The sequence below is a fragment of the Anaerofustis stercorihominis genome (genome assembly GCF_024623185.1).
Classification (GTDB): Bacteria; Bacillota; Clostridia; order Eubacteriales; family Anaerofustaceae; genus Anaerofustis.
In genome coordinates this window covers 1-115,343 of record NZ_JANJZK010000003.1, presented here as the reverse complement: position 1 = coordinate 115,343, position 115,343 = coordinate 1, and the positions used below count along the sequence as shown (strand labels likewise).

The following is a 115,343-nucleotide window of genomic DNA, read 5'->3' as shown; positions in this document are numbered from 1 at the left end:
GTAATTAAAGTATCTAAATACAGTGAAGAAAAGGTAAACGAATTATTAAACAATAAAGATATAGTTAGGAATAAAAACAAAATAAATGCAGCAATAAACAATGCTAAAATATTTATAAAGATACAAAATGAATTCGGAAGTTTTAAGAATTATATCTGGGGCTTTACAAATGGCAAAATAATAAAAAATACCGATGACAATATGCCAACGCATAATGAACTATCTGATACTGTATCAAGAGACTTAAAAAAACGCGGTATGAAATATGTGGGGACGATAATTATATACTCTTATCTTCAATCCATAGGAATAATAAATGACCATGAAAAAGAGTGTTTCAGATATTAAGAGAGGTGTTTATTATGAAAGTAAGAAAACATTACATTTTTAAAGGAAGAGTTCAGGCTGTAGGGTTTAGATACACCGCTTATAAAGAAGCTACTAAACTTGGTCTGACAGGGTTTGTAAAAAACTTAAAAAACGGAAATGTAGAAGCTGAATTTCAAGGAGAAGAATATCTTATAGATGAAGCTATAAAAGAATTAAAGTACGACCGTTTTATCTATATAGCATCTATGAAGGTAGATTATATAGAAATCATTCAAAATGAAACATCTTTTGACGTCTTATATTAAATATAACAAATAATATTCTGTCTAATAACGTATTCTATTCTTTATCTATTGTAGAACTTTAATTGCTAAGGTTATATTGATTATTTATATATTTCCAATAAAAAACCCTCAATTTAATAAATAAGGGTTTTTTGTTATTCTTATATTATACTATACTATCTGTTTTCTTCTCTAGCTTCTTCTCTATTCATCATATATCCAACTGCTAATTGTACCCCTGCTATTACTGCCATAACTACCGTGAATACATCCGCAATTACCATATTTCCGCTTAAATCTTGTGTTAAGAAGAATACCGCTACACTTACTATCGCCATAATGATTCCAACTAAAGTCATGCTCATTTTGCCTTCTCTTCTCATTCCTTTAAGTCCGATTACCAATGCTGATATTATGCTTAGTACTGCTAGTAATATATTTACTAATGCAAAGCTTCCCGCTTCACTTTGTTCTGCATTTGCAAGCGGTGTTTGATTATCGTTGATAGTTGTTCCTTCGCTTTGGTTTGCACCGTTAGCTAATGGTGTATTATTATCATTGATTGTAGTTGTGTTATTATTTACTGGAGTTACAACTGTTGCCGGTTGTACGTTTCCTGTGTTTGCTGCTGACGTTCCTACTGAAGCTGCAGCGTTATTTCTTGCTACTGTTGTTGTTTTTACTGTTCCGGTTGTTGCTGCTTGTGTATTTCCATTGTCAGGTGTTACTATTTCTTCGTCATCGGGTGTTGTTACATTGTTATCATCGTTGTTTGGTCCTTCAGGTTCTGTCGGCTCCGCAGGTACTACAGGTTCTGCAGGTTCAATAACTTCTTTTACTTCGAATACTGCTTTGTATGTTTCATCACTTCTTACTCTGTGTCCATCTTCAGGTAATGCACTTTCCCAGTGTGAAAATTCATATCCTTCGTCTGCTACCGGTGTTGGAACTTTAACTACGTTTTTGAATTCGCTTCCTTTATTGATGTCTGCAAATGTTGTTTCGCCTTCTAATTTACCGTTTTCTCCTGCTTCAAAGTTTACTGAGTATTTTACTGTATAATAAGGTGTAACCAATATTCTTATATTTTGATCCGCATCAAATGTAGTATATCCGAAACCTTTGCCTTCGCCTTCTGTATTGTAGTTTACTTTTGCTTCAAAACTTCCGTCATATCTTTCGCTTCTTACAGATACGATCGTTCCGGCTGGGAATGTAACTTTCTTTCCGCTTAGTGTTCCTGTTGCATCATTTAATAATGTCATTGTTACATCAAACATATATTTGTTTGTTTCTCTGTCTTTATAAAATGCTCCGAACCCTGTTATCCTGTTCTTTTCTTCGGTATATGTCTTCGCATCCGCAGGTCCTTTGTTGAAGCTGTATACGTCAAAGTATTCTTCGTCCATTACATATGTTATAGTACATGGATTAACAGCTTCTTTTACGCTCTTTGAATTTTTAACTGCTTTTGCTTCTGGTTTTACAGCTTTTGATTCTTTAGAAGTTTCTTCTTTTACTTCTTTTTTAGCTTCAGTTTTTTCAACTTTTTCTTCTTTGACTTCTGCCTTTTCTTCTTCAGCTTTTTCTTCCTTAGCTTCTTCTACTTCAGCTTTTACTTCTTCTTTTGCTTCTTTGTCGATAACTTCTTCGCTTACTACAGATGCTTCCTCAGCTATTTCTTCTGCTGCAAATATCGGTCCAGCACATTGCAGTACTAGTAACATACTTATCATTATCGCTACTAAAGTTTTCATACCTTTTCTATTTTTCATATCTACACCTCAACGTTTTTCTCTCTGTTTATGTTATTAGTATATTCCTTATCGGTTACACATCGGTTACATTTACAAATTAAAGTTACTTTTTTGAGATTTATTTTAAAATATTACTATATTTTATAACTATTTGGTTGTTTTTTATAGATTTTCTTTGATTATCAATATTATTTTATAACTTATATGTATTTTAAATTTATATGATATACAAATAATAAAATTAAAATTTTTATTTTATTAATCAATATTTGTCTTAAAAAAACATTTATGAAACAATATAATGATATTTAAATTAATACAAAAAAATTGAATTTGATTTAATATAAATATATAAACAATAATATAAATTTATTAATGAATAATTAATATTTTAGTATTATATTATTATTTTAATGATTAATAAAAAAGAACTCACTAAGGAGTTCTTTTATCCTGCTATTTCTTCTCTGACCTTGACTACAAGGATACTTACATCATCTTTTAATTTTCCGAGGCTTCTCGCATATGCTTCGTTGAACAGTTCGTCTGCTATTTTTTGAGGATTTCTGTATTCCATATTTTGTATTTTTTGTTTTATAAGTTCTCTGTCATCGGAGAATGCTTCCAAGAAGCCGTCGCTTATAAGATATAAATAATCGTTATTTTTAAGTTTTAGTTTTTCTGTAGCTAAATTTATATTTTCTATAATACCGATCGGAAGGGCCTCTCCGGTCAAGTCCATTATCTCACCGTCTCTTTTTAAATAACTTTCAAGTGCTCCGGCTTTTATAAATTCCGCTTCCGCATTATATAAATCAAACAGTACTACATCCAAAGTCGTAAATATTTCATCTTCTTCTAATGAAAGAATAGAATTGATCATATTTACACTGTTTTCTTCACCGCTTCCACAGCTAAGCATTTCTTCGAGTAAATTTAATACTCTTTCACTTTGCTTATTTGCTTTTTCTCCGCTCCCCATTCCGTCGGCGAGGGCAATTAAATGTGTGTTAGTTGGGAGAACTATATTGGAATAGTTGTCTCCGCATTCTTCTCTGTTTTCCTTTTTCTCTCTTCTGACTCCTACACTTAGAGAATAAGGCATTCTTTCCGTGAAGGTATATTCAAAAGCTTCAAAAGCCTGTTCTGTGTAGGAGTTGTAATCGTACATTATATTTTTACCAAGTATTTCGCTTAATAGTAGAGGTACGGTTATTCGATATTCTTCGCTTGATAATCTTTTTCCCGTCTTCAGATAAGTTTTGATTTTTCCTTGAAAGTCTTCTAAGATAACTGCTTCCTTTACGATTATTCCCATTGAGAATAATCCTTCCTTTACTTTCTTTTCATCGCTTGAAAAATAATTTAGTCCTTTTTTTATATTGTTATATATGTTATCCAAAGTTTTATTGACACTATTGAATTCTATTTTCATAAGACTCTTGAATTTATTTAATTTATCGTTATATTCTTTTTTAAGTTTTAAATTATCACAAAGATAAGATGTGCTTTTAAACATAAAAAAGTTATATTTGCATTTATTTATAAAACTCTTAGGTAAATCTTTTTTAGATGTGATCGTTCCGTTATATGTATCGAGTATTACTTGTGAGAAATTTACAAAAGTATCTTCACCTTCTTCATTCCAGCATTTATGAAAATTTTCACAGTTTGTACAAATATCAGCGGTAAGTACTTTGCAGATACTTTTAGTCACGTTAGTATTCTTATCTTTATTATTAAGGGTAATATTGTAGCTTACCTCGTTGATCATATTCTTTTTATTTTCTATTTCTTCTTTTATGGTCTTCTTTATGGCATTATTGAATATGTTTCCATGGTCTATGGTTTCGGTTGAGCTTAGAAATGCCATTATCCTATCATTAAACACTGCCGTGAAAATCAAAAAAGCTACAGAAGCAATCAGTATCTCTTTTATTCCTACTGTAAACATTATACTTTTATTTATATAACACGATAATGTAAGCGCCGTAAATCCAAAGATAAGAGTACTGGTTATTTTGGATATGTTTTTCGTCATTGATGCAAACAAGCATGCAACGGTAAATATAAGTATTATATCGGTATCAAATCCTCCTCTTAAAGTAAGGAGGATACTGCTTACCAGTGAAAAACTTAAACAGAGGCTTAGAGAGAAGTATGTAGCTACGAATAACAAAAGGAAGGTAGTAAAAATCATAGCTACCGATAAGGTAAATATATTTATATCTGCCGTACCAAGTAAAATAATCGAAAATACGACTCCAAGGCTTAAGGCTTCAAAGGATGAAAATTCTTTTTTTAAATTAATATTTTCAATTAAGTTATAGGCAGTATCGAAGATAAAGAAAACTATTACCAAACTAAGGGCTTCAAGTGCACAGTACATATTATTTATTGGAGGATTTTTAGCTATGTAATTCATAAGTAAGCCGCTAAATAATGTAATGACACTTGAAAGGCATGCGTATGTAGCTTTATTACTGTTTATAATATAGTTTCGGTTAAGTACGAACATCAGTAATATGGAAAAAATAAGTCTTATCCCTGATGATATCCCAAGAGTAAAAGATGTTATTATCACCATAAGAACTAAGGGGATGTTTGAAAGTTCTTCTTTATAAATGATAAAAGCACTGATACCGAAAACAAAAGGTAAAGTGTAGGAAAAGAATATACTAAAGCTACCGAGAATGGACAAAATCGTTATGATTATGTTTTTATATAGGGTAAAATTGTTTTTTTTAGTCTCTTTTTCTTTTTTTATGTTTTTATTATATGTATTGTTTATTTTAATAATTCCTTCTCTACTTATCATTTTAAGCCTCCTATAAGTTATAAAAAAATTATAGAAATAATCCATGGAGAAATTTGGTGAAATCTAGCAGAATTCTAAAAAAAATAAAAAAGCATTCAAATATTTGTATTTAAATAGCTATTATTATATACTTACATTGAAATAAATATTTGAAGGTACTTTTATGATAGTTAATGGAAATGAAATAGAAATTTTAGCACCTGCCGGGAGTTTTGATAATTTAAAGACGTCTATTTTATCTGGAGCCGATAGCGTATATTTTGGGCTTTCTAATTTTAATGCAAGGAGAAATGCCGAGAATTTCTCTAAGTTTGAGGATATAAAAGAAGCAGTTGATTTTTGTCATTTAAGAGGTAAGAAGGCTCATGTGACACTGAATACATTGGTTTACGACAATGAAATCAAGGATTTAATAGAAGAGATTGAAGTTATTAATAAAGTGGGTTTTGATGCGATCATTGTTCAGGACCTTGGAGTAATAAATATTTTAAGACAAATTTCAAAGGTCCCTCTTCATGCTTCCACCCAGCTTAGTGTGCATAATGTGAGTGATGCAAAGAAACTTAAGGATATGGGGTTTGACAGAGTTGTCCTTTCAAGGGAACTTTCTTTAAATGAAATAAAAAGAATTATGGATGAAGTCGATGTAGAAGTTGAAATTTTTATTCATGGGGCTTTATGCATGAGTGTTTCCGGGCAGTGTTATTTTTCTTCCGCTCTGGGAGAACGAAGCGGGAACAGGGGGCTATGTGCCGGGGTATGCAGGCTTCCTTTCTGTGTTAAAGATAAGGGAAGGTATGATTTGTCTCTTAAAGATGTTTGTTTTATAGATTATATAGAAGAGTTTGCAAATATGGGGATTGCTTCTTTAAAAATCGAAGGCAGGATGAAGAGCAATGAATATGTAAAAAGTGTGGTAAGTGAAATAAGAAATAAAATAGAGTCTGGAAAATATAATAAAGAACTGCTCAAAGATGTGTTTTCCAGAAGCGGTTTTACCGACGGATATATAACGGGAAAAAGAAATAATATGTTTGGTATAAGAAGTGAAGAAGATAAATCTTATACAAAAGCAGCAGTTGATGAAATAAGAAATAAAGATATTCATGAAGATAAAGTCAAAGTAAATATAAAGTATGATTTTTCATTGGGTAAAAATGCTTGTCTTAAAATGATCGATGAAGATAATAATAGAGTTTTTGTTAAAAGTGATATAATTGAAGAAGCAAAAAATAAACCGACCACAAAAGAAAATATTGAAAAAAATTTATTGAAGTTAGGTTCAACTGTTTATCACGCAGAAAATATTACCGGAATATCAGATGAAAATATATTTTTACCTGTTTCTAAAATAAATGAAATCAGAAGAAATGCTACAGATAAATTGGACGAAATCAGACTTAGTAAATTCCCTTCATATGATATAGATAAATTAACAAAATTAAAAGATAAAATCAGACCTATAGGTAGTAAAAATATATCTGTCATAAATGATTTAAGTATACTCGATGATTTTATTCTTGATTATTTTGATGAAACTTATATTCCTTTATTTGATATTAGTAAATTAAATAAGGATTTAATCGATAAATACAAAGATAAAATCGGAGTAGAAATGCCAAGGGTATATTTCGATGATGAGACAGATATAAATAAAAACCTTTTAAAGGCAAAAGAGTTCGGGATTAAAAAAGGACTTGCTCATACTATCGGGAAAATACATCTTCTGGATGAAATGGATTTTGATATAATGACCGGGTTTGGCACTAATATTACCAATTCGTACAGTGTTGATTTATTGGAAAAAGAAATACGTAATTTAAGAAATATTACCCTTTCCTTTGAAAATACCATAAATAATATAAATAAAATCAATACAAATACGGAATTATCAATTATAGTATATGGATATCTGCCTTTGATGACTGCGAGGAATTGTCCAATAAAAGAAGAGATAGGATGTAAAAACTGCAATAAAAATCAGTATTTGATAGATAGAATGGATAAAAAGTTTAGAGTAAAATGCAACGGACAAACCAGCGAAATTTATAATACATATCCTTTATGCATATTTGACAAACTTGATAGATTAGATAGTGATATAAATAAAATATTTATATTTAATAATGAAAGTATATATGATATAAAAAAAGTAATAACATACTTTGAAAAAAAGGAAATGATCAATAACGCTACAAGAGGGTGCTATTTCAGAAAATTATTATAGGAGGGAAAATGGACAGGTTAGATTTTCATATTCATACAAATGCTTCCGACGGAAGCTGGGACAGTGAAGAGACAGTAAAAAATGTTAAAGAGGCAGGACTTAAATATTTTGCGATATCGGATCATGATAGCATTTCAAATGTTAAACTTACGGAGTATATTGCAAATAAGGAAGGTCTAAACTTCATAAGGGCAACAGAAATATGTTCTAAATCATTTGATAAGGAAATACACATACTCGGATATGATATAGATATTGACGATATCGATCTTACTTATACGATGACCAGAACAAGAAGAGTAAGACAAAACAGAGATACCAGGATAATAAAATGGGTAGAAAAAAATTGTGATAATGGTGTAAGTTTAGAGGAATATAATATCTATAAAATGAAGGAAATGGCGGGACTTCCCATAATGAATTATCTTGCAGAAAAAGGAGTATGCGAAGGTGTAGAGGCATTTAATAAAGTTAAAGCTCAAGTTCCCGTGCCAAAAGATGAAGATTTGATTTCTTCCGAAGAAGTAATCAAAGTGATAAAAAATGCAGGTGGCGTTGCGGTTCTTGCACATCCTTCTTATTATTACCCGGGAAATGTAATGAGTGAAGATATGTTGAATTACTATTTGGATTTAGGTATCGACGGACTTGAATGTTACAGCTCATATAATCCGTTAAAAGAACAAAACAAGTATTACTTCGATTATTGTAAGAAGAATGACTTGATAGTCAGCGGCGGCTCCGATTGCCACGGCAGTGTTTATAAAACTAGATTTGCGGGTATTCCAAAAGTAAAATTAAGTGATACAAATCTGCTTGCAAGAACAAGGAGTTATAAGCATTTACAGGACAGTCCATGTTTCTAGGTATAAATAATATTTAATAACTCTTTATTTTTAGTATTAATTTTAGTATAATTAATTAGCTAAGGGGAAAAAGAATAAAAGGATGAAAAATATGGAAAAAATTATTATTAACGGTGGCAGAAGACTTACCGGAGAAGTGACTATAACCGGTGCTAAAAATGCGGCTCTCGGGATATTACCCGCAACCGTTCTGGCATCTGATAAATTTTTAATAGAAAATTTACCTGATATACAAGATATCAGAAATTATATAAGTATAATGAAAAAGCTCGGAGCTAAAATCAGAAAAACGAGTAAAGGCTTAAGTATAGATACAACAGCAATAGCGGACTGCACCAGCGAAGAAATTGCAGATGAAAGTACAAAAATGAGAGCGAGCTATTATCTCCTCGGTGCTTTACTTGGACGAAACGGATTTGTTGAACTTCCTCCTCCGGGGGGATGTGATATAGGTGCGAGACCGATAGACCTTCATATCAAAGGATTTGAAGCCTTGGGTGCAAAAGTAGATGTAAAAGGCTCAATAAAAATCGAAGCACCTTATGGTCTCAAAGGTACCAATATATATATGGATGTTGCAAGTGTTGGGGCTACCATTAATATTATGCTCGCAGCAGTAAAGGCAGAAGGACTTACCATTATAGAAAATGCAGCAAAGGAACCTCACGTTGTTGATATTGCAAACTTTTTAAATCTTATGGGTGCAAAAATAAAGGGTGCGGGTACCGATGTTATCAGGATAATGGGAGTCGAAGAGCTTCACGGATGTGAATATTCTGTAGTTCCCGATCAAATTACCGCGGGAACATATATGATAGCTGCGGCTGCAACAAAAGGGGATGTACTTATAAAAAATGTAATCCCTCCTCATTTGGACTCGATTACTGCTAAGCTTATTGAGATGGGCGCGGACGTTAGTGTCGATGAAGACGATAATATAAGGGTAGTGGGAAGAGAATATATCAAACCTTGTAATGTCAAGACTTTGCCTTATCCCGGATTTCCTACTGATTTGCAGCAGCCCATGGGGCTTATTATGTGTCTTGCAAACGGTGTAAGTTCCATTACGGAGAGTATATTTGAAAATCGTTTCAGATATGTAACAGAGCTTCAAAAAATGGGAGCAAATGTAAGAGTGAACGGAAACACTGCGGTGTTCACCGGTCCGAGCGAATTATATGGAACAAAGATACAGGCAACAGACCTTAGAGCAGGAGCTGCAATGATACTTGCGGGGCTCGTAGCAAAAGGAACTACAGAGATTACAAATCTTAAATATATAGACAGAGGATATGAAAATATCGAAGAAAACTTCAGAAATTTAGGAGCGGACATAAAGAGAGTTGATTCGTAACCTTTTCCCCTTATTTTATAAGGGGATTTTTAATATTAAATTATATATTTAAATATAGAATGCATAGAATTAATAGGAGAATAAATGAAATTTACTAATCTTTTTTCCTCATCCAGAGGTAATAGTCTGCTTGTGGAAAGCGAAAATACTAAAATTTTGGTTGACGCAGGTCTTCCCGGCAGTACTATAGTAAATGAACTAAAAAAAATAGATGTTGAAATAGGCGATATAGATGCAATTCTTATTACTCATGAACATAGTGATCATATAAAAGGTGCAGGGGTATTATCAAGAAGAGCCGATATCCCCATGTATTTACATAGAGCCGCCTGTGATACCGTACTTAAAAAGGTCGGCAGCGTAAAAGAAGAAAATATATATAGGATTGAAGAAGAAATCCCTTTTTATATAAATGACGTTCTTATAAATAGTTTTTCCATTCCCCATGATGCGGTTGCACCCATAGGCTTTACAATAGATGACGGAAAAACAAAATGCGGAGTTGCAACGGATATGGGAATGATAATAGAAGATGTAATAGAAAATTTAAAGGAATGTAAATTTGTTTTTCTTGAAGCAAATCATGATGAAAATATGCTTAAGAAAGGTTCATATCCAATGCATTTGAAACAAAGGATCTTATCTCCGTTCGGGCATTTATCAAATAATGACAGCGGAAAAGTATTAAGTGAGCTCATTAAGGGCAAAACTGAAAGGGTAAGGCTTGGACATTTAAGCGAAGAAAACAATATAAGTACTATTGCTTATGAAACTGTAAAAAATGTAGCCCTTGACAGTGATATCAAAGAGGGTAAAGATTATATCTTGGATGTTGCGAACAGGATCGGTGTCAATGGTATTGTAGAATTTTAGGAGGAGAATATGAGAGAAAAGAGAAGCGGTTTAACTATTTTCTTTTTAGGGCTGATAATCGGAGGAATTCTTTTCGGTTCCGTTGCTTTTTTGGTAACTAATTACAGAATGGAAAAAATGATAGATGAAAAAATAGGTACTGTCAGTCAGGGTGGTGGAAATAGCTCTGGTTCATCTTCGGCTACGACTTTAAAATCCAGTACTACAGAGAAAGTTGCGGCAAGTGTTACACCTGCTGTCGTAGGCATTGAAACCACGGAACTAAGCAAAGATATGTTTAACAGAGAGTACGAAAGCAGCGGTGTAGGAACCGGATTTATAGTAGATAAAAATGGGATAATCGTTACAAATCAGCATGTGGTAAGCGATAATCCCAAACAAATAAACGTTACTTTGAAAGACGGAACAAGTTATGAAGCTAAAGTAGTATTCAAATCAGATACTGTAGATTTAGCTGTAATAAAGATAAATGCAAAGAATTTACCAGTCGTTAATTTAGGGGACAGTGAAAAGATAAATATAGGACAGACGGCTATTGCAATAGGAAATCCTTTGGGGCTTACTTTTGAAAGAAGCGTAACTCAGGGGATAGTGAGCGCATTAAACAGAAGCATTGCAGTTGATAATAAGACAATAGCCGAGGATCTTATACAAACCGACGCTTCGATAAATGCCGGCAACAGCGGAGGACCTCTGTTAAATCTTGCCGGAGAAGTGATTGGTATAAACACTTATAAAATACAGTCCGGTGAAGGTTTGGGTTTTGCAATACCTATAAATATAGTGAAGCCTATAATAAACCAAATCAAAGAAAAAGGTTCTTTCACGCCTACAGTCATCGGGATAGAAGGTGTAGATAAGGAAATTGCGAGATACTATACTGAAAATGAAAAGTTACAAGTAGATAAGGGTATATTGATAGTAGGAGTTGTAAATGGCTCGGGTGCCGCAAAAGCAGGGATAAAGGAAAATGATGTTATTACAAAAGTAGACGGTGTGGAAGTCAATAATATGTTAAAATTCAGAGAACAACTTTATTACCACAGACCGGGCGAAAAGATAAAAATCACTTATGAACGAAACGGAAAAGCAAATACTGTTGAGGTCGAATTAAGTAAATCAAAATAATCATAAGAGCAGAGTAATCTGCTCTTTTTTTGTGATTAAATATATTTAAATAGTTGTTTTTTATTTACAAATACTAACCTTAGTGCTATTATGTAGGCGGATGGTATTCATTTTGAAACTATACCGTGGTAAATATTTTGTTTTTCATTCTATATAATTAGAATTAAAGCTTTTATCGAAGGAAAGAGACTTTATGGCATCACCGAAAGAGGGTGGTAGAATGAAAATAGGATTTGTGGGTGCGGGAAAAGTAGGAGTCAGTCTCGGCAAATACTTTAAACTGCATAAAAAAGATGTTATTGGGTATTACAGCAAAAATCCCGATTCTGCACGTGAAGCAGCTAAATTCACGGATACTGATTATTTTAGTACATTATATGATATATTAAATTCATGTGATGCATTGTTCCTGACAGTACCGGATAAAGATATCGGTATGGTTTGGGAAAGTCTAAAAGATTTCGAAATTCAAAATAAAATATTTTGTCACTGTAGCGGAGCATTATCTTCCGCAGTCTTTCAAAAAGGTGACCGAGAGGTTCTCGGTTATTCCATTCATCCAATGTATGCTTTTAACGATAAGTATACGTCTTATAAGGAACTCTCCAATGCTTATTTTACAATTGAAGGAAATAAAAAATATTTAGACTTTTTTAAGTGTTTTTTTGAGAGCATGGGAAATCCTGTCAAAATAATTTCTGAGGATAATAAAAGTAAATATCATGCGTCATGTGTTTACGTGAGTAATTTAGTTATCGCTCTAGTAAATATGGGAGCTGATTTGCTTATTGAAAGCGGATTTAAAAAAGAGGAAGCAATAGATGCTTTAATGCCGCTTTTTATGAATAATGCAAATAATATAGCTGAAAGAGGGCTTATAGATTCTCTTACCGGACCTATTGAAAGAAATGATATTACTACCGTAATGAAACACTTAGATGTATTAAGTAATGAAGCAAAAGATATTTATAAATTATTATCATTGGGACTAATAGATATTGCCGAAGAGAAAAATGAAAATACTGATTATGGCAATATAAAGAAAATATTGAAAGAGGAATAAGGATGAAAAATACTGCAGCAACTTTTAAGAGTGTAAAAGAAAGTAATGAAAAATTATCTATGCTTACCGCATATGATTACTCTACCGCAAAATTAATGGATGAGGCCGGTATCAACGGGATACTCGTTGGAGATTCACTCGGTAATGTAATCCTTGGTTATGAAGATACCATATCCGTTACCATGGAAGATATGATACATCACGCAAGAGCCGTTGCAAGGGGTGCAAAAAACGCTTTGGTAGTCGTGGATATGCCCTTTATGTCATATCAAACCTCTGTTTACGACGCGGTAAAAAATGCGGGAAGGCTAATGAAAGAAGGACGAGCGGGAGCTGTCAAGCTTGAGGGCGGAAAAGAAGTGAGCGAGGCTATAAATGCAATAACTAATGCGGGTATTCCCGTAATGGCTCATTTAGGTCTTACTCCCCAAAGTATTAACGCTTTTGGCGGGTTTAAAGTTCAGGGAAAAAGTGAAGAAGCGGCAAAAAAACTGCTTGAAGACGCTAAAGAGGTTGAAAAAGCGGGGGCATTTGCCTTGGTACTGGAATGTGTCCCTGAAAAGCTTGCAAAGCTTATAACCGAAAGTATAAGTATCCCTACAATAGGTATAGGTGCAGGGAAATATTGTGACGGACAAATACTCGTATATCAGGATATGCTTGGAATGTTTTCGGATTTTACTCCTAAATTCGTTAAGAAATACGCGGATATCGGAAGTGTGATGAAAGAAGCGTTCAAACAATATCATAATGAGATAAATAAAGGTGTATTCCCAAGTTCGGAAAATACTTATAAAATAGATGATGAAGTAATAGAGAAATTATATTAATCGGAGAATGAAATGGAATTATTACATAATATAGAAGAAGTGAGAAATAGAGTAAGGTCATGGAAGAAAGACGGTTTCAGCGTTGGGCTTGTTCCTACAATGGGCTATCTGCACGAAGGACATCAAAGTTTAATTAAAAAAGCGGTAGAGGAAAATGATAAAGTCGTTGTAAGTATATTCGTAAATCCGATGCAGTTTGGGGAAAATGAAGACCTTGAAACTTATCCGAGAGATATAAATAAAGACAGCAAGCTTTGTGATGAGACGGGTGCCGATTTGATTTTTAATCCCGAGCCGGAAGAAATGTACAAAGAAGGATTTTGTTCTTATGTGGATATGAACGGTCTTACAACGGAACTTTGCGGAAAATCAAGACCCATACATTTCAGAGGCGTTATGACTGTAGTAACGAAATTATTTAATATAGTGACACCTGACAGAGCATACTTTGGAATGAAAGACGCACAGCAGTTATGCGTTATTAAAAGAATTGTAAAAGATTTAAATATGGATATTGATGTTATAGGCTGTCCTATAATAAGAGAGGAAGACGGTCTGGCGAAAAGTTCTAGAAATACATATTTAAATAAAGAAGAAAGAAAAGCTGCCCTTATCTTATATAAGACGATTTCTCTTGGTAAAGACTTGCTGGTATCGGGAGAAAGAGATGTAAATACGATAATCAATAAAATGAAAGACAATATAAATAAAGAACCGCTTGCTAAAATTGATTATGTAGAAGCCGTAGATTTGGAGACAGTTGAAAAAATCGATGTAATAAAAGGTAAGGTGCTTATTGCTATGGCAGTGTATATAGGTAAAACCAGACTTATCGATAACTTTACGTTTGAATGCTAGGAGGAAAGAATGCTACTAAATATGTTAAAAGGAAAAATCCATAGAGCAACGATTACCGAAGCTAAACTTGATTATGTGGGGAGCATAACGATAGATATTGAACTTTTGGAAAAATGCGGTATACTGGAGTATGAAAAAGTCCAGATAGTAGATGTAAATAACGGAAGCAGGTTTGAAACTTATACGATTGCGGGAGAACGGGGAAGCGGTATGATATGTTTGAACGGTGCCGCCGCAAGAGAAGTGCAGGTAGGAGATAAAATAATAATAATGGCTTATGCTTCCATGGAGCCTAAGGAAGTAAAAGATAACCCTCCTAAAGTATTATTTGTGGATGATGATAATAAAATCCTTAAAATCACAAGATACGAAAAACACGGACTGTTGACAGAGGATATGATAAATGAATAAATTATTAAAAGGTAAAACCGTAGTACTCGGAGTGAGCGGAAGTATTGCGGCTTATAAAATGGCTAATGTGGCAAGTATGCTGATTAAGCTCGGTGCTGATGTTCATGTAATAATGACTAAGAATGCCCTTAACTTTATTAATCCCATAACTTTTGAGACCCTTACGAATAATAAATGTTTGGTAGATACTTTTGACAGGAATTTTGAATTTCATGTTTCTCACGTATCTCTCGGACAAAAAGCGGACGTTATGCTAATAGCTCCCGCAAGTGCAAACATAATTGCAAAAATGGCAAACGGGATAGCAGATGATATGCTGTCTACTACAGTTCTCGCGGCAACTTGTAAAAAAATAGTTGCTCCTGCAATGAATACTCATATGTATAACAATAGAATTACAAAAGACAATATACAAAAATTAAAAGGGTATGGTTTTAAAATAATTTCTCCCGCAAGGGGAATGCTTGCATGCAGAGATGTAGGCGAGGGGAAACTCCCCGATGAACAGACTTTGGTAAATCACATCTTAAGGGAAACAGCATATCCAAAAGACTTAAAAGATAAAAAAGTATTGGTAACGGCAGGAGCGACAATGGAAGCTATAGACCCTGTCAGATATATAACCAATCACTCCAGCGGGAAAATGGGATACGCCGTTGCAAAGATAGCAATGCTAAGAGGTGCCGATGTTACGCTGATTAGCGGGAACAGCACAGAAAAAGTTCCTCCTTTCGTTAATTTTATAAAAGTAAAAAGTGCAGAAGATATGTTTGAAGCGGTAGAGAAAAATTATAAAGAAATGGATTTTATAATCAAAGCCGCAGCTGTGGCTGATTATACGCCTATCAATAAAAGTGAAGAAAAAATCAAGAAAAAAGACGATGAGATGTCTATAGAGCTTAAAAGAACAAAAGATATATTGAAGTTCTTGGGAGAAAATAAACATGAAAATCAAGTGATTTGCGGTTTCGCAATGGAGACAAGTAATCTAATCGAGAATGCAAAAGAAAAATTAAAGCGAAAGAATGCGGATATGATAGTAGCCAACAGCCTAAAAGAAGAAGGTGCGGGATTTAAAGGAGATACAAACAAAGTCACTTTTATCACAAAAAATAATATTCAGCACATGGATTTAATGACAAAAGAAGAAGTTGCGGTGAATTTAATGGATAAATTATTGGAGCTAAATAGAAAAAAAGAGGTCTAGACCTCTTTTTTTTGATTATTTTTAATTATTCTTACTTTCGTTTGGTTATTTGCGGTAATATTTACAAAATTTTTGTCAAAAAAGGTGTACTTTTTGTAATAAAAGGAGTATACTGTCTAATGCAATCATATATGGGGAATAGTATGCGAAAGTGTTACATAAAATAATGATTGATTAACTAAAAGATAAATTTTTTATAATAATTTTTTATTTAATCATTTGTTACAAAAAGTACACTATTTGTAAAATTTAATAAAGATTTATGACGATAAGAGAGGATATAAGTTCTTTGTTTTCGTCTTTTAACGTAATTAGGTTTAGTGCATATCTATTTCCAAAAAAATTTATCAAATAAATTATTAAAGGGGAAAAAGAGAAATGGATGAAACAAAACCAAAACGAAGTAAAATCCAAAACAAAATCATGGGGGTCATACTGACTCTTGTTTTAGTGTTATGTTTGATGCCGACTTCTGGTGCGTTTGCTGCACCTGATGCAACTACAGTTAAAGTTGCAAATGATGAGTTGGAATATCTTACTAACCAACCGGGATGTGCATTTGATATAAAAGGTATGCCCGGAGAATTTTGGTCTTCTCACGGTCAGCAGGGGTATCATGTTTGTGTTAAGGTTGGGCAAATAAACGATAATGCCGCTTATGCGGCATCTACTTTGCTAGAAAAAATCAACAATGGGGAGACAAGAGATAATATAGCAGGTCTAGCGGGACTTAAATTCAGACAGGATCTATCCTTTGTTAACGGAGACAGGTATGTGAAAGTTGCTTTTACTATCACCAATAATACCGGAAGCGACCAAATCATATCTTTAGGTTGTGGAACAGATGTAAATGTAGCCGGAAATGATAGAGCTCCTATATATAAAACGGATACCGGTATGCGTCTTGCTAACGGTTCAGCAGGAAGTGATGAAAGACAGTTCAACTTTATTGCTGAAAAGGCATATGGAGTTACTGATGTTGATACTTTGTATTATGGTCAATATAGTAACTGGGGTCCAAAAATGTTTAAAGATGAAAGACCTCAAAGTGTTACGGGTATAGATTCCGATATGGCTTTTTCGTGGAAAAACAGGGCTATCAGAGACGGTGAAAGCAAAACTTTCTCAGTTTTATTTGGTATAGGGCAAGTAGCTACACCTCCTCAATTAATGCAGGATATTTCTGCTGTTTGTAACGGAGATAAAGTAGATGTTGACGCTAGATTTAAAGATACAAATAAAAATGCAACGGATGCTATATATTATGTATTCGATATGGATACTGAAAATGAAACACCTTCAGAAAAACTTACGGAAATTGAAGCTACAGGGCAAGTTCAGACTTTAAAAGATTCTATACCTAAGCCTTCCTCTTGGCAGGTCGGAGAAGTACATACTGTTTCTGTATGGGTAATGAACAACTACGGTGCGATGTCTGATGTAAAGACCGTTAGGGTCGTAGTTGAAGGTGACGATGCGGTAAGAGAAGCGGAAGAATACTATCTAAGCTTTAACGGCGGACAAGGTGCTACAGGCACCGCACCTTCAAGCGTAAAGATATTTGAACAGGATTATACTACTCTTCCTAATAATCCATTTACAAAAGAAAATTGTACATTCGGAGGTTGGCAGGATAGCGAAGGGAATATTTATCCTGCGGGAACGAAATTTAAAATGCCAAGCGGTGATACTACTTTGACAGCATACTGGATCGAAGGCACGGAAAATGCGATGTACACTGTTGAATACTATAAACAAAATGTAAAAGACGATAACTATACATTGGCTGAAAGCAAGTCTTTTGAAGCAGCATTGGGAGAAACCGTAACCGCTCCGGAAAAGACTTATACGGGATTTGAAGAAAATACAACGACAACTCTACGTAAAGAAAGCGGAGAAGTAGCCAGCGGTCTTCGTCTAAAACGTTATTACGACAGAAAAATGATGAACGTAACATTTAACGGAAACGGCGGAAGTGCTTCTCAGGCTTCCATGACGGTACGTTACGGCGGAATGTTGGAAATGCCGACTGCTACAAGACAGTATTATGCTTTCCAAGGCTGGTACGATTCATTAAACAATCAGAAAGCCAAATTATATAACAATTTATCACCAATAACTTCCGATTTGACTTTATATGCCTCTTGGGATGCGGCTTTGGACTTTACGGCTCCAAAAGTAAGCGGGACTTACGGAACTGCGATAAGCGATGTGACTTTGGTTCCTTCAAATGCAGCTTCAAGTGATACTCCTAATGTTAAATTTGAAATCGTAAGCGGAAGCTTACCTGCGGGACTTACAATGTCCGAAACCGGTGTTATTTCGGGAACGCCGAAAGCAGCTACAAATGGGGATATTAATATCCAAGTTAAATGTACTGATTTAGATACAAATTTAACTAAGACTAAACAAGTAACTGTAAATATAGCGAAAAAAGAATTGACAGTTACCGGACTAGATATAAATGCGGCACCAACAAAAGTATATGACGGTACCAATGCAATTTCAAAAGCAAGTCTTGACGCTGTCAGCGTAACAGAAGTAAGCGGTCTGTTAGCTGAAGATCAGATAAGCTCTGCAAGTGCAAAATCTGCTAAGTCAACAGGGCTTACGATAAAAGCTTCAGCTGGTACATACGACAATAAAAATGCCGGAGAAAATAAAAATTATACTATTACAAAATTCACTTTAAGCGGTGATAAAGCGGCAAATTATACTATAGCTCCTTATTTAGCAGGGGACAACGGTGTAATTACAAAGAGAGATATAACAATTAAACCTACCCCTGATTCTATGGACAGAAATGACACTGTTCCTGCATTCGGAGTTAAAGTAACAGGCGGAAGTCTGGGAAAAGGCGATAAAGTTGCTGATTTGGGTACTCCTGTATTCGAATGTAAAAACGAAGCAGGCGTTTCTCCATCAAAAGGCGGAGAAATAGGTGACTTCACATTAAAAATCACATCGATTAATAATCAAAGTACAAATTATAATATAACTTTGGAAGAAGTAGCATTCAGAGTAAGAGATAAACATACCGTTACTACCTCTAAAGCAGGTGACGGTGTCATTACAGCTACAAAAGCTTATGATGAAGACTCTACGGCAATCGTAACTTGGGAAGCAAAAAATGATTACAGAGTAAAGAGAGTAATAGTTGACGGCGAAGTAAGAGATGATTTACTTCATGCAGGTCAAATCGCTTTTGCGGGAATAAGAGAAGATCATACTGTCTTTGTAGAATTCACAAGAGAAGAACTTCCTCCTGTAAATCAGTATTATTCTATAGATACCGTTAAAAAAGGCGGAGACGGCAACTGTACAGTAACAAGCGGATGTACGGTTAAAAAAGGCGACAGCAAAACAATCAGCTGGTCTGCCGGCGGTGAATACAAAGTAAGTAAAGTTACTATAGACGGAGTTATCAAGGATAATATCGATGAAAACGGCGGAAGCATCACATTCAATTCAATAAGTGCTAATCACGATGTACAAGTAGTATTTGAAAAGAAAACTGCTCCTGCACCGAAAGAAGATTTTTATACCATAACCACATCATATGAAGGTGAAGGTTCAATTGACGCAAGTAAGACGGTTAAAAAAGGTTCCGCATGCACAATAAGCTGGAAGCCTGCAGGTGGTTGGTATGTAGATAAAGTTATTGTAGACGGAGTTGAAAAAGAAGGTTTAAGAAAAGGTGAATTCGCAAATATAACTGCCAATCATACAATCAAAGTAATATTTGCTAAAGATACACCATCAGGAGGAGATGTCGATCCTGATAATCCGGATATAGATAATCCTGATGTAGATAATCCTGACAATCCTGATGTAGATAATCCGGATGATAACCCTACCCCTGATGTAGCTCAAACATATAGGGTAAATACACAAATCAAAAACGGTATAGGCGATATTTCTCCTTCCGTAACGGTAAATAAAGGTGAAGACTATACAGTTTCATGGCATATCGAAACAGGATATGAAATCGAAAGTGTCGAAGTAAAAATGGGTAATGTATTAAAACCTAATTTAGTTAACGGAAATAAAGTTATACTTACAAATATTACTGACGACTATGATATCATAGTTACTTTAAAACCTGTCAATACTTCTGTAGACCCTGATAATAATAAAGAAGCATTTGATATCATTACCGGTATCAAAGGCGGTGAAGGTACTATAACACCTTCTGCATTGGATGTCGAAAAAGGTACGAGCCATAAAGTAGAATGGTCTGTTGAAGCTGATTATACAGTTCAAAGTGTAATCGTTGATGGTGTAGCCAGAGACGAACTAAGAAATGAAAACAGCGAATATAGTATAAACAGCGTAGAAGCAAGTCATTCGGTTTATGTATTCTTATCAAAAGAAAACAAAAATGACGGCGGTAACAACGGTGAAGTTACAAATCCTGAAGGACTTTTAAATGTAACAACAGAAATCGTCGGAAAAGGTAGTATTACACCAAGTAAAATCGTTGAAAAGAACGGCAGTCATAAGGTAGAATGGGCACCTGCCGACGGATACGTATTAAAAGAAGTTTACATCGATGGAAATAAGAGTAATCTTCCTGTAAACTATGTTGACTTTAACAATATTTTGGTAAATCATAATGTAAAAGTAGTATTCGTTAAAGATGACGAAGCTCATTTGGATTATATCCCCGGAGAAAAATATCAAATTTCTACGGGAATAGTCGGAGGAAAAGGAAGTATATCTCCAAGTGCGACTTTACAAAAAGATGATGATTATAATGTAGAATGGAATATCGAAGAAGGATATGTTGTAAAGAGTGTAATCGTAGACGGAGTATACAGAGAAGACCTTAAAAATGTACAGGGAAGCCAAGACTTCAATGCTATAAAGGCTAACCACTCAGTATATGTATATGTAGAAACGAAAGATAACTCTTCTACCAATAAACCGGCAAAAGATTTAACAATATCTACCGAAACTGTAGGTAAAGGTAGTATAACTCCTACCACAGTTAAGAAAAAAGGCAATAATCATGTGGTTACTTGGAAACCTGCAAGCGCTTATGTTGTTAAAGAAGTATATGTCGACGGTTTAAAGGTTAACTTAGCCGACAATAAAATAGAGTTCAAAGATTTGGCATCTAACCATCATGTAAAAGTTATATTTGTTAAAGAATCCGAAAAGGATGAAATATATCAGCCATCTTCAGATGATATAAATATAGAAACGTCTATAATAGGCGGTAAAGGTACAATAACCGGTACTGCTACACTTAAAAAAGGTGATGACCATACAGTTAAGTGGACTGTTGAAAAAGGATACCAAGTAAAAACTATTATCGTAGATGGTAAAGAAAGAAAAGATTTAATAGGTAAAAATTCTGTGACTTTTAAAGATTTAGCTAAAAATCATAAAGTTCAGGTTGTATTGATGACAGATGAAGAAGCTGCCGCAATTGAAAAAGAGAACAATAAAAATAATAACGGCAAAAAAGATGATTCTTCATCAACCGGAACATCAAAAGACAGACAACAGGATAATAAACAAAATGTTGATACCCCGGATACTTCCGACAATTCAAATGCAGTAGTATATTGCTTAATAGCTCTAATTGCTGCTATGGGAATCGGCGGAACTATCTTTAAAATAAAAAGGGTAAATTAATTTAAACGCCAAACTAAAAAAGACCCTCCCCCGATGGGTCTTTTTTAGTTTTCATATATTATATATAAAATTACCATTTAGTTAAATGTGTTTCTTTTAACGTGAAAATAATGTATAATATTATAAGTATTTGAATTTAAAGGAGGAAAATATGAAGAGTGATTTAAAAGTAAGTTTGGTAAGGTATACTCCCGAACCTGTTAAGACAGTAGCAATGGCTGCTAAGTTATGTTATTCTCCTGTTGGTATAGAAGAAATAAGTGAAAATATGAGCGACGAGCAGGCTGAAAAGTTTGTTAAAATGTTGATGGGTTTCAGTCATATGTCTCCTCTTGAACATATAAGTTTTTCTTTCGCGATAGAAGGTGTAAGCAGGACACTTACTCATCAGCTTGTAAGGCATAGACTCGCTAGCTATTCTCAGCAGTCACAGAGATATGTAAGCGAAACGGAGTTTGATTTTATCGTACCTCCTGCTGTTGAAAAAGATGAAGAAGCATTAAAAGCTTTTAACGAAAGCATGGAAATGATACAATCATCTTATGAAAAAATCAGAGATATTTTAACCGAGAATAAAACAAAAGAACTTGTAGAGAAAGAAAATATGGATGAGAAAAAAGCCAGAAGCAAGGCTGTTAAACTTGCAAATGAGGATGCGAGATTTGTTCTTCCGGGAGCCTGTGAAACAAAAATCATCACTACTATGAATGCAAGACAGCTCCTTCATTTCTTTGAAGAGAGAACTTGTACCAGAGCACAGTGGGAAATCAGAGCGTTGGCTACCGAAATGCTGAAACTGGTTAAAGAAGTCTGTCCTGTCATTTTTGACAGTGCCGGACCGGGATGTGTAAGAGGTGCATGCCCCGAAGGCAAAATGAGCTGCGGAAAAGCGAAAGAAATAAAAGAAAAATTTTTGAATTTAAAGAGGTAAATTAATTTAATGAGTAATTATGAAAAAGTAATAGGAAGAAATGCGGTCAGAGAAACTTTAAAAGCGGGTAGAAATATAAATAAACTTTATATAAGCGAAAATCATGATTCGGGTTTGGTAAGTATTATAAAAATGGCAAAGTCGAAAGGGATATCCATTCAAAAGACAAATAACCATAAGCTTGACAGTATGTCTGGAAGTACACATCATCAGGGTGTTCTTGCTTTATGTTCTCCTGTTGAAACAATTTCACTCAGAGAACTTATAGAGGATATGAATAAAAAAGATACTAAGCCTTTGGTAGTTATCCTTGATAATATAACGGATCCTCATAATGCCGGTGCTATCATCAGAAGTGCGTACTGTGCGGGGGCAGACGGTGTCATAATGCAGACAAGAAGAAGCGCTTCTATCGGAGAAGGGATGTATAAATCTTCTGCGGGAGCGATTGAACATATAAACTTATGTGAAGTATCAAATATAGCTCAAACTATAGATACACTTAAAAAAGAAGGCTTATTTGTAGTGGGACTTGATATGAACGGAGAAAACTACTACGATATGGATTATGATATGCCTTTGGCTTTGGTGGTAGGTGCAGAAGGTAAGGGACTTGGAAGACTTATTAAAGAAAAATGTGATTTTATAAGTTCTATACCTCTTAAAAATGATTTTGATTCATTGAATGCATCCGTTGCTGCGGGCATAGTGCTTTTTGAAGCAATAAAAACGAGATAAAACTCTGCTTTTTGCAGAGTTTTTTTATTAAATTAATTTTTTGTGGAATGATAATAAAATAAAGAGTATTTTTAAAAAATAAATTATAAAAATAAAATTAAAATTTGGAAAAATTTATTATTTTATGAAATAAATAAAAAGTATATTTCGTTGACTTTAGAGTTATTATTTTATATAATATTTAAAAATACTTTTAACTTAGCACGAGAGGCTAAAAAGGTTATACTTCGATTAATAAATAGCTTACTAAAGCTATGCATTTTTTGTAGATACCTTGCCTAAGTGCAGGTATTTTTTTATAAATATCGGAGGTATATACTTATGTTAAAAGGTCGCGATTTGATCGAACCAACAAATTTTACAGTAGAAGAATTAGATGAAATATTTGCGCTTGCTAATGATATTCTAAATGACGAGAAAAAATATGTAGATGTATGTCATGGAAAATTATTGGCAAGCCTTTTTTATGAACCTTCAACGAGAACAAAATTTTCTTTTGACGCCGCGATGTACAGGCTTGGCGGTAATGTCTTAGGTTTTTCCGATCCAAACACATCGAGTACTTCAAAAGGCGAATCTCTTGCGGATACTACAGTGGTCGTTTCAAATTATGTAGATATAATTGTTGCAAGACATCCCAGAGAAGGTACTGCAAAATTAATGAGTGAACATTCGAGAGTTCCGGTTATAAATGCCGGAGACGGCGGACATCAGCATCCAACTCAAACTCTTACGGATTTACTTACAATCCAGTATTACAAACACGATTTCAATAATCTGAAAATTGGTGTATGCGGAGACTTAATGTTCGGAAGAACTATCCATTCTCTTGTAAAGGCAATGTCGAGATATAAAAATATAGAGTTTGTATTCATTTCTCCAAAAGAACTTTCAATGCCGGAATATATCAAAGAAGAAATCGAAGGAAAGGCTAAATACTCCGAAACGAATTCACTTGATGAAGTCATAGGAGATTTGGACGTTCTTTATATGTCAAGGGTTCAAAGAGAAAGGTTTGTAAACGAAGAAGAATATCTAAGACTTAAAGATTACTTTATACTTACAAAAGAAAAACTGGAAAAAGCTAAAAAAGATATGATAGTTATGCATCCTCTTCCTAGGGTAAATGAAATAGCTACAGATGTGGACGATGATGAAAGAGCTGTTTACTTTATGCAGGGTAGGCTTGGAATGTATGTAAGGATGGCTTTGATTATGAAGTTATTGGGGGTAGAAGTAGATGATTAATGTTTCTAAGTTAAAACAAGGTATTGTTATTGACCATATTAAAGTAAATCACGGATATGAAGTCTTTAAACAACTTAAACTCGATGAAGTAGACGATGTAATAGTACTTATGAGAAATATCCCAAGTCATAAAATGGGAAAAAAAGATATTATAAAAATTGAAACTGACTTAAAACTTGATTTAACTATACTTGGACTTATCGATCCTAATATAACGGTAAGTTATATAGAAAACGGAGAAAGAGTGAAGAAGATACAGCCAAGACTTCCGGAAGTTGTTGAAGGGATTTTAAAGTGTAAAAACCCGAGATGTATCACTCAGTATGAAAATGTTGAAAATATCAAGTTTTATTTGGCTAATCCGGAAAAGAAAGAATACAGATGTTCTTACTGTGACTCAAAGACTACTTTGGTAGAAAATAAATAAGGTGGAAAATGAAAAAACTATTTAAAAACGGAGTGATAATTGATAAGACAAAAACATCAAAAGAAGATGTATTGGTTGTCAATGGAAAAATAGAGAAAATAGGGAAAGATTTAAAAATTGATGATATAGAAGTTATCGATTTAAAAGGAAAAACTTTGCTTCCCGCATTCATTGATATGCACTCACATTTCAGAGACCCGGGATATACTTATAAGGAAGATATCGAAACCGGTATGAAAGCAAGCGTGAAAGGCGGGTACAGTGTTGTTTGTACAATGGCAAATACCGATCCGATTTGCGATAGTACCGAAGTCTTATCTTATGTAAAAGAAAAGTCAGAAAAGGTGGGAGTAAATAAAGTTATTCAAATCAGTGCGATAGGTAAAAACCTTGAAGATAAAGAACTTGTAGACATAAAAGAAAACAAAAAATATACCAATTTATTTTCAAATGACGGAAGGACTATATTCAGCGATAAATTTATGGAAGAAGCTTTGAAGAAATCCAAGGAATATGATTTTCATTTATTGACGCACTGTCAGCCCGAAGAAGAAATAATAGAAAGAGACATGAAACTCCTTGAAAAGGTTGGAGGTAATCTTCATGTTTGCCATATAAGCACTAAGAAATCATTGGAACTTATAAAAGAAGCAAAAGCAAAGGGACTTGATGTAACCTGTGAAGTTGGGCCTCATCATCTTTTTGCCGATAGTCTTGATTATAGAGTAAACCCGTGCTTTGCCACTAATGAAGACAGAATGGCTTTGATACAAGGTATTAAAGATAATAAAATCGATGTGCTTGCAACCGATCATGCTCCTCATTCTGAGGAAGATAAAGAAAAGGGAGCTCCGGGAATAGATAATATCGAGGTTGCATTTTCGATGTATTATAAGATATTTAAAGAGTACGGTATAAGCATCAATAAACTAAGTGAAATGATAAGTTATACTCCGGCTAAGAAAATAGGTCTCAATAAAGGTTTGATTGAAGAAGGATACGATGCAGACTTTGCCGTAGTAGATTTAGATTATAAAGGGAAAATAAATAAAAAAGAGTTTATATCTAAATCAAACAACACGCCTTTTGACGGATATGATATAAACGGTAGAATACTAATGACTTTTGTAGGGGGAGAAAAAAAATATGAAATTAATAGATAAGCTTTACGAGAGAAGTAAAAAAAATATGGCAGTTTGTCTCGGTCTTGATACAAAGGAAGCTTTTCTTCCCGAGTATATAAATAATATGGATATCTCTTTAGGAGAAAAATATTTCTTATTTAATAAAGCTATAATCGACGCAACAAAAGATATCGTGGCATGTTATAAAGTACAGATTGCTTGTTATGAAGCTCTCGGAATGGACGGGCTTAATGCATATCAAAATACTTTGAAATATATAAGAGAGAATGACGGTATAGTTATAGCGGATATAAAAAGAGGAGATATTTCCTCTACTGCCGCAATGTACGCTGACGGACATTTTAAGGGTGATTTTGAAGCAGACTTTATAACCATAAATACTTATATGGGCTCGGATGCGATTAGTCCATATTTCGATTATTTAAAAAATGGAGATAAAGGGCTATTTGTATTGGTTAAAACATCAAATCCCAACGGACATCAAATTCAGGATTTGGAAACTAAGGACAATAAAAAAGTATATGAGATAATGGCTGAGTATGTAGATAAATGGGGAGATGATTTTATCGGAGAATGCGGATACAGTGCCGTTGGTTCCGTTGTCGGTCTTACTTATCCAAAAGAATTCTTAGATGTAAAAAAATATATGCCAAAAGCGTTTTTCTTGATCCCAGGATACGGAGCGCAGGGAGGAACAGGTAAAGATATAGCGGAAATCTTTAAAGATGATATCTGCGGAGTAGTAAATTCGTCAAGAGGTATTATTTCTGCTCATAAGGGAAAAGTAGAGGATGAGACCTTTACGAAACTTACGGTAAAGGCAGTAAAAGATATGCAAGAGGATATTGGAAAATGGCTATAGTATTATTTAATAAAAAAATAAAAGATGACATTTATATGTTAAAGCTTAAAGGTAAATTTGAGGGAAAAGAAGGACAGTTTTATATGTTAAAACCCAAGAATACTTTCCTTTCAAAACCCATAAGTATTCATGATATTGATAAGGAAGGTATAACCTTCCTATATCAGGTAAAAGGTGAAGGAACTAAATATTTTTCTACTTTAAAAGAAGGTATGGAAGTTGACTTGTTCGGTCCCAGAGGCAACGGTTTCGATATAGAAAATATTGATAAGGACGTTACTGTTATCGGCGGTGGAATAGGTACTGCACCTTTATATTATTTAATTAAACAAATCAAGAATAAATATCCAAGTAAATACATTAGAGTTTATTTGGGATTTACAAAGGAAGATTATTTGGTTGATGAGTTTAAGAAGATAGCGGATGAAGTAATCGTAGATGTTGGAGGGATTATTACACATCAAGTGGACTTCACAAAAGATGATAAATATTTTGCCTGCGGTCCGGACATCATGATGAAAAGTGCTTATGACCTAGCGAGTAAAGAAGGTCATGATGTTATCGTGTCTCTTGAAAACAGAATGGCTTGTGCTGTCGGTGCGTGCCTTGGATGTAATGTAAGGACCTCCGGCGGAAACAGAAAAGTTTGCAAAGACGGTCCTGTCTTTAAAGGAAGCGAGGTGTACTAAAATGGATAGGCTTAAAGTTGATTTTTTAGGAAAAGAATTTTCTAATCCATTGGTGGCAGCAAGCGGAACTTTTGGTTTTGGACGAGAGTACTCTGAATTTTTTGATGTAAGTGAAATAGGAGGAGTTTGTTCAAAAGGACTTACTTTAAAACCTCAGCCGGGAAATTCAGGGAACAGATTATGGGAAGCTCCAAGCGGAGTAATAAATAGTATCGGACTTGAAAATCCCGGAGTAAGAAGCTTTTTAATAAAAGATTTACCTTATATGAATAAGCTTGGAACAAGGGTAATAGTAAATTTCGGAGCTCACAGTACAGAGGACTTTTTGGAAGGTATTGAACTTTTAAATAAAGAAGAACTGGACTTTATTGAACTTAATATATCCTGCCCAAATGTTAAAGAAGGCGGTATGGCTTTTTGTATGGATAATAAGAGTGCTTATGATATAACCAAAGCGGTAAAAGAAAAATCCGTACACCCAATCATAGTAAAGCTTTCTCCTAATGCTCCAAGCATTGTAGACGTAGCAATAGCCGTTCAAGATGCAGGTGCGGATGCTGTAAGTCTTACAAATACTTTTTTGGCTATGGCAATAGATATAAATAAGAAAAAACCTGTCTTTGATAATGTATATGCCGGACTTTCCGGTTCTGCAATCAAACCTATAGCACTTAGAATGGTTCATCAAGTTGCCAAAGAGATAGAAATCCCTATATTGTCTTACGGCGGAGTAAGCAATTATATGGATGCACTTGAATTTATAATGGCGGGTGCAACGCTTGTCGGTGTGGGAAGCGCAATATTTGCTGATCCTACGGTAATGATAGATATCAAAAAAGATTTAGAAGAATATTTAATAAGAAATAATATAGAGAGTATAAGTGAACTAATTGGAATAGTATAAGAAAGGTAAGGTATATATAAATGAGTGAACAAAGAGTAAAAGAGATTTTAAAAGAGACGGAAGCATTTCTTGAAGGTCATTTCCTTCTTTCCTCGGGAAGACATTCAAATCAGTATGTGCAGTGTGCTAAACTATTAAGATTTCCGGATAAAGCGGCGGAAGTTTTAAAAGAAGTGGTAGAACAAGTAAAGGATCTTGGTATCACAAAGATCTGCGGACCTGCTATGGGAGGCGTTATCGTCTCTTATGAGCTTGGCAGACAGCTTGGAATAGAAAGTATATTCACCGAAAGAAAAGACGGTAAAATGGAGCTTAGAAGAGGTTTCAGTGTAGGTAAAGGTGATAAGATACTTATAAGCGAAGATGTTATCACTACCGGTAAAAGCACTTTAGAAACCGTTAAAGTACTTGAAGACATGGGTGCGGAAGTTGTTGGTGTTTGTTCTATAGTAAACAGAACAAGTGATGATTTAAATTTCTCGCTTCCTATATACTCTGCTATAAGACTAAATATAGTTTCTTATGACGGTGAAGATTGTCCTTTATGTAAAGAGGGAAAAATCGAGCTTGTAAAACCGGGCAGCAGAGATTTTAAAAAATCTAAATAAAGAGGTTATATAATGAAAGGATATTTACAGTTAGAAAATGGAATGACCTTTGAAGGTGAGCTTTTCGGAAGAGTCCAGGAAAAAGTAATCGGAGAAGTTGTATTTAATACTTCAATGACCGGATACCAAGAGATTTTAACAGACCCATCTTATTACGGTCAAATTGTTACGATGACTTACCCGCTTATAGGTAACTATGGCGTTAATTTTGATTATGAACAGTCCGACAGTTGCAAAGCAAGAGGTTTTATAGTTAAAGAAGTATGTTACAAACCTAATAATTTTAACAATGAAATGACACTTCCGGATTATTTGGAAAGCGAAGATATAACGGCGTTAAGCGGGATAGATACAAGAATGCTTACAAAAGTTCTTCGAAACGAAGGTGTTATGAGAGGAATGATAACCACTCATATGATGCCTAAGACCAAGCTTATCGAAATACTTGACGAACATGATAATTCAAAAAGTGTATTTTCTGTTTCTACATCAAATACATATGAAATAAAAGGCGATGAACATGCAAAACATATCGTTGTATACGATTATGGTATCAAGACTAATATAATCAATATGTTCAAAGAAAAAGGACTTAACTTAACTATCGTTCCTTTTGATACTAAAGCCGAAGAAGTTTTAAAGATTAACCCTGATGCGGTATTTTTATCAAACGGCCCCGGAGACCCTATGGATCTTCCTATGTGTGTTGAAGAAATCAAAAAACTCATAGGTAAGCTTCCAATTCTCGGTATTTGCCTGGGACATCAGCTCGCTTCATTGGCTTTAGGCGGAACAACAAAGAAACTTAAATTCGGTCACAGAGGCGGAAACCACTCCGTTAAAAACTTATCAAATGAAAGAGTATTTATTACAAGCCAAAATCATGGATATGTAGTTGATAAACTTCCAAAAGATGTTGAAGTAACATATACACACGTAAATGACGGAAGTATAGAGGGTATGAGAGTAAGAGATAAAAAAATATATACCGTTCAGTTCCATCCTGAGGCTTGTCCCGGACCGACTGACAACGGAAATGTATTAGACGAAATTTTAAAGGTAATAGAGTAGGAGGATTATCATGCCAAAAAGAGACGATATAAGTAAAGTATTGGTTATAGGTTCAGGTCCGATAATAATCGGACAAGCTGCCGAGTTTGATTATTCGGGAACACAAGCCTGCGAAGCCATAAGAGAAGAAGGATTCGAAGTTGTTCTTATAAATTCCAACCCTGCTACTATTATGACAGACAAACAAACTGCGGATAAAGTATACATAGAACCTATCACTTTGGAATCGGTTGTAAAGATTATTGAAAAAGAACGTCCCGACGCTATTATAGGTGGCATGGGCGGACAGACAGCTCTTAACATGACAATGGAGCTTCACAATAAAGGTATCCTTGATAAGTATGGAATAAAAGTTATCGGAACAAGTGTTGAAGGTATCATGAAGGGTGAAGACAGAGATGAGTTCAGAAAACTTATGCAGGAAATCGGTCAGCCTGTCATTGAAAGCAGAATAGTAAATACACTTGAAGATGCTAAAAAAGCAGCACTTGATATCGGATATCCCGTTGTAGTAAGACCTGCATATACTCTTGGCGGTACAGGCGGAGGTATTGTAAATAGCGAAGAAGAGCTATTAAAGATTGCGGAAAGCGGACTTTCTCTTTCTATGACTACTCAAATCCTAATTGAAAAGAGTATTAAAAACTGGAAAGAAATTGAATACGAAGTAATGAGAGACTCCAACGGTACTTGTATTACAATTTGTAATATGGAAAATATAGACCCTGTAGGTATCCATACAGGGGATAGTATAGTCGTTGCTCCTACTCAAACTCTTTCCGATAAAGAATGTCAAATGCTTCGTTCTGCATCTCTTGACATAATCGAAGCGGTAGGTATCGAAGGGGGATGTAATGTTCAATTCGCACTTCATCCCGACAGCATGGAATATGCGATTATAGAAATAAATCCAAGGGTTTCCCGTTCTTCAGCACTAGCCTCAAAAGCCGTTGGTTATCCTATAGCTAAAGTATCAGCAAAGATTGCACTCGGTTATCATTTGGAAGAGATAAGAAATGCAGTTACAAAAGAAACATTTGCATGTTTTGAACCTGCAATTGATTATGTTGTAATAAAAGTTCCTAAATGGCCGTTCGATAAATTCCTTAGTGCAAAAAGAGACCTTGGAACTAAGATGATGGCTACGGGAGAAGTAATGTCAATAGGAAGGACTTTTGAAGAAGCATTTTTAAAGGCTATCAGATCTCTTGAAATCAAAAAGCATACTTTAGTTCATAATAAAGTAAATGATATTCCGATAAAAGAATTAAGACATAAAGTATTTAAAGCAGATGATGAAAGAATATTCGTATTGGCTCAAATGCTCAGACTTAAATATTCGGTTACTCAAGTAAGTAAGATAACGGGTATTGATTTATTCTTTGTAAATAAAATTAATGAAATAGTAAAAAGAGAAGAACACTTAAAGACTTTAACTTTGGAAACTTTAACAAAAGCAGAATTGCTTGACCTTAAGAAAAAAGGTTTTTCCGATAAGGGTATCAGCTTCTTAATGGGAGTCAGAGAAAAAGATATTTATGAAATGAGACAAATGTGGAATATCAATCCTGTCTATAAAATGGTTGATACATGTGCCGGGGAATTTGAAGCATATACTCCATATTATTATTCAACTTACGACACCGAAGATGAAGTTGTCGTAAGCGATAAGAAAAAAGTAATGGTTATAGGCTCCGGTCCTATCAGAATCGGTCAAGGTATAGAATTTGACTACAGTTCCGTTCACTGTGTATACGCCTTAAAGCAAATGGGTATAGAAACTATCGTTGTTAACAATAACCCAGAAACCGTAAGTACCGATTTTGATACTTCGGATAAGCTTTACTTTGAACCTCTTACAGACGAAGATGTACTTAATATTTACAATAAAGAAAAACCTGACGGAGTTATTCTTCAGTTCGGAGGACAGACTGCAATCAAGCTTGCGGAAATGTGTGTAAGGGAAAATATCCCTATTTTAGGAACTTCTCCTGACAGTATCGATAAAGCAGAAGACAGAGAACGATTTGAAGCTATGCTTTCAAAACTCGGAGTAAAACAACCTAAAGGCAAAGGTGTATTTACCGTTGAAGAAGGTAAAGAAATAGCTCAAAAAATCGGATATCCCGTACTTGTAAGACCTTCATATGTACTTGGCGGAAGAGGAATGATGATTTGTCATGATGAAGAAAGTCTAATTAAATACCTTACAAATGCGATAAAAGAAGACGGCAAAAATCCTGTTCTTATAGATAAGTACTTATTCGGACTTGAAGTTGAAGTTGATGCGGTATGTGACGGTGTAGATGTATTTGTTCCGGGTATTATGGAACATCTTGACAGAGCCGGAGTCCATTCAGGAGACAGTGCTACACTATATCCTACAAGACACGTAAGTGATAAAATCAAAGAAACATTATATGATTATACACGAAAAATCGCTCTTGAACTTAATGTAAAGGGAATGATAAATATACAATTTATTGTATTTAAAGATGAACTTTATGTTATCGAAGTTAATCCTCGTTCAAGCAGGACCGTACCTTATATTACAAAAATCACTAATGTACCTATTCTTGAAATGGCTGTTAAATCTATGTTTGGACCATGTATTAAAGAAATGGGATACGGAAGTTATATCCAGCCCGACAGCGAAAATTACGGAGTAAAGGTTCCTGTATTCTCTACGGAAAAACTTCCGAACGTTGAAGTAAGCCTCGGACCCGAAATGCGTTCTACGGGAGAAGTCCTCGGTGTAAGCAAGAATTATTTGGAAGCGTTATATAAAGGGTTCTTAGCTGCCGGATTTGACTTGAGTAAGAGAAAGAGAAAACTCCTTATTTCATTAAATGATGACAGTAAAGAAGAATTCCTTCCTTCTCTTAAAAAGATGTCTGATATCGGATATGAATTCTTTGCTACGGAAAATACAAAGAATTATATGGAAGGGCATGGGATTAAAAATGTTACCGAAGTATATAAAATCGGGCACGAAGGAGATCATAAGGATTTAGGTATCTTAGATGTTATTAAAAATCATAAGATCGATTTGATTATAAATACTCCGGGAAGTTCTTCAGATTCGGAAACCGACGGATTTAAAATAAGAAGATGTGCCGTTGAATGCGGGGTAAGTGTAGTAACTTCAATCGACAGTGCCATTGCATTGGCTACTTTATTCAGTGAGGATTTAAGCTTCAGTGAATTTGATGTAACCGATGTTGCAAACTATTAGTTATAATTTAAGAAGATAGTTTTAAACTATCTTCTTTTTTGTTACCGTAAGAAAATTTAAGTATAAAACACCGTAAAATAAAGGGAAACCAAGTTTAAAATAATAGACTTTTGCTTATAAGTATTTTATAATATTATTATAAAAGAATTATTGGATACTACTCTTTTTATGAGGGAAAAAGTGTATTATGACAATATTTTGTTCTTAATTAGTTTAATATAGTAACAAAGAGTTACTAAAAATAAATACATAAAGGGGAAATAAATTATGAAGAAAGTTTTAAAGAGACTTTTGGTGCTTACATTGGTAGCAACGTTTGCACTGGGCAGTGCCGGAGTATTTGCGGCGAACGATTCTTCCATTGATTCAACATTGGAAAAAAACAATCTATCGTCTTCAACTGCCGAAAAACAAGTAAAAACCGTAAGTAAAAAAACGGAAAATGTAAAAAAAATAAAAGCAACAGGATATGATATTGTTGCTCCTGCTTTGACCTACAATACAACCTCAAAGCCTGCATACAGAGGCGGCAATTTAGCCGTTGCAGGTTACTATCAAATTATCGTTAGAGCAAATGCAACCGGTAAATTATATGTAGATGGGTCCGTATCATCAAGTAGTAAGGGTAGTGCAACCGTATATGTTTGTTCTTCATTGGATATTAATTCCGGTAGGTTTACATATATTAGCCCTTCAAAAACAATCAGTCCCGGTAAAAGTGGAATCGGTGCCGGTGGTTTAGATGTAGTAGCCGGTAGAAATTACAATGTTTTAGTAAAAACTAATGCGGATAATGTAAATGTTAATGTTAAATCTTATATTTATACGTATACTTCAGGCAGGACTCTTCCTGTAAATAAAACGATGTTGTCTTCAGGAATAAAGGGTAATTCAAATGTGTCTCCTGAACTGTTATATAAGATTAAGCCAAGTAAAACCGGTACAATTAGTGTATCTATTACCGAATATGGTATGTCCAGCTCTGCGGCATATGTAACATTATATAACTCTAAGAAAAAAGCTATATCTTCTAAATTATGGTATTATAGTAAATCAGGAGCATACAGAGCTTATTTCGGAGTTAAAGCAAATACTACATATTATATTAAAATAACTGATGCAAGAGGTTCATATGCTTCTCAATATAAATATGGTGTAAAATATACTAATACAAAAGTTACTGACAGAAATTTATCCAAAAAAAGCAAAGCAAAAACAATAAAACGTAAAAAGTCTATGTCTACAGTATTTGTAGCTTCAACCGGTAAAAGTGTAGATTGGTATAAGATAAAAGTTTCTAAAAAAAGAAAAACTCAAATTAAAATTTATACTTCAGGAATTAAATCCGGTAATCTCTATGTAACAGTATATAAAGGTAAGAAGAAAATAGGATCTACAAAGAAAATACCATATTATGCAAATTCATTTACTGGAACTATAACTTATGGTACGAGTTATGGTAAAGCAAATAAAGGAACCTATTATATAAAAGTTCAGCAGGGTGCAAAATCCAGCGGTAAATATTCAATTAAATATGTTAAATAGATTTAAAAAGAGAAGTATATATACTTCTCTTTTTTACTACTTATGAATAATTTATTACTTATATTTGAAACTTCAAGAAGTAGTTTTATACTGCTTCTTTTTTAATAGTAAATCTTTATACAATTTTAATACTCTTTACTTGTCCCTTAACACCATTTTAATTCTCTAAGTGATAGACTTTAACTTGTTAAAAGGAGGACATAAAAATGACATTTCTTATAGTAATAAGCGGTTTAGCAGCTGTAGGTATGCTTATTTACTACGCTGTTTTACTTTTGGGAGGTAGAGAATAATGAGTAATTCAATTTTGCAATATGTATTTTACTTGGTAATTTTAGTTGTTTTAGCCATTCCTCTAGGAAAATACATAAGTAAAGTAATGAATGGCGAAACGGTATTTTTATCAAAAATAATACTTCCCGTTGAAAACTTCATTTATAAAATTTTAAAAATCAATAAAGATGAAGAAATGGGATTTAAGAAATATGCCATAAGTGCATTGGCATTCAGTGCATTTGGACTTATATTTTTATTTGTAATTCAATGTGCACAAAAATTCTTGCCTTTAAATCCTGAAGGTATCGGTGGTATGAGCTGGGATCTATCATTTAATACAGCAGCAAGTTTCGTTACAAATACAAACTGGCAGGCTTACAGCGGTGAATCTCAGCTTAGTTATTTAGCTCAAGCATTGGGCTTAACTGTTCAAAACTTTACATCTGCCGCAACAGGTATGGCTGTTCTATACGCTTTGGTAAGGGGACTAATGAAAGTTAAAAGTAAAGGTATAGGAAATTTCTTTGTGGATGTAACAAGAAGTATTTTATATGTATTGATCCCGCTTTCATTAGTTGTAACAATAGGTATTGCTTCTCAAGGTGTTGTACAAACATTTAAAGGACATGAAGAAGTAAGCCTACTTGAACCTGTAGCCATAACTACCGAAGGTGAAATCATAGAGAATGCAAAAATTCAAGATAATAAAGTTTATGTTAATGGTGAACAGATAAAAGATGCTGAAGTGGTAACAAAGCAAATCGTTCCTTTAGGTATGGCAGCGAGTCAGGTTGCAATAAAGCAGCTTGGAACAAACGGCGGTGGATATTATGGAGTTAACTCTGCACACCCACTCGAAAACCCAACGCCTTTCTCTAATATGTTGGAAATGATTTCGTTATTATTGATTCCTGTTGCATTGTGTTTTGCCTTTGGCAGAGACATTAAAAACAAAAAACAAGGTATTGCTATATTTATGGCAATGTTTATATTATTAGTTGGTTTTATGGGTATAACTGCCTATAGTGAACATGCTTCTACGCCTGCATTTACTGCAAATCCTGCGGTAAGTACATCAGTTGATGGGCAAATCGGTAACATGGAAGGTAAGGAAACGAGGTTCGGTATTGCCTCATCTGTTACATGGGCTAGCTGGACAACAGCGGCATCGAACGGTTCTGTAAACTCCATGCATGACAGCTATACTCCTATAGGAGGAATGATACCAATGCTTCAAATGCAGCTTGGTGAAGTAGTATTTGGCGGTGTAGGATGCGGATTATACGGAATGCTCGGTTTTGCGATTTTAGCGGTATTTGTGGCAGGTCTTATGGTCGGAAGAACCCCCGAATTCTTGGGAAAGAAAATAGAGCCTTTTGAAATGAGAATGGCAGTATTGGTATGTCTGGCTACTCCTATAGCTATACTTATAGGAAGCTTCCTGGCTACTATACTTCCGTCAACGGCTGATAGTTTGAATAATGCTGGAGCTCATGGGCTTAGTGAAGTGATTTATGCTTTTTCTTCATGCGGAGGTAACAATGGTTCTGCTTTTGCCGGATTTAATGCAAATACACCGTTCCTCAATGTTAATTTAGGTTTTGTAATGTTATTTGCTCGTTTTGTTCAAATGACGGCATGTCTTGCTATAGCAGGCAGTCTTGCAAAGAAAAAGAAAATTGCTGTAACTGCAGGAACTTTATCGACATCAAATGCTATGTTTGTATTCTTACTTGTATTAATGGTGTTGATAGTAGGAGCTTTAAGTTTCTTCCCTGCACTGGCTCTCGGACCGATAGCAGAATTTTTTGAAATGATTATATAGTAAAGGAGATTATAGTAGTATTATGAAAAATAATGAATATACAAGCGCTTTAAAAGATAAAAATATGGTTCTACGTGCCATAAAAGATTCTTTTATAAAACTTTCTCCGAAAATACAAGCCAAAAATCCGGTAATGCTTCTTGTATACATATCGGCTATACTTACAAGTATTTTGTTTGTTTCGGCTCTGTTTGGCATTCAAGATGCACCAAAGGGATATATACTTGGAATAGCTCTAATCCTTTGGTTTACGGTTTTATTTGCCAACTTTGCAGAAGCGATAGCGGAAGGCAGAGGGAAGGCTCAGGCTGATTCCCTCAGAGCCGCAAAGCAGGATGTAAAGGCATATAAAATTCCATCTATAGATAAAAAGCATCAAATAACCGAAGTTTCTTCAGCTAATCTCAAAAAAGGAGATATGGTTATTGTAAAAGCAGGAGAACAAATTCCTGCTGACGGTGAAGTTATAGATGGTGCTGCTTCCGTGGATGAAAGTGCCATAACCGGTGAATCTGCACCGGTCATAAGGGAAAGCGGAGTTGACAGAAGTGCTGTTACCGGAGGTACTACGGTTATATCCGATTGGATAGTAGTAAAAGTAACAAGTGAAAAGGGCGAAAGCTTTTTGGATAAGATGATCGCAATGGTTGAGGGTGCTTCAAGAAAGAAGACTCCTAATGAAATTGCTCTTGAAATATTCTTGGTAGCACTGTCGATCATATTTATATTGGTAACATTGGCACTATATGGATATTCTTTATTCTCAGCAAATCAACAGGGTGTTGCAAATCCAACATCAATAACCTCACTTATTGCGTTATTGGTTTGTTTGGCTCCAACTACTATTGGTGCACTTCTTTCTGCAATAGGTATTGCGGGAATGAGCAGACTTAATAGTGCAAATGTACTTGCAATGAGCGGAAGAGCAATAGAAGCCGCAGGTGATGTGGATATATTGATGCTTGATAAGACAGGAACTATTACTTTAGGGAACAGAAAAGCAGATGCCTTTATTCCTGCAAGTGGAGTGGATATAAAAGAACTTGCAGATGCTGCACAGCTTTCGTCTTTGGCGGATGAAACTCCTGAAGGAAGAAGTATAGTAGTATTAGCAAAAGAAAAGTTTGGGCTCAGAGGAAGAAACCTCGAAGAATTAAATATGGAATTCGTTCCTTTTACCGCTAAAACTCGTATGAGCGGCGTAAATATGGACGGAATTGAAATAAGAAAGGGTGCCGCTGATACTATCAAACAATATGTTGAAGAACGAGGCGGTAACTTTAATACGGAAATCGAAGAGGCAGTAAATAAAATAGCTAACCAAGGCGGAACACCGCTTGTTGTCGCTAAAAATGATAAAGTATTGGGTGTTATCCACTTAAAAGATATCATAAAAAAAGGTGTAAAAGAAAAATTTGCCGACCTTAGAAAGATGGGTATCAAGACAATCATGATTACCGGAGATAATCCTCTTACCGCTGCTGCTATTGCTGCGGAAGCAGGTGTGGATGATTTCCTTGCAGAAGCTACCCCTGAAGGTAAACTTGATATGATAAGAGATTTTCAAAGGAAAGGTCATCTTGTTGCTATGACAGGGGACGGTACAAATGATGCTCCCGCACTTGCACAGGCGGATGTTGCGGTAGCAATGAATTCAGGTACTCAGGCTGCAAAAGAAGCAGGTAATATGGTAGATTTGGATTCCTCACCTACAAAATTAATTGATGTAGTAAGGATAGGTAAACAGTTATTAATGACAAGAGGAAGTCTTACAACATTCAGTATAGCAAATGATATTGCAAAATACTTTGCTATTATACCCGCATTGTTCATAGGGTTATATCCTGGATTACAGACACTTAATATAATGGGACTTCACAGTGCAAATTCAGCTGTTTTCTCTGCAATTATATACAATGCGTTGATAATTGTTGCATTGATACCTCTTGCTTTAAAAGGTGTTAAATACAGAGAAGTGTCTTCGGGAAAACTTCTCAGCAGAAATTTACTTGTTTACGGACTCGGTGGTATTATCACTCCATTTATCTTTATTAAGATAATTGATGTAATCATCGTTTCTCTAGGTTTGGTATAGGAGGAAAAAGATTAATGAAAGGTACAATAAAAAGATCACTAATTTTTGTAGTCATCACTACTATACTTTGCGGACTTATATATACTTTTGTTATGACAGGTATATGTCAGGTTTTATTTCATGATGAAGCTAACGGAAGTATAATTGAAGTAAACGGAGTGAAATACGGAAGTGAATTTATGGCACAGCAGTATGAAGATGAAGATCATATGTGTGGTCGTGTTATGAATTTAAATATGACAACATTTAAGGATAAAGACGGAAATACTCTTCTTTATTCCGGTCCTTCAAATGTAACTCCCGCAAGTAATGATTTTGAAAAAACTATAGAAGAAAGAGTAGAAAAAATAAAAGCAAATCATAAAGAGATGGGGAATACACCTATTCCGCCCGATTTAATAACAAATTCGGGAAGCGGTCTAGACCCTGAAATATCTCCTAAAGCAGCAGAATATCAAGTAAAAAGGCTTTCTAAAAATAATAATATGAGTGAATCACAAGTTAAAACAATAATTGATAAATGTACAAAAGGACGTTTTCTCGGTATTTTTGGAGAAAAAAGAGTAAATGTACTAAAAGTTAACTTAATGTTAGATGGTATATTAAAGTAAAAGGAGATTAGATATGCATAACAAAGTCATTGCATATAAGGAAGAAGTAAATATTTCCAAAGATATTAAACCTTCTTATGAAGAATCACTTTTAATGGTTTATATCTATATGTTAGGATATGAGCTTAATATGAACCCAAAGGTATATAAAATAGAAAAAGAAAATTCTATATGGGTATATTATGAAAAGGCCTGTTATGCAGTTGAAAATTTCTTTGATGAATTTGGTATAAGCGCCGGTTTAATATCCAACAAATATCCTTTATCGATTTATGGGATTATAAATGATAATGAATCGGCTTCACTTGTATCTTATTATGATTTAAGTGATAGTAAAATTATACTTATGAAAAAAAATGTATCCGGTAAGGATTTTGCTGAAATGACCGATATTTGTGTAAAAATAGAAGTGATAAATTCAGATTTACTGGATAGTTTTTATCAAATCATTAATAACCTTGATTATAGGAAAAGTTATATTGCGGTTGACAGAGCAAAGTTCCCTGAACATATGTTTAATAATATGGATGAAGAAGATAAAAATACTTTTTATAAGTACATAAAATTGGATAATCCATATGAAAATGAAGCCTTTATTGATTCCCTTAGTATAGAACAAAGAAAAGAATTATGGAAACTTTTTTTGAAAGATAAGTTATCGCCTATTGATTTTGATTATGCTTTCGAAAGATATAAAGAGAATAGTTTGTTTTCTTTGTTTGAATGGGAACTTGCTCTTCGGCTTGCACTTAGTGATCTGCGTATTAGCGTAGAATATAATGATAATAATTTTAAAATAATCGATAAAAATAATAAGAGATTATACTTTGATTATTCATCTGATAATAGTGCAGAAAAATTGTTTTTAAAAATATTATTTCCGATAAATACTTTTAAGTAATATTAAATAGTGTTAATATTTAAATATATTAGCACTGTTTATGTTGTTAGGAGAAAATTATGAGACCTGATCCGAACAAAATTTTAGAGAAAATCAAAACAGAAAAAAAAGATAGTAACTGCGGCAAATTAAAAATATTTTTTGGGTATGCCGCAGGTGTAGGTAAGACGTACTCAATGCTTGAGGCTGCACATAAAGCTTTTGATAATGGTAATGATGTAGTGATCGGATATATCGAACCGCATGCTCGTCCTGAAACAATGGCACTTACAAATGGTATAGAATCTTTGGATAATAAGAAAATAGAGTATAATGGTATTATCCTTAAAGAGTTTGATTTGGATGCTGCCCTTAAAAGAAATCCTGAGATAATACTTGTGGATGAGCTTGCACATACCAATGCCATGGGCTCTAGGCATGTAAAAAGATATCAAGATATTGAAGAATTACTTAATGCAGGGATAAATGTGTATACGACTGTGAATGTACAGCATATTGAAAGCCTTAATGATATAGTTGAGTCAATTACCGGAATTGAAGTAAGGGAAAGGATACCGGATAGAATTTTTGACCTTGCTTACCAGGTAGAGCTTGTGGATATTGAACCTGAGGATCTAATAGATAGGCTTAATAAAGGTAAAATTTATAGAAGGGATAGAGCAGTAACCGCACTTGATAATTTTTTTACTGTCGATAATCTTACCGCACTAAGAGAAATTGCTTTAAGGAGATGTGCCGATAGGGTAAATAAAATATCTGAAAAGATAAAAAATCCTACAAAGAATTCATCTCCCTCAAATGAACATATATTGATATGTTTATCTGCTTCTCCAAGCAATAAAAAAGTAATCAGGACTGCCTCACGTATGGCAGATGCTTTTAAAGGTACTTTTACTGCATTATATGTTGAAACTTCAGATGATAAAGAAATATCCGAGGAAGATGAAAAAAGGCTTAACGAGAATTTCAAATTGGCGGAACAGCTCGGGGCAAATATAACTACGGTTTACGGAGATGATATAGTTTTCCAAATTGCTGAATTTGCAAGGCTGTCAAATGTATCGAAGATAGTTATCGGAAGAAGCGGAAATAAAAGGGGACTTTTCTCTTCAAATTCTTCTTTTGCAAATAAATTATCTTCGATTTATCCCAATTTAGATATATATATCATTCCCGACAGTGATGTTAAAAATAGTAGAAATATCAAAAATATCATTGATAAAGAGGAAGTAAGTATTAATTTTATGGATACTATTAAATCTATTGCTATTTTATTTTTATGTACTGCAGCGGGATTTATTTTTTATTCTTTAGGGTTTAGTGAAGCAAATATAATAACTGTTTATATTTTAGGTGTTCTCGGGACTGCGGTATTAACGCCTAAAAAAATATATCCGATTGTATCTTCTTTACTCAGTGTCTTAATATTTAATTTTTTCTTCACGGTACCAAGATTTACATTGGATGCATATGATAAAGGTTATCCTGTAACTTTTCTAATAATGTTCATTGCTGCTTTTGTCACAGGTACACTTACATCAAAAATAAAGGAGCAGGCGAAACAGTCTGCAAGAGTTGCCTATAGAACGAAAGTTTTGTTGGAAACGAATCAGAGACTGCAGCAGGCGAAAAACAAAGAAGATATAATAGAAGAAACCGGAAAGCAAATTTTAAAACTACTTGATAAAACTACCATTATTTATTTGTCTATACATGATAGGTTGTTGGAACCCCGTATATTTAAAGCCGATATAAATGAAGATATAAAAGAATATATTAATGCCAATGAGCAGGCAGTTGCTCTTTGGGTGTATAAAAATAACAAACATGCCGGGGTGTCCACTAATACATTAAATGGATCTAAGTGCTATTATCTTTCAATAAGAGGCAAAGAGGGTATTTATGGGGTCGTAGGAGTTAAAATAGATAATGATGAAGAATTTAGCATGTTTGACAGAAGCTTACTTATTTCAATGGTAAATGAATGCGGTTCTATTTTGGAAAATAATTATTTAGAAGAAAAGAATGAAAAAACATTATTAGAAGCAAAACAGGAAAAGCTTCGAGCTAACTTACTTCGTTCCATATCTCATGATTTAAGGACTCCTCTTACAAGTATTTCCGGAAATGCTTCTGTCTTATTAAAGGATTTTGATAGTATTGATGAAAACAAAAAACATGCATTATACGAAGATATGTATGATGACTCCATGTGGCTCATCAACCTTGTAGAAAATCTTCTTTCTGTTACAAGGATAGAAGACGGAAGTATGAATTTAAATATAGAGCCTGAACTTATAAATGAAGTTATTTTAGAATCACTTAAACATATCAATAGAAAAAGTGTGGAGCATAATATTAAAGTAGAAAATGATGATGAACTGTTAATGGCAAAAATGGATTCCAGACTAATTATGCAAGTTATAATAAATATAGTAGATAACGCAATAAAATATACTAAAGCGGGTTCGGATATAATAATTAGAGTTAAAAAGAAAAATGGATATGTATATACAAGTATAATGGATAATGGAGATGGTATAAGTGAAGAGGGGAAAAAGAATTTATTTAAAATGTTTTATACAGGTGGTAATATCGCCGATAGCAGAAGGGGATTGGGGCTTGGGTTATATCTATGTAAAACTATAATAAATGCGCATGGCGGAGAACTTACGGTTAAAGATAATACTCCAAAGGGTACTATATTTACATTTTCATTAAGAGCACAGGAGGTTACACTATATGAATAATAGATTAATATTAGTCGTAGAAGATGATAATGCAGTAAAAAATTTGATATCCACGACTTTAGAAAGTAAGGATTATAAATTTCATACTGCCAAGAATGGGAAACAGGCACTGGATGAAGCAATCAGCAGAAAACCTGATGTAATATTATTGGATTTAGGACTTCCTGATATGGATGGTGTTGATATAATAAGAAAGATCAGAGGCTGGTCTAATGTGCCAATAATTGTAGTCAGTGCAAGGAGTGAAGATAAAGATAAAATAGATGCCTTAGATGCCGGCGCAGATGATTATCTAACAAAACCTTTCAGCGTAGATGAACTTTTAGCCAGACTTAGGGTTGCATTTAGAAGACTTGATTATCAAAATAGTAATTATAATAAAAATGCAAGTCCTATATTTACTAACGGGGGACTTAAAATAGACTATGAAAGCGGATGTGTTTTTGTAGATGACAAAGAAGTGCATTTAACTCCTAATGAATATAAATTGATTTGTTTACTCAGTAAAAACGTTGGCAAGGTCCTTACTCACAAATATATTTTGAACGAAATATGGGGTACAGCTTTTGATAGTGATGTTGCCTCTCTTAGAGTATATATGGCAACGCTTAGAAAAAAGATAGAAGAGGATAGTGAACATCCTATTTATATACAGACTCATATTGGTGTTGGATATAGAATGCTTAGAATAGGAAACAAATAAAGAACTTCATTATTGAAGTTCTTTTTCTTTTTGTTTATTTATGATTTCTTTTCTTCTTTTTTTTGAAAATCTTTCTTCTTCACTGAAAATACAGCCGCAGTAATTTTGTCTGTAAAGATTTAATGCTATAGCTTTTTCCTGTCCTTCGTTGAAATATAGTCTGAAATCTCTATATAAGAATTCAATATCGTATTTTTTGCCGGCAGCTTTTGCAATCATACACATTAAATCATGATCTTGATAGGGGCTTATTAAAAGAGTCGTAGTAAATGCGTCAAACCCGTTTTCTTTTGCGTATTTTGCAGTTTCGAAAAGCCTCATATTATAGCATACACCGCATCTGTTATCAAAGTTTGGATAAATATTATCTATGAATTCTCTAAGCCCGTATTCATTTTCAATTATTAATTTAACATCTATTTCATTAGTATAATCGATCAGTGTCTTTTTTCTCTTTTTATATTCCTGAAATGGATGTATATTGGGATTATACCAAAAGCATGTGGGTTCTATGTTTTCTTTTCTGAGTGTTTCAATGCACATAATGGAACAGGGCGCACAACATGTATGAAGTAATACTTTCAAAATAATTCTCCTCATAGTATAATTAATATATATTATATATTTAAAAATATATAAATGCAATATATAGAAAGCAGAGTAATTATGGGAAAATATATAGCTTTGGGCGTCATTATAATAGTAGTGATTATTTTTATCCTGATCGGAATCAGCATTTCTAAAAGTAAGAAACCTGTCCAATATATGTCGAATGTAAGTAAATTGCCCGACGTAAAGGACGTTAAAGGATATAATAAAGAACTGGGAAAAGTTTTCATTTATTTTGGATTATTACTTTTGCCTATTATGTCCCCCTTGATTTTTGCACCGGAACATTCTTTAGGTTCTATAGTCAGTGTACTTCTTATCATGCCATGGGTAATAGGTCTTATTGTTATCTGTTCTATGGTAGAAAACAAATATAAAGAAAAATAAAAGCACCTAGTAAGGTGCTTTTAATATATTTATTTTTTAGCTTCTTTTCTTTTATTAGCTTCTTCTATTATTTTTCCGCTCGCCATTTGAGGGACTTCGTCATATCTTTCAAATTCCATTGTGAAAGATCCTCTTGCCTGAGTCATTGATCTTAGTTCCGTAGCATATTTAAACATTTCTCCCAGAGGTACTTCAGCGGTGATCTTAGTTTTACCGTTTCCTACCGGATCCATTCCAAGGACTCTGCCTCTCTTCTTGTTAAGGTCTCCCATTACGTCCCCAGTATTGTCATCAGGTATCGTAATCTCAACTTTATATATAGGTTCGAGTAAGATTGGGCTAGCTTCAGCCATACCTTGTTTATATGCAAGGTTTGCAGCCATTTTAAAGCTCATTTCGTCTGAATCTACAGGGTGGAATTTGCCGTCAAATAGAGTTGCTTTCAGTCCAACTACAGGATATCCCGCAAGAACACCGTGTTTGATACATTCCCTAAGTCCTTTTTCTACTGCAGGGATAAAGTTTCTAGGAACTGCTCCTCCTACAACAGCATCGACAAATACAAGATCGTCTTCCAAGTTATATGTAGGTTCGAAATCTATATTTACAACACCGAACTGACCTCTTCCGCCTGATTGTTTTTTATGTTTACCTTCGGCTGTGGCTTTTTTCTTTATTGTTTCTCTATATGGGATAATAGGAGGTGTAAGTACAACTTCTATACCATATTTATTTTTAAGTTTATCTTTTACTACTTCAAGATGAGCTTCTCCCATTCCATATAAAACATTTTGATGAGTTTCTTCGTCTCTTTCAACTACGATTGTTGGGTCTTCTTCTTTTAATTTCGCAAGTCCTGTAGATAACTTATCTTCATCGCCTCTTGATTTTGGTTCTATTCCCGTAAATATGATTGATTGAGGAAATTCGATAGGATTAAATTTAATATTATCTTTAGGGTCGCAAAGTGTATCGGATGTTTTTGTATAAGCAAGTTTGGCAAGTGCACCTATATCGCCCGGATGCATTTGCATGACTTCTTCCTGCTTTTTACCTATTAAAGTATAAATCTTAGCGATTTTTTCTTTTTTATCCTGATTGGTATTACTAAGTTCCATTCCCGGTTTTAAAATACCGCTCTTAATTTTGAATAATGATAATTTACCGACAAATGGGTCTGCTATTGTTTTAAATACAAACAAACTAAGAGGTTCATCATCTGCATAATGTCTTTGTGCTTGTTTTCCGTCTTGATCCACTTTAGCTGCTTTAGCTTCGATAGGGGTTGGGAAATTATATACTATAGCATCTAAGAATTTATCAACAGCTATATCATTTAGTGCGCTTACGCAAAATACAGGGATAAGTTCTTCGTTTGCTATTGCGGTCTTAACTCCGGAATGAAGTTCTGCTTCTGTAAGTGTTCCGTCTTCATCTTCAAAGTATTTTTCCATTAATTCTTCATCTGTGGTTGCAGCGATTTCAAATATAATATCTTTATATTTTGAAGATTTTTCTATTGTCGAATCGGGTACGTCTGTAATCGTTACTTTACCTTGTTCGTATGTATAAGCTTTGTTATCAAAAATATCAGCTACGCTGTTAAAACCGACACCTTCATTTATTGGGATTTGAAAAGGTACGATTTTAGGTCCTGTTAGAGCTCTAAGCTCTTCCATAACTTTATGAGTATCTACATTTTCTCTGTCGAGTTTATTTATTACAAATGCAACGGGAATTCCTCTTTCTACTGCCATTTCATAAGCTTTTTCCGTTCCTACCTGAACTCCGCTTATTGCATCTACTACTATTACTGCTGTATCTGCTACTCTGAGAGCCGAACATTGTTCTCCTATGTAATCAAAATAACCCGGGATATCAAGTACATTTATCTTAACTCCGCCGTGTTCAATTGGAATTAAAGATGTAGAAATCGAACTGCCTTTGGCTTGTTCACACGCATCATAATCCGAAATCGTAGTCCCGTCTTCTGTCTTTCCAAGTCGTTCTATCAGACCCGCTTTCAAAGCCATAGCTTCTGCAAGCAAGGTCTTACCTGAGCCTCCATGTCCAAGTAATGCAATGTTTCTTATATCCTTGGTCTTATAAGTTTTCATTTTTGTTGTTTCCTTTCGCTTTTATTTTTGATAATATTATAAAAGGCCGCAGCTATACACTAATTTTTCAGCCACAACCTTGATGTCCATAATATTATTGTTTATATTTTTTTCTTAGTTTTTTCTCTTTCCTTCTGTTAAAGAAGTCTTTTACCACCATTGCAGCAAACATGACATTTTTTGCTGTAGAATATACTTTTTTAACCTTCATGGTTCCTTCCATGATTCCTGAGGGATCATCTAAGGGAGTTTTGAGAGCTGTTTCTATACCTTTTACAGAGCTGTTTACTTTGTTTGTCAGCTCAACTGCGTCGCTTGTGATATGTTCTATATTATCTATAATAGAGTTTATATTTTTTGTATTGTCTTGTGTTATTGTTTGTACATCTTTTAGTAATGTGTTTACTTCGTTCATTGTTTTTGATAATTTATTTACCGTTATAATCAAATATATGATTAGTATTACTAAAGCAATGCAAAGAGCAATCAATGCCATATCTAAGGGACTGATATTTATATTCATTTACTTCTCCTACAAAAGCTCTTCATCAAACTTTAGTTCAAAACCGTCTATATCTTCGTTTTCTTTTTTATCTTCGCTTAATTCGCTGCCTGCTGATTTAACCATACCTTTTAAATCATCTATTTGTTCATCAGCATAGCTCTTTGCTTCTTCAATTTTTTCTTTTGCTGCGTCAAATACAAAGTCAGCTCCTTCTTTAGCTTGTTTTGATAAATTTTCTGCCTTTTCCAAAGAATGCTGAGCAAAAGTAGATAGTTCATCTTTAGCAATGTAGTAATTATCCAATGCTATATCCATAAGTTCTTCCTTGTTGTCATAGGCATATTTTGCCGCTATACCCGCAATTACACCTATTGTTAATCCTGCTAAAAATTTTCCGTTTGACATAATTTCTGTCCTCCTTAATACATCTATTTATATATTATCACATTTCAGGTAAAAAATACATATAATTTTTATTTGATTTACTTTCGTTTTCATTCAATAATAATAAAATGAAACTATTATTTATTTTATCTTTTTATTAGTAAATTATTTAAAAGTTCGATAATTGTAACTTTAATAATAAAAAAAGGACATACATTTATGTATGTCCTTAATAATTTACTTATTATTCAGTTGTATATGGTAATAATGCTGCATTTCTTGCAATGTTTACAGCTTGTGTAACACCTCTTTGATGTTTCGCACATGTACCTGTTACTCTTCTAGGTAAAATTTTATATCTTTCAGATACGTATTTTTTAAGTAATTTTGTATCTTTATAATCAATGTGTTCTATTTTGTTTTCACAGAAATAGCAAACTTTTTTTCTTCTTCTAAATCCGCCGTTTGATCCACCTCTGTATCCACCGTTAGATCCACCTTGTCTTTGCATAGCCATAGCTTTTCTCCTTTACTTAATTAATTAAAATGGCATATCGTCGTCGTCCATTTCACTAAAGCCGTCCATTGGTACGCCAAATTCGTTATCCTGAGACTGGTATGAATTATTGTTATTATTATTTCTCATACCATCATTTTTAGAACCAAGGAAAGTTACTTCTTCAGCAACGACTTCTGTCACATATCTTTTGCTTCCGTCATTTGCGTCATAGCTTCTTGTTTGTATCCTGCCTGCTACAGCGGTCTGTCTTCCTTTTGAAAGGTATTGTCCGCAAAGCTCCGCAGTTTTTCCCCAAGCAACTATTGGGATAAAGTCCGTTCCTCTTTCTCCGTCTCTTGATTTGAATGTTCTGTCAACTGCTAGTGTAAATGTACTAACACTTGAACCTGAAGTTAAAACTCTTGTTTCAGGATCTCTTGTTAGACGTCCTATCAATACTACTTTGTTTAGCATTTTTATCTCCTAAATATAAGATTAATATCTTTTTACGATAATGTCTCTTATGATATCTTCTGTAATTCTGAATGTGTGGTTTAGTGCATCTAAACAAGGTTTTTCAGCTTCAAAATTAATTAATGTATAGTATGCGTCACGATACTTGTTGTTAATTTTGTATGCTAATTTTTTCATGCCCCATTCATCAACTTCTTCAACCTTACCACCATTACTTGTGATTACGTTTTGAATTTTTTCAACCATTGCCTTAACTTCTTCTTCATTCATGTCAGGTCTAACAGCGAATAATGTTTCATATTTTTGCATATCTTTCACCTCCTTATGGACTCATGGGGAAAACTTTATATTTTCCCAAGGATGTGACGAATTGTCACAGTTAAATTATTATATCCTTTAAAATCCTTTTTGTAAAGGCTTTTTATAACTTTTTGTTGATAAATAAGTGTTTTAAATATATATTGATTTTTTAATAAGCATAATAATTTATTGTTTATTTATAAATTATTATAATAAAAAAATTAAATTTACTAAAAATGTCTTGAGAAAAAAGTTATATTGTGTTAATTTATTAATCGTAAGAAAAAACGGAGGATTGACCGAGTGGCTAAGGAGCTCGCCTGGAAAGTGAGTAAGGTGTAACAGCCCCGCGGGTTCGAGTCCCGTGTCCTCCGCCATATTAGATTTTTAGTATCCTTTAAATATATTTATAGGGTACTTTATTTTATTTAATAGGTTATTTATATTTCAAATGATAGTTTTTACCCGGTAGGTAAATTACCGGTTTTCAGGGTTATATATATTGTCGTTTATTTTTTAATAAAAGATACTATGAATGTTCCTATATAAATAATAAAGTTTATATTAAAAAAAGCCCATATGGGCTTTTTTATTTTGTATACACTTTTGAATCTATTGCATATTTTGTTGTGTACATCGTCTTATTTTCATATTCTGTGTTTCTTTGTTCCACTGTAGGCGAAACCGTATAATCTGTTCCGTAGATTATTTTATGAAGATACTGAACATTCTCTTTTAATGTATCGAATATCAAGCACCATCCACCGTTGATCGTTCCCGATTTCATAAGGTCGTTTTTTGTAAGAGATTTTGATTTCGGACCGCCGTCGCCTTTTAAGTATGCCATTATAATAGGCCACATATCATTTGATGACATTGATGTGGTGATGTAAGGAAGTACGGATTCAAGAGCTTTCTTCTGTGTTAAAAGGCTGCTATTTTTAAGCGTGGAATAAATTTTGCTCATTACAATTCTTTGTCTTGCGGTTCTTTGGTAGTCACCGTTTCCGGCGTATCTGATCCTGCAGTAAGATAATGCCTGTTTTCCGTCAAGTTTCTGATTTCCCGCTTTTGTAAGTTCTTTTGATTTTGTTCCTTTTAAAAGTCTGTTGTTTTCTCTTATATATTTATTCAGATTTTCGATTTCATCTTCTTTTACGTCTACTGTAATACCGCCCAGAGCGTCTACAATATCCGATACTGCTTTGAAGTTTACTTCTACGTAATCGTGAATATTTAAATCGAAGTTTTCATTTAAGGTTTTAACTGTCATTATAGGTCCGCCAAAGGAATGTGCGGCGTTTATTTTGTCAAAACCGTAATCTTCGTCTCCCACTTGTGCAATTTTTATATAGGAGTCTCTGAGTACTGAAGTAAGAGTTATTTCTCCCGTCTTACTGTTTACAGAACAAATCATCAAAGAGTCTGTCCTGCCGTTTTCTTTTCCTCTTGAGTCAACTCCGAATAAGGCATAATTTTTGATATATTTATTTTCTTTTCTGTAATAATCATTTACATAAGAAGATATTCCAAGCTCGCTGTCTCCCTTAGGAAAATCGACGGTATTCATTTTTGCAAATATTTGATTTACTTGATAATAAGCAAAAGCCGATGCAGCAATCAAGAAAACAAGAAGGAATACTGCGATTTTTTTAACTCTCTTCTTCCAAGGTTTTTGAGGCTTTTTCCTCTTTCCCTTAGGTCTTTTAGTCATTTTAGCAGGCTCTTCTCTTCTATGGTCCCTTGGGTCTTTATTGTTATTAGGTCTTTTAGGTCCGTTATTATTAGAAGGTCTTTTCCCTTTTGGTCTTTTGCTTGGTTTTTTTCTGTTTCTTTTTTCTTTGTCTCTTATTTTTCTAAGTTCACCAAGAGCTTCGTTTTCATCTATTTTGATTACTTCTCCGTCAGCTCTTCTGACTACAATTTTACCCATACTATAATAACCTCATTTTAAATATATTAGTATAAAATTAAATACTTAATCGTATTAATCGAAATTTGGTTTATTTTATCCATTTTATTTATAATATAACATTTATATTATGAAAGTATTATTACCTTATTAAAATTTTATTAAGAATAGGAGTTTTTACCTCTATTGCCTTACTTTGACACATTTCCTGACAGCAATAGCACCTTATGCATTTTGAATAGTCATAGCTTATCCTGTTTTCTTTTTCATTAAAACTTATGGCTTTGTCGGGAAGGGGACATGCATTAACACAAATTTTACATCTGATGCATTTCTTCTGTACAATATAAGGCTTCTTTAAAATAAATCTTCTGAACTTTTTATATTTATCAAATTTTCCTATCCCAACGGGTTCTCTTACTACGTCAAAGTCATTGTTAATAAACTTTTCAAAATCATCTCCGACGATTTCAATGTCTTCTTCTTTAGTCCCATAATTGATTTTTCTGGCATATTCTATAAAAGGAAGATAATTTCTGTCCAGATTTACCATTTTAGCAAAAATTATGTCAATTGCAATAGGGTCTTCGGAAATTAACAAAACATTCATTTTTACCGGAGTACCGCTGCCCGGCCCGTTACCTTCCATTGCGACTACTCCGTCCATTATGTTGAGTTTGGGATTTATGGTCTTGACCAAATCAATTAGCATTTTTGAGAAACTTTCTCCGTCGGAGAATTTAACATGGCTTGCACCTTTATTAAATCCGTTTACACAGCCGAATATATTTTTTATCGCGCCTGTTATCCTCGTTAACTGGTGTGTTTTCATTTTTGAGATACTTATAATGCTGTCGCTCTCGGTTACTGCATCCGCTATCTCAAATTGTTTGGCAAAATCATTTTCCTGATTATGAACAGTGCTTCCCTGAGAAAAGTCTTTTAGTTCGATATTGTATTTTTCTCCTATATCATATAATCCGCTTTCTTTGGCTACGGATACAGTAGAACCTTTTCCGGGAGAGTCTCCGTAGGATATATTTTTATAGTCATTTTCTTTTAGTATTTTTATCATTGCCTCAAAGACGCTTGGGTGAGTAGTCACTGCATATTCCGGACTTCTCGGTTTTAAAAGATTTGGTTTTATGAGGATTTTTTCGTCTTTATCTACGAACTTTTCAATCCCTCCAATCAAATCGATCCCTTTCTTTAGGGCATTATATACATTTTCTATTTCATAGTTATCCAAATAAACTAATGCAACTTTTGACATGAGTATCTCCAATTATATTTTTAGATAGTATACCATAATTTTACTTTAAAGTATAATATTTATGGTATTTACCTTGATAAATGCTTTTTACTTTATTAAAATGGACATATGAGAAAAAATTCAGCGAAGATTGTTAAAAAAATAAAAGATTTTATTTTAGAAAATAATTTAATAGAAAAAAATGATAAAGTAATGATTGCTTTATCGGGAGGCAGCGACTCCGTTTGTTTGTTTCATATCTTGAATACATTAAAAAAGGATATGGAATTTTCTTTATATGCTTTTCATTTAAATCATAATATAAGAAAAGAAGCAAAGAGAGATGAAGCGTTTGTTTTAGATTTATGCAAAATATATGACGTCCCTTTATTTCTGGAAAGTGAAGATATGTTGGAGCTTCATGAAGACAGCGGTATGAGTCTGGAAGAAATAAGCAGAAAAAAAAGATACGAACTCATATATAAGATAATGAAAGAAAATAATATAAATAAGACGGCTACGGCTCATCATCTTCTTGACCATAGCGAAAGCATAATTCTAAATGTGGTAAGAGGAAGCGGGATAAGGGGTCTTAAAGGGATTTCCGTTAGTAATAATAATATAATCAGACCGATTTTAAATCTCACCAAAGAAGAAATTTTATGTTATATAGAAGAAAATGATTTAAAATATGTTACCGATGTGACAAATTTTGATACTGATTACAGCAGAAATAATATAAGGCATAACATACTTCCGCATTTGGAAGAAATAAATAATAATGTTTATAATCATTTTTTTGAACTTTCAAGTATTGCGGGAGAAATCGACGATTTATTAAACGAGCTTGCTTCTAAAATAGTTATTATCAAAGAAGATGATAAGGTTTATATAGAGCTAAAAGATTATTATTCTCTTCATACCGCAGTTAAGAAACAAATACTTTTTAATATGCTAAATAAACTTGGTATAAAAAAAGATATAAATTCAAAGGCAATAAATAATATAGTTGATTTGATAGAAAAAAATAATACATCTTTTGAAATAAGTTTAATAAATAATATTGTAGCAAAACGAAGATATGATAAACTATACTTTGAGTATTTAAGCAAGGATAATAGAGAAAGTATCCGTTTGGAAGTAGAGAATAAAAATAAATTTGAAGTCAAATACAATGATATTTTCATAAAATTAGAAAAAAAAGATATTTTAGACAAAAACAGTGAAGATAAATACGTGGATTATGATAAAATAAGAGGTAAACTTTTTTTAAGGACCAGACAAGACGGAGATAAGTTTTCTCCTTTTGGATTAGACGGAAGTAAAAAGTTAAAAAAATATTTTATAGATAAAAAGATACCAAAAGAAGACAGAGACTTTATCCCTCTTTTATCAGATGAAGAAAATATAATCGCAGTAATAGGATATGATATAAACAATAAATATAGGATAGATGAAAATACAAAAAATATATTAAGCATAAATTATAAAACTATGAGAGGTAAACATGAAAGAAGACATTAAAGAAATTCTAATCACCGAAGAAGAGCTTAAAGAAAAGGTTCAGGAGCTTGGTAAAATATTAACAAAGGATTATAAAGATAAAAATCCGCTTGTTATATGTGTGCTCAGAGGGGCGGTAATGTTCTTAAGCGACTTGCTCAGAGAAATCGATACCTTTGTGGATATGGACTTTATGGCAGTTTCAAGTTATGAGGGTACCAATTCTTCGGGAGTTGTAAATATCGTAAAAGACCTTACAACAAATATCGAAGGAAGGGATGTACTTATAGTAGAGGATATCCTTGATACCGGAAGGACTTTGGATTATTTGATGAGGATATTAAAACAAAGACATCCAAACAGTATGAAAATATGTTCATTACTTATTAAAAAGGGAAGAGAGGAAATAAAAGTTCCCGTTGACTATTACGGTTTTTACATACCTAACGAATTTGTAGTGGGATATGGACTTGATTATGATGATAAATACAGAAATCTTAAGTATATAGGTATACTAAAAGAGGAAGTTTATTCATAAAATAAAGATAATGTTAAAATTTTTTATATACTTTGCTAATTATTGTTAATAATTAATAAGTATGATAAAATAACTAATTAATAAAAGAAAGGAAATAGGTAAACATTTTGAATAAAAGATTTAAAACGGTGACTATCTATATTGTTCTGATTTTAGGTACTTATCTGCTTGTCAGCATGCTTACGGGGTCGATGAACCCACTGTCTGGTTCTGCTAAGACACAAAAAGCATCTTACAGTAAATTGGTTCAGAATATAGAATCGGACAATGTAAAAAGTATAATTATAAATAGAAATAAATCTACAGCCAAATCTACATTAAAAAGCGGGGATACGATGCTTGTATCCAATGTATCCGTAACGGAGCTGGATAAACTTATTACAAGTTATATCACAGCAAATCCGGGAGAATTGGATGTAACATATGATGTATCAAATCCATCGGGATGGACCAGTGCTTTAATGGCACTTATATCCATAGGGCTACTAGGCTTTTTGGTTTTTGTGTTCTTCTCTCAGCAGGGAGGCGGCGGAAATAAAGTAATGACTTTCGGTAAAAGCAAAGCCAAGCTTTATACCAAATCCGATAAGCAGTATACTTTTGCGGATGTAGCAGGAGCTGATGAAGAAAAAGAAGAACTTGCGGAGGTGGTGGATTTCTTAAAATCTCCTAGGAGATATATCGACCTCGGAGCGAGGATACCTAAAGGGGTGCTTTTGGTAGGACCTCCGGGAACGGGTAAAACACTTCTCGCAAAAGCGACCGCAGGGGAAGCTAAAGTTCCTTTCTTCAGCATAAGCGGTTCAGACTTTGTTGAAATGTTCGTAGGTGTCGGTGCCAGCAGAGTCAGAGATTTATTCGAAACCGCCAAGAAAAACTCGCCTTGTATCGTATTTATAGATGAAATCGATGCTGTGGGACGTCACAGAGGTGCAGGTCTCGGCGGCGGAAATGATGAAAGAGAACAGACTCTAAACCAATTATTGGTTGAAATGGACGGTTTTTCAAATCAGGAAGGTATAATAATCATTGCTGCCACCAATAGAGCCGATATATTAGACCCTGCTATTTTAAGACCGGGCAGATTTGACAGACAGGTAATGGTTGCTCCTCCAGATGTAAAGGGAAGAGAAGATATATTAAAAGTTCATTCTAAAGGCAAACCTTTGGCAGATGATATCGACTTAAGTATTATCGCAAAGAGTACAGCCGGCTTTACCGGTGCGGACCTTGAAAATGTAATGAACGAAGCAAGTTTGCTTGCAGCGAGAAAAAGAGAAAAGAAAGTTTCTATGAAGGATATCGAAGAAGCAATTAAAAGAGTAATTGCCGGTCCCGAAAAGAAAAGTAAAGTCATTACCGATGAAGACAAGAAAATCACTGCTGCTCATGAGGCAGGTCATGCAGTGGTAATGAAGAGCCTTCCTCAATGTGATGAAGTCAGAGAAATTTCTATAATCCCTAGAGGAATGGCTGCTGGATATACTATTTCCCTTCCCGATAATGATAATTCACATATGCCAAAAGGTAAACTTCTCGATTTGATATGCGGCTTACTCGGCGGAAGAGCTGCGGAAGAAGTGTTGCTTGATGATATATGTACGGGAGCTTCAAACGATATCGAAAGAGCTTCTAAAATAGCAAGAAGTATGGTAACTGAATGGGGTATGTCTGAACTTCTCGGACCTTTGGGGCTTGGTAGCGGACAGGACGATGTATTTATCGGAAGAGATTTTCTCAGAAGCAAAAACTACGGTGAAGAAGTTGCCAGTGCGATAGATAAAGAAGTAAGAGATATAATAAACGAATGTCATGAAAAAGCTATCAATATATTGAAAGAACATAAAGATAAGCTTGAACTTGTGACAGAAGAGCTTATAAAGAAAGAAACTTTGACCGGAGAAGAATTTGCAAGTCTGTATGAAACGGGTAAATATCCGGGCGAAGCGGAAGAAGCAAAGGATAAGGAAGAAAATAAAGATGAACAGTAAATTGACAGTTGGACTTAAGAATGAAAGAGAATTGGTAGTTGAAGAAAAACATCTTGCTTCAAGTAAAGGCAGCGGTGCCGCGGAAGTATTTTCCACTCCGGATATGCTTTTATTGATGGAAGGAACTTGTTTTAAATTAGCCGAAGAATACTTGGACGAAGGCGAATCTACCGTGGGAACGGCGGCAAGCTTCAAACATTTGGCGGCGACTCCTCTCGGGATGAAAGTCAGATGTGAATGTGAACTTATCGAAGTAGACAGAAGAAGACTTTTATTTAAAGTCGATGTTTATGACGAAAAGGAAAAAGTCGGAGAAGGAACTCACGAAAGGTTTATAATCGATCAGGCAAAATTCGAAGCGAAAGCGGAAGCTAAAAAGAATAAATAAATATTTGAAAGAGCGGTTATGTTACTGCTCTTTTTTTATAAAAAAGTTTATACATCATATGTTGTATTTTTCAAGATAATTTTTTATTTTATGTAATAATAAATTTATAAAAATAATTTAAAAAAATTGGTGTGTATAATGAAAATAGATTATATGAAGTTAGGTGTTAAAATAGGCGATGCAAGGAGAACTCAAGGTATTACTCAGGAGAGGTTATCGGAATATGCGGATATTTCAGTTAGTCATTTAAGTCATATTGAAAATGGAACAACTAAAGTATCACTTCAAACTTTAGTAAGGATAGCAAAAGTACTTGATATTGGTCTTGATGAGCTGCTAAATTTGGAATTAGGTAAGAGAGCAATTTATTTGACAATAAGAGAAATAGATCAACTTTTTAAAGATTGTACGGAAGAGAAAAAGCATTTATTGATTAAAAATATAAATATATTAAAAGATTATGATTTAGAAAATAAATTATAAAATATAATAAATATATTTGATTTTTTTAATAGTTAAATATTAAAGTACAAATTTTTAAACTTTTCCTTTAATTATAAAAATGATATACTTTTAAATAATAATCGGAGGTTATAAATATGATAAAAGAAAATAATGAACCTAATAATAAAAAAGTAAGAATGAACGGAGCATTAGGTAATTTAAAAATACTCGATTTTTCGACTCTTCTTCCCGGGCCTTATGCTTCTTTGCTCCTTGCCGATATGGGGGCTAAAGTAATAAAAATCAGTTCTTCTGTAAGACCCGATATCGTTGCGGATTATCCTCCGTTCGTAGACGATACTAATCTATCCGCTAATCAAGCTTGGCTCGGCAGGAATAAAAAGAATTTATTTTTTAATTTAAAAAATCCTAAAGCCATTGAAATCGTAAAAGAACTTATAATGGAATATGATATCATTCTAGAACAGTTCCGTCCCGGAGTCATGGATAAACTCGGGCTTGGGTATGAAGAACTTAAGAAAATAAATCCTAAACTTATATATTGTTCCCTGACTGGATATGGGCAGACGGGACCTTTAAGCCAAAATGCGGGGCATGATATAAATTACCTTGCAAGAAGCGGAAATATGGCGCATGCGGGTAAGGAAAATATCGGACCTGTTCTTACAAATATGCAGATTGCCGATGTTTGTGCAGGGTCAATGAATTCAGTGGTGGGTATATTGGCGGCTGTAAATTACAGGAATATGACAGGAGAAGGGCAGTATATAGATATTTCCATGTACGATGGGTTGATACCTTTTAATGCAATGGACGGTGCAGGTTTCTTAGTTTCGGGAGAAGAACCTAAGAGGGAAAAACAAAGGCTTAACGGCGGATGTATCTATGATTTTTATGAAACAAAAGACGGCGAATATCTCAGTGTAGGGTGTTTGGAACCTCAGTTTTGGAGGGAGTTTTGTATACTTATTGATAGAGAAGAATATATCGAAGGTTCGGTATTTCCTGAAGATATAGATAACGTCAAAGAAGATATAAAAAATATCATTAAGAGTAAAACCAGAGATGAGTGGATGGATATATTTAGTGAAAAGGACGTTTGTGTCGAACCTGTCTTATCATTAAAAGAAGCTTTTGAAGATGAACATGTAAAGGAAAGAGAAATGGTCGTAGAAGTAAAGAGTTCTCAGAATGAAGACATCAATATAAAACAAATGGGAAATCCAATCAAGCTTTCTAAGTGTCCCGCTAAATATGATATATCAGGATATCCGCTCGGTCATCATACAAAAGAGATAATAACTTCCATGGGGTATTCAAATGAAGAATTTGAAGAGATGAATAAAGAGGGAGTGTTTTGATAGTTTAAAAATAAAAAAGACCCATATGGGTCTTTTTTAAGTCCTCTTTATGATACCCTTTTGATAAGCGGTAAGAAGCATTTCAAGATAATATATTTCTTTGTTTATATCTTTTGCCTTATCCGTATCTTTTACGAGAATTCTTTTGTCATTATCATATAAAAATCTATGTTCGCTTCTGATATCTATTTCGTGCTTGATTGCATATTCGACATTGTTGAAAGGATGATGAGTTATAAGGTTCATCCCATAAGAGTTATAAGTAAGCGTAAATCCCGCAATTCCCGTAACATCTCTGTAGGCTTTTGAATATCCTCCGTCTATCAATAATAACCTTCCGTTAGCTTTTATAGGGCTTTGTCCCGCTTTTAGTTTAATAGGTACATGACCGTTTATTATCCTCGAATAGCTGTCGTGAAGTCCGAATTCTCCGAGTATTTCTACGGCAACTTCTTCTTCTGCTGATTTTGTAAAGTATGATAAATATGTTTCTTTATGTGTTTCTTTATCGTCAATGAAATATCTTTCAAAAGTCGCCATTTTACTTTTTCCAAATAAAGGAGAGTTGGGAGAACACCATAAATACCAGAAATATGAAGTATCTTTTTTATCACCGGTAATGGCATTTCTTAAATGATATTCCATTTTATCCATAAGTTCTTTGCCTTTATAATACTCTTCTCCGACCCTCACTTCTTTAAAGCTTCCGTCTTCATTTAGAGGTATACATCCATGGAATAATAAATTTTTATTGTAAGTTAGATACATACTTCCCTTTGTCAGTAGTGTATCTATATGTTCACTTAGTTTTTCACTGGATATAAAGCTATGTTTTAAAGTCTCTATTATCTTTTGTTCTTCTTCCGTAAGTTTACTTACATCTTCTTTATCAATGGTCGGAAAATCTTTAGTATTTAGTTCATATTCTATATCATCTATAACTATCGTCCCTTTATCGAAGTTGCATTTAGACAGCATATCCCTGTTATCCATTAAGTACTCCGGATGTCTCTTTATGATTTGTGTTTCCAGTTTGAACTGGATGACCGTTATTGCTTTATGCATTTTAGCCATCAATGCTTCATCGATATCCGGATCTTCATCACTTAGTCTTGGGAAGAATTCTTTTAAATCTTCTTTGGTTGAATTTTTATATGTTGTTGAAGCGAATAAGGAGAGGGGAAGTATACCAATCCCGTATCCGTCCCTAAGTGTTTCTATATTTCCGTATCTGAGACATATCCTTATTACGTTTGCTATGCATGCTTCATTACCATAGTTTGCTCCCATCCACACAATATCGTGGTTTCCCCACTGTATATCGACACTATGATGATTTGATATTATATCCATTGCTTTATGTGCGCCTCTTCCTCTGTCATAGATATCGCCTATGATATGAAGATGATCCAGATTTAGCGTCCTTATGGAGCGGCATATTTTAACGATGAAATCCTCGCTTGCATTGGTATCGATTATAGTATCAAATATATTTTCAAAATATAATGCTCTTTTTTCGTCTTTATCATTTTTGAATAATAATTCTTCTATTATGTTTACATAATTTTTATCTATATTTCTTCTGACTTGTTCTCTTGTAGACTTGCTTGATACATTTGCGAGTATTTCAATCAGATATTTTAGTGTATCCTTGTACCATTCTTTATTTAATTTGTCTTCGCTTGCAAGGAGTTTTAGTTTTTTTACAGGATAGTATATGAGGGTGATTATTGTATTAAGTTCTTCCTCATTTACTTTATCTCCTATAGTTTCGGTGACTTTTCTTCTTATGCTTCCCGAGCAGTTTCTAAGTACGTGTTCAAAAGCTTCATTTTCTCCGTGTATATCGGTTATAAAATGTTCGGTACCTTTGGGAAGGTTTAAATTTGCTTTAAGCTCAATTATTCTGGCTCTTGTTTCGCAAACATTTGTATACTGCTTTGAAAATAAAGTCAGATAGTCTTTATTGTCATAAATCTCCTTTGTGCTAAAATTTCTCATATTTTTACCATCCTTATTTTATATACTCTAAATATGTATATTAAATCTTATATTTATCTATAATAATCTAATTTAGTGAAAAAAAGATTAATTTATAATTAAAAATACGAGTTTATGTTTGAATATTTATTTAATTTAGAGTAAAATCTTTTAGCTGAGTATTTATAATACTTTAATTATACTTGCTATTATATCATAAAAATCTTTATATGATTTAAAATGTGATATAATAAAACGATATACTGAAAAGGGGATTATAAATGACCGAGAGTTTATTGAATAGCGTATCTTTTATAAATAAAATCAACTATACTGCCGATAAGAAAGGAAGTATTTTTCTTCATGGCGTGAGTTCCAATTTAAAAGACATGATCACTGTTCATGAATTATATAAAGAAAAAAGACCTGTCATTTATATTTTAAAGGATGATATATCTGCAAAAGAGGCTTATTTGAACCTAAGTGATATATTGGATGAAAAAGATATTTTATATTACCCTTCAAAGCCCATAACTCATGAATTTATCGACAGTCATTCTATGGAACTTACCAATAAAAGAGTAAATGTCATAAAAAATGCTGTAATGGGTAGTAAAAAAATAATCGTTACTTCGATAAATGCTGTTTTGGAAAAGGGGCTATTCTGGGGTAAGGAAAGTATAATAACAAAAAAGACGGAAGATATATTAGATATAGATGAATTTATTGAAATTTTAAATAAATTTGGATACGCAAGAGAATATGAGGTTACCGGTCAGGGGGCGTACTCCGTAAAGGGCGGCATAGTAGACGTATTTATTATGGGGGACGAAGTTCCCGTTAGGATAGAATTTTTCGATGATGAGATCGACTCTATAAGGACATTTGATAAGAGTACGGGAAAGAGTATAGAAAAGATAAATAGTTTTACCCTTGTTCCCGCAAAGACAAGCTTATTAGAGTATAATGAAATCAATAAACTAAATAAAAAAGTAAGAGCTAAGCTCGAAAAATTAATAACAAAAAATGAAGATGAAGAAACAGACAAAAACTTAAGAGAGCTTTATGAAAAAATAGCGGATAATACAAATGATACCACTAAATATATATTCTATGCTTCACCTGATACAAAGTCTCTTATTGATTTATATAAAGACCCTCTTATTATTTTTGATGATTACAGTATAATAAAAAAGACTTATAACAGATTTTTTAAAGATAATAAAGAGGAGCTTAAAGACTTATCACAGCACGGAAAGATACTTGATATACAAGTAAACAATCACTTTAAATTTGCAGAAGCTGAAGAAAGATTTATAAATTTAGATTCTCTTATTTATTTTGATTTATCAATGGCTTCCAATAATTTGTTTTGTAAAGATATCATTGAAGTAAAATCAAGTGATAATATTAATTATGTAAAAAATATCAATTATTTGATTAATAATATAGTTACTTATTTAAAAGAAAATTATAAAATAATAATTACTTATAAAAATGAAAAAGAAAAAAATAACATTTCTGAATTTTTAAGTAATTATAAAATAGATTTTATTCACACTGTTAAAGACGGACATGTTGCACTTGTAAAATCGAATATAAGAAGTGGAATAAATATCTTAAGTGAAAAATTATTTATACTTTCATATAATGATGTTTTGATTAAAAAAGAGTCAAAAAAGAAAAGAGTAAAGTCAGATAAAAATAAAGAAAAAGCTTTTTTCAGTGAAATAACAAAGGGTGATTATGTAGTTCACGAAACTTACGGTATAGGAAGATACCTAGGTATGGTCAATATGGAAGCCGGAGGTCTTTATAATGATTACCTTGAAATTGAATTTGCCGGAAATGATAAATTATACGTGATTGCAAATAAGATGAACTTGGTAAGTAAATATATAGGTTCATCTGACGCACCGCCAAAGCTTAATAAACTGGGATCTCAGGTTTGGGAAAATACTAAGAATAAAACGAGAAAAGCGGTTAAAGAACTTGCAAAAGAGTATATTACACTATATGCCAAGAGAAGAGAAATAAAAGGTTTTTCCTTTTCACCTGACACTACGTGGCAAAAAGAATTCGAGGATAACTTCGGTTATGAACTCACGGAGGATCAGGAAAGATGTGTAAGAGAAGTAAAAGAAGATATGGAAAAACCATATCCTATGGATAGACTTATTTGCGGGGATGTAGGCTTTGGTAAAACCGAAGTTGCCGCAAGAGCTATTTTTAAAGCTGTAATGGACGGTAAGCAATGTGCAGTCCTTGTTCCTACAACTATCCTTGCAATGCAGCATTATAATACTTTTGTCGAGAGATTTAAAGATTTTCCTGTCAAAATAGAAATGCTTTCAAGATTTAAAACGAAGAAAGAAGAGAATAAAATAATAGATAAGCTTGAAAGAGGCAAAGTGGATATAGTGATCGGGACACATAAACTCCTTTCAGATAATGTGAATTTTAAGGATCTGGGGTTACTTGTAGTCGATGAAGAACAAAGATTTGGAGTAGCTCATAAGGATAAACTTAAACTATTAAAGGAAAATGTAGATACTCTTACTCTTTCCGCAACGCCGATACCAAGGACACTTAATATGTCACTTATTGGTATAAGGGATTTATCGACGATAGAAAAGCCCCCTAAGGAAAGAGAAGAAACAGAAACGTATGTTATAGAATATGACGATTACATCATAAAAGACGCAATAAACAGAGAGTTATCCAGAGGCGGACAAGTATTTTTTGTTTATAATTCCGTGAAGAATGCTGAAAAGACATGCCTTAAATTAAGGAAATTGATACCGGGATTAAAAGTCGAATTTGCGAACGGTCAAATGCCGGAAAGGGAACTTGAAAAGACTATGTTCAGATTTCTGAATAAAGAATTCGATGTCCTCGTTTGTACCGCAATAGTTGAAAACGGACTTAATATTTTAAATGCAAATACTATGATAATAAAAGAGGGTAATAATCTAGGTCTTTCACAGCTGTATCAACTTAGAGGAAGAGTAGGAAGAAGCAATAAAAATGCTTATTGTTATGTGACTTATGAAAAAGATAAGGCATTGAATGAAGTCGCGATGAAAAGACTTAAAGCAATAAACGAATTTACGAAATTCGGTTCGGGATTTCAAATTGCTATAAGAGACCTTCAAATAAGAGGATCGGGAAATCTTCTCGGTGCAAATCAAAGCGGACACTTTACGAATGTAGGGTATGAGCTTTATACAAAAATGCTTCAGGAAGCTCTTAAAGAAAGCAAAGGGGAAGCCCAAAAAGAACCGGTGGAAACTACTATCAATATTAAAGTAAATGCTTATATAGATAAGAAATATATAGAAGATGAGAAACAAAGGATAATTACTTATAAAGAAATTGCCAGCATAGAAACAGAAGCAGATAAAGATGAAATGGTTGAAAATCTTATTGATATATACGGAGATATAAGAAAAGAAACACTTAATTTGATGGATATATCTCTTCTTAGGAATAAAGCAAGTAAAAAAGATATATTAAGTATTAATGTTAATGAAGAAAACAGAGAAATATATTTTGATTTTGACAAAGAAAAAGAAATAAATATGGAAGAAATAAATAAATTATATGAAATGTTTAAAGGTAAATTCCTTAAGAACAGTAAATTTATAAGGATTTGTTTCCCATATAAAAAGACAAGAAACGTACATCAGAATATTATGAAACTTATAGACAAAATAATTGATAATATAGCTTAAATTGTGTATAATTTATAGCATTATGATAGTTTATTACTATGTTGATACAGAAAGGACTTATTTATGAAAAATATTAAAAAAATTATCGGGATTGCAATAGTTATTTCTTTACTATTCTCTGCATTCGGGTGCAGTGTCAATGAAGAAAAGCTTGCTAATAAGGCTGTCGCTAAAGTGGGAGATACCGAAATACCCAAAAAGAATTTAGATGCTGTTGTAGGCTCTACCCTTGTATCTTATTATGCTAACTCAGGTACAGAAATTTCAATGGAAGACTCTTCGGTTTCAAGCTTGAAGGAAGAAGTAGCAAATAATCTCGTTGAATACGAACTCGTTAAAAAAGCAGCGAAGGACTACGGGTATACAAAAAATGATAAAGAAATAAAAGAGGCTGCAAAAGAAACTCTTAAATCTATTAAATCAAGCTCCTATTTAAAGGGAGATAAGTATAAGAGTGTTTTGAAACAATATGGTTTTAAAGACGAAAAGAGCTTTGAAAATGCAGTTAATCTATATGCAGAATTTTCAACTTACACTTCCGGGTTTGCGGAAAAGTTTAGAAATAAAGTTCAGGGCGGTAAATACGCCACTGCTAATTATATGACTGTAGACGATATAAAAGTCCCTGCTTATATTTATTATTACTGCTATATCCAAAAGGCAATGGAACAGGAATATAATGAATATCAAAAACAATACAGCGGTTCAACGGATAGCTCTGAGGAACAAAAAACCGATGAACAAAAGCAGCAGGAATTAAAAGAATCTACAGTGGCTATGGTAAAAGAAAAAGCTGCATTCTATGCTGCGGGAAAAGAAGCCAAAACTAAAATAGATACTAAGAAAATCAGCTCTAAGAAGACCGAAAACGAATCTTTATCATCTATGTTTGGAAGCGATACATTAACTTCTGTTTACAATGCTTACGGTATCACAAAAAAACAATATGACGAAGCGGGAAAATGGATTGCTACAGCCGATTTATACAAAGAAGCTTTGGAAGAAAAAGTTACTTACGATAAACCGACAGAAAAAGATGCAGAAAAAGAATTTAATAAAAATACAAAGACTTATGATAAATCCACGGTCAGTGCAAAACATATACTAACATCAGATAAATCTTTAGCTAAAGAAATTTACGAACAAGCTACTAAAAAAGGTGCTGACTTTGATCAGATAATGAGTAAGTACCAAAAAAATTCTTCGGTACAGGAAGCTTCTGATTTGGGAGCATTTACTTATTCTTCTATGGTAGAGGATTTCTCAAAAGCGGCGTTTGATGCAGAAAAAGGAAGCGTTATTGGTCCAGTTAAAACCGAATATGGTTATCATGTAATATATGTTTATGATAAAAATACTGTACAACCAAAATTTGAAGACAGTAAAGACACCATATTATCTACACTTGACAGTCAAAATAAACTTGAAGCTGTAAATAAGTTAGATGAAGATATTAAGAGTAAACACAGCGGAAAAGTTGAGCTGGAAGATATTGATGAGCCTTATAATATGCTTATAGCGGAACTTAAAAAAGATAATAAAGTTAAAATATATAAATCTGTATTAAATAAATAATGTAAATAAATTATTAAAGAGAGGAGAAATCTTCTCTTTTTTTATTTGTCGATATATGCTATACTAATTACTGAGTAAAGACACAATAAATATAATTAAAGAGAGGAAATAGTTTTGAAAAAGTATTTAGCAGAATTTATTGGAACATTTGTATTAGTATTCTTCGGTTGCGGGACTGCAGTAGTCTTAGGCGGTTTTACAGGGGGAATGGAAAGCGGATTTTTAGGGGTAGTAGCTATTGCACTTGCATTTGGGCTTGCAATCGTAGCGGCTGCTTATGCGATAGGAGATATATCGGGATGTCATGTCAATCCGGCAGTTTCTTTGTCTATGCTTATTACGGGCAGAATGAACTTGAATGATTTTATAGGATATGTAATAGCACAGGTACTTGGTGCTTTAGCCGGAAGCGGAGTACTTGCATTCATTACATCGGCAAGTCAGGGACTTAGAGGATTTGGCGCCAATGGTTACGGAGAATTAAGCGGAGTCGGTTTAAATATGGCCGGAGCTTTAGCAGTGGAAGTTATTCTTACTTTTGTATTTATAATGACTATTTTAAGAGTGACGGACAATGAAAAAACAAGTCATATGGCAGGTCTTGTAATTGGTTTAACACTTACTTTTGTACATATAATAGGTATTCCTTTAACAGGAACCTCTGTCAATCCTGCAAGGAGTTTGGCACCTGCAATATTTACGGGAGGAGCAGCTTTATCTCAGGTTTGGTTATTTATCCTTGCACCTTTGGTTGGCGGTGCAATTGCTGCTTTTGTTCATAAATATTTATATTCCACGGAAAAATAATAATAGATTATAAAAAGAGCATATGAAAATCATATGCTCTTTTTTTGTTATAAATTTAAAAAAGTACTTGACTTGGAGTTCACTCCAAGTGATAGGGTGTTAATGTAAAGAAAGTATTTACAAAAATATGTTTTACGGAGGATAAAATGAAAAAGAAATTGATTGTTTATTGTTCATACACGGATAATACAAAAAAGATAGTGGATATTTTAAAAGATAAACTTGATGTTGATATCGTGAGAATAGAAACAGTAAAACCTTACAGCGGAAGTTATGATGATGTAGTTGAGCAGGGGAAAAAAGAAACTGACAGTGGCTATATGCCGGAAATTAAAGAAATAAAAACAGACTTAAATAACTATAACGAAATACTATTGGGAAGTCCCGTTTGGTGGTATACATTTGCTCCTGCAGTCAGAACTTTTCTTTCTAAATATGATTTAAGCGGAAAAATTATTATTTCTTTCATTACCAACGGAGGGTGGATAGGAAGTACTGTTAATGATATAAAAAATATGGCAAAAAATTCACAAGTAAAAAATGAGATTAATATAAAATTTAACGGAAGTAATTTAGAGACTTCCATGAATAAAATAAATTTATGGATAAATAGATTATAAAAAATAATAAAATTAAAAGGAGATAAAAAATGAACAGTAAAAAATCTTTGGTAGCTTATTTTTCACATAGCGGGAATACGAAAACCGCAGCAGAAAAAATAGCAGGTTTAACTAACAGTGACTTATTTGAAATAAAGCCGGTTAAAAGGTATCCAAATAATTATAACGAGACGGTCGATATTGCAAAAAAAGAAATTAATTCAAATGCAAGACCTAAAGTAGAGAATAGCGTAGAGGATATGGATTCATACGATGTGATTTACCTTGGTTATCCGAATTGGTGGAGTACGATGCCTATGGCAGTGTTTACTTTTTTGGAAGGATATGACCTAAGCGGTAAAAAAATCTATCCTTTCTGTACACATGGAGGAAGTCGTATGGGAAGAAGCGAGAAGAATATAAAAGACTTATGTCCGAATTCTCTAATTGCAAAAGGACTTCCTATCAGCGGCAGCAGCGTAAATGGCTGTGATGAAGTATTAAAAGATTGGATCGAGGCAGAATAATATGTCAATTTATGAAAAAGCAAAAGAGTATGATAAAAAAATTTCTTCTTTAGATAGTTTGGATTTAATAGATACTGATCCTGATTTTATGGAGATATTTAATAATTTTGTATTGGATGAAGTTATAAATCAAAATGATTTGGACGAAAAAACTAGGTTTATAGCTATTTTATCTGCATTGATAGGATGCCAGGGGATAGACGAATACAAAATAATGTTATTATCCGCACCGGAAGCTCAAATCACTCCAATAGAAATCAAAGAAATAGTTTATCAGGGAGCCGCATATTTAGGTATTGGAAGAGTTCTTCCATTTTTAAAAGCAACAAATGAAATTTTAAGAGAAAGAGGAATTGAACTTCCCCTTGAAAGTCAGTCTACAACCACTAAAGAAAACAGAAGAGAAAAAGGCAGTCAAGTTCAAGTGGATATTTTCGGAGAACATATGAAAGACTTTTGGAAATCCGGTCCCGAAGAAAGTAAACATATAAATTATTGGCTGGCTGCAAATTGTTTTGGGGATTATTATACGAGAAGAGGTCTTAATTATAAAGAAAGAGAAATGATAACTTTCTGTTTCTTATCTGCTCAAGGCGGATGTGAACCTCAGCTCATAAGCCATGCCGCCGCAAATATGAAAATAGGAAATGATAAAGAATTCTTGATAAAAATAATTTCCCATTGTCTTCCTTATATAGGTTATCCTCGTTCTTTAAATGCGCTTAACTGCGTAAATGAAGCAGAAAAGAAAGAAAAATAAATATATTTAAATCAAGGAGAAATCAAAATGAATGAAATAAAACAATTGGATAATGAGATTTTTGAAAGAGGAAACAAAAATGACGCTTTTAAAGATTATTTTGTAGGACAAAGCTATTTGAATATGCTGTCTACGGAAGGTGTAAGTATAGGAAATGTAACTTTTGAACCGGGGTGCAGAAATAACTGGCATATACATCATAAAGGAGGGCAAATCCTTTTGGTGACCGGTGGCAGAGGGTACTATCAGGAATGGGGCAAAGATGCAAAGGAGTTATTCCCGGGAGACGTCGTAAACATTCCTCCGGAAGTCAAGCATTGGCACGGAGCTGCTAAAGACAGCTGGTTTGTTCATTTGGCTGTAGAAGTTCCCGCAGAAGACTCATCAAATGAGTGGCTGGAAGCAGTAAGTAATGAAGATTATAATAAATTAAAATAATTATTTGTGTTTAATAGAAGCATATCTGGTAAAATAAAAAAATGTTTTATTTAATTTGTTTTTTTAATACTTGACTTGGAGTCCACTACAGGTTATATAATAGAAAAAAATAATAACTTTATAAAATACTAAATTATTGTCGGAGGTTCTTATTATGAAAATAGCCGAAGTAAGTAAAAAATTAGATATATCAGGAGACACCATTCGTTATTATGAAAGAATTGGTCTTATTCCTCATGTTCCAAGAAACGGCGGTGGGATAAGAGAATTCAGGGAAGAAGACTTGAATTGGATTGAATTTATAAAATGCATGAGAAGTGCGGGACTTTCCATAGAATCTTTGGTTGAATATGTAGCTTTATTTCAAGAGGGCGACAAAACCATTGAAGGAAGAAAAGAAATTTTAATGGAAGAACGTGAAAAATTAAGTAAAAAAATTGCCGAAATGCAAAGCACATTGGAGCGCTTGGATTATAAAATTGAAAGATATGATAAGGGTCTGATGAAAAAATGTGAAGATAATTTAATTAAAAATTAAATTTTTGATTTTTAAAATTATAAAAAGTAAATATATAAAATTTTAATGATTTTAATAAAGTATAAATGAAAAAATAAACATAGATAAAGTAAATTTTTCTATGTTTATTTTTTTGCCGTTTTACGTTTTTTTTACTTTATATTTACTAAAGTATGATTTCCGGAAAATTGATATTGATATATGATAACCACATAATAAATATCATTTCAAAGAGAGGAAAATAAAAAAGAATGAAAAAGAAATTATTGGCTGTATGTTTATCAGCATTATGTTTAATCGGCTTTGCCGGCTGCGGAGCTTCTAGTTCCGGTACAATAACAATGGCGGGTTCCACATCTATGGAAAGTGTCGCAAAAGCTTGGGCTGAGGCTTATCAATTAAATAATGATGTAACTATCGATGTTCAAGGCGGAGGTTCGTCAGCGGGTGTAACAAGCGTAAAGGACGGGAGTGCTCAAGTTGGTATGTTAAGCAGGGAACTTAAAGATGAAGAAAAAGAACAAGGATTAACAGAATATCAAGTAGCTATTGACGGTATTGCAATCGTCGTAAACAAAGATAACAAAGTTAAAAACTTGACTAGCGGGCAAATTGCTGACATCTACACAGGTAAGATCACAAACTGGAAAGATGTAGGTGGCGATGACAGCGAAATCGTCGTTGTTGGAAGAGAAGCCGGAAGCGGTACAAGAGATGGTTTTGAAAGTATCCTTGACGTTGAAGAAAAATGCAAATACAAAGCAGAATTAAATGAAACGGGACAAGTAAAATCAACTGTTGCTACAACAAAAGGTGCTATAGGTTATATGTCACTGGGATATGTAGATGATGAATTAAAGGCTGTAAAAGTTGACGGAGTTGCTCCAAGCGAAAGTACAGTTTCTGACGGAAGTTATAAAGTTCAAAGACCATTTATAGTAGTAACTAGCGGAGATGCTTCAAGTGAAGTAAAAGCTTTTGTAGAATATATGTTAAGTGGTGACGGACAAGGTATTGTAGAGAGCAGTCACTTTGTAAAAGTAAAATAAGAATAAATAATAAATAAATTTACATACATTAATGCACCTTATGGTGCATTAATGTTACATTTTAAGAGGTAAGCGGATGAAATTAAAAAATAAAACCAAGCAGGATAGAGTATCCGGGATATTTGAAAAGATTTTTTTATTTTGCGCTGTTATTTCCATTATAAGCGTTATCGTTATAAGCTTATACATGATTATATCAGGATTTCCAGCAGTTAAAGAGATAGGTCTTTTTAACTTTCTATTTGGTACGGTTTGGAACCCGACAGGAGCAAATCCCAGCTACGGAATTCTTCCAATGATACTTTCAAGTATCTTTGCCACATTCGGTGCTATTATTATAGGCGTTCCTATAGGGGTGTTGACGGCAGTATTTTTAAGTGAAATAGCAAATAAAAAAGTTGCTAATTTTATCAGACCGTTTATAGAAATACTATCCGGTATCCCTTCTGTCATATATGGATTTGTAGGACTTATATTATTGGTTCCTTTTATTGCAAAAATATTTAATCTATCCTATGGAGCAAATCTTTTTACGGGTATGATTGTATTATCAATAATGATACTTCCTACAATCGTAACTATAAGCGAAAATAGTATCAGATCTCTTCCCAGTGAATATAAAGAAGCTTCGTTAGGTCTTGGTGCTACTAAAATGCAGACTATATTCAAAATACTTATTCCTGCTGCAAGGAGCGGTATCACAACAAGTATCGTGCTTGGCATAGGCAGGGCTATAGGAGAGACTATGGCAGTTATTATGGTTACCGGTAACAGCGTTAATATGCCGGGTATATTCCAGTCTGTAAGACTTATGACCAGTGGGATAGTATCGGAAATGTCTTATGCTGTCGGCTTACATAAAGATGCATTATTTGCAATCGGGCTAGTATTATTTATCTTTATTATGATAATAAACTTAGTATTAAATGTCTTCTTATCTAAAGCAGACAAGAAATATGATTAAGCGGGAGGAAGCGATGAAAAAGAAAAAATTTAGATTAATAGATAATATACTTAAGTTTCTTGTTATCCTCAGTGCAGGATTTACCGCACTTCTTGCTTTATCACTTATTTTATATGTAATGGTTAAAGGTGTGGGGAGTATTGATTTAAAAATGCTGACGACTTCTCCAAGTGAACTTACGGGTTCTGTCGGTGTATTTCCGATGATAGTCAATACTTTATATATGATAGTTTTGACTCTTGTTATTGCAGTTCCAATCGGAATAGGAAGTGCGATTTATCTTAATGAATATGCAAGAAAAGACAGTAAATTAGTTAAAGCAGTGGAATTTACAACTCAAACTTTAGCGGGTATTCCTTCAATCATATATGGTTTGTTCGGCTATATGTTTTTTAGCATATTTTTGGGATTGAGAGTATCTATCATATCAGGTGCACTTACTTTATCTATTATGGTCCTTCCGACACTAATAAGAACTACACAGGAAGCTTTAAGCAGTGTACCTAATATGTACAGAGAAGGTGCTCTGGGAATGGGAGCTAAAAAGATATATTTAATAAGAACTATTCTGCTTCCTTGTTCTATGCCCGGGATTGTAACGGCAGTAATTCTTAGTATAGGCAAAGTCGTAGGTGAAAGTGCTGCTTTGATATTTACCGCGGGAATGGGGTATATGCTGACGGGAGGAGTGATAGATCATATATTTAAAAGCGGTGCAACTCTTACCGTTCAGCTTTACTTATATGCTTCAAGGGGTGAAAATCTCTCTGTTTGTTTTGCACTTGCGAGTATATTAATCGTAATAGTACTTATTATAAATGTATCGGCTAGGCTTCTATTAAAGAAGTTAGAAGCTAAGTAGGAGGAAAAATGGAAAGTAGAAAAAAAATCATAACTAAAAATATGGACCTTTACTATTCTGAAAACCATGCTTTGAAAAACATTAATATGGATATTTTAGAAAATGAAGTAGTTTCGTTAATAGGTCCCAGCGGATGCGGAAAATCAACATATTTAAAAAGCATAAATAGGATGAACGATCTTGTGGAAGGTGTAAAAATAACCGGAGAGATCTTAATAGATAATGAAAATATTTACGATGAAGATATAGATGTAACTCTTCTTAGAAAAAAAGTTGGGATGGTATTTCAAAAGCCTAATCCATTCCCAATGAGTATTTATGATAATATCGCTTACGGACCTAAAGTTCATGGGATAAAAAATAAAAGTGAGCTTGATGAGATCGTAGAGAGAAGTTTGAAGGGCGCGGCTTTATTTGATGAAGTAAAAGACAGACTAAAAAAATCCGCATTTGGGTTATCGGGAGGTCAGCAGCAGAGGCTTTGCATTGCGAGAGCATTGGCAGTAGAGCCTGAAATCCTTTTGATGGATGAACCTACAAGTGCATTAGACCCTATTTCCACTATGAAAATAGAAGAATTGGTATTTGATTTAAAGAAAAAATACACTGTTGTTATTGTTACACACAATATGCAGCAAGCTGCAAGGATTTCCGACAAGACTGCTTTTTTCCTTCTGGGAGAGCTTATCGAATACAATAAGACATCGGCGCTGTTTGCAAATCCCAAACATCCGAAGACGGAAGAATATATAACCGGAAGATTTGGTTGATAATATATAAAGGAGAATATAAATGAGTGCAAGAAGAAGATTTGATGAAGAATTAGATTTATTACATCATGAGCTTGTAGAAATGGGTTCCATGATTGAAAAAGCAATAAAGACTTCATTTAATGCAATAGAAAGTGATGATGAAGAAGCTGCAAAAGATATAATCGAATCGGATAAAGCGATAAACGAAATGGAAAGAAAGATCGAAGCAAGATGTTTAAAGCTTATATTAAGACAGCAGCCTGTAGCTACTGATTTAAGACTTATATCAACGGCTATGAAGATGATCACCGATATGGAAAGAATAGGAGACCATGCGGCTGATATCGCTTCAATCTGCTTAGATGATGAAAAAGAAAAAAATCCTGAACCTTTTAGAATTGTGGATAATAAGATATTGGAAATGGCAAATATTGATTTGGAAATGGTAGCATCCAGTATTTCTGCTTTTATTAACGATAACTTAGAACTTGCAAGGACTACCATAAAGACCGATAATGAAGTTGATGAGTTGTTTTACGAAGTTAGAGATGATATAATAAAAGGGCTTAAATCGGATAAAATTTCTCCGAGCCTTGCGATGGATACACTTATGCTGATTAAGTATTTGGAACGTATCGGGGATCATGCAACTAATATATGTGAATGGGTAATATTTTATTTGACCGGAGAACATAAGAATAAGAAATTATTATAAAGAAAAGGAAAAATTATGGGTAATTATATTTATGTAGTTGAAGATGATAATAATATAAGCGAATTATTAAAATGCTCTCTTGAAGCATTTAACTATTATGTCAAGGTATTTGAAAACTGTGAAGATATGATGATTGCTTTAAAAGAAGAAAAGCCTAAGTTGATGTTACTTGATATAATGCTTCCGGGAATGAGCGGTATAGATGCGCTTAAACTGCTAAAAAACAGCAATAAATATAAAAGTATTCCTATAATTATTTTGAGTGCTAAAAGCAGTGAGATAGATAAAGTAAATGCTCTTGAACTTGGAGCGGACGATTATGTTACCAAACCTTTTTCTGTCCTTGAACTTTCTTCAAGAATAAAAAGTGTTCTTAGGAGAAGTTATAAAGAAGAAGATAACATCTTAAATTATAAAGATATTACAATAGATAAAGAAAATTATCACGTTTCACATGATGGCGAAGAGGTTATCCTTACGAAAAAAGAATATAAAATACTTTTATATATGCTTGAAAATAAAGGCAGAGTGGTAACAAGAGAAGAACTTCTAAACGAAGTTTGGGGTTACGATTTTGAAGGCGAAAGCAGAACTCTAGATATGCATATGAAGACACTTAGAAATAAAATAGGAAGTGAAGACGATAAATATAAATATATAAAGACTATCAGAGGAATAGGATACAAGTTAGGTTAATAAAATGAGAAGGTTTGTATTCATTCGTAGTTTTATTGTAGGACTTGTATGTACTTTGATACTTAGCTTTTCCTTTTTTATAGTTTTATCTAAAACTCAGGATAATGGTTATCATACTACTATCGAAGCTTTTCTTCATACTGTAAACGAAACATATGAGCTTGGTGATGATTACCAAAAGGATGTAGATTATCTTAAAGAAATCTCTACCGATAAATACAGAGTGACGTTGATTTCTCCGAAGGGTGTGGTTTTGGCAGATTCGGCTCATGAAGGGATAACCGAAAATCACTCTAACCGCGAAGAAATAAAAGATGCAAAGATAAAAGGTGAAGGATACGTAATAAGGAATTCGTCTACTTTAAAAGAAAAAGTAATGTATGGAGCTATGGTTCTTAAAAATAAAAATATATTAAGAGTAATGGTACCTATGGGGACAATATATGAAAACCTTCTTACAAAAATAACCATATTTTTACTTGCAATAATTATATCATTTTTGATTTCATGGTTATTTGCAAGGAAGTTTGCAAAGGATTCCGCAATACCTTTCGGAAGCGCTGTCGATGTATATAAGAAAGAATTTTTTGCCAACGCTTCTCATGAACTTAAAACACCTATTACATCCATAAGAGGTTTTGCTGAACTTATTTCTTCAGGACTCATTGATGATAAAGATAAAATAATTGAGTATAGTACAACAATAAAGAAGGAAGCTATCAGGATGGATACTTTGGTTGAAGGTATACTTAAATTGTCGAGTTTAGAAGATGTTGATGAAGAAGACATGCCTTTAGAAGAAGTTAATGTAAGCGATGTTGTTAAAGAAGCCGTAGAAGTACTTGATTATAAGATATATGAGCGAAATATAACCGTAGATCTGGATTTGAAAGACGGATATATAATGGCAAGACATGAGGATATATTAAGGGTATTTATAAATTTAATCGAAAACGGAATCAAATACAATAAAGATAATGGTAAGATTTATATAGATATAAAGCAAATAAAAAGAAAAGTTCATATAACGATTAAAGATACCGGAATAGGGATTAAAGAAGAAAATCTACCGCATATATTTGAAAGATTTTACAGAGTGGATAAAAGCAGAAACAGAAAAGTGGAAGGCTCCGGACTCGGACTTTCAATAGTTAAAAGAATAATATATAAGTACAAAGGAACGATAGAGGTTAAATCCGTTTATAATGCAGGTACGACTTTTATGATAACTTTCGATGTTATACAAAAATAAAAAAGAAGATTATTATCTTCTTTTTTATTTGCTCCAATATTCATTGATTTTTTGTTCGCTCCACTTTTCATAGGTTCCGTTTATCGTCTTATATTTACTGCTTATTGTCATCTTATTATCGTTATTTATAGTGAAGGTTAAAGTTTCTTTATTATTGGTTTCATAATCTTTGTATGTTACTTTATATTTATTTTCTCCGATTTCTGATATTGATGATATTTGTCCTCCGGCGTCCGAACCGGACGGACCGCTGTTTAGTAAAGAAACAACTAGTTTTAGCTGGACACTTGAACCGTTTCCGTCATCTTTTACAACGATTAATCTATTATTCTTTTTATTAACCCAGTATCCCATAACTGCTTTTTCTTTTTCCAAATAACTGGTGTGATAAATTTCTTCTTCGTCTTCGCCCATTACTTCCATAGTTATATTTTTCATAGCTTGATTATCTGATGAGTCCTTAGCTGTAATTGTTACGTAGTATGAATCTGACTTTGTTGTATCATAATCTCCGTCTAAAGTAATTGTTAGTTTATCGCTTGAGTTATCTGTTATGGTAGCATATTTATTTATATTAAATTTTTTATCGCTGGCAACAACTTTAATGGTTTCATCGCATTTGATTGTAGGATTTGTAGTATCAACAACTTTAAAAGTTAATTCCTGCTCATCTGTTTTTTTATTATCTTTTTTTATTATGTAGTGAACCGTATATTCTCCGCATTTTCCAATATCGATATCATTTTCCAACGCTTCCACAGTGTATTCTTCGCCATTTTCTATAGTTATTAAATCCAGTAATTTTGTATTTTTATTAGCCTCTATACTTTCATTTTTAAGAGATATTGCAGGACCTTTTGAACATCCTCCAAGTAGCAATAAACTAATTAGTATACTTGTAATTAATATTATATTTTTTCTTTTCATCTTTTACCTCTTATTTAAATTTAGCTCCTTTAACTTTACTGTAATTACCATATGAAGTTACATTTTCAATTTTATTATAGGCTCTTACTTTATAATAATAAGGTTTGTTTTTCTTCTTTTTAAATTTATCTATATAAGATAATTTACTTGTCGTCGCAATTTTTTTATACTTTTTATTTTTATAGTTTGAACGATAAATTTGGTAACCTTTAGCATAGGATGATTTTGAGTATTTGATTTTGACAGCATAATTTTTACCCTTACTGATCTTTATCCCTTTTACAGATGCAGGTTTCTTTATGTATTTTATACACCCTGCATAACTATAGTTACCATATATTACTGTACTTCCATTTTTATAATAAGGCCTTATTTTATAATAATAAAATTTATCTTTTTTTACTTTATCAATAAAATAATTTTTATTCGTTGCACCTATTTTTTTATAGTTTTTATCTTTAATCGTAGATCTATATACTTCATATCCGGTAGTATTATATGATTTATTGTATTTGATATCAACATTGCTTCCGCTTGAATTCTTAATACTCAAACCTGTGATATTGCTTGGTTTTATTTGTAAGCTTTTTACCTCAGAGTATTTGCCCTTTGCAGAAAATTCAAATTTGGTTGCATATCCTATGACTTTAAAATAGTATGTTTGAGGGAATTTCAATTTTTTTGCAGTCATAGTTGTTGAAGTCGTTTCTCCGAGTTTCGTATACTTCCCATTTTCTGAAGTTGAATAATAAACCATATATTTATTTGCGTTTACTTTATTCCAGCTTATTTTAATATTGTCAGCACCTTGCTGTTCTAATTTTACATTAGGTGAAGCCGGAGCTTTAGGTAGGTCTGTTTGAAGTATAAAGCCTTTATTTGCTGTTGAGGCTTTCTTTTCTGCTGTACTGTAGTTTGATAAATCGTTCCAGCCATAATTTTTATTAGTATCTACTGCCAAATAATCTTCTCTTATATATGGTCTGTCTTTATATTCATCTGAAGGCTGTCCTTTTGCAAATGCTTTATAAGAGAATTTAGTCCCGTCTACCCAAGTAAATGATCCTTGTTTCTTTTCATCTGTTGCACCTATAAAATAATAATCCTTTTTTCCGTATTGTTTTATCATATTTATTACTGCTTTGTTTCTTGTGCTGTTACTTAATACTGCCAGATGTCCTCCAAGTCTCTTACATATGTTTTCCGAATATTTCCAAGACGAAGAGACCTCAAATAGTGAATAGATCTTATTATCGGCAATGATTGATTTTTTAGGTGTATATTTAGGTAAATCTATATAAAATACTGTTTGGGCACTTGCACTGCTCTTAGTACCATATTTACTGTCTAAAGCTTGTATAAATACTTTATATTCCCCGGGTAATAAATTATTAAACGTGACTTCATTTTTTGTTGTGCTGCCGCTTAATGTAGGGAAAGATGTTGCATATTCCTTAGGAACAGAGTAAAGATAATATTTATAACTATTTGCGTTTTTTACTTTACTCCATGTTACTTTCATAGATTTTGATGTTGTTCTTGCTTTATATTTACTCGTTATTACCGGCAGGCATTTTTTACATCCTTTGGCAAGTCCGTATTTTTTATCTGTACTTGAAGTTGTTTTAGCTAATTTCCCGCAGATACATTTCCCTACTAAAACATGAGGATGTTTTTTTATATCCTGCACTCCGTATTTATTGTACACATGAGTATGATTTTTAATATAAATATATTTTAATTTACCCGGGTTTACTTCCGCAGTTGAAGAATAGCTTGGGGCTTTATTGATTTGAAAATGAAGGTGAACACCTGTAGCTGCACCTGTTGCACCCATATATCCTATTATTTGTCCTTGTTTAATACTTTGATTCTTTTTTACATATATAGAACTCATATGCATGTATGTAGATCTATCCTTATTGTCACTGTGTTGTATGATTACATAATTACCCCTGCCGCTGTCATATCCTGTCTCTACGACCTTACCTGTCTTTGCGGCCAGTATATATTTGCTGTCACATACCAAATCAACTCCGGCATGGAATTTTTTAGTCCCGTATATCGGATGTATTCTCCAGCCGTAAGAGCTGGTGACATGTGCTTTAGTATCTTCAAGCGGATATCTGTAGCTTTGTGCATTTATGGTTTTTAAGCTAAAGCTAATTATAAAAATAAAAGTTAAAATAAATATTATATTTAGTGACAAATTTCTTTTTTTCATTATGTAAAACCCCTTTAATATAACCATTTTATATTTAAATAAAAAAAATGTCAATAAATGCATTAAATAAGGATATATAGGGTATAAAAAAAGCTGCTATACAACAGCTTCTTTTTTATTTTTTGAATTTTTTTTGTTAAAATCACAAAGACTATTAAGTGGACATATTTCACATTTTGGATTTCTTGCCGTACAAATTTTTCTGCCGTGCCATATTATCCAATGATGTGCATTTGACCAATATTCTTTTGGTATTTTTTTCATTAAAGATTGTTCGGTTTTCAAAACATCATCGCTGTTAGCAAGTCCTATCCTGTTTGATACTCTTTGAACATGTGTATCTACTGCTATAGCCGGAACTCCGAAAGCATTGGATAGAACTACATTTGCGGTTTTTCTTCCTACTCCGTTTAATTTAATGAGCTCTTCCATAGTTTTTGGTACTTCCTCATTGTATTCATTACATAATGTAAAACAAGTTTTGATAATATTTTTTGATTTAGTATTGGAAAGTCCGCAGCTTTTTATGTATTTTAAAAGTTCTTTTTCACCCATTTCCAATATGGCTGATGGAGTATTGGCTACTTTAAACAATTTTTCTGTAACAATATTTACTCTTTCATCAGTACATTGTGCAGAAAGGATAGTAGCAATAAGCAGTTCAAACGGACTTTTGAAATCAAGTCCGCATTTGTATTCTCCGTAATGTTCGCTTAAAATATCTATAACTTCCAACGTTTCTTTTTTTGTTTTCATAATTTTTACCTTAACTTTTTTTACCTTGATTTATTTATTAATTATTGTATCATAGCTAAGCGAAAATGGAACAATAATTAAGAAGAAAATTTAGAAAGGAAGAAAAAAATGAGAAGAACTACTATGTCAATGTTAGCCGGAATTACTGCCGGACTTATAGCCGGAGTGGGAATGACTTCATATATGGCAACAAATAAAAAGATGAGAAAACCGGTTAAGAAAATGAAAAATGCAGTTGAAAAAGCTGCAAAAGAAGCTGCAAGTGAAATCAAAGATATGAGTTTAAAGAACTAGTTAAAGAAATAGTAATAATCAAAAGCCTCTGAATATGCATATCAGAGGCTTTTAAATTAAAGATACTTATTTAAAAAAGTATCTATTTTATTTTTATATTCATTATTATGTTCAAACCAAATTTGTGTATGCTCACTATCGTTGACCGTCCATATCTCTTTATTATTTAAATTGATACAATCATAAATATTTTTTCCCATGAAATATGGAGTAGTAGTATCCTTTTTGCTGTTTATTATTAAAGTCGGGGTAGTTATATTTTTTATTTTGTTTGTTACGTCAGCATCACCATAAAAAAATCCAAGTTTTAATTTGTTAATTATATTTCCGCAAAATATCATATAGGACGTTGGAATTCCTATACCCATTTTATTTATTTCGTTTTCTATCATCCATTCCATACTGCTGACAGGACAGTCCAGAAATAAAAAATCTAATTTTTCATAGGTTTCTTCATGTCCTGCAGCTAACCCTGCCGTTGCACCTCCGCATGAAGTTCCCCAAATCCCCAAAACTTTGTGTGGAGCCTGTTTTTTTACATAATTAATGTAATCAATTAAATCATATTTTTCTAAATATCCAAATGTAGTATATTTTGCGGTGTTTTCGTTTGAGCTTCTTTGGTCATAGGTTATTACATTAAATCCTTTTTCAAGAAAATATTGAGCTATTACATACAAAGAATATCGATTACCGCCCAGCCCGTGAACCATGATAATAGTTTTGTTGTTTTTATCACTTGGTTTTGATGAATATATATAGTCAGCAGGAATATTATGACCGTCATAAGATGATTTCAAATTTATATTTTCAATAATATAATCAGATGATATCATGTAATAATATTTAGCGTGTTTTCTTGAAACACCAACTATTTCTTTTGTACTTTCACTTGTTGTTAATTGTGTAGAGTTTAAAAATACCTGATTTCCGATATAATAGGAAAATCCGACAATAATAATTAAAATTATTATTATGATAGATGATAACGAGACAACGGTTTTTCTTTTCATTTAATTTATCTCCGAACTTTTTTTAATATAAATATAATATTTATTATGAATTACTATTTATTTTAGCATATTTTAAAATAAAATTGTTTAGTATTTTATATTTACATAAAAGCTAAAAATATCCTAATAATAATACTATGAAAAAAGGAATTTTATTTAGTATTATATTTATCATACTTATAGGTGTATTTAGCTATAATTATAAGTCTGAAGTAACAACAAGGACATTAATGATCTATATGAATGGATCTGATTTAGAGACTGAAAATATGATAGCCAGTTCGGATTTAGCTGAATTGATGAATGCTCGAGTTCCAAAGGGAATGACTGTATTGGTCGAAACCGGCGGGACAAAAAAATGGCATAATAAAAGTATAAGCGAGAACCACAATCAAATATTTGAAATAAAAAACGGGAAATTAAAACTTCTAAAAACAATGCCTAAAAAAAGTATGGGCGACAGCAGAACTTTAAGCGGTTTTATAGATTTTTCATTAAATTATAAAGAAAGTAAAGAAAATATTTTGGTTTTATGGAATCATGGCGGAGGGGCTATTGTTGGGTTTGGCAAGGATGAAAATTTCAAAAGCGATACACTGCTTTTAGATGAATTAAAAAAAGGTTTTAAGACTTCATATGAACATACAAAAAAGAAATTGGATCTTGTAGTCTTTGACGCTTGCTTAATGTCTTCTTTGGAAACGGCAAATTCTATAAAAGACTATTCCAAGTATATGGTTGCAAGTGAAGAACTTGTTTTAGGATATGGTTTCGATTATAAGAAAATAGTTAATAATTTTAATAACAGAAATTTGGAGAATATAGGTAAAGTATTTGTAGATACTTATTATAATGAGAGTAAAAATAAGAAAAAAGATAATCTCGTAACTATGTCTTTTTTAGATTTATACAATGTCGGTAAGTTATATAATAATTTTAATGAAAAATTAAAAGAAAATGATATTAAAAAAAATACTCCAAATTTAAATAGTAAAATGCTAAATGCAATTACTTTTGGTGGCAGAACAAAAGAAGAAGGCTTTAGTAATATGGTTGATCTGGGTGCTTTATCAAAAAATCTATTCAGCCAAAAGGATAATGAAGATATTAATAAAGATATAAATAAAGTTGTGGTATATAATAAAAATGGATATATAAATAAAGATGCTTGTGGATTATCCGTTTATTTCCCGGTTAATTATAACAATAAAGCTATTCATGAACTTAAATTATATAACTATTTAAGTTTGGATAATGAATATTATAAATTCTTAAAAAAATACGTTGATAACGAAAATATAAAAAAAGTTAGTCATTTATATGATATAAAAAAAGTAAGCGGCAAAAATATAATTTATGAAATAAAATTAAATGATGAAAAGAAAAATAAACCTTTTTATATGGATAATAATATATTAAGTGTAAAAAAAATATCTACAAAGGGTAAATTAAATGTTTATACTGCTCCTATAATATATAACGGTAAAGAAGCTAGTCTGCGTTTTGAACAAGAAACAGCTACCGGTAAAATCAATATAGAAGGAGTAATAATGTCCAGAGGCACACTTAATTTATCGGAGAAGAAAATATTAAGTTTAAAAGAAAATGATAAAGTTAGAGTTTTAAATTATGAATTTTTGGAAGACGGCGAAATAAAGAGGATTAAAGGGATTGAACTTAAAGTAACAGCGAATACCTCAATATTACAAATGTAATGAAAAATATGAAAATTTTTTCATATTTTTAATAAAAAACTATAATGTTTTTTTTCAGAATATAGTATAATGAAGTTTAGTGAAAACTTAGAATAATATTTTAAATAATTTATATAAAAAGGAGAATACAGAAGTGAAAAAAATAGCAGTTTTAACTAGCGGCGGCGACGCACCCGGAATGAATGCGGCTATAAGGGCCGTTGTTCGTGCCGGGATATACTATGGTTTTGAAGTTTATGGAGTTTATCAAGGATATAAAGGACTTATTGAAGATGATTTGGAAAAGCTGGATGAATACTCAGTATCGGATAAAATCCAAAGAGGCGGTACATTCCTTCGTTCTGCAAGATGCTTGGAAATGAAAACCGACGAAGGTTTAAATAAAGCAGTCAATACATTACATAAACACGGTATTGAAGGTTTGGTAGTTATCGGCGGAGACGGTTCTTACCGAGGAGCACAAAAACTAAGCAGAGCGGGAATTAATGTAATAGGGATTCCGGGAACAATAGATAATGATATATCGTGTACGGAGTATTCTATCGGTTTTGATACTGCTGTCAATACAGCAGTAGACGCGATAAATAAAATTAGAGACACATCCTCTTCTCATAACAGAGTAAATGTAGTAGAAGTTATGGGTCGTAACAGTGGTTTTATAGCTTTATATGCGGGAATTGCAGCCGGTGCGGAAGCTATCTTGATACCTGAAAAAGAACTTAATTTGGATGTTGTTTGTGACAGGATAAAAAAAGGTTTTGCTCTCGGTAAATATTACGGATTGGTAATATTGGCTGAAGGCGTAGGACACTATGAAGAATTCTGTGATGTTATTGAAAAATACTCGGGAGTTACTACAAGAGGCACAAACCTTGGTTATATCCAAAGGGGCGGTTCTCCGTCTGCATTTGACAGAATGCTTGCCAGTAAAATGGGAGCGATGGCAGTTGAATGTTTAAAAGATGGTAAGACAAACAGATGTATGTGTTATCAGCACGGAAGATTTTTAGATATGGAAATCGAAGAAGCATTATCTATGCCATACAGTATTGATGAAGAAGCTAAAAGAATTGCAGAAATGATTGCAATATAATATAGATTTGAAATAGGAGATAATCATAAATTATGAAAAAAACAAAAATTGTTTGTACAATAGGTCCTGCGAGTGAAGATAAAAAGATATTGACTCATTTAATCGCATCCGGAATGAATGTAGCAAGACTTAATTTTTCTCACGGTGACTATGAAGAACATCAGGGAAGAATTGATACTATCAAAGAAATCAGACAAAAATTAAATCAGCCAATAGCTATTTTGCTTGATACAAAAGGTCCTGAAATCAGAACTAAAAAGTTTAAAGACGGCGGTGTGTTTTTAAAAGAAGGCAGTATGTTTACTCTTACTGTCGGAGATGAACTTGGAGACGAAAATAAATGTTCTACAACATATGATCATTTGGCAGAAGAGCTTAAAAAAGGCGATGTAGTACTTATAGACGATGGTCTAATAAAGTTAACCGTTAGAGAAATCAAAGGTAAAGATGTAATTCTTAGAGTAGATAACGGCGGTCCCGTTAAAAATCATAAGAGTATAAATATCCCGGGAGTTAATATCAAGCTTCCCGCTCTTACTGAAAAAGATACAAATGACTTATTATTTGGTATCAAAAATGATGTTGATTTTGTAGCTGCTTCTTTTATAAGAAGTAAAGAAGATGTTTTTGCTATAAGAGAAGTCCTTAATAATAACGGCGGAGAAGATATTCATATCATTTCTAAGATTGAAAACAGACAAGGTGTTGACAATATAGATGAAATCATTGAAGCCAGTGACGGGATAATGGTTGCAAGAGGTGACCTTGGAGTTGAAATCCCTGCTGAAGAAGTTCCTATAGTTCAAAAGGATATTATCAAGAAATGTAATTACGTAGGTAAACCGGTTATTACCGCTACGCAAATGCTTGACAGTATGATAAATAACCCAAGAGCAACAAGAGCCGAAGTAACAGACGTTTTTAATGCTATTTTTGACGGTACGGATGCAATAATGTTATCGGGAGAGACCGCTGCAGGTAAATATCCTATTGAAGCTGTACAAACAATGGGTATAATCGCTGAATCGGCGGAAGGAAAATTAGCCAGCGATTTCAGAACCAGAAGCAAATATATAAATGACCAAAGTATGACAAGTGCAGTAAGTTTATCTACCGTTCAGATTGCGGATTCACTTAATGCAAAAGCGATACTTACACCTACAAGTTCAGGTTATACAGCAAGAAGGATTTCAAAATACAGACCTAACTGTGATATAGTCGCTTATACTGATAAAGAATATGTACAAAGAAGATTATCTCTTGTTTGGGGTGTAGAAGCTTATAAGATCGATGTATTCTCGGATGTAGAATTACTTTATAAGACAATCATAAAGAGTGCAAAGGATCATTTCCACGTTCAAAACGGGGATATGGTAGTTATAACCGCAGGTATTCCTCTTGGTGTTAAAGGCACTACTAACTCTATAAGGATTGAAACTGTAGGAGAACATGTACTTAAAGGTGCCGGACTGATTGGCGGAAGAATTAAAAACAGAGGTTTAAGAATTTATACTAAAGGATTATCTGACTTTAAAGACGGAGAAATTTTAGCATTAACTTCTCTTGATTCAAAAGCTATGGACTTGGTAGAAAAAGCAGGCGGTGTTGTATACAGCGAAAAGGCTTTTCCTAATGAAGTAGAAATGAAATTAAAGGGGCTTGATATCCCTACATTGGTTGGTGTGGAATCTTTTGAAGGCTATGAAGATAAAGAAAAAGTTACTTTAGATGCTTCAAGAGGTATTTTGTATAAAATCAACTAATAATAAATATAAAATATAACAGAAATGACAGAGGCTTGATATGGAAAAAGGTTTGAAAAAGGGCAATATATTTAAATTTTTAGTGGACATGTTTTTTGTAACACTTGCATGCATGATTATGGCGTTTGCATTTGCCGCATTTTGTATTCCTCTTGATATTGCTCCGGGCGGATTTTCAGGGCTTGCCACTGTCATTTATTCATTTACAGGGGCTCCGGTCGGAGCCGTTTCTTTTATAATGTGCATTCCTCTTTTTGTAATACTTTATAAAGATATGGGTGCCATTAATTTTTTTAAAACTCTTTACGGGACTTTTGCATTTTCATTTTTCATAGATTTAATGACAGGTAAATTTAATATTACCAATGATTTATTTTTAGCCTCGGTTTTCGGAGGTATAGTTTTTGGTGTCGGTGTAGGACTTCTGTTTAAATTCAAAGGAACTACCGGTGGGACTGAATTATTGGCTCTTTTAATTCAGAAGAGATTTCCGCATTTTACTATGGGTAATTTGATTTTGATGTTGGACGGTCTGGTTGTGCTTATTGCAGGTATCGCTTTTAGAAACTTTGAAATAATGGTGTATTCCGGAATAAATATATTTATTGCAACGAAAGTTATCGACTTTATTCAAGAAGGGACAAGCTATACTAAGGCTTTTTATATTTTTACTTCAGACCCTATAGGCATAAGAAATGCTATATTTGAAACACTTGACAGAGGTGTTACTTTTATTAAGGCAAAGGGCGGATACAGTAATGAAGATAAGGATATTTTGTTATGTGTTGTAAGCAGAATGGAAGTTGCTGTTTTAAGAGAACTTATTTCTGATATCGACCCTGAAGCATTTGTAATATTGGCTGAAGTCAGTGAAGTTCTCGGAGAAGGATTTAAAGGTGTAACAGAAGAATAAAATGAAGGAATTAATCATAAACGAAGAATTTATGGATATGAGACTTGATAGATTTATATCCAAAGTAACAGTCCTTTCAAAGGGCGAAATCCAAAAACTGTTAAGAAAGAAATTTATTAAAGTCAACGGGAAAAAGCAGGAAGGCAGTTATAGAACCAAGAAACTGGATAAAGTCCAGTTCTTTTTATCTGACGAAGTATTTAAAGAAGATAATCTACATAGTAAAGTAAGTATTAATAATTTAAATATCATATACGAAGATAAAAATATCGTACTTATTAATAAGCCTGCGGGAGTACTTTCTCAGGGTAATGGCAGCGATAAAGAAGATATTGTGAGTATGCTTATAAGCTATTTAAATACAAATTCTACAGGTATTGTTACAAGGCTTGATTTAAATACAAGCGGGATAGTGCTTGCGGGGAAAAATAGAAGAGCTTTAATGCTTTTAAACGAGATGTCTAAAAATAAATTGATCGATAAGAGATATTTGACTTTAGTACACGGTAATTTTAACAGAGAAGGTATAATTACTCATTATGGTATTAAGGACAATAAAGAAAATAAATTAATTCTTAGCAGTGAAAAGGCTGAAGGTTCTTTTGAAGTAAGTGCAAATTTTAATATAAAAAAGAAATATGAAGATTATACTTTGCTTGAGGTAAAACTTATTACGGGTAAAACTCACCAAATCCGTTCACAGCTTGATAAATTAGGTTTTCCTGTAGTCGGAGACAAAAAATATAACAAATCCAAACAAGCTATTAATGAAAATAATTTTAAATTAAATAGACACTTTCTTCATTGTTATAAAGTGACATTAAAATATAGTGAAAAATATAAGGAATTGATTGAATTTGATAAAACATTTAAATGTGATCTCCCAAGGGAGTTAAAAAATGTTATTAGAAAGTTAGATGAGTAAAAATTCAATTTTATAGTTTCTATTTAGTAATTTGACAATATGTGATATATTTATTGATTATAATTAAAATAAATTTTGGGTTCTGTAATTTTATATAATTAATAGACGGAATTAGAAATTTAATATTTAATAATAGGTGAAAATAAACTATGGACATAAAGGATTTTATGAATAATAATAAAAAACTAATTATAGGAATAATTGTAATTTGTTTGATTTTATTAATATTCATCGGTTTTAGAAATGATGGGAAAGAGAAAATATCAATAGTAAACAAAAATATTGAAGCAGGAAAAAACGTAGATGTTTCCGGGTTAGTTAAATTAAAAGATAAATATAAAGATACTTATGTGATAGAACCTTTAAATAAGGATGTAAACTGTTTACAAGTTGGTAAAAAAACAATAAGTTACATATTAAGGGAAAAAGGAAGTACAGATAAAGAAGAGGTAAAAGTTGATTTTAATGTGATTGATACGACTCCTCCGATAATAAAAGAATTAGATATACTCAGCGTTCCTTTTAAAAGTAAATTTAATATAACTAAATTTATTGAGGCTGAAGATAATATAGATGGAAAACTTTCTGAGGATAAAATAAAAGTAGAAGGAAATGTTAATACTACAAAAATAGGAAAATATAGTATAAAAGTTACTGCCGAAGATTCCAGCGGCAATAAATCAGTAAAGAATATGTATATAAAGGTAATAAGACCTTATGCCGCAATAGAAAAAATAAAGGGAATTGAAGGAAAGTACATCAATAAAAGTAAAAATCTGGTACTAAGTTTTTATGATAATTACGGAAGAGCCAGTTATTCTTTTGGTAAGACAGGGGACAGTCTAAATTACAGCGGTCATGTAAGCAGTATTCAAAAAAAAGGCAATGACATTACACTTTTGGTAAGTTATGATACTTCCGATTGGCAAAACGGAGAAAAGCCGGAGTATGAATTTGCACAAATGAAATTATATAAATCCGGTAATGACTTAAGGCTACAGAGTTTTTTGGATTATAAGAATATTGATTTATCATATGCCGGTAAAAGCTGGAATGATGTAAAAAATAGTTTTAATATAAATTAAAGGCCTAAGGGTCTTTTTTTATTTGTTAAAGATGAAAATTAATATATTTATATTTTATAAAATAAATAGTTTCAAGCTTAATAATGATATATGGTAAATATAAATTTATGATAATATTCTGTTAATGTCCAAAAACTATTATATACGATATAAGTGGTAATAAAAAAGACCTTACAAAAGGTCTTTTTTGTTTTTATAATCCTAAATTATCATCGTTTACGAAGAATACTTTTATTCTGTCTTTGTTTCTTTGAAAACCTGTAAGTGTATAGAATATGCAAATCTTATCCATGCTTCTGCAGTTTGCACATCTGCCTAATTTCCTGCATGGCGTATCCATATCGAGTCTCTCGCAGTTCATCGGAGCAGTTTGTTCTTTTACTCTGTCTATGGCTGCGTCTACATCAGATACTATTTTATTGGGACTTGCAATTATAACTACATTATCAGGTCCGTATATAAGTGAAGAAACCCTGTTTCCCGTTCCGTCAACATTATATAGTTCTCCCTTTACTGTTATAGCGTTAGAACTCATGAAATAGTAATCCACAAAATTTGCTTCCATTGCAATTTGTCTTTTCTCTTCTTTTGTAGAGCCTTCTTTTTTTCTATCTTTAAAATCATAGCTCTTTATAAGTTCCGTTAGTCCGTCAATTTGCTTGATCGTGTAACTGCCTCCCAGGGCAGTAGTAGAACCTTCCGGTACCATTTCTTTAACAGCGTTTAATAACTCTTCTTTGCTTTCAAAATATCTTGCGTCCATGTTGTTTCTTTTAAGAGCGTCGATAGTTGTAAGTATTTTTTGTTTGTTAACTTTTTTTATACTTTCATTATAATCCATTTTATTCATCTCCTAATTATTCTTCATCAGGATCATCTAATTCTTCGTCCTGAGAAGGGACTTTAGCAATAGTTGAAATATTTACGTCTTCATCAAGAGTCATAACTTTTACACCGGATGTACTTCTGCCCATTTGAGAAATCCCGCTTGTGTCTATTCTTATAACGGTTCCGTCTATACTTATAACCATGATATCGTCTTTTTCTTTCTCTATTACGCACATGCCGGCAAGTTCTCCGGTTTTCTTTGTGACTTTATAGTTAAGGACACCTTTTCCCGCTCTTCCTTGTGTAGGATATAAGTTAGTTTTTGTTATTTTTCCGTAACCTTTTTCTGTAACAGATAGTACATAAGCATTATCTGTGGCTATATCCATTCCTATAAGATGATCATCTTCTTTTAGGCTTATACCTTTAACGCCTTTGGAAACTCTTCCGATAGCTCTTACATCTGCCTCGTTGAACTTGATAGCGAGACCTTTATGTGTTCCAAGGATTATGTTTTGGTTGCCGTCTGTTAATGATACTCCGATGAGCTCATCGTCTTCCGCAAGGTTGATTGCTACTATACCATTTTTTCTTGATGAGTCGTATTCAGTTAGGCTTGTCTTTTTAAATACTCCGTTTCTGGTTGCCATAACGAGATATTCATCATCTTTGAATTCTTTTATAGGTATAACTGCGGTTATTTTTTCTCCCGGGTCAAGTGCAAGGAGGTTAACTATAGCCGTACCTTTAGCTATTCTCGAAGCGTCAGGGATTTCATAACCTTTGAGTCTGTAAACTTTACCTTTGTTTGTAAAGAACATTATATAGTGATGTGTTGTTGTAAAGAATAAGTGTTTAACGAAGTCATTTTCTCTTGTAGAAAGAGCCGTAACACCTTTTCCGCCCCTCTTTTGAGTCTTATAAGTGCTTGCTGGAAGCCTCTTCACGTATCCGACATGAGTTATTGTAACTACGATGTCTTCTTCTTCAATCAGATCTTCCATGTCGAAGTCTTCATCGTCTACTTCAAAAGCTGTTCTTCTTTCGTCCCCGTACTTATCTTTTATTTCGGTAAGTTCTTCTTTGATGATACTCATTACAAGTTCGTCACTTGCAAGAACGCTTTCCAAGTATTCGATTGTTTTAAGAAGTTCCGCATATTCGTTTTCAAGTTTTTCTCTCTCTAAGCCCTGCAGTCTTCTAAGTCTCATATCGACTATAGCTTTTGCCTGAACTTCGGAAAGATCAAATCTTTCCATTAATTTTTCTTCAGCGTCATTATAACTTGCTCTTATGATTTTGATTATTTCATCTATATTATCGAGAGCGATAAGAAGACCTTCAACTATATGTGCTCTGGCTTTTGCCTTCTTTAAATCATATTCAGTCCTTCTTACGATTATATCTTTTTGGTGGTTTAAATAATGTACTAATATTTCTTTTAAGTTTAGTACTTTAGGTTGGTTATCTACAAGTGCAAGATTTATTACGCTGAAGGTATCCTGGAGCTGTGTATACTTATATAACTGATTTAAGATTATAGAAGCATTTACGTCTTTTCTTAAATCTATACAAACTCTTATTCCGTTCCTGTCGGATTCATCTCTGATATCCGATATACCCACTACTTTCTTATCTCTAACCAAATCAGCGATTTTTTCAACCATTTTGGCTTTGTTTACCATATAAGGTATTTCTGTTACTACTATCCTTTGTCTTGTTTTGCTTATTTCCTCTATATGAGTTTTACTTCTGAGTTTGATTCTTCCTCTGCCTGTAGTATAAGCATTATAGATTCCGGTTTTACCCATTATGATACCGCCGGTAGGGAAGTCCGGTCCCTTGACATATTTGATCAAATCATTAATTTCTATATTTGGATCTTCTATCAAAGCTATTATAGCTTCCACGACTTCTCTTAAATTGTGAGGAGGGATGTTTGTCGCCATACCTACTGCTATACCGTTTGAACCATTTACAAGTAAATTAGGAAATCTACTTGGAAGCACTAATGGTTCTTTTAATGTTTCGTCAAAGTTAGGTGCATAGTCGACGGTTTCTTTTCCTATATCCCTAAGCATTTCACCTGTCATCTTAGTCATCTTAGCTTCGGTGTAACGCATAGCAGCTTGGCTGTCACCGTCTATTGAACCGAAGTTACCGTGTCCGTCTACAAGTGGATATCTTGTTGAGAAATCTTGTGCGAGTCTAACCATTGCATCGTATATGGAACTGTCACCGTGAGGGTGATACTTACCCATTGTATCCCCGACGATTCTGGCACTTTTTCTGTAAGGTTTGTCATATGTCAGATTAAGTTCCGACATAGCATATAATATCCTTCTATGTACCGGTTTTAAACCGTCTCTTACATCCGGAAGAGCTCTTCCGACGATTACGCTCATGGCATAATCTATATAAGAGGTCTGCATTTCTTCGACTATATCTCTGTCTTCAATCTTACCATGTATATCTTGAATTTCTTCTTTTTTTGCCATTCTTTATACCTCCTATATATCTAGGTTTTGAACCTTTCTTGCGTTTTCGGTTATGAAGTCTTTTCTAGGCTGTACTTGGTCTCCCATTAAAATAGAGAATATTTCATCTGCATATGCGGCGTCATCAATACTTACCTGAAGGAGAGTTCTGTTTTCAGGGTTCATCGTTGTATCCCAAAGCTGCTCACCGTTCATTTCTCCAAGACCTTTGTACCTTTGAAGACCTATTTTATCTCTTCCTATTTCCTGAAGCTTTTCTTCAAGCTGTTCATCCGAGTATAAGTACCATACTTTCTTTTGTTTTTCTAGTTTATATAGAGGCGGTTGTGCGATATAGACATATCCCGCATCGATAAGTCCTCTCATGTAACGATAGAAGAAAGTAAGTAATAATGTTCTGATATGAGCACCGTCGACATCGGCATCGGTCATGATTACGATTTTATGATATCTTGCTTTTTCGATGTTGAATTCTTCGGATATTCCCGTACCGAAAGCAGTGATCATTGAACGAATGGTGTCTGTATTTAAAATCCTATCCAGTCTTGCTTTTTCAACGTTAAGTATCTTACCTCTAAGAGGCAAGATAGCTTGTGTCTTTGAGTTTCTCCCAAGCTTTGCACTACCGCCCGCCGAATCCCCTTCGACTATATATATTTCACATTTAGAAGGGTCTTTTTCCCTGCAGTCCGCAAGTTTACCCGGAAGAGCTGTACTTTCAAGTACACTTTTTCTTCTTACCAAGTCTTTGGCTTTTCTTGCTGCTTTTCTTGCTCTTTGTGCAGTCAACGCTTTTTCAACGATTATTTTGGCTACAGGAGGATGTTCTTCAAGATAAGATGAAATATTATCTCCTACAGTGGTATCTACATATCCTCTTACTTCAGGATTACCGAGTTTTGTTTTTGTTTGTCCTTCGAATTCAGGGTCTGCAAGTTTTACACTTATTACTACGCAAAGACCTTCTCTGATATCATCTCCGGATAGGTTTTCTTCGTTGTCTTTAAGTATGTTATATTTTCTCGCATAAGCATTTATACTTCTAGTCAAAGCTGTTTTAAATCCATTTACATGCATACCGCCTTCAACAGTATTTATATTGTTGGCAAATGAATAAATACTTTCGGAGTAGCTTGTGGAAAACTGCATTGCAACTTCCAGCATGCATACATCGCTTTCTTTTTCGAAGTAAATTACTTCAGGTGTTAATTTTTCTTTGCCTCTGTTTGCATAATCTACAAATTCGATGATACCGCCTTCGTAGTGAAAAGATTCTTCCTGATCTTTGCCTTCTCTTGTATCTTTTAATGTTATATTAAGACCTTTATTTAAGAAAGCCAGTTCTCTTATCCTATGTTTTAGAGTATCATAATTGAAGACAAGCTCACTGAATATTTCTCCGTCGGGTTTAAAGAAGACAGTTGTACCTGTTTTTTTTGTTTTTCCTACGACTTCAAGTCCCGTCATAGGTTTTCCTCTTTCATATTTTTGCTCGTAAACTTGTCCGTTTTGATAGACATTTACGGTTAAATGTTCGGAAAGAGCATTAACTACGGATACCCCAACACCATGAAGACCTCCGGAAACCTTATATGTACCAGAGTCGAATTTACCTCCGGCATGAAGCATTGTAAGTGCTATTTCCACCGCGGATTTTTTATATTTTTCATTCATTCCGGTAGGGATACCTCTACCGTCATCCTCTACTGTTATCGTGTCACCTTCACCTATGGTAACAACTATATTTTTACAGAATCCGGCTAAAGCTTCGTCCACACTGTTATCTACTATTTCGTAAACTAAGTGATGAAGTCCCTTTTCCCCGGTGCTGCCGATATACATTCCGGGTCTTTTTCTAACGGCTTCCAAGCCTTCTAATACTTTGATTTTACTAGCATCGTAATTGCTATTTTGTTTAGCCACTATTTACCTCCTATTAAATTCCCTTTTTCTATTTTATATATTTTATAATCATCTATATCTTCCAAAAAAGAGTAATTGACACAAGTTATAAATGATTGTGTGTCCTTAATTAAGTTTAAGATTTGTTTTTGTCTGAATTTGTCTAAATCACTCATCACATCGTCCAGTAAGACGATAGGATAATCATCGAATTTATCATATAATAATTTTATTAAAGATAATTTCATGCATAGTGAAATACTTCTTTGCTGACCTTGGGATGCAAATTTTTTTGTATCAAGGTCATTGAGAAATATATTTATATCATCATGGTGAATGCCGATAGTTGTTGTCCCTTTCATAAGGTCATCATTTCTGGCATTTTTTAATGCTTTTTTGTATAAGCTTTTTATATCTTTTAAATCTTTTGCATTTTCAAGTACATTTGAAGAATAAAAAAATCTGACTTCCTCATCTTTGCTTACTTCCTTATTTAATTCATTAGTAATTTTTTCTATTTTTTTTAGTACGTTTATCCTAATCTTTATTATATCGCTTCCGATGGTATATAAAGTTTCATCGTAAACTTCAAGTAAGCTGGATGCTATGTTCCTCTTCGAATAATCCCTAAGGATAGCATTTCTCTGTTTAAGTGCTTTATTGTATTTCCTTAGAGCGCTGTGATAACTCGGGAATATATGGCTTATACTTTCATTCAAAAATTTTCTTCTGTCAGCGGGGTATCCTTTTATGATTTTTAAATCTTCCGGAGTGAACATTATAAGATTATATTCTCTTAAAAGTTCTGTCCTGCTTTTTACGGGAGAAGAATTGATTTCATATTTTCTTTTATCTTTTATGATACATTTTATAATAGTATCAATATCATCTTCTTTTATTACTTTTGCCGATATTTCAGAGTATTCTTTACCTTTTTTGATGAAGTTCAGAGTATTTTTCTCCCTGTGAGACATCCCGTTTAAAGTTAAAGAAAGGGCTTCTAAAAAATTAGTTTTGCCCTGTGCATTTTTCCCATAAAAAATATTATACTTTTTATTGAAGGAAGTATTTATTTTATTTATATTCCTAAAATTTGTGATCTCAATATTTTCTATATACATATAAAAAAACCCCTTTAGGTTTTATAAAAATATTATAGCATATATTGCTCTTTTTTGCTAGTGTTTTAGCTCATAAAAGCCCGTATTTTAAACTTTTTTAATGCTTTTAAGAAGGACATTTGGGTATATGTATTTTAACTTTAAATTTGCCGATAAAAAGGAGCGGTAATAATTGAAAAATAAGACATTATGTAATTACTTGGAACATTTTGACATAGTTATTATTTAATAATTTTTCTTTAAAATAAGGACTATGTGTATTAATTTAGAATTTAATCGGATATTTTTAATATAATATTTGATTAAATCAGAATTTATTATATAATAGTTAAGATATTTTATAAAACGGAGTCTAATTTATGAAGAAATTTTTAAAAGAATCAAGTTTGTTTTACGGAGTAGTTATTTTTCTTTCATTATTTTTGTTTTTAAGACCCAGTACTATAGGAACACTAACTGCCGCTCAAATGGATATGCTTAAAAATCTATATATTTACTTTACTATCGCGATGCTCCTTTGTCTTGGATGTTTGGCACTTAGAAGCTATTTGTATGCCAAAGTAAGATATGGGACAATAAAAAGTATCGAAGACAGAAGATATGGAAGGATCAATACATTCGTTTATCTGCTTATGCTGTTAGGTATCATAAATATACTGGGAGCTGTTTTTTATGAATTTCCTAAATTATATAAGTTAATGAATACCGGTCTTGGTGCAATACTTGGCGGATCAACGGGTTTAAGCTTTACCGTAACCGGAATGCTGATAATATATATAGTATTTATATATGCTATTATTGCAACTCAGCTTATGGAAGAAGATTTACCGAGAAGAAGAAGAAGTGTTAAACTCGTTAAACTTGAAGTGACGGAATTCTTTAAAATATTCCTTCCTCATATTCCAACACTTATTTCACTTCTTATAGTTGTTAATTACATATTTGATGTTCAAAAATTAGTGAAATAAAAATTAATTTGTTAAAAAAGAAGAGTAAACCTCTTCTTTTTTGTTGTTAAATTGTTTTGGTTATGATATATTACCTTTTGGAAATAATAAAAAAATGACAAAAGCTATTTTTTTAAAATCTTATTATGATATAATAAAGATAAATATAGTTAATTAAGGAGATAATTTTAATGTACGCTAAAATGACGGATAATATAGGAGATGTAAATATCTCTACGGAAATCATTGAACAAATGGTTGGGCTTTGTGCCATGGAATGTTTCGGTATTGTCGGTATGGCAAGCAGAAGTGTTACCAACGGGATAATAGAACTGTTAAAAAAGGAAAACCTTAGAAAAGGTGTTAAGGTAGTAGATGAAGACGGAAGACTTGTTATCGATATTTACGTTATTGTTGAATTTGGCGTGAAAATTGTTACTGTTGCAGAAAATCTGATCGATACTGTAAAATATAATATAGAAAAACAAACGGGACTAAAAATCAAGAAAATCAACGTTCACGTTCAAAGCGTAAGAGCTAATCAATAAAATAACTACGAGGTTTTGGGATATGATAGATGCAAGTATGTTTAAAAAAGTGTTAAAAGGCGCTTATGCCAATTTGGAAAACAACAAACAAATGGTTAATAACCTTAATGTTTTCCCGGTTCCGGACGGGGATACCGGAACGAATATGTCTCTTACCGTTAAGACAGCGGTAGAGGAGATGAGTAAAGTTACGAGCGATAAAATAGGAGATGTTGCCGCAAGCATGTCAAGCGGTGCTCTTATGGGTGCCAGAGGAAACTCGGGTGTTATTTTATCTCAGCTTTTCAGAGGATTTGCAAAAGGTTTAAAAGATGTCAAAGAAATAGATATCGATGCTTTGATCGGTGCATTTGAACTTTCTACTAAAATGGCTTACAGAGCGGTTATGAAACCTACCGAAGGAACGATACTTACCGTTGCAAGAGAAATGAATGAGTTTGCAAAAGAACATGGAAAGAGTTATTCAAATGTCGAAGAATTTGTTTCTCATGTACTTGATGCGGGAGAAAAATCTCTTCAAAATACCCCAAATCTACTTCCTGTTCTAAAAGAAGCAGGTGTTGTAGATGCCGGAGGAAGAGGTCTTCTTTGTCTATTCGAAGGTGCATTAAAGGTGCTTAGAGGCGAGGAAGTCATATTTATTGACGTTGAAGAAGTAGAAAAGGAAGAAAGCGGAGTAAAAGGATTTGAAATCGATTCTTCCGATATAAAATACGGATACTGTACTGAATTTTTAATAAAAGTTCATAAAGAAAATTTAAAATATGAAAGTGCCTTAACGGCGGCATTAAAAGATAAATTGACTCCTATCGGTGACTCACTGGTTGCTGTTCATGATAATGGTATCATTAAAATCCATGTTCACACAAATGTCCCTTGGAATGCGATGAAAATGGCTGCTACATGCGGAGATCTTTCTAAAATTAAAATTGAGAACATGAGAGAACAGCATAATGAAATAATCATTAAGAATGAAGAAGATAAAAAAGAAGATAATAAATATTCATCAGAAGAAAAAGAGTATATATTTATCGGTGTCGCTGCGGGAAGCGGTATGAGTAAAATTTTAAAAGATCTTGGTATGGATTATGTGATCGAAGGCGGTCAGACAATGAACCCTTCAACTCAGGATTTCCTTGATATAATAGATAACACCAACGGTAAAAATTATTTATTGATGCCTAATAATAAGAATATTATTATGGCGGCTACTCAGGCAAAAGATATAAGCGAAAAGAATATCGAAGTTGTTAAAACAAGAACCATTCCTGAATGTATTTCAGCCCTAATGGTATTTGAACCTGATTCAAGCCTTGAAGATAATGCAGAAAACATGAGCGAAGCTATGGAAGAAGTCAAAACAGGGCAAGTAACTTTTGCAGTAAGAGATACGAGCATAGGAGAGAAGAAGATTTCCGAAGGTGATATTTTAGGTATATTAGGCTCTGATATTGTAGCTGATACAAAAGATATAAGTGAAGCGACCTTAAGTTTGATCGATGAAATGGTAGATGATGACAGTGAACTTATAAGTATCTATTACGGTGAAGATGTAAAAGAAGCCGAAGCTGAAAAAATAGGTAAAATGGTTGAAGAAAAATATTCTGACTTGGATGTTGAAATAACATACGGAGGACAGCCTTTATATTATTATATTGTTAGCGTAGAATAAAAATGAGTTGTAAATTAAGCGATTTAAAGGGCGTTGGAGAGAAAAAAGAACAAGCTTTAAATAGTATGGGCATTTATACTTTAGAAGATTTACTTGACTATTATCCCAGGACTTACGAAGTCGTAGGAGATATCACTTCGATAAATAAAGTAAGACCGGGAACAAAAGCTTTGGTAAAGTGTACTTTCCTGGAAGCTCTTAAAACCAGGATAGTTAGAAAAAATTTAAAAATAACAAAAATAAAATTCTTAAGCGAAGGTAGTATTTTTTATGCTACCTTCTTTAATAATCCATATATATCCTCTTACTTCAAAAAAGATACTTCGTATAAACTATATGGAAAAGTCGAAAAAAATGGGAATTACTTTGAAATGGTATCTCCCAAATATTCAAAGTTAGAAGATAATGTTTCGATTAAAAACGGACTTAATCCGGTTTATCCGCTGTCTACAAAAAATAAGCTTACAAATAAAGATTTTAAAAACTTTATATCTTCTGCTTTATGTAAAGCAGATATCATAGATTATATTCCATTTGAGATAAAGAGGGAATATGGTCTTATTTCGCTTAGTGATGCATATAAAAATATTCACATCCCCAATTCTTTGGAAGATACTTTGAAAGCAAATGAACGAATGACATTTGATGAATTCTGCGGATTTAATTTATCTATTATTTTAAATAAAAATTTAAATCTCGGTAAAAAGGGTGAAATATTTGAAATAATAAATAAAAATAAATTTATGGAGTTAATTCCTTTTGAATTAACTCCCTCACAAAATAAGGTCATAACAGAGATTGAGGAAGATTTAATATCGGGAGTTAAGATGAACAGGCTGGTTCAAGGTGATGTGGGGAGCGGGAAGACCGTAGTTGCTTTATATGCAGTATATTTGACTGTATTAAATGGTTGTCAGGCAGCTTTTTGCGCTCCGACCAAAATACTTGCAATGCAGCATTATCAAAGCATAAAAGAGATATTTGATAAACTTGATGTTAAAGTTGAATTATTACATTCCAAAATGACAGCTAAAGAGAAGAGAGAAGCCTATGAGAGGATTGAGTGCGGCGAAAGCAAGATAATAGTCGGGACTCATGCAGTGTTCTCTTCCAAAGTAAAATATAATAATCTCGGACTGGCGGTCATAGATGAACAGCATAGGTTTGGTGTGGCTCAAAGGGGTTTTTTAGATAAAAAAGGAGAGAGTGTACATACTCTTGTTATGAGCGCTACGCCCATTCCAAGAACACTTATGCTTAGTATATATAAGGATTTGGACGTAAGTATTATCGATAAAAAACCGGGAGGCAGGAAAGAAATAAAGACATATTATAAGGATTATTCTTATTATGACAGGATATATAGATTTGCCCTTAAGGAAATAGCTAAAAACAATCAAGTATATATCGTATGTCCATCAATAGACAGCGATGATTTAGAGGCTGCGGAAAAAACTTATAAGAAGCTAAAAAAAACATACTTTAAAAATGTAAATGCTGCTTTGATACATGGGAAAATGGATGAAGATGAAAAAGAAAAAATTATGGAAGATTTTTATAACGGAGCAATAAGTGCTCTCATTGCTACAAGTGTCATAGAAGTGGGGATTGACAGTAAAAACGCAACACTTATAATAATAGAAGGTGCGGATAGGTTCGGACTTGCATCTCTTCATCAGTTAAGAGGCAGAGTTGGAAGAAATAATAAAGATTCTTACTGTATACTTTTAAGCGAAAATCCTAGTAAAAAAAGTATTGAAAGATTAAATTTCCTTTCAAAAAATAACGATGGTTTTGAAATTGCATTATTTGATTTAAAAACCAGAGGAAGCGGAGATATCCTCGGTTACCGACAAAGCGGCAAGGGAGGATACAATATATATAAGTTAATCGAAAATAGTGAGTTATTTAATAAATCCAAAACGGCAATGGATAAAATATTGAATGATGATAATGAGGTAAACAGAAATTATTTAAAATATATAAAAAATAAGTATGATAATGTTACAAAAGATATTACGTGGAATTAGAGGTAAAAATGAGAGTAATAGCAGGTAAAATGAGAGGAACCAATTTGGAAAATCCCAAAGACAGAAGGGTCAGACCGACTACGGACAGGATTAAAGAAGATTTATTTAATATAATTATGCCTTATATACCTGATAGTTTGTTTTTGGATTTATTTTCTGGAAGCGGAGCAATAGGAATAGAAGCTATAAGCAGAGGGTGTAAAAAAAGTATTTTTGTAGATAATAATATGGACAGCTTTCGTTTAATAAAGAAAAATATAAAAAAGACCAAATGTGAAGAGCAGAGTACCGTAATCAAAAAAGATGCAATAAGCTTTGTAAATACCACAAAAGACAAGTTTGATGTCATATTTTTGGATCCTCCATATAATTATGAAAAACTGAAAAATTTGATAGAAAATGTCGTTAAATGTGATATACTATGTAAAGATGGGATATTGATTGTCGAACATGATAAGAATATACCTCTTGAGCCGGTTGAAAAATTGGTTAATATAAAAACAAAGTCTTATTCTCTTACAAGTATTGACTTTTTTGTTACGGAGGATTAAATGAAGAAAGCAATATATGCAGGAAGCTTTGACCCTATCACCAGCGGTCATGTTGATATTATCAAAAGAGGGGCGAAAGTTTTTGATAAAATATATGTGGTACTTATGGAAAATACCACAAAGTCTCATTTGTTTTCACTTGACGAAAGAGTCAGATTTCTTAAAGAGAGTATAGAAGACTTGGGAGATAGAGTTGAGGTCGATGTTTATACAGGGCTTATTGCTGATTACTGCAATATAAAAGATACTTATATTCTGATAAGAGGACTTAGAGCCTTGACGGATTTTGAATATGAGTTTCAAATGGCAACTATAAACAGAAAGCTAAACAAGGAAGTAGAAAGTGTATTTTTTGTTGCGAGTAATGAATATACATATGTTTCTTCAAGTAATATTAAACAGATTGCGGAATTTGGAGGAGATGTTTCTACAATGGTTCCTGAATGTGTTAATAAAGCACTTATAGAAAAATATAAGGGAGAGTAAATATGAAAGTATTAGAATTATTGGATAAACTTCAAGATTTAGTTGAAAATGGTGCTACTGTTCCTTTTTCTACAAAGATTATTGTGGATCCTGATGAAGTTCTTGATTTGTTGGATGAAATCAGAGCAGAGATGCCGGGAGATTTAAAAGATGCAATAAGGATAAATGAACAAGAGAAAATGATTATAGGCAATGCGGAAAGAGAAGCGAACAAAATTATGAATGCCGCAGAAAGAAAAGTTAAAGAACTTATAGATTCCGATGAAATTACCAGAAGTGCATATAATAAAGCTGAAGATATGCTTAAAAAGGCTAATACGGAATCGCTTAATATGAGAATAGGTTCTATCGAATATTCTGCCGCAATGCTTAAAGATCTTCAGGATAAATTAAGGGATATGATCAATGTGGTGGAAGACAATAAGGTTGAACTAAAAGAGATGAGAAAGTCTGCTACAAACTCAAGACCGCCGGAAGTAAGAGAAGAAAAATAATTAAAAGAGATATGAAATCATATCTCTTTTTTTATTAAAGTAATTAGTGTTATTAAAGTAAAAGTATATACTGTGACAAATATCAATGAAGAGGTCAAATTAAACATAAATGGTATTTTCATCCCTATATTAAAAGTAAGCGTAGCATCTTTAAGGAAAATAAAACTCAATATATATGATATTCCTCCGGATATCAAACCCAGAGATAGTTTTGATAACAGGTATTTTCCTATACTCAAATTTGTATTTGAAATGAATGAAATACATTGCATATTTGCACATAAGCCTCCGAATGATAAAAGGAAAGTTATTACACCTATCATAATAGGGGCAGAAATAAAATTAAGTTCGCTCAGACCTTTAATACCTATTGTCATTTCCATTATACCTTTAATAAAATTGGATAAAAACATATTTATTTTAAATGGAAGGATATCCAGATGTGTAAGTAATGTGGTATCCATTAAATTTATAATAAGTGAAAAAAACATTATGTAACCAAGTACGTTTATCAGTGTATCCATACTGTTGCTTACGCTTTCTGCAAATATTTTTCCGACGTTATAATGTTTTTTATATGTTTGCTTATTTGAACCCATAAAAACATGATTTTCTCTTTTAAAAAATAATCGAGCATATATAAATAGTGCCATATAAATGCTTGGAAGTATTATAAGACCGGACGCCGGAAGATTTAAAAAGGCAGTCGCTACCGTTCCTATAACGAATATAGGTCCCGGTGTAGAACAAATAGAAATCAGTTTATTTGCTTCATTAAATGACAGCTGATTATTAAGATACATCTCACTTACGGTCTTGCTTCCTATTGGATAACCCGAAATCATACTTGTAATAAGCGGATATGCACCTTTTCCGCTTAATTTAAAGTATTTAGACATGAATGGGGAAAATATTTTTGCCATATATTTTGCATAGTCCAATTTAAAAAACATATTTGAAAGTACAAGAAATGGAAATAAAGATGGTAGTACACTTGTAAAAAATAGCATTCCGCCTTCTTTTACAGCTGCCATAGCTGTTTTTGTTTCTATGAATAAATATATTAAAATTGTCATTAAAATAATAAAATATAAAAAATTTTTCTTTTTCATATTTTAAATATATGCTACTTGTCCTTGTAAAATGCCATTTTATAAAAGTCAAGATTGAATTTATCGTGATTTACATTATATATATTATCCGCTTTAATATTTTTTTTGATTATTTCTTTATCCGGTTCATTTAATTTATTTATATCTTTATTATAATTATTAAATATTTTTATATCATTATTCTTTATCTGTTTTAATAATTCTCTGCCGTTGCTATTAAATCCCAATACTTTAATAAACTTCGGAGTATGCATTTTATATTTATTAAGTTCATCTTTAGTGTAGTTTGTAAGGATGTGGATTAAAATCCTTCTTATTCTATTCTTTGTATATCTTTTTGTTGCTACTCGATTAAGCAAATCTTCTATATCTTTACTTTCAAATATATTGTTATAAATCCTGTTGTTAAGACCTATTTCCATATCTGCATATTTATATAGTTCTTCACTTTCCATTGATAAAATAATGTTTTTAATCGTGCTGAAGTAATTTTCTATAACTTGGGAATTTGCTCTATTTAATGTTGAATAGAAGTTATATGAATTACTTGGAACGAAGTTACTTATATCTTCTCCTGATAGTATTTTTTCTCTGATACCAAAGGCACTTAAAAATTTATTACTGCTGTCAGTACTTTTATATGCTGCTGTCCTTTTTATAGGATAAGGTTTGATATTTGATTTTAACTTTATCAGTTCTTTGATGTATTCCATAGCCAAGATATTGTTGGGAGAACTCATGAAAGAGGTGTCTATATTTAAAATATCTTTAACTGCATTTTCTCTGGATGATATATAAGAATACCCTAATTTTAAATACTCTTTAAGTTTAATTTTATATTCTTCGCTCTCTGTTAAAAGGAACTTGCATACTGCTGTTATATCTTCAAGTTTTTCACTGTCCTCCATTCCAAAACATAAATAATCTATTATGCCTAAACTATTTAAAATACTGACTGCCGAAGAAGAAAAAATTTCTGCGGTAGAGCATGCGTAAACAAATGGGAGCTCAATTACAACATCTGCACCGTTTTTAACTGCAAATTCCGATTTTTTATATTTGTCTATTATTGATAGCTCTCCTCTTTGAGTGTAGTTTCCGCTCATTATACAAACTACATTATCCGCATTCAATTCTTCTTTTACCTTTTCAATTTGATATTTATGTCCGTTATGAAAAGGGTTATATTCACTGATTATTCCGACGGTCTTCATATTAAACCTCTTCTATTTCATTTTTACTTAAAAAGTATATGTAGCTGTGCTTCACTTTTTTGTTCAATAGTGTCGATATTGCTTTTTTATAATAGTTAAGCTGAACTTCAAATCCTTTTAAAAGTTCCTTCTTTTCATCCTCATTATTGTAATGGTTCGTTTTATAATCTACGAGTATCATAGCTCCGTCTTCTGTTTCAAAAGTTAAGTCTATTATCCCCTGAACAAGGATTTCTTCTTCACTGTCTATCCATTTACTAGTTATATCCTTTGCCTTTAACGCTAGGTTGAATGGAAGTTCTCTATATATTTTTTTTGAATTTAGAAGTTTTTTTCCTATTTTGCTGTTAAAGAAATTATAAATATAATTGATATCAATATTATCCACTTCTTCTTGTTTAAGCATTTTTTTATCTATAAATTCTCTGATTTGATTATCTATTTCTGATTTTAGATTTTCAGCTGTTTTAAGTTTATCAATATCGATTATTTCAAATATAAAGTGTATTATGTTTCCTTTTTCTGCACTTGAAAGAGCAGTTTTTTTCTGTTTGAATTTTGGTGCTTCCCTTAAGTTTATTACATTGTTTCCTACTTCAAGCAAATCTATATTTTTAAGACTGCTTACTCCTGCTTTCCTTGGAATAGTGGTATTTACTATATTTTTATATTTAAAGTTTAAATCACTTTTGATTTTATTTATTATTGTGCCCTCTAATTTGAATTCATCTTCTTTTTGTTTATTCTGTGTTGTTGATAACTCTGTTGATAAGTCTTCTATTTTGTTATTATATATTATAAAATTATTGTCTTCGTGAATTATATTATTCTCTTCATCGTATATTTTTTTAGTTAAAATCCCCTGCATGATCCATTCGATATATGAATTTGAAAATTCTACAGAGTAAGGTGTCACATTATTGGGCAGTTTTTCTATAAGTTTTTTAGTATCTTTTGAGTATGATGTCAGTATCAGCTTTTCCTTTGCTCTTGTTAAAGCTACATATAACAGTCTCATTTCTTCGCTTAATATTTCATTGTTTTCGACTATTTTTGCACAAATCTTAAATATACTGTCTACTTTATACTTGTTATCCAAATCAATTAAAGAAGGGCATATTCCCAAATCCTTATTTAACATTATGGGTTTCTTCGTATCAAGCATATTAAACATTTTGTGACATCCCATTAAAATGACTATAGGGAACTCTAGACCTTTGCTTTTATGTATGGACATGAAGTTTACGCTGTTCTCGCTGTCTTCGCTGAAAGCATATCCGCTTTCACTTTGGATCTTTGCGTAGTCCATGAAGTTTATAAATCCATATAATCCTTCATTTGAAAAACTTTCATATTCTTTAGCTTTTATGAGCAGTGTCTTCATGTTGTTTACTCTTATATTCCCAAAAGGAAGAGCACTCATATAATCCATTATATTGGTTTCTTCATATATACTTGATATTAAGTCCGGAACTGATGTGTATAGGCTTTTTTCATAGTAATTATTGATTACATCAAGCATATGTATAACTTTTTCTTTTAAAACTTCATTTACATTATTTTTGCTTTTAAAGGATAAAACGCTTTTATAATAATTAATTTCTCTTGTGGAAATCTTTATCTCCAGCAGTTCATCCACCGTAAAATTGAATATAGGGCTTCTCATTACTGATAAAAGGGTAATATCATCTTTAAAGTTGTTAATAATGCTTAAAAAATCCTTGATCGTTTCAATTTCAAGAGTCTTAAAATATTCTATTTCTTTTTCGCTCATTACCGGTATCGAGTATTTATTGAATATTTCTTTAACGTTCTTAATCCTCATATTTGCACTTCTGTGAAGTATACAAATATCGCTGAACTTAACTTTTCTGTATTCTTTAAGTTCCGGATCGTAAATATCTGTTCCGATAAGGTTATTTATCATTAAAGCTATATATGTTATTTCGCTTTCTTCTGTGCTGAGTTCACTTAACTCTGAGTCAATTGAGTCAACATCGGCTGTATCCTTATTGATAAGATGAACTTCGATTTTACTTTCTATTTCTTCATCTCTGCCGGCTATTAACCGTTCATTTTCATCATAGTCTATTTTTCCTATTTTCTCTGACATTATCTTTTCAAACAAATAATTTATTCCATTTATTATATTTCTATTAGTTCTGAAGTTAGTGTTCATATAAATAGTTTCATTTATTTTTTCTTTTTTCTTATATTTATCTATCCTATCTAAAAATATTTCCGGCTCAGCTTGTCTGAAACGATAAATACTTTGTTTTACATCTCCTACTGTAAATAAATTGTTTTCTTTGATTACTTTATTGATAATTGCTTCCTGTACAAGGTTTGTATCCTGATATTCATCAACAAAAACGTAGTCGAACTTAGATAAGATTTCTTTTCTTGCCTTTTCATCTTCAAGTATTTTAAGACATAAATGCTCTGTGTCTTTAAATTCGAGGACTCCTTTTTCTGATTTTAAATGTGTGTAATATATATCAAAATCTATGATCGCCTTTTCGATTACTTTCATGTGAGGATAGAGATTATGAACCACGTCTATGATATCTTTATAATTAAATGTTAAAATGTTTAGTGCTTTTTTTAATATATCTTTACTCTCGTTCCTGAGATTTTGAACTTCTGCTTTTTCTTCTGCTTTTAGCCCACCGGCTTTAAATCTTTTAAATATATCTGAGGGTTTTAAGGTAATAAATTTTTCTAAATCATTCTTCATTATATTTTGTGCGTTTTTAAGCCCGTCCAAATCCATGTTTAAAATTTCCAGTAAATCGTCATTTGCTTCATATCCTATTGCTTTATCTTTAGCTTTAGTTGAATAATCAAGTGCCAACGATAAATATCCGTTTATTTTATCTTTGATTATATCTATATATATACTATTTTCTATATCTGCATAGTCAGCATTAAATAACTCAACTTTTTCTCTCAGCCATTTAAAGGGATTTGGTCTATTGTAAATAAAGAAATATATTTCCTTTAATATATTTTTAAACTCTTCCTCATCGGAATTAAAAGAATAAGATAGGGAAGTATTTATAAAATCCTTATCTTCTTTTTTGTACCTATCTTCAAAAAGCATATCGAATGCTTCGTCCATAAGTATGTTTGCATTGGTGGAATCTATTATTTTAAATGCGGGGTCTACATCGACAAGGTGATAATATTCCCTTATTATACTTATGCAGAATGAGTGAAGAGTGGATATATTTGCTTTTTCAAGATTGGAAATTTGGTCAAAGAGATATCTTTTGTCGTTACCTTTTTCTTTTATTTTAGAATATAGAAGCTTTCTTATTTTTTCTTTCATTCCGCTTGCAGCCGCATTTGTAAAAGTAACCACCAAAAATTTATCTATGTCTGTTTTTTCTTCCAGCATCAATCTGATGATCCTGTTTGTGAGGATCGCGGTCTTTCCGCATCCGGCACCTGCGCTTATAAGGAGGTTTTTATTATCTGTATTGATAGCATCACTTTGACTTTTAGTCCAGTTCATTTTCTGCCTCCTTTGAGAGTAGTTCTTTTATTTCTTTATTAGGCAAATTGCTAAGTTTGTTATAATTATTATCTTTAAAACAAGTATCAAATTTGCAAATATTATTATATTTGCACCATTCACAAGGTGTAGAGTTGTTTTTATCTATATAAGGATGAATTTCTATTTTACCTTCTGCTATATCATCTATTATTTCTTTAGCTTTATTTTTTGTGTGAATGATTAAATTTGAAAAGTCTTCGCTTGAAAGTATATTCGTTTTATCTCTGTTCACCTTGATGGAATTTTTATTATTATCTATTTTATCCATTAATTCTTTGTCATCCAAAACTACGCCGTCAAGTTTATTTTCTTTTACCGCTTCCTTTATTTCTTCTAAGGAAGATGAGCTTTTTATATTTTCTATAGGCGGTGTGATTTTGAAATAGAAAGCCCCCGCAGGTTTTTTGTCTTCATTATTTGTTGCCGCAGTCAAATATATAGGAAGCTGCATGCTTATACCATAGTAACTTTTTATAAAATCAAAAGTGGCGTTTCCTGTTTTATAGTCTATTACTTTTACATAGCTGCCATTTTCATCTTCATAACTATCTACTCTGTCTATTATCCCGTGGATTGTCATTAAATTATTTTTATTAGTAACGATTTTTATCGCTTCTTCATTTTCCTCACTGAATTTGCTTTCTGTAGATGTTATTTTAAAATTGCTTCTGTTAAGCTCCGATACAATCGTACTTAAAGAATAGTTAGCATTACGAATAAGCTTACTTTTAAAGTAGGCACTGTTGATGATATTTTTAAGTTTTCCGGAAGAATATTTATCTATGATATCATTGGTGATATCAAAAGATATTATTTCTATTTCCTGTTTTTCTATATTCTCTGTGTCTATTTCTTTCTCTATTATCTTCCTTGAGAATTCCGATATTATTTCATGGAGTATGTTTCCTATATCCGGTTTATTTATTTCATTCTTTTTTCTCTCTTTTGGCTTGAGAGCATAAGAAACGAAGTAACTAAAAGGACATTTTGCGTAGGTTTCCAGCCTGCTTATACTAGTTACTATTTCGCCTTTAAATATTTCATCTACCAGCTTCTTATTTTGTATTACGGCTTTGTTATTAAAGGATAAAGCACTATTCATGATATCTATTAAATACTTTCCTTTATCATCTTCTTGATATAAGTCATATATCGTATCCCATAGAGTATTTATTTTGTTGTTATAATTTTTATGTAGTTTATTGTTTAATAAATATTTAAAGGTTGCTTCATAGTTTGATATCAAACTTAAATTATCTTCAAGGTTATTTTTATCAATAGTTTCGATTTTAATCTTTGGCATTATATCCTTGATTTTAAAGATAATGGAGCTGGGAAGAAGTTCATCACCGCTGGTACCGGTAATCGGGTAAGAAATAAATATCTTCTTTTCGGTCTTTAATATAACGCTTGTTAGGAAATATCTTTCTTCGTCTATTTTATATTGTTCTGTAGTTCTTAGATTAATGCCTTCATTAATAGCCATAAGTTTTTCTTTATTTGAAAAAATACCGCTGGAATTTGCGAAGTTGCTTGGAAGAACCCCGTCGTTCACTCCCAGTATAAATAAATATTTTATTTCGCTGCTCCTGCTTCTGGATAAACTTGCTATATTCACACTGTCTATGGTTGACGGTATTATTCCTATTTTAAGTGAATTAAATCCGCTTTCCAATACTTTAGTGTACTCGCTTAATGAAAGTTTTTCATTTCCCAGGAAATCATAGATTTGTTCAAGTGCAGTGATTATACTGTTGTGAATTTGAGCAAATTTATTTGCATTTTCAAAGTCTTCTTTATATTTGAATTTATTTACTAGGTCGATTATTTTTTCATATAATCCGAATTCTTCCATGAAGTCATATAATATATTTGTTATTTCTTTAACAGATGTTTTGTCTTTTAAGTTATTTCGTAGATTTATCAAAGGAAGCATGAATTCATCTTTTTTTTCATTTAAATAATTCAAATCATATTCATTATCCGGATTGTTTCTTTTAAAATCTACAGTCCACATAGTGCCTTTGATGCCGAATTCGAGAGCGTAATTTTCAAAGGTTTCTATGTCATTTTTAGATAAATCGGTCAGTCCGGTGTTTAAAAAGGATATAATATCATGGGTCTTGAAATTGTCGCTTACTATGTTTAATATTTTTAAAATACCTCGTAAGATATTTGTATCCATAATGCTCGTTGTGTTATCGAGAAAAAAGCTGATATTATGTTTTTTGAATGTCTCGCTTATTAATTCTTTATAAGTGTCATAATCAGAAGGGAGAACTTGAATATCCTTAAAGTCCGCGTTTTCCTCTTTTACTAATTTAAGTATGCTAAGAGCTGTCCTTTCTACTTCTTCATATACTGTAGAGGCTTTGAATATTTCTATGTTATTGATTTCACCTTCGAAGGTTTTGGTGTCGTATGAAAATATATTATCTGCCAGAAATTTAATATCTTTTTCTTTTTCGTCTTCTTTATCGACTTCGGTAACTATTTCTTCATCGTTATCCTTTGCAAGTTTTCTTAATTTATATAATGTATCATCGATTATTCTGTAGGATTCGTTATTTGTATCTTCATTTGTATTGGTTGTAAAAAGAAAAGTTTGATTTATGTTCTCATTTGAAATAGCTTCAATCAAGCTATACACGTTTCTGTCAAAGCCTTCAAATCCGAAATAGTAAATGCTTGTATTATCCAAAAATCTTACATTATCGAGTACAGAACTTGCGTATAAAGTTACATCGTCAAAATCCAGAAAATCCTCTGATAAAAAATCATTATAAGATTTGTATATTTTATGTATATCAAGAGCCTTTCTATAGAAATAATCCTCTTCGTTTTTGTTATCAAAATTATCCGGATTTAAATCTTCGCTGCTTACATTGCTCTTTTTAAGTTCGCTGAATAATTCGCTTAAATTTTCATTGAAAGATGCTTTATTTGTTAAAGATTTAAAGCATGTGAGTTCATTTTTTAATTTATTTAAGATAACTTTTATTATCATACTTTTCCCGCTGTCATCAAGTACGGGAGGCATTTCACTTCTTGTTTTTGATATAATTCTATTTGTAAGTCTTTTTATACTAAGCACTTCAATATCAATAAGCCCCTTTGCGCTCAGTTTATCCGTAAGCATTCTTTCTGCTTCTACGGTAAACTGTTCAGGGACTAAGAAAAATACTTTATTGATATTTTGATTTTCGAGTTCGTTTCTTATATCTCTACTTGCTTTAAAGAAAGCTTTTTCTTCGATATAGCTTAGTATGATTTTTATCATTATCGTTATCCTTAATCATTTTCAAATAGTTTTATTTTTTCCAGCTTATCTATATTGATTTTAAGTCTTTTTATATAAGATACGAATTCCAATATATCAGCTGTAGTGTAAAGGGTCTTATGGCTTGTTCCGCTATTTTTAAGTAAATTTTTATCTTTTAAATACATCCTTACATTTTCAACCATTTGCTCTGCAGGATCAAGTAAAGTCAACTCATTATATATATCATTTATTTCCTTTTCTATTATAGGGAAATGGGAACAGCCCAAAATCAGGTTTTTGACATTTTTATCTTTATCTAATATAGGTTCTATACATTCTTTGATGAGCTGATTTAAAAGAGGTTTGTTTTCGATTTGACTATCTATGACTTTAGGCAGTCTTGTAGAATCATTTGATATTATATTAATATCTTTATTTATTTTATTTATCTCTTTATTGTATGATCCACTGTTTACCGTTGCTTTTGTGGCAATAAGCCCTATTAGCTCATCATCTGTTTCGTTACATTTTTTTATTGCCAGTTGGCTTCCCGCTTTTACTATGCTGAATATAGGAACTGTTGAAGTAAGTTTATCTATATGAGAAGAAATGGTGTTGCATGCGAGAAGTACTGCCTTTACACCTTGTTCTTCCAAATAACGTATCATCTTATTTGCAAGCATAATTATTTCTTTTTCAGATTTATTTCCGTAGGGCATTCTTTTCGTGTCGCCCAAATATATGATATTTTCATTAGGCAAGAGCCTTTCGGTTTGTTTGAAGACTGTAAGTCCACCCACTCCGCTGTCCAGTATGCCTATAGGTTGATTTTTGTTCATTAAAATATGACCTCTTTATGTAAAAAATTTTAAATATTCTCAGTGATTATTCTATCACAAAAAACATAACATTAAAACAGATATAAATAATATGATTCATGGTAGTTATAGGGAGTTAATATGAAATTTTTTTATGTTTTTAATTATGATAGATATAAAGATGACTTTGTTCTGACTAAAAAAGAAATATTTATAAACAAGTTACATAAACTATTTTTTGGCTATCCTAAAATGATAGAGCCTTCAAATATAAAGGACAGCAGTTTCAAATTTATTGCAAAAAGTTTATTTGTTAATAATGACGAAATAATAAGAGGTCGTAATTTAGAAAGAATAAATAAAGAAATTGAAGAAGATGATATAAAATATCTTTGTTTGGAAAATGATGTAGACCGAAAAATATTTGAAAATGTGGATTTAATGACATTAGACGGAAGGGAACTTCGTTTTAAAACTTTATTTGAAAAGGTGAAGAAAATAATTGAGTCTCCGGATAAAACTCAAATAGGTTTAATGATAGATGGCAAATCAAATTATGAATACATTAAGATGATTTGCGAATATTTTCCACTGGTGATTTTTTTTGTTAATAATCCTTATTTAGGGGATAATATTTCTGGTAATATTTTAAAAGATATCGGAAGCAGTATATATGTAAGTAAAGATATAAACTCTTCAAAGAGCTGTGAATTGATATTTGATTTAAGCAGAGAAACTTTCAGTGATAAAATAAACATTATAAAAACCGATAATTATATTTCATTATATAAAAAGAAAGAAATAGTAGAAGCAAGACGAAAAATCAATAATATAAAAGTCAGGTGTCCAAATATTAATATTGAAAGAAGCAATGTTAAAAATTTGGAATTATCTTTTTTAGAGGCTCTTATGTACGAGGATAAAGTAGTAAAAAGTAAGAATGACATAATAAATGTAGATTTAGATAAATATTTATATGATAAATGTTTTAAATTGATTTTTTTTAATGAGGAGTAATACTTGACAGGAATGTCCTTAGTATTTATAATATACAGATTGATTGAGAATTAGAAAATAAATTAAGAGGTATCGAAATGGCTGATAAAGAAGTAATTTTATCAAAAAAAGGATATAAAGAATTAGAAGAAAAACTGAATTATCTAAAAGATGTAAAAAGACACGAAGTAGCATCTAAGATAAAAGCTGCCAGAGAATTCGGTGATTTGAGTGAAAATGCCGAATACGATGAAGCAAAACAGGAACAAGGTTTTATAGAAGGCGAAATAAGAGAAATCGAATATAAACTTAAGAATGCGGTTATATTTGATGATACAAATAAAGCAAGCGGCGTAGTTTCTCTTGGCAGTGATGTTAAAGTATATGATACTGACTTTGATGAGGAAGTTGTTTATACTATTGTAGGCAGCGAAGAAGTTGATTTGGATAATAACAAAATATCGAATGAATCACCTATAGGAAGTGCTCTTTTAGGTAAAAAAGTCGGTGAAATTGCAAAAGTTCAAGTTCCTGATGGTATAGTAGATTTAAAAATATTAGAAGTTAAATAATAAGGTAGGTCAAAAGTATGAGTGATTTCTATGATAACGCACCTGAAGTAGTTAAAGTAAGAATTGATAAATTTAAAGAATTAACCGATGAAGGCAAATATCCATATAAAGAAAGCAGATTTGAATATAATGCTTACTGTAAAGATATAAATGAAAAGTTTGAAGAATATGAAGGTAAGAAAGTAAAACTTGCCGGTAGGCTTATGTCTAAAAGAGGACAGGGGAAAGTTGGATTTTATGATCTTATGGACTCTAGCGGAAGGATTCAGTTATTCATTAAAAAAGATGTGGTAGGCGAAGACGAATATGCATTGATAAAAGCATATGATATCGGAGATATTTTGGGCGTTGACGGCGAAGTTTTCAAGACTCAAAGAGGTCAGATCTCTGTCAGAGTAGAAAAAGTTATATTACTTAGCAAATCAATTCAAGTCTTACCTGAAAAGTTTCATGGACTAAAGGACCCTGAGCTTAGATACAGACAAAGATATGTCGATTTAATAATGAACCCTGAAGTAAAAGATGTTTTCTTGATGCGTTCAAAAATCGTGAAATGCATGAGAGATTTTATGGACGGTGAAGGTTTTGTTGAAGTTGAGACTCCTGTTCTCGGTACTTTGGCAGGTGGGGCTAATGCGAGACCTTTTATTACACATCATAATACTTTGGATATTCCTATGTATATGAGAATAGCTACCGAACTGCCTTTAAAAAGGTTAGTAGTAGGTGGTTTTGATAAAGTATATGAAATCGGAAGAATATTCAGAAATGAAGGAATGGATGCAACTCATAACCCTGAGTTTACAACAATGGAATCATACCAAGCATATGCTGACTTTAATGATGTAATGAATATGAGTGAAAAAATGTATGAATATATTGCAAGTAAAACTTTAGGTAAAACTACTGTTGCGTTTGGAGATAACGAAATATCACTTAAAGCACCGTTTAGAAGAGTGAAGATGGTTGATCTTATCACTGAAGAAACAGGTGTGGATTTTGATAAAATCACCGATATAGAAGTAGCAAGAGAAGAAGCTAAAAAATTAAATGTAATACCTGAAGAAGAATGGGGTATCGGTAAAATAATAGAAGAAGTGTTTGAAGAACATTGTGAAGCAAAGTTAATCCAGCCTACTTTTGTTACACATCATCCGGTGGAAATTTCTCCGCTCGCTAAAAAGTGTATGGATGATGATAGATATACTCAAAGATTTGAACTATTCATAGCAGGTCATGAATACTGTAACGGATTTAGTGAACTTAATGACCCATTTGATCAAAGAGAAAGATTTGCGGCTCAAATGGAAAAGAAAGCAACAGGGGATGATGAAGCTCATCCTTACGATACCGATTTTATTAATGCACTTGAAGTCGGACTTCCGCCTACGGGAGGAGTTGGCTTTGGTGTAGACAGATTAGTTATGCTTCTTACTAATCAAAGTTCCATAAGAGACGTAATTTTATTCCCTACAATGAAACCGGTAGAATAAATTTAATTATAAAGGATCATTAATTGGTCCTTTTTTTATTTATTATATTATAATTATGTATAAAAAATAAATTTAAGGGTAATTATTACTAGTGAACTATTAAATACACGATAATATATTAAAAAAAATTCAAAATAATTTATTTAATTTTTTGAAAAAAACTGCAAGTTTTTATGAAAATGCAATAATTTTTACTTCTTGAAACCCCTTCTATAAAAGGGTTTAAGAAAAACTGTAAAATTTTATAAAAAAAGTTGTCAAAAAGCTTGACAAAACTTTATGTATTTGATAGAATAACTAAGCTGTCTGAGAAACAGATGTTTCACAAAACAGCGAGCTAATGATACAAAAGAATAAGAGAATAAGAAGAACGAATTAAAAAGCAGAAATGTAATTTAAGTCAGTGA

At 32.7% G+C, this 115,343-nt stretch carries 95 protein-coding genes and 1 tRNA gene (1 of these 96 running past the window's edge); 71 read left to right on the top strand and 25 right to left on the bottom strand.

The annotated features are described in order from the left end of the window. Positions 1-348, top strand: partial view of a DNA-3-methyladenine glycosylase I gene (locus NSA01_RS03000; protein ID WP_257480034.1) — the 3' portion only. 210 nt of this gene lie to the left of the window's left edge; the window shows 348 of its 558 coding nt (coding positions 211-558); its start codon lies beyond the left edge, outside the window; the stop codon is at positions 346-348. A gap of 14 nt (positions 349-362) precedes the next feature. Next, positions 363-635 (top strand): acylphosphatase, encoded by a 273-nt coding sequence (locus NSA01_RS02995; protein ID WP_257480033.1) that lies wholly within the window; start codon positions 363-365, stop codon positions 633-635. 155 nt (positions 636-790) lie between these two features. On the opposite strand, the gene NSA01_RS02990 is transcribed toward NSA01_RS02995, so the two are convergent. Both NSA01_RS02990 and NSA01_RS02985 read right to left on the bottom strand, forming a co-directional pair. Further along, on the bottom strand, positions 791-2,389 hold the full coding sequence (locus tag NSA01_RS02990) for a hypothetical protein (protein WP_257480032.1): 1,599 nt from the start codon (positions 2,387-2,389) through the stop codon (positions 791-793). 430 nt (positions 2,390-2,819) lie between these two features. Then, positions 2,820-5,189, bottom strand: coding sequence for a SpoIIE family protein phosphatase (locus NSA01_RS02985; protein ID WP_257480031.1), 2,370 nt, complete (start codon positions 5,187-5,189; stop codon positions 2,820-2,822). Positions 5,190-5,352: 163 nt separating this feature from the next. Here NSA01_RS02985 and NSA01_RS02980 point away from each other — a divergent pair, with 163 nt between their 5' ends. The 29 genes from NSA01_RS02980 (at position 5,353) to NSA01_RS02840 (ending at position 44,213) form a co-directional block, all read left to right on the top strand. Next, the gene (locus tag NSA01_RS02980) at positions 5,353-7,416 is read left to right on the top strand and encodes a peptidase U32 family protein (RefSeq protein ID WP_257480030.1); all 2,064 of its coding nucleotides are present in this window, start codon (positions 5,353-5,355) and stop codon (positions 7,414-7,416) included. An 8-nt stretch (positions 7,417-7,424) separates the two neighbouring features. Beyond that, positions 7,425-8,282, top strand: a complete 858-nt coding sequence (locus NSA01_RS02975; protein ID WP_257480029.1) for a PHP domain-containing protein — start codon at positions 7,425-7,427, stop codon at positions 8,280-8,282. Between the two features lie 91 nt (positions 8,283-8,373). Next, positions 8,374-9,636, top strand: a complete 1,263-nt coding sequence (locus NSA01_RS02970) for a UDP-N-acetylglucosamine 1-carboxyvinyltransferase (RefSeq protein ID WP_257480028.1) — start codon at positions 8,374-8,376, stop codon at positions 9,634-9,636. A gap of 84 nt (positions 9,637-9,720) precedes the next feature. Continuing rightward, the gene (locus tag NSA01_RS02965) at positions 9,721-10,509 is read left to right on the top strand and encodes an MBL fold metallo-hydrolase (protein WP_257480027.1); all 789 of its coding nucleotides are present in this window, start codon (positions 9,721-9,723) and stop codon (positions 10,507-10,509) included. A 9-nt stretch (positions 10,510-10,518) separates the two neighbouring features. Continuing rightward, entirely contained in the window at positions 10,519-11,637 is a 1,119-nt protein-coding gene (locus NSA01_RS02960) for a S1C family serine protease (RefSeq protein ID WP_257480026.1), read from the top strand. A 193-nt stretch (positions 11,638-11,830) separates the two neighbouring features. Next, positions 11,831-12,700, top strand: coding sequence for a Rossmann-like and DUF2520 domain-containing protein (locus NSA01_RS02955; RefSeq protein WP_257480025.1), 870 nt, complete (start codon positions 11,831-11,833; stop codon positions 12,698-12,700). A gap of 2 nt (positions 12,701-12,702) precedes the next feature. After that, complete coding sequence (gene panB, locus NSA01_RS02950; protein ID WP_257480024.1) at positions 12,703-13,530, top strand: 3-methyl-2-oxobutanoate hydroxymethyltransferase; 828 nt, start codon at positions 12,703-12,705, stop codon at positions 13,528-13,530. Positions 13,531-13,542: 12 nt separating this feature from the next. After that, complete coding sequence (panC, locus tag NSA01_RS02945; RefSeq protein ID WP_257480023.1) at positions 13,543-14,388, top strand: pantoate--beta-alanine ligase; 846 nt, start codon at positions 13,543-13,545, stop codon at positions 14,386-14,388. Between the two features lie 9 nt (positions 14,389-14,397). After that, positions 14,398-14,799 carry an aspartate 1-decarboxylase gene (panD, locus tag NSA01_RS02940; RefSeq protein ID WP_257480022.1) on the top strand — a complete coding sequence of 134 codons (402 nt, stop codon included), beginning with the start codon at positions 14,398-14,400 and terminating at the stop codon, positions 14,797-14,799. Further along, positions 14,792-16,006, top strand: coding sequence for a bifunctional phosphopantothenoylcysteine decarboxylase/phosphopantothenate--cysteine ligase CoaBC (gene coaBC, locus NSA01_RS02935; RefSeq protein WP_257480021.1), 1,215 nt, complete (start codon positions 14,792-14,794; stop codon positions 16,004-16,006). Before panD ends, coaBC begins: the two co-directional genes overlap by 8 nt. A gap of 378 nt (positions 16,007-16,384) precedes the next feature. Continuing rightward, positions 16,385-21,649 carry an InlB B-repeat-containing protein gene (locus tag NSA01_RS02930; protein WP_257480020.1) on the top strand — a complete coding sequence of 1,755 codons (5,265 nt, stop codon included), beginning with the start codon at positions 16,385-16,387 and terminating at the stop codon, positions 21,647-21,649. 151 nt (positions 21,650-21,800) lie between these two features. Then, positions 21,801-22,580 (top strand): FAD-dependent thymidylate synthase, encoded by a 780-nt coding sequence (thyX, locus tag NSA01_RS02925; protein ID WP_257480019.1) that lies wholly within the window; start codon positions 21,801-21,803, stop codon positions 22,578-22,580. A 9-nt stretch (positions 22,581-22,589) separates the two neighbouring features. Beyond that, a complete protein-coding gene (gene rlmB, locus NSA01_RS02920; RefSeq protein ID WP_257480018.1) occupies positions 22,590-23,318 on the top strand; it encodes a 23S rRNA (guanosine(2251)-2'-O)-methyltransferase RlmB in 729 nt (242 codons plus the stop codon). A 321-nt stretch (positions 23,319-23,639) separates the two neighbouring features. Continuing rightward, positions 23,640-24,566 (top strand): aspartate carbamoyltransferase, encoded by a 927-nt coding sequence (gene pyrB, locus NSA01_RS02915; RefSeq protein WP_257480017.1) that lies wholly within the window; start codon positions 23,640-23,642, stop codon positions 24,564-24,566. After that, positions 24,559-24,993: an aspartate carbamoyltransferase regulatory subunit gene (locus NSA01_RS02910; RefSeq protein WP_257480016.1), complete on the top strand. Its 435-nt coding sequence runs from the start codon at positions 24,559-24,561 to the stop codon at positions 24,991-24,993. Before pyrB ends, NSA01_RS02910 begins: the two co-directional genes overlap by 8 nt. Before the next feature lie 8 nt (positions 24,994-25,001). After that, the gene (locus tag NSA01_RS02905) at positions 25,002-26,156 is read left to right on the top strand and encodes a dihydroorotase (protein WP_257480015.1); all 1,155 of its coding nucleotides are present in this window, start codon (positions 25,002-25,004) and stop codon (positions 26,154-26,156) included. Beyond that, on the top strand, positions 26,140-27,000 hold the full coding sequence (gene pyrF / locus NSA01_RS02900) for an orotidine-5'-phosphate decarboxylase (RefSeq protein ID WP_257480014.1): 861 nt from the start codon (positions 26,140-26,142) through the stop codon (positions 26,998-27,000). Before NSA01_RS02905 ends, pyrF begins: the two co-directional genes overlap by 17 nt. Further along, entirely contained in the window at positions 26,991-27,689 is a 699-nt protein-coding gene (locus NSA01_RS02895; protein WP_257480013.1) for a dihydroorotate dehydrogenase electron transfer subunit, read from the top strand. The genes pyrF and NSA01_RS02895 overlap by 10 nt, the downstream gene beginning before the upstream one ends. Position 27,690: 1 nt before the next feature. Next, positions 27,691-28,593, top strand: coding sequence for a dihydroorotate dehydrogenase (locus tag NSA01_RS02890; protein WP_257480012.1), 903 nt, complete (start codon positions 27,691-27,693; stop codon positions 28,591-28,593). Between the two features lie 20 nt (positions 28,594-28,613). Beyond that, positions 28,614-29,201 (top strand): orotate phosphoribosyltransferase, encoded by a 588-nt coding sequence (gene pyrE / locus NSA01_RS02885; RefSeq protein WP_257480011.1) that lies wholly within the window; start codon positions 28,614-28,616, stop codon positions 29,199-29,201. A gap of 12 nt (positions 29,202-29,213) precedes the next feature. Next, complete coding sequence (carA, locus tag NSA01_RS02880) at positions 29,214-30,272, top strand: glutamine-hydrolyzing carbamoyl-phosphate synthase small subunit (RefSeq protein WP_257480010.1); 1,059 nt, start codon at positions 29,214-29,216, stop codon at positions 30,270-30,272. Between the two features lie 10 nt (positions 30,273-30,282). Further along, entirely contained in the window at positions 30,283-33,507 is a 3,225-nt protein-coding gene (gene carB / locus NSA01_RS02875; protein ID WP_257480009.1) for a carbamoyl-phosphate synthase large subunit, read from the top strand. Positions 33,508-33,774: 267 nt separating this feature from the next. Then, positions 33,775-35,052, top strand: a complete 1,278-nt coding sequence (locus NSA01_RS02870) for a hypothetical protein (RefSeq protein WP_257480008.1) — start codon at positions 33,775-33,777, stop codon at positions 35,050-35,052. A gap of 292 nt (positions 35,053-35,344) precedes the next feature. Further along, the gene (kdpA, locus tag NSA01_RS02865) at positions 35,345-37,153 is read left to right on the top strand and encodes a potassium-transporting ATPase subunit KdpA (RefSeq protein ID WP_257480007.1); all 1,809 of its coding nucleotides are present in this window, start codon (positions 35,345-35,347) and stop codon (positions 37,151-37,153) included. 22 nt (positions 37,154-37,175) lie between these two features. Then, entirely contained in the window at positions 37,176-39,248 is a 2,073-nt protein-coding gene (kdpB, locus tag NSA01_RS02860; protein ID WP_257480006.1) for a potassium-transporting ATPase subunit KdpB, read from the top strand. 14 nt (positions 39,249-39,262) lie between these two features. After that, on the top strand, positions 39,263-39,859 hold the full coding sequence (locus tag NSA01_RS02855; RefSeq protein WP_257480005.1) for a potassium-transporting ATPase subunit C: 597 nt from the start codon (positions 39,263-39,265) through the stop codon (positions 39,857-39,859). Positions 39,860-39,872: 13 nt separating this feature from the next. Then, on the top strand, positions 39,873-40,760 hold the full coding sequence (locus NSA01_RS02850; protein ID WP_257480004.1) for a hypothetical protein: 888 nt from the start codon (positions 39,873-39,875) through the stop codon (positions 40,758-40,760). A gap of 59 nt (positions 40,761-40,819) precedes the next feature. Further along, the gene (locus NSA01_RS02845) at positions 40,820-43,510 is read left to right on the top strand and encodes a sensor histidine kinase (protein WP_257480003.1); all 2,691 of its coding nucleotides are present in this window, start codon (positions 40,820-40,822) and stop codon (positions 43,508-43,510) included. Then, a complete protein-coding gene (locus NSA01_RS02840) occupies positions 43,503-44,213 on the top strand; it encodes a response regulator (RefSeq protein WP_257480002.1) in 711 nt (236 codons plus the stop codon). The genes NSA01_RS02845 and NSA01_RS02840 overlap by 8 nt, the downstream gene beginning before the upstream one ends. A 9-nt stretch (positions 44,214-44,222) precedes the next feature. Here the strand turns inward: NSA01_RS02840 and NSA01_RS02835 are convergent, their stop codons facing one another. Then, the gene (locus NSA01_RS02835) at positions 44,223-44,798 is read right to left on the bottom strand and encodes an epoxyqueuosine reductase QueH (protein WP_257480001.1); all 576 of its coding nucleotides are present in this window, start codon (positions 44,796-44,798) and stop codon (positions 44,223-44,225) included. A gap of 81 nt (positions 44,799-44,879) precedes the next feature. Between NSA01_RS02835 and NSA01_RS02830 the strand changes: the two genes are divergently transcribed. After that, complete coding sequence (locus NSA01_RS02830) at positions 44,880-45,209, top strand: hypothetical protein (protein ID WP_257480000.1); 330 nt, start codon at positions 44,880-44,882, stop codon at positions 45,207-45,209. Positions 45,210-45,238: 29 nt separating this feature from the next. Here the strand turns inward: NSA01_RS02830 and fusA are convergent, their stop codons facing one another. From fusA to rpsF, 6 genes are all read right to left on the bottom strand, one after another. Continuing rightward, positions 45,239-47,326, bottom strand: coding sequence for an elongation factor G (fusA, locus tag NSA01_RS02825; RefSeq protein ID WP_257479999.1), 2,088 nt, complete (start codon positions 47,324-47,326; stop codon positions 45,239-45,241). Between the two features lie 94 nt (positions 47,327-47,420). Beyond that, on the bottom strand, positions 47,421-47,849 hold the full coding sequence (locus NSA01_RS02820; RefSeq protein WP_257479998.1) for a DUF948 domain-containing protein: 429 nt from the start codon (positions 47,847-47,849) through the stop codon (positions 47,421-47,423). A 9-nt stretch (positions 47,850-47,858) separates the two neighbouring features. Further along, on the bottom strand, positions 47,859-48,236 hold the full coding sequence (locus NSA01_RS02815) for a hypothetical protein (protein WP_257479997.1): 378 nt from the start codon (positions 48,234-48,236) through the stop codon (positions 47,859-47,861). 223 nt (positions 48,237-48,459) lie between these two features. Beyond that, the gene (rpsR, locus tag NSA01_RS02810; RefSeq protein WP_365945436.1) at positions 48,460-48,732 is read right to left on the bottom strand and encodes a 30S ribosomal protein S18; all 273 of its coding nucleotides are present in this window, start codon (positions 48,730-48,732) and stop codon (positions 48,460-48,462) included. Positions 48,733-48,756: 24 nt separating this feature from the next. After that, positions 48,757-49,188 carry a single-stranded DNA-binding protein gene (locus tag NSA01_RS02805; protein WP_257479996.1) on the bottom strand — a complete coding sequence of 144 codons (432 nt, stop codon included), beginning with the start codon at positions 49,186-49,188 and terminating at the stop codon, positions 48,757-48,759. Between the two features lie 21 nt (positions 49,189-49,209). Continuing rightward, positions 49,210-49,497 carry a 30S ribosomal protein S6 gene (gene rpsF / locus NSA01_RS02800; protein WP_257479995.1) on the bottom strand — a complete coding sequence of 96 codons (288 nt, stop codon included), beginning with the start codon at positions 49,495-49,497 and terminating at the stop codon, positions 49,210-49,212. A gap of 280 nt (positions 49,498-49,777) precedes the next feature. Between rpsF and NSA01_RS02795 the strand changes: the two genes are divergently transcribed. Beyond that, positions 49,778-49,865, top strand: a tRNA-Ser gene (locus NSA01_RS02795). Positions 49,866-50,077: 212 nt separating this feature from the next. On the opposite strand, the gene NSA01_RS02790 is transcribed toward NSA01_RS02795, so the two are convergent. Together NSA01_RS02790 and NSA01_RS02785 are read right to left on the bottom strand one after the other, a co-directional pair. Next, positions 50,078-51,421, bottom strand: a complete 1,344-nt coding sequence (locus tag NSA01_RS02790) for an LCP family protein (protein WP_257479994.1) — start codon at positions 51,419-51,421, stop codon at positions 50,078-50,080. A 121-nt stretch (positions 51,422-51,542) separates the two neighbouring features. After that, entirely contained in the window at positions 51,543-52,673 is a 1,131-nt protein-coding gene (locus NSA01_RS02785) for a DUF362 domain-containing protein (RefSeq protein WP_257479993.1), read from the bottom strand. A 108-nt stretch (positions 52,674-52,781) separates the two neighbouring features. Between NSA01_RS02785 and tilS the strand changes: the two genes are divergently transcribed. The 6 genes from tilS to NSA01_RS02755 all read left to right on the top strand — a co-directional run bounded on the left by tilS (position 52,782) and on the right by NSA01_RS02755 (position 58,898). Continuing rightward, a complete protein-coding gene (gene tilS, locus NSA01_RS02780; protein ID WP_257479992.1) occupies positions 52,782-54,176 on the top strand; it encodes a tRNA lysidine(34) synthetase TilS in 1,395 nt (464 codons plus the stop codon). Continuing rightward, positions 54,160-54,693, top strand: coding sequence for a hypoxanthine phosphoribosyltransferase (hpt, locus tag NSA01_RS02775; protein ID WP_257479991.1), 534 nt, complete (start codon positions 54,160-54,162; stop codon positions 54,691-54,693). The genes tilS and hpt overlap by 17 nt, the downstream gene beginning before the upstream one ends. A gap of 107 nt (positions 54,694-54,800) precedes the next feature. Beyond that, positions 54,801-56,684, top strand: coding sequence for an ATP-dependent zinc metalloprotease FtsH (gene ftsH / locus NSA01_RS02770; protein WP_257479990.1), 1,884 nt, complete (start codon positions 54,801-54,803; stop codon positions 56,682-56,684). Then, a complete protein-coding gene (locus tag NSA01_RS02765) occupies positions 56,674-57,072 on the top strand; it encodes a thioesterase family protein (protein ID WP_257479989.1) in 399 nt (132 codons plus the stop codon). The genes ftsH and NSA01_RS02765 overlap by 11 nt, the downstream gene beginning before the upstream one ends. Positions 57,073-57,210: 138 nt before the next feature. After that, entirely contained in the window at positions 57,211-57,555 is a 345-nt protein-coding gene (locus NSA01_RS02760; protein WP_257479988.1) for a helix-turn-helix domain-containing protein, read from the top strand. Positions 57,556-57,671: 116 nt separating this feature from the next. Further along, entirely contained in the window at positions 57,672-58,898 is a 1,227-nt protein-coding gene (locus NSA01_RS02755; RefSeq protein ID WP_257479987.1) for a CaiB/BaiF CoA transferase family protein, read from the top strand. 36 nt (positions 58,899-58,934) lie between these two features. Here the strand turns inward: NSA01_RS02755 and NSA01_RS02750 are convergent, their stop codons facing one another. Next, positions 58,935-60,899: a fructose-1,6-bisphosphatase gene (locus NSA01_RS02750; RefSeq protein WP_257479986.1), complete on the bottom strand. Its 1,965-nt coding sequence runs from the start codon at positions 60,897-60,899 to the stop codon at positions 58,935-58,937. Positions 60,900-61,159: 260 nt separating this feature from the next. Here NSA01_RS02750 and mfd point away from each other — a divergent pair, with 260 nt between their 5' ends. From mfd to NSA01_RS02675, 15 genes are all read left to right on the top strand, one after another. Beyond that, entirely contained in the window at positions 61,160-64,612 is a 3,453-nt protein-coding gene (mfd, locus tag NSA01_RS02745) for a transcription-repair coupling factor (protein WP_257479985.1), read from the top strand. Between the two features lie 63 nt (positions 64,613-64,675). Continuing rightward, entirely contained in the window at positions 64,676-66,187 is a 1,512-nt protein-coding gene (locus tag NSA01_RS02740) for a peptidylprolyl isomerase (protein ID WP_257479984.1), read from the top strand. A 114-nt stretch (positions 66,188-66,301) separates the two neighbouring features. Continuing rightward, positions 66,302-66,994 carry an MIP family channel protein gene (locus tag NSA01_RS02735; RefSeq protein WP_306813833.1) on the top strand — a complete coding sequence of 231 codons (693 nt, stop codon included), beginning with the start codon at positions 66,302-66,304 and terminating at the stop codon, positions 66,992-66,994. 146 nt (positions 66,995-67,140) lie between these two features. Next, a complete protein-coding gene (locus NSA01_RS02730) occupies positions 67,141-67,614 on the top strand; it encodes a flavodoxin (RefSeq protein ID WP_257479983.1) in 474 nt (157 codons plus the stop codon). Positions 67,615-67,643: 29 nt separating this feature from the next. Then, entirely contained in the window at positions 67,644-68,120 is a 477-nt protein-coding gene (locus NSA01_RS02725) for a flavodoxin (protein WP_257479982.1), read from the top strand. A 1-nt stretch (position 68,121) separates the two neighbouring features. Beyond that, positions 68,122-68,880 (top strand): carboxymuconolactone decarboxylase family protein, encoded by a 759-nt coding sequence (locus tag NSA01_RS02720; protein ID WP_257479981.1) that lies wholly within the window; start codon positions 68,122-68,124, stop codon positions 68,878-68,880. Positions 68,881-68,907: 27 nt separating this feature from the next. Further along, complete coding sequence (locus tag NSA01_RS02715) at positions 68,908-69,318, top strand: cupin domain-containing protein (RefSeq protein ID WP_257479980.1); 411 nt, start codon at positions 68,908-68,910, stop codon at positions 69,316-69,318. 154 nt (positions 69,319-69,472) lie between these two features. Continuing rightward, complete coding sequence (locus NSA01_RS02710) at positions 69,473-69,856, top strand: MerR family transcriptional regulator (RefSeq protein ID WP_257479979.1); 384 nt, start codon at positions 69,473-69,475, stop codon at positions 69,854-69,856. Between the two features lie 230 nt (positions 69,857-70,086). Then, on the top strand, positions 70,087-70,884 hold the full coding sequence (locus NSA01_RS02705; RefSeq protein WP_257479978.1) for a phosphate ABC transporter substrate-binding protein: 798 nt from the start codon (positions 70,087-70,089) through the stop codon (positions 70,882-70,884). A 76-nt stretch (positions 70,885-70,960) separates the two neighbouring features. Next, positions 70,961-71,848: a phosphate ABC transporter permease subunit PstC gene (gene pstC, locus NSA01_RS02700; RefSeq protein WP_257479977.1), complete on the top strand. Its 888-nt coding sequence runs from the start codon at positions 70,961-70,963 to the stop codon at positions 71,846-71,848. A 13-nt stretch (positions 71,849-71,861) separates the two neighbouring features. After that, entirely contained in the window at positions 71,862-72,710 is an 849-nt protein-coding gene (gene pstA, locus NSA01_RS02695) for a phosphate ABC transporter permease PstA (protein ID WP_257479976.1), read from the top strand. Positions 72,711-72,718: 8 nt separating this feature from the next. Next, positions 72,719-73,480 (top strand): phosphate ABC transporter ATP-binding protein PstB, encoded by a 762-nt coding sequence (gene pstB / locus NSA01_RS02690; RefSeq protein ID WP_257479975.1) that lies wholly within the window; start codon positions 72,719-72,721, stop codon positions 73,478-73,480. A gap of 22 nt (positions 73,481-73,502) precedes the next feature. Next, positions 73,503-74,177, top strand: a complete 675-nt coding sequence (gene phoU / locus NSA01_RS02685; RefSeq protein WP_257479974.1) for a phosphate signaling complex protein PhoU — start codon at positions 73,503-73,505, stop codon at positions 74,175-74,177. 15 nt (positions 74,178-74,192) lie between these two features. Then, complete coding sequence (locus NSA01_RS02680) at positions 74,193-74,873, top strand: winged helix-turn-helix domain-containing protein (protein ID WP_257479973.1); 681 nt, start codon at positions 74,193-74,195, stop codon at positions 74,871-74,873. 4 nt (positions 74,874-74,877) lie between these two features. After that, positions 74,878-76,125 carry a sensor histidine kinase gene (locus tag NSA01_RS02675; RefSeq protein ID WP_257479972.1) on the top strand — a complete coding sequence of 416 codons (1,248 nt, stop codon included), beginning with the start codon at positions 74,878-74,880 and terminating at the stop codon, positions 76,123-76,125. Positions 76,126-76,149: 24 nt separating this feature from the next. Here NSA01_RS02675 and NSA01_RS02670 read toward each other — a convergent pair whose 3' ends face one another. The 3 genes from NSA01_RS02670 to nth form a co-directional block, all read right to left on the bottom strand. Beyond that, positions 76,150-77,052 (bottom strand): hypothetical protein, encoded by a 903-nt coding sequence (locus tag NSA01_RS02670; RefSeq protein ID WP_257479971.1) that lies wholly within the window; start codon positions 77,050-77,052, stop codon positions 76,150-76,152. A gap of 10 nt (positions 77,053-77,062) precedes the next feature. After that, positions 77,063-79,276, bottom strand: a complete 2,214-nt coding sequence (locus tag NSA01_RS02665) for a peptidoglycan DD-metalloendopeptidase family protein (RefSeq protein ID WP_257479970.1) — start codon at positions 79,274-79,276, stop codon at positions 77,063-77,065. A gap of 96 nt (positions 79,277-79,372) precedes the next feature. Then, positions 79,373-80,032, bottom strand: coding sequence for an endonuclease III (nth, locus tag NSA01_RS02660; RefSeq protein WP_257479969.1), 660 nt, complete (start codon positions 80,030-80,032; stop codon positions 79,373-79,375). A gap of 108 nt (positions 80,033-80,140) precedes the next feature. On the opposite strand from nth, the gene NSA01_RS02655 reads away from it, so the two are divergent. Then, complete coding sequence (locus NSA01_RS02655; protein ID WP_257479968.1) at positions 80,141-80,326, top strand: hypothetical protein; 186 nt, start codon at positions 80,141-80,143, stop codon at positions 80,324-80,326. Between the two features lie 56 nt (positions 80,327-80,382). On the opposite strand, the gene NSA01_RS02650 is transcribed toward NSA01_RS02655, so the two are convergent. Further along, positions 80,383-81,339, bottom strand: coding sequence for an alpha/beta hydrolase (locus tag NSA01_RS02650; RefSeq protein WP_257479967.1), 957 nt, complete (start codon positions 81,337-81,339; stop codon positions 80,383-80,385). Between the two features lie 230 nt (positions 81,340-81,569). On the opposite strand from NSA01_RS02650, the gene NSA01_RS02645 reads away from it, so the two are divergent. The 6 genes from NSA01_RS02645 (at position 81,570) to NSA01_RS02620 (ending at position 88,833) form a co-directional block, all read left to right on the top strand. Beyond that, entirely contained in the window at positions 81,570-83,054 is a 1,485-nt protein-coding gene (locus NSA01_RS02645) for a clostripain-related cysteine peptidase (protein WP_257479966.1), read from the top strand. A gap of 133 nt (positions 83,055-83,187) precedes the next feature. Further along, positions 83,188-84,147 carry a 6-phosphofructokinase gene (gene pfkA, locus NSA01_RS02640; protein ID WP_007050750.1) on the top strand — a complete coding sequence of 320 codons (960 nt, stop codon included), beginning with the start codon at positions 83,188-83,190 and terminating at the stop codon, positions 84,145-84,147. 32 nt (positions 84,148-84,179) lie between these two features. After that, positions 84,180-85,910 carry a pyruvate kinase gene (pyk, locus tag NSA01_RS02635; RefSeq protein WP_257479965.1) on the top strand — a complete coding sequence of 577 codons (1,731 nt, stop codon included), beginning with the start codon at positions 84,180-84,182 and terminating at the stop codon, positions 85,908-85,910. 40 nt (positions 85,911-85,950) lie between these two features. Continuing rightward, positions 85,951-86,823, top strand: coding sequence for a YitT family protein (locus tag NSA01_RS02630; RefSeq protein WP_257479964.1), 873 nt, complete (start codon positions 85,951-85,953; stop codon positions 86,821-86,823). Position 86,824: 1 nt separating this feature from the next. After that, positions 86,825-87,748 carry an RluA family pseudouridine synthase gene (locus tag NSA01_RS02625; protein ID WP_257479963.1) on the top strand — a complete coding sequence of 308 codons (924 nt, stop codon included), beginning with the start codon at positions 86,825-86,827 and terminating at the stop codon, positions 87,746-87,748. A 149-nt stretch (positions 87,749-87,897) separates the two neighbouring features. Next, positions 87,898-88,833 (top strand): DUF5011 domain-containing protein, encoded by a 936-nt coding sequence (locus tag NSA01_RS02620; protein WP_257479962.1) that lies wholly within the window; start codon positions 87,898-87,900, stop codon positions 88,831-88,833. Positions 88,834-89,026: 193 nt separating this feature from the next. Here NSA01_RS02620 and NSA01_RS02615 read toward each other — a convergent pair whose 3' ends face one another. The 4 genes from NSA01_RS02615 to recF are packed head-to-tail and all read right to left on the bottom strand — an operon-like array spanning position 89,027 to position 95,182. Next, complete coding sequence (locus NSA01_RS02615; protein WP_257479961.1) at positions 89,027-89,674, bottom strand: lactate utilization protein; 648 nt, start codon at positions 89,672-89,674, stop codon at positions 89,027-89,029. Between the two features lie 16 nt (positions 89,675-89,690). Then, positions 89,691-92,159, bottom strand: coding sequence for a DNA gyrase subunit A (gene gyrA / locus NSA01_RS02610; RefSeq protein ID WP_257479960.1), 2,469 nt, complete (start codon positions 92,157-92,159; stop codon positions 89,691-89,693). Between the two features lie 12 nt (positions 92,160-92,171). Further along, positions 92,172-94,082, bottom strand: coding sequence for a DNA topoisomerase (ATP-hydrolyzing) subunit B (gene gyrB / locus NSA01_RS02605; RefSeq protein WP_257479959.1), 1,911 nt, complete (start codon positions 94,080-94,082; stop codon positions 92,172-92,174). After that, positions 94,082-95,182 (bottom strand): DNA replication/repair protein RecF, encoded by a 1,101-nt coding sequence (gene recF, locus NSA01_RS02600; protein WP_257479958.1) that lies wholly within the window; start codon positions 95,180-95,182, stop codon positions 94,082-94,084. The genes gyrB and recF overlap by 1 nt, the downstream gene beginning before the upstream one ends. A 359-nt stretch (positions 95,183-95,541) precedes the next feature. Here recF and NSA01_RS02595 point away from each other — a divergent pair, with 359 nt between their 5' ends. From NSA01_RS02595 to NSA01_RS02565, 7 genes are all read left to right on the top strand, one after another. Further along, entirely contained in the window at positions 95,542-96,150 is a 609-nt protein-coding gene (locus tag NSA01_RS02595; protein ID WP_257479957.1) for a hypothetical protein, read from the top strand. 170 nt (positions 96,151-96,320) lie between these two features. Beyond that, positions 96,321-96,677, top strand: coding sequence for an Asp23/Gls24 family envelope stress response protein (locus NSA01_RS02590; RefSeq protein WP_257479956.1), 357 nt, complete (start codon positions 96,321-96,323; stop codon positions 96,675-96,677). A 22-nt stretch (positions 96,678-96,699) separates the two neighbouring features. After that, positions 96,700-98,349 (top strand): DAK2 domain-containing protein, encoded by a 1,650-nt coding sequence (locus NSA01_RS02585; protein ID WP_257479955.1) that lies wholly within the window; start codon positions 96,700-96,702, stop codon positions 98,347-98,349. A gap of 2 nt (positions 98,350-98,351) precedes the next feature. Further along, a complete protein-coding gene (gene recG / locus NSA01_RS02580; protein WP_257479954.1) occupies positions 98,352-100,379 on the top strand; it encodes an ATP-dependent DNA helicase RecG in 2,028 nt (675 codons plus the stop codon). An 8-nt stretch (positions 100,380-100,387) separates the two neighbouring features. Then, positions 100,388-100,930: a 16S rRNA (guanine(966)-N(2))-methyltransferase RsmD gene (gene rsmD / locus NSA01_RS02575; RefSeq protein ID WP_257479953.1), complete on the top strand. Its 543-nt coding sequence runs from the start codon at positions 100,388-100,390 to the stop codon at positions 100,928-100,930. Beyond that, a complete protein-coding gene (coaD, locus tag NSA01_RS02570; RefSeq protein ID WP_257479952.1) occupies positions 100,931-101,416 on the top strand; it encodes a pantetheine-phosphate adenylyltransferase in 486 nt (161 codons plus the stop codon). A 2-nt stretch (positions 101,417-101,418) separates the two neighbouring features. After that, positions 101,419-101,910, top strand: coding sequence for a hypothetical protein (locus NSA01_RS02565; RefSeq protein ID WP_257479951.1), 492 nt, complete (start codon positions 101,419-101,421; stop codon positions 101,908-101,910). 17 nt (positions 101,911-101,927) lie between these two features. Here NSA01_RS02565 and NSA01_RS02560 read toward each other — a convergent pair whose 3' ends face one another. The 5 genes from NSA01_RS02560 to murI are packed head-to-tail and all read right to left on the bottom strand — an operon-like array spanning position 101,928 to position 111,896. Beyond that, entirely contained in the window at positions 101,928-103,022 is a 1,095-nt protein-coding gene (locus tag NSA01_RS02560) for a nucleoside recognition domain-containing protein (protein ID WP_257479950.1), read from the bottom strand. Between the two features lie 14 nt (positions 103,023-103,036). Next, a complete protein-coding gene (locus NSA01_RS02555; protein WP_257479949.1) occupies positions 103,037-104,236 on the bottom strand; it encodes a nucleotidyltransferase in 1,200 nt (399 codons plus the stop codon). Between the two features lies 1 nt (position 104,237). Continuing rightward, a complete protein-coding gene (gene addA, locus NSA01_RS02550; RefSeq protein WP_257479948.1) occupies positions 104,238-107,753 on the bottom strand; it encodes a helicase-exonuclease AddAB subunit AddA in 3,516 nt (1,171 codons plus the stop codon). After that, on the bottom strand, positions 107,740-111,075 hold the full coding sequence (locus tag NSA01_RS02545) for a PD-(D/E)XK nuclease family protein (RefSeq protein WP_257479947.1): 3,336 nt from the start codon (positions 111,073-111,075) through the stop codon (positions 107,740-107,742). Before NSA01_RS02545 ends, addA begins: the two co-directional genes overlap by 14 nt. Before the next feature lie 11 nt (positions 111,076-111,086). Continuing rightward, on the bottom strand, positions 111,087-111,896 hold the full coding sequence (murI, locus tag NSA01_RS02540; RefSeq protein ID WP_257479946.1) for a glutamate racemase: 810 nt from the start codon (positions 111,894-111,896) through the stop codon (positions 111,087-111,089). A gap of 120 nt (positions 111,897-112,016) precedes the next feature. On the opposite strand from murI, the gene NSA01_RS02535 reads away from it, so the two are divergent. The 3 genes from NSA01_RS02535 (at position 112,017) to lysS (ending at position 114,936) form a co-directional block, all read left to right on the top strand. Beyond that, positions 112,017-112,892: a hypothetical protein gene (locus NSA01_RS02535; RefSeq protein ID WP_257479945.1), complete on the top strand. Its 876-nt coding sequence runs from the start codon at positions 112,017-112,019 to the stop codon at positions 112,890-112,892. A 77-nt stretch (positions 112,893-112,969) separates the two neighbouring features. Then, the gene (greA, locus tag NSA01_RS02530) at positions 112,970-113,443 is read left to right on the top strand and encodes a transcription elongation factor GreA (protein WP_257479944.1); all 474 of its coding nucleotides are present in this window, start codon (positions 112,970-112,972) and stop codon (positions 113,441-113,443) included. Positions 113,444-113,460: 17 nt separating this feature from the next. Beyond that, positions 113,461-114,936, top strand: a complete 1,476-nt coding sequence (gene lysS, locus NSA01_RS02525) for a lysine--tRNA ligase (RefSeq protein WP_257479943.1) — start codon at positions 113,461-113,463, stop codon at positions 114,934-114,936. The last annotated feature ends 407 nt before the right edge of the window (positions 114,937-115,343 follow it).

Coding starts and splice junctions, on each gene's coding strand:
- NSA01_RS02960 (WP_257480026.1), top strand. CDS start 10,519: ATGAGAGAAAAGAGAAGCGGTTTAACTATTTTCTTTTTAGGGCTGATA.
- NSA01_RS02590 (WP_257479956.1), top strand. CDS start 96,321: ATGTACGCTAAAATGACGGATAATATAGGAGATGTAAATATCTCTACG.
- NSA01_RS02820 (WP_257479998.1), bottom strand. CDS start 47,849: ATGAATATAAATATCAGTCCCTTAGATATGGCATTGATTGCTCTTTGC.
- gyrA (WP_257479960.1), bottom strand. CDS start 92,159: ATGGCAAAAAAAGAAGAAATTCAAGATATACATGGTAAGATTGAAGAC.
- NSA01_RS02815 (WP_257479997.1), bottom strand. CDS start 48,236: ATGTCAAACGGAAAATTTTTAGCAGGATTAACAATAGGTGTAATTGCG.
- NSA01_RS02905 (WP_257480015.1), top strand. CDS start 25,002: ATGAAAAAACTATTTAAAAACGGAGTGATAATTGATAAGACAAAAACA.
- NSA01_RS02665 (WP_257479970.1), bottom strand. CDS start 79,276: ATGAAAAAAAGAAATTTGTCACTAAATATAATATTTATTTTAACTTTT.
- NSA01_RS02765 (WP_257479989.1), top strand. CDS start 56,674: ATGAACAGTAAATTGACAGTTGGACTTAAGAATGAAAGAGAATTGGTA.
- lysS (WP_257479943.1), top strand. CDS start 113,461: ATGAGTGATTTCTATGATAACGCACCTGAAGTAGTTAAAGTAAGAATT.
- NSA01_RS02855 (WP_257480005.1), top strand. CDS start 39,263: ATGAAAGGTACAATAAAAAGATCACTAATTTTTGTAGTCATCACTACT.
- NSA01_RS02720 (WP_257479981.1), top strand. CDS start 68,122: ATGTCAATTTATGAAAAAGCAAAAGAGTATGATAAAAAAATTTCTTCT.
- NSA01_RS02990 (WP_257480032.1), bottom strand. CDS start 2,389: ATGAAAAATAGAAAAGGTATGAAAACTTTAGTAGCGATAATGATAAGT.
- NSA01_RS02715 (WP_257479980.1), top strand. CDS start 68,908: ATGAATGAAATAAAACAATTGGATAATGAGATTTTTGAAAGAGGAAAC.
- mfd (WP_257479985.1), top strand. CDS start 61,160: ATGACCGAGAGTTTATTGAATAGCGTATCTTTTATAAATAAAATCAAC.
- NSA01_RS02655 (WP_257479968.1), top strand. CDS start 80,141: ATGAGAAGAACTACTATGTCAATGTTAGCCGGAATTACTGCCGGACTT.
- panC (WP_257480023.1), top strand. CDS start 13,543: ATGGAATTATTACATAATATAGAAGAAGTGAGAAATAGAGTAAGGTCA.
- greA (WP_257479944.1), top strand. CDS start 112,970: ATGGCTGATAAAGAAGTAATTTTATCAAAAAAAGGATATAAAGAATTA.
- NSA01_RS02750 (WP_257479986.1), bottom strand. CDS start 60,899: ATGAGAAATTTTAGCACAAAGGAGATTTATGACAATAAAGACTATCTG.
- rlmB (WP_257480018.1), top strand. CDS start 22,590: ATGAGTAATTATGAAAAAGTAATAGGAAGAAATGCGGTCAGAGAAACT.
- NSA01_RS02785 (WP_257479993.1), bottom strand. CDS start 52,673: ATGTCAAAAGTTGCATTAGTTTATTTGGATAACTATGAAATAGAAAAT.
- NSA01_RS02930 (WP_257480020.1), top strand. CDS start 16,385: ATGGATGAAACAAAACCAAAACGAAGTAAAATCCAAAACAAAATCATG.
- kdpB (WP_257480006.1), top strand. CDS start 37,176: ATGAAAAATAATGAATATACAAGCGCTTTAAAAGATAAAAATATGGTT.
- rsmD (WP_257479953.1), top strand. CDS start 100,388: ATGAGAGTAATAGCAGGTAAAATGAGAGGAACCAATTTGGAAAATCCC.
- NSA01_RS02805 (WP_257479996.1), bottom strand. CDS start 49,188: ATGCTAAACAAAGTAGTATTGATAGGACGTCTAACAAGAGATCCTGAA.
- NSA01_RS02850 (WP_257480004.1), top strand. CDS start 39,873: ATGCATAACAAAGTCATTGCATATAAGGAAGAAGTAAATATTTCCAAA.
- NSA01_RS02760 (WP_257479988.1), top strand. CDS start 57,211: ATGAAAATAGATTATATGAAGTTAGGTGTTAAAATAGGCGATGCAAGG.
- NSA01_RS02730 (WP_257479983.1), top strand. CDS start 67,141: ATGAAAAAGAAATTGATTGTTTATTGTTCATACACGGATAATACAAAA.
- kdpA (WP_257480007.1), top strand. CDS start 35,345: ATGAGTAATTCAATTTTGCAATATGTATTTTACTTGGTAATTTTAGTT.
- NSA01_RS02710 (WP_257479979.1), top strand. CDS start 69,473: ATGAAAATAGCCGAAGTAAGTAAAAAATTAGATATATCAGGAGACACC.
- hpt (WP_257479991.1), top strand. CDS start 54,160: ATGAAAGAAGACATTAAAGAAATTCTAATCACCGAAGAAGAGCTTAAA.
- NSA01_RS02890 (WP_257480012.1), top strand. CDS start 27,691: ATGGATAGGCTTAAAGTTGATTTTTTAGGAAAAGAATTTTCTAATCCA.
- fusA (WP_257479999.1), bottom strand. CDS start 47,326: ATGAAAACTTATAAGACCAAGGATATAAGAAACATTGCATTACTTGGA.
- NSA01_RS02675 (WP_257479972.1), top strand. CDS start 74,878: ATGAGAAGGTTTGTATTCATTCGTAGTTTTATTGTAGGACTTGTATGT.
- pstC (WP_257479977.1), top strand. CDS start 70,961: ATGAAATTAAAAAATAAAACCAAGCAGGATAGAGTATCCGGGATATTT.
- rpsF (WP_257479995.1), bottom strand. CDS start 49,497: ATGCAAAAATATGAAACATTATTCGCTGTTAGACCTGACATGAATGAA.
- phoU (WP_257479974.1), top strand. CDS start 73,503: ATGAGTGCAAGAAGAAGATTTGATGAAGAATTAGATTTATTACATCAT.
- pyk (WP_257479965.1), top strand. CDS start 84,180: ATGAAAAAAACAAAAATTGTTTGTACAATAGGTCCTGCGAGTGAAGAT.
- NSA01_RS02955 (WP_257480025.1), top strand. CDS start 11,831: ATGGCATCACCGAAAGAGGGTGGTAGAATGAAAATAGGATTTGTGGGT.
- NSA01_RS02830 (WP_257480000.1), top strand. CDS start 44,880: ATGGGAAAATATATAGCTTTGGGCGTCATTATAATAGTAGTGATTATT.
- thyX (WP_257480019.1), top strand. CDS start 21,801: ATGAAGAGTGATTTAAAAGTAAGTTTGGTAAGGTATACTCCCGAACCT.
- NSA01_RS02870 (WP_257480008.1), top strand. CDS start 33,775: ATGAAGAAAGTTTTAAAGAGACTTTTGGTGCTTACATTGGTAGCAACG.
- NSA01_RS02895 (WP_257480013.1), top strand. CDS start 26,991: ATGGCTATAGTATTATTTAATAAAAAAATAAAAGATGACATTTATATG.
- pstB (WP_257479975.1), top strand. CDS start 72,719: ATGGAAAGTAGAAAAAAAATCATAACTAAAAATATGGACCTTTACTAT.
- NSA01_RS02560 (WP_257479950.1), bottom strand. CDS start 103,022: ATGAAAAAGAAAAATTTTTTATATTTTATTATTTTAATGACAATTTTA.
- NSA01_RS02975 (WP_257480029.1), top strand. CDS start 7,425: ATGGACAGGTTAGATTTTCATATTCATACAAATGCTTCCGACGGAAGC.
- NSA01_RS02680 (WP_257479973.1), top strand. CDS start 74,193: ATGGGTAATTATATTTATGTAGTTGAAGATGATAATAATATAAGCGAA.
- NSA01_RS02545 (WP_257479947.1), bottom strand. CDS start 111,075: ATGATAAAAATCATACTAAGCTATATCGAAGAAAAAGCTTTCTTTAAA.
- tilS (WP_257479992.1), top strand. CDS start 52,782: ATGAGAAAAAATTCAGCGAAGATTGTTAAAAAAATAAAAGATTTTATT.
- recG (WP_257479954.1), top strand. CDS start 98,352: ATGAGTTGTAAATTAAGCGATTTAAAGGGCGTTGGAGAGAAAAAAGAA.
- NSA01_RS02595 (WP_257479957.1), top strand. CDS start 95,542: ATGAAGAAATTTTTAAAAGAATCAAGTTTGTTTTACGGAGTAGTTATT.
- NSA01_RS02755 (WP_257479987.1), top strand. CDS start 57,672: ATGATAAAAGAAAATAATGAACCTAATAATAAAAAAGTAAGAATGAAC.
- addA (WP_257479948.1), bottom strand. CDS start 107,753: ATGAACTGGACTAAAAGTCAAAGTGATGCTATCAATACAGATAATAAA.
- NSA01_RS02985 (WP_257480031.1), bottom strand. CDS start 5,189: ATGATAAGTAGAGAAGGAATTATTAAAATAAACAATACATATAATAAA.
- NSA01_RS02555 (WP_257479949.1), bottom strand. CDS start 104,236: ATGAAGACCGTCGGAATAATCAGTGAATATAACCCTTTTCATAACGGA.
- NSA01_RS02670 (WP_257479971.1), bottom strand. CDS start 77,052: ATGAAAAGAAAAAATATAATATTAATTACAAGTATACTAATTAGTTTA.
- carA (WP_257480010.1), top strand. CDS start 29,214: ATGAAAGGATATTTACAGTTAGAAAATGGAATGACCTTTGAAGGTGAG.
- NSA01_RS02565 (WP_257479951.1), top strand. CDS start 101,419: ATGAAAGTATTAGAATTATTGGATAAACTTCAAGATTTAGTTGAAAAT.
- pyrE (WP_257480011.1), top strand. CDS start 28,614: ATGAGTGAACAAAGAGTAAAAGAGATTTTAAAAGAGACGGAAGCATTT.
- NSA01_RS02995 (WP_257480033.1), top strand. CDS start 363: ATGAAAGTAAGAAAACATTACATTTTTAAAGGAAGAGTTCAGGCTGTA.
- recF (WP_257479958.1), bottom strand. CDS start 95,182: ATGTATATAGAAAATATTGAGATCACAAATTTTAGGAATATAAATAAA.
- NSA01_RS02845 (WP_257480003.1), top strand. CDS start 40,820: ATGAGACCTGATCCGAACAAAATTTTAGAGAAAATCAAAACAGAAAAA.
- carB (WP_257480009.1), top strand. CDS start 30,283: ATGCCAAAAAGAGACGATATAAGTAAAGTATTGGTTATAGGTTCAGGT.
- NSA01_RS02615 (WP_257479961.1), bottom strand. CDS start 89,674: ATGGATTATAATGAAAGTATAAAAAAAGTTAACAAACAAAAAATACTT.
- coaD (WP_257479952.1), top strand. CDS start 100,931: ATGAAGAAAGCAATATATGCAGGAAGCTTTGACCCTATCACCAGCGGT.
- NSA01_RS02970 (WP_257480028.1), top strand. CDS start 8,374: ATGGAAAAAATTATTATTAACGGTGGCAGAAGACTTACCGGAGAAGTG.
- rpsR (WP_365945436.1), bottom strand. CDS start 48,732: ATGGCTATGCAAAGACAAGGTGGATCTAACGGTGGATACAGAGGTGGA.
- pstA (WP_257479976.1), top strand. CDS start 71,862: ATGAAAAAGAAAAAATTTAGATTAATAGATAATATACTTAAGTTTCTT.
- NSA01_RS02725 (WP_257479982.1), top strand. CDS start 67,644: ATGAACAGTAAAAAATCTTTGGTAGCTTATTTTTCACATAGCGGGAAT.
- coaBC (WP_257480021.1), top strand. CDS start 14,792: ATGAATAAATTATTAAAAGGTAAAACCGTAGTACTCGGAGTGAGCGGA.
- NSA01_RS02620 (WP_257479962.1), top strand. CDS start 87,898: ATGGACATAAAGGATTTTATGAATAATAATAAAAAACTAATTATAGGA.
- NSA01_RS02630 (WP_257479964.1), top strand. CDS start 85,951: ATGGAAAAAGGTTTGAAAAAGGGCAATATATTTAAATTTTTAGTGGAC.
- NSA01_RS02650 (WP_257479967.1), bottom strand. CDS start 81,339: ATGAAAAGAAAAACCGTTGTCTCGTTATCATCTATCATAATAATAATT.
- NSA01_RS02625 (WP_257479963.1), top strand. CDS start 86,825: ATGAAGGAATTAATCATAAACGAAGAATTTATGGATATGAGACTTGAT.
- panB (WP_257480024.1), top strand. CDS start 12,703: ATGAAAAATACTGCAGCAACTTTTAAGAGTGTAAAAGAAAGTAATGAA.
- nth (WP_257479969.1), bottom strand. CDS start 80,032: ATGAAAACAAAAAAAGAAACGTTGGAAGTTATAGATATTTTAAGCGAA.
- murI (WP_257479946.1), bottom strand. CDS start 111,896: ATGAACAAAAATCAACCTATAGGCATACTGGACAGCGGAGTGGGTGGA.
- NSA01_RS02705 (WP_257479978.1), top strand. CDS start 70,087: ATGAAAAAGAAATTATTGGCTGTATGTTTATCAGCATTATGTTTAATC.
- NSA01_RS02535 (WP_257479945.1), top strand. CDS start 112,017: ATGAAATTTTTTTATGTTTTTAATTATGATAGATATAAAGATGACTTT.
- panD (WP_257480022.1), top strand. CDS start 14,398: ATGCTACTAAATATGTTAAAAGGAAAAATCCATAGAGCAACGATTACC.
- NSA01_RS02965 (WP_257480027.1), top strand. CDS start 9,721: ATGAAATTTACTAATCTTTTTTCCTCATCCAGAGGTAATAGTCTGCTT.
- NSA01_RS02980 (WP_257480030.1), top strand. CDS start 5,353: ATGATAGTTAATGGAAATGAAATAGAAATTTTAGCACCTGCCGGGAGT.
- pyrB (WP_257480017.1), top strand. CDS start 23,640: ATGTTAAAAGGTCGCGATTTGATCGAACCAACAAATTTTACAGTAGAA.
- NSA01_RS02740 (WP_257479984.1), top strand. CDS start 64,676: ATGAAAAATATTAAAAAAATTATCGGGATTGCAATAGTTATTTCTTTA.
- pyrF (WP_257480014.1), top strand. CDS start 26,140: ATGAAATTAATAGATAAGCTTTACGAGAGAAGTAAAAAAAATATGGCA.
- NSA01_RS02790 (WP_257479994.1), bottom strand. CDS start 51,421: ATGGGTAAAATTGTAGTCAGAAGAGCTGACGGAGAAGTAATCAAAATA.
- NSA01_RS02910 (WP_257480016.1), top strand. CDS start 24,559: ATGATTAATGTTTCTAAGTTAAAACAAGGTATTGTTATTGACCATATT.
- NSA01_RS02645 (WP_257479966.1), top strand. CDS start 81,570: ATGATCTATATGAATGGATCTGATTTAGAGACTGAAAATATGATAGCC.
- NSA01_RS02585 (WP_257479955.1), top strand. CDS start 96,700: ATGATAGATGCAAGTATGTTTAAAAAAGTGTTAAAAGGCGCTTATGCC.
- NSA01_RS02840 (WP_257480002.1), top strand. CDS start 43,503: ATGAATAATAGATTAATATTAGTCGTAGAAGATGATAATGCAGTAAAA.